This is a genomic window from Bifidobacterium sp. KRGSERBCFTRI (assembly GCF_025908335.1).
The window spans coordinates 2,960,988-3,076,330 of record NZ_CP109653.1; the positions used below are offsets into that span (position 1 = coordinate 2,960,988).

Here is a 115,343-nt window from a genome sequence, read left to right on the forward strand (position 1 = left end):
CCGAGAGGCAAATACCTACCGACGGCGTCCACAGTGTTTGCCGCCGATGCCAAATTTGCCATCCACGCCCCACGGACCACGACCTTCGGCACGAAGCACACCCAAGTGATGTTTCATGGCGACCAACATGATGTGCGTATCTTCCAAACCGAGGTGACGTTCCGACTTGCTCTCGTCAAGCGCACCCTGGCGTTTGGCGTACGCGTCCAACGTGTTGTTGCCGTATGGGTGCTCATCGTCGGGAATCGACCCCTCATCCCAACGGCGGCTCATCGGCAACGTGTCGATGATCGTGATTTTGCCGGCACGATAGCTTTCCGCATATCCGGCCACGTTCAGCATGAAGAAGCTATGTTCGAATCGTGCGTTGTGCGCCACGTAAGGCTGCTGCTCCAATCGCTGCAGCAATCCGATCTGCGCCGCCGGCCACTCATCGAACAAGCGGAACGAGGAAGCGGCTTCGGCAACGGAACGCGTGCGCACGTCGATACCGGTCAAGTCGAGAATCAGCGGATTGCCAAGCGCAGCGTTTTCAGCGGGGACGCCGAAAGCCAACCGCGACTGGCCGTAAGCGTCGCCCGCCTCGTAATAGCCTTGCTCGTATTGGTAGCCAGCCGGAGCGTCCGCAGGCCGTGGGGAAATCATGTTCATGTATTCGAATCCGACGTCGATGATGTACACGCGCGCCGGATCCGTGCCCGTGGTTTCGATGTCGATGCCCATGACGTTGTCCACGTCACGACCGGGCAGGTAAGCGTCACGCCAATCGGACTTGCGGTATTCGGACAGGCGGCTGGTCTGCTTTTGATCGACGGCGTTTTCCTGCGTGCCATTCGCCGAACCGGTCGAACCAGAACCGTAATCGAACAATGTGGAACCGCCAGGACTGGTGACGCCACCCAGATTCGCGCGAGACACGGAATGGTCGCTGGCGTGCTTCTGCCTTTTCTCCGCGGCGCGACGGGCCGCACGAGCGTTGACGATGTCTGCGGTGCAATCCTGGATATCATCCAGCACCACTCCCCCGGCAGCTGCGGATGACCCCGATTGCAGCACCGGGACCGTCACCCGCTCACGTCGTTCTTCGGTAATCGTCCACAGTCCCATGGCAACGCCGATTTGGCGCAACACCGCGATCTCGTCGCACAACCGACGGTTCGCATAGGCGAGCGCGCGTGGCAGACGGTACGAGGTGATGAGTCGGTCGAAATCCGTCATGAAAGTGCTGTTGCACTGCGCGATGACAGGTTCGAGCCGGTCGCGAATCGCAAGATCATCTTTCAGCAGGTCATGCAGCTGCTGCGCGAACGGTCGGGCAGACGGCTGCGATGTCGAGGACGATTCTGACGTAACATTGCCGGCCGACGCGGTACGAAGCGCCGACAGCAAATCGATATGCTGCTGCGCGGCGACGCCGATGCCGTGCCGTAAGTCGAGGGACGCTATCCACTGCCAGTCGATCGGCTGTTCGTCGGCGTCTTTCGGCATCGATGCCGACCATTGCCCGATGTCCTGTTTCGCATCGTCAAGCCAGGGTTGATTCGTCGTCGATTCGCTCATACCTGCACATCGTAGCCGATGTCCACCTTCAATTCGCGGAATTCGCTGGCGAATCCAATCTGTCGATGATTCGTAGCGGCCCGCAAAATACGGGAAGCGTCTCTCAGGCGTTTGCTTGAGAGACGCTTCCACTTGTTCTGACACACGGCTATCCGGCTATTCAGTCATTCGGCTTTTCGCTTTTCGTCCGCGCGAAACCATGACCGTAATCCGCGCGATTTGAGGCTACTATTCGGTTACAGTTCGAAGCCGAGTTCGGCCGCCGCTTCGGTCGGTACCGGATCCTCGCACCAGAAATCCTCAAGGTTCTCATTGGTGGTCAGGCTTCGGATTTCGGCCTGGTCGATGTACAGTTCACCGCTCAAATGGTCGGTTTCATGCTGGAAGATGCGGGCCGGCCAGCCGTGCAGATGTTCCTCATGCTTGTTGCCGTCCTCATCCTGCCAACGGGCGGTGATGTCAAGCCAACGCTTGCGTACGGCCTGGTAACCGTCGAAGCTCAGGCAGCCTTCGTAGAAGCTGCGGGTTTCGGTGCCGATCGGTTCGTAGCTGGGGTTGATGATGGCGTGGAAGGGGAATTCCGCGGCTTCGCGCGGATCGCCATCGTCGCCTTCGCATACGTGGTCTTCGACGACGGCCAAAGCCAGACCGAGACCGATCTGGGTGGCTGCGAGGCCCACGCCCGGCGCTTCCAGCATGGTGGTGCGCATGGTGTCGATGAGCTTGTCAAGCGTTTTGCGGCTCAACTGGCCGTCATAGGCGATGGTCTGCTGGCGTAATACCGGTTCGCCGGCCTGCACGATCGGCATGATTTTCTCTTTGCCGCCGGTTTTGATGAGCTTTTCGACCTCGCGGTTGAGTTCGAGGTCCACTTTCGAGTTGTGTCCGAACATGGGGCATATCTCCTTGCGGGCTCTTACAGGGTGAGTTCGTCGGCGACGACCTTGGCGAGGCGATCGCACACTTCGTCTGCCTGCTGCTGGGTTTCGGCTTCGGCCATGACGCGCACGAGCGGCTCGGTGCCGGACGGACGCAGCAGCACGCGGCCGGTGTCGCCCAGCAGCTTCTCTTCGCGTTCCACCGCGGCCTGCACCTTGGCGTTGGTCTTGGCGGCCATCTTGTCCACGTTCGGCACGTTGATGAGCGTCTGCGGCAGCTGCGGGAAGTCGGCGGCCAGTTCCTTCAGGCTCTTACCGGATTTGACGACCTCGTTGCACAGGGTGAGCGCGGTCAGGGTGCCGTCGCCGGTGGTGGCGAATTCGCGGTTGATCACGTGGCCGGACTGCTCGCCGCCGAGCGAATAATCGCCTCGCAGCATCTCTTCAAGCACGTAACGGTCGCCCACGTTGGTCTGCACGGTCTTGATGCCCATGGAACGCAGGGCCAACTTCAGACCGAGGTTGCTCATCACCGTCACGACGAGGGTGTCATGGTTGAGCTTGCCCGCGTTCTTCTTGGCGCGCGCCAGAATGCCCATGATCTGATCGCCGTTGACCATGTTGCCGTCCTCATCCACGGCAAGGCAACGGTCGGCATCGCCATCGAAGGCAACGCCCATGACGGCGCCGGAGGCCTTGACCATGGCCTGCAGCTGCTCAGGATGGGTGGAGCCGGCGTTCTTGTTGATGTTGTAGCCGTCCGGCGACGCGTTGATGACGGTCACGTCGGCGCCGGCGCGGCGCAAGGCTTCCGGAGCGACCACGGACGTGGCGCCGTTCGCGCAATCGGCCACGATCTTCAGGCCCTTCAGCGGCGTCGGCTGCGACTTGTCCGGACCGACCGGCGCGATGGCGGAAACCAGATGGTCGATGTACAGGTTGGTTGCGGTGGCGGTGTCATGGCTGACACGACCCACGCCGGCGCCGGTAGGACGATCCCAATCCTGGCCGAGCACCGCTTCGATCTCGTCTTCCTTGGTGTCGGGCAGCTTGAAGCCGCCGCGGGCGAAGAACTTGATGCCGTTGTCGGGCATCGGATTGTGGGATGCGGAGATCACCGCGCCCATTTCCACGTTGAGCACGGACGTCAGGTATGCGACGCCCGGCGTCGGGATGATGCCGGCGTCGATCACGTCGAAGCCGCCGGCGGACATGCCAGCGGACAATGCGGCGGCGAGGAAATCGCCGGAAACTCGTGTATCACGACCGACCAGCGCACGGCGACGGCTTTCGAATTCGCTCCGCTCGTCATCGCCCAGCACGCGCACCGCGGCGTCACCCAAATCAAGCGCCAGCTGTGCCGTCAAATCCCTATTCGCCAATCCTCGAACGCCGTCGGTTCCGAACATACGTGGCATGAGTCTCAAATCCTCGCTATCTGCAAACGATATTTCCGTGACCTATCGTACTCAACCGTGCCGCCGAAACCAGCAGGTGACGACGCAATCGCATAACACTTCACAATTCAAAGCATTTCACGGCGCGCAATGCCCTTTTCGTGTCGCACGACTTTGATTTCAAGGCGGAAAATCAAGTCGTGCGACAACACTTGATAAAGAAATACCCCCTAACTATCATTTTCCGTTGAAAATCAGCGAAAAATAAGAGTTAGAGGTTATGAAAGCCAGCACGCTTGTCGCACAACTTTGAAAAATGCCTCCAAAATCAAATTCGTGCGACAGCCTTCGACGCAAAATGCCCCCTAATCCTTATTTTCAAGCGAAAACCGGGGATTAGGGGGCATAAATGCCGATATACCCGTCGCATGACTTTGAAAATCGCACCCAAAATCAAAGTCGTGCGACGACATGACGGACTCTAAGCATGAACACTCCGGTCGTTCCGGTTTCCAGACGGAATCATTCCGACTCTTAAACGGAATCATGCCGGCTTGGAGTGTGCGGAACGTTCAGATCGTTCGAATCGCCCCACATACTCCAAGCGCCATCAGAAAAGCGCTATCAGAGCGCGGCGTTGAAGTCGCGTACTTTCAGCGTGCGGTGAGAAGCCTCGACGTTGCCACGCACAATGCGCTGCAAGGCGTTGTCCGCGTCCTTATGGGAGGCGAGCCAGGCGTCACCCAGCTCCACGAGCTTCGCCGGATCGGCATAGCCCGGATACAGGCCTTCGAGCAGCGCTTCAGCCATGTGGAAGGTCTTGTGCTCCCAAATCCAGTCGGCGACCTCGAAATACTTCTCGGCGTACGGTTCGGCCAAATCGGCGCGCGGGGTGGCCGCAAAGCCACCGGCCACAGCCTCGAGCTGCATGTTGGTCAGCTCGTCGTTGTGCAGGGCCTCGTTCCAAGCCCATGCCTTCGCTTCGGCGGTACCGGCCACGGCGCGTGCGCCATAGGCGAACTCACGGTTCTCAGTGGTTTCGCGCTTGGCCAGTTCGGCGTCGATTCCCGCCTGGTCGATCGCGTTGACGGTGCTCAGCGCGTTGATGATGGTCCAGCGGAAGTTGTTGTCGATTTCCAGACCGTCGAATGCCACGGAACCGTCGAGCAGGCCCTTCGCGTTGGCGACGAACGCCTCGTCGCCCGGCTCGCCGTAGCCCAGGTAGGCGGTGACGAGCTGGAACTGTTCGTCGGAGCCGGCCTTGGCCCAACCCGCCAGCTTGAACAGTTCGGCGGCCACGTGCTTCACGATCTCGGCACGCTCTGCCGGAGCGGTGTAATGCCATGCGGTGGTGCTGACCTGTGCCAGCGCGTAACGGAAGGTGGTGGACTCGTGTTCGGTGGCGAGCGCGGCCAGCGAGGTGTCGATGAACTGTCGTGCCGGCAGTTCGCCGTCGCGGGTCATGTCCCACAGGGCGAGCCAGAGCACGGAACGGGCGAGCGCATCGTCGAAGCGGTACAGGTTGCTTGTCGCGAATGCGAGGCTCTTGTCGTCGAAACGCAGCTTCGTGTAGGTCAAGTCGTCGTCGTTCACCAGGATCAGCGACGGACGTGCCTTGCCGGCGGCAGCATCGACGACCGTCAGTTCGCCGTCGACGTCCAGTTCGAAACGGTCGGTGCGCACGATCTTACCGGTTTCCGGATCCTCGTTGTAGAAGCCGACGGCGAGACGGTGGGCGCGCAGCACGGGATGCTCGGCCGGAGCGGTCTGGCGCAGGGCGAGACGCTTGATGGTGCCGTCCTCGTTCTCTTCGACTTCGGTGGCGATGGTGTTGATGCCGGATTCCTCAAGCCACTGGGCGCTCCACGCCTTCAGGTCGCGGCCGGAAGTGAGTTCCAGTTCGGCGAGCAGGTCGGCGAGGGTGGCGTTGGAGTAGGCGTGCTTGTTGAGGTAGTTGTTGATGCCCTTGAAGAACTTCTCACGGCCCACGTAGTACACGAGCTGCTTCAGCACGGAGGCGCCCTTGGCGTAGGTGATGCCGTCGAAGTTGACGTAGGTGTCGTTGAGGTCGTTGATCGGGGCGACGATCGGGTGGGTGGTGCTCAGCTGGTCCTGACGCAGCGCCCAGCTCTTTTCGCCGGAGCTGAAGGTTGCCCAGGCGTCCTTCCATTCGGTGGCTTCGGCGGTGGCGAGGGTGGACGTGAACTCGGCGAAGGATTCGTTGAGCCACAGGTCGTTCCACCACTTCATGGTCACGTAGTCGCCGAACCACATGTGGGCGAGCTCGTGCAGCACGGTGACCACACGGCGTTCCGCGTAGGCGTCGGTGACCTTGGATTCGAACACGTACTGGTCGCGGATGGTGACCATGCCGATGTTCTCCATGGCGCCGGCGTTGTACTCCGGCACGTAGATCTGGTCGAACTTGGCGTACGGGTACGGCACGCCCCAGGTCTTGGCGTAGAAGGCGAAGCCCTTCTTGGTGATGTCGAACAGGTAGTCGACGTCCTTGCTGAAGGCCTTGGCGAGCGCCTGGCGGCAGTACATGGCCATCGGCACGGTGCGGCCGTCCTCATTGGCGTATTCGGTGTGCCATTCGGCGTACGGTCCAGCGCAGATGGCGGTGAGGTAGGAGCTCATGGTCGGGGTTGGTTCGAACACCCACAGCTTGGTGGTTTCGGCGGCGTGATCGCCGAGCGTGCCTTCCTCGGTGACGGTTTCGTTGTCGGTCACGGAGGAGGTGGGCATGTTGGACGTGACGATCCAGGATTTGGCTGCGAGCACGGAGAAGTCGAACACGGCCTTCAGGTCGGGCTGGTCGAACACGGCGTAGACGCGACGGGCGTCCGGCACTTCGAACTGGGTGTACAGGTAGACGTTGCCGTCGGACGGGTCGACGCTGCGGTGCAGGCCTTCGCCGGTGTTGGAGTACTGGCACATCGCCTTGACGGTGACCTCGTTGTGCTCCTTGAGGCCCTTCAGCTCGATGCGGCTGTCCGCGTATGCTTCGGTCGGGTCGAGGGTTTCGCCGTTGAGGGTGATCTCGCTGACTTCGTTGGCGATGAGGTCAAGGAAGCTTGACTCCCCCGGCTTCGCGTCGAAGGTGATGGTGGTTTCGGAGCCGAAATCCTTGGCTCCGCGGGTCAGGTCAAGCTTGACCGTGTAATGGATTGGCGCGGCGATGATGCTTTTGCGTTCTTCCGCTTCGATTCGGGTGAGGTTTGCTCCTGGCATGTCACTCCTTCTTTCTGGTAACAGAAGGCGGCGCGATCAGTTGTGCCGATCACGTCGCCTTGATTCAATTTATGGTAAATTTACGGCTTATTTCGCGGCGTTCAGTCCCATCGCGTCATCCACGTCCTGCGCGATGTCGGCGACGACGGGGACGATCATCGGCTTGCGGTGCAGCTGTCGTGCCACCCAGCCGCCGAGCGTGCGTCGCATGATCTGCTGCAGCTTGTAGGTGTCGCGCGTGCCCTGCATCATCGCGTCCTGCAGCTGCTCGACGATCTGGTGACGGACCTTGTCGAACTCGCTTTCGTCTTCCGCGACCGCGTTGAGGTAGATCTTCGGACCGGTGATGACATCCGCGGTCTCGGTGTCGACGACCACGAAGCTGGACACGAAGCCTTCGGTGCCGAGGATGCGGCGCTTCTCGAGTTCTTCGTCGGTCAGTTCGCCGACGGAATCGCCATCGACGTAGACGTAGCCGCACGGCACGGAGCCGACGACCGCGGCCTGGCCGTGGTACAGGTCGACGACGTCGCCGTCTTCGGCCAGCACGACGTTCTGCGGATCGACGCCGGTCTTGACGGCGATCATGCCGTTGGCCACCAAGTGGCGGTTTTCGCCGTGGATAGGCATGGCGCACTTCGGCTTGACGATGTTGTACATGTACAGCAGTTCGCCTTCGTTGCAGTGGCCGGAGACGTGCACGGCGGCGTTGTCTCGGTTGACCACGCGGGCTCCGAGCTGCACGAGCTTGTTGATGACCTTGTAGACGCCATGCTCGTTGCCTGGGATCAGGGAGCTGGCGAGGATCACCGTGTCGAACTCGTTGATGGTGATGTCACGATGGTTGCCGTCGGCGATGCGGCCGAGCGCGGCCATCGGCTCGCCTTGGGAGCCGGTGCACATGTAGACGAGCTTGTCGTCCTGCACGTCATGGGCCTGCTTCAGGTCGATGACAGTGTCCTCGGGCAGACGCAGGTAGCCCAAATCTGCTGCGATGGACATGTTGCGGACCATGGAACGTCCGACGAACACGACCTTGCGGCCGTACTTGTGGGCCGCGTCGACGACCTGCTGCACGCGGTGCACGTGGCTGGAGAAGCTGGCCACGATGATCTTGCGAGTGGCCTGTGCGAACGCCTGGTCGAGCGCCGGACCGATGGAGGTCTCCGGCTTGACGAAGCCCGGGACCTCGGCGTTGGTGGAGTCCATCATCAGGAGGTCCACGCCCTTTTCGCCGAGCTTGCCGAATTCCACCAGATCGGTGATGCGGTGGTCGAGCGGCAGCTGGTCGAGCTTGATGTCGCCGGTGTCGATGAGAGAGCCGGCGGGGGTCTGCACGAACACGGCGAGCGCGTCCGGAATGGAGTGCGTGACGTTCACGAATTCCAGGTTGAACGGGCCGACCTTGAGCTTGTCGCGTCCCTTGACCTCGACGAGCGTCGGGTTGATGCGGTGTTCCTTGCACTTGGCCTCAACGAAGGCGAGGGTGAGCTTGGAGCCGATCAGCGGAATGTCCGGGCGGAGCTTGAGCAGGTACGGCACGCCACCGATGTGGTCTTCGTGGCCGTGGGTGAGCACGAGCGCCTCGACCTTGTCGAGACGGTCCTTGATGTAGTGGAAGTCAGGCAGGATGAGGTCCACGCCCGGCTGCTCCTCTTCCGGGAAGAGCACGCCGCAGTCGATGAGCAGGATATGTCCATTGTATTCGACCACGTTCATGTTGCGGCCGATCTCACCCAGACCGCCGAGCGGCACGATGCGCATGGAGCCCTTGCGGTACTTCGGCGGGGCGATCAGCACCTCGTCCTGCTGCGGCGCGGTGGATTGCGGCGCGGAATGCGACGGGCGACGGTTCGAACCGTTGCCGCCACGGAATCCACGGGAGCCGCCGTTGCGCGAGCCACCGTTGCCACGGCTGCGGGTGGAGGACTTGGCCTTCTTGGTGGCGGTCTTCTCGGACTTCGCGGCCTTGGTGGTCTTGGATGCCTTGACTGCGGTTTCAGTGCGCTTGGCAGCCTTGCTGCCGCGCTTGTGTGTTGTTGTCTTTGTGGTTTCTTCTGTAGCCATTTCCTAGTTGGATTTCTATTACTAATTGTCTCCGCCTATGCGGAAACGAGGAATTTGGGTGCCTGTCGGCGTTCATGCGCGACAGGCCAGTCGCATCATGCGATTCGGTTCACAGCAGTCCCGCGGCGCGCATGCCCTTTTCCGCGCGCACGAGTTCCGCTTCGCCCGGACCGACGTTCGGCAGGCGCATTTCGGTGGAGTCGAGGATTCCACGCACCTTCAGCGAGGCCTTGGCCATCACGGCCTGGAAGCCATTGCCGTTCATCGCTTCGACGAGCGGCGCCAGCTGCACGGAGATGCGCTGCGCTTCGTGGATATCGCCACGGTCGAACGCGTTGGCGAGGTCACGCATCGGACCGGCGGCCGCGTGTGCGATCACAGAGATGATGCCGACGGCGCCGACGGACAGGAACGGCAGGAACAGGCCGTCATCGCCCGAATACCAGGTCAGACCGGTCTCCATACGCTTGCGCACCGCGCCTGCGATGTCGCCGGTGGCGTCCTTGACGGCCTGGACGTGGTCGAGCTCGGCCATACGACGGTAGGTTTCCAGCTGGATGTGCAGTCCGGTACGGCTCGGCACATCGTAGACGATGATCGGCTTGTCCGCGGAATCGTTGACCGCCTTGTAGTGGCGGAACACGCCCTCCTGCGACGGACGGGAGTAATACGGGGCGACCACGAGCACCGCGTCGGCGCCCGCCTCCTGGGTCTGCTCCACCATGCGCACGGTGTGCGCGGTGTCATTGGAACCGGCGCCGGAAATGACCGGCACGTCCACGACCTCCTTGACGGCCTGAACCAGCTCGACCTTCTCCTCCATATGGGTGGTCGGCGATTCGCCGGTGGTGCCGTTGACCACAAGACCGTCGGCACCATCCGCCACGAGCTGCCTCGCCAGCTGTTGCGCGGCTTCGAAATCTACGGCTCCGTCGGCCTTCATGGGGGTGACCATGGCCGGAAGGATACGTCCGAAGGGAGCAGGATCGAGCAGATGCATTGTACCGTCGTCAGTCTTAGGGCTTGTCATACGGCTAACGGTACTTCCCTCTGCGGACGCTTTCGATTTCATGAGACGCGAAAAGTCACATTTTGGAAGGCCTGCCGACGACGACCGCGACGACGCACTGCAGGAAAGCGACGAACGTGAACACCATCAGCGGCACATGATGGCCGCCGGTGGTCTGGACCAGCACGCCGAACATAAGCGGGCCGAGCGAGGCGATCAGATAGCCGAACGACTGCGCGACGCCCGACAGCACCACGGTTTCGGCGCTGTCATGCCCGCGCAGCGCGATCAGTGCGAGCGCCACCACCAGGGACGCGCCCTGCGCGCAACCACCGACGAACGCCCATACCGGCATGAGATGCGGCAACAGCAGCATGCCAAGGCCGGCGATCAGCATGGGAGCGCTGGCGGTGAGCGCCGCGCAGACCTGGTTGCCGCGCACGTTCATGAGCTTAGGAATGACCAAGCCGGAAAGGATGCCGATGCCTTGGAAGATGAACAGATGCACGCCGGCGGTGGAGGCATCGTAGCCGATGGATGCGGAGATGGACGGCATCCAATTGGACATGGTGTAGAAAGCGGACGATTGCAGCCCCATGAAGGCCGTCACGTACCACGTCATCGGACGGCGCAGCACGCGGGCGAACACGCCATGCGACGATTGCGCGGAACATGCCGGTCGCTGTGCGGAATGCGGGTTTTGTGCGTTGGCCGTCGTGCTGCGATCGCCAATATCATCGATATCGCCAGTATCGCTGGTTTCGATGGTGCCGCCGGCGGAAGCGATAACGACTTTGCGATTGTGCAGGATACGCAACGCCCACAGCGCGGCGACAACCAGCGGAGGCACACTCCAGAAGGCGAGTGACGCACGCCAACCGCCCCACATCTGCGCAAGCGGCGCGGACAGCAAACCTGCGGTGGCGCTGCCGGCGGTGATGCAGCCGGAATAGACGCCGGTCGCCATCGCGACATGGCCGGCGTAGTCACGTTTCGCGATTACCGGAACCAGAACGTTGCCGACGGCGATGGCGGAAGCGAACACCACCGTGCCCAGCCAGATGCCAACGCCGCCGCCGAACGAGCGGATGGCGTCGCCCGCCGCGATGCACAGCAGGGCCAGCAGAATCGACATGTCGATGCCGATGCGGCGTGCAAGGAACGTGACCAGCGGGCTGACCACGGCGAAGGCGATCAGCGGAATCGCCGTCAATACGCCCTGCACGCCCTCACCCCACGCAAGGTCGGTTCCCATTTGGGCGAGGACCGGCCCGACGGCGGCGATGGCGGGCCGCAGATTCAGCGATACGAGGAAAATCAAAGCCACCCACAATCCGGTGGAGGACCGGTCGTACGCCAGCATGTTTCGTTTTGAATTCATTCCGTTCCCATTCCCGCTTCCACTTCCGTTTACCGCCGTTCCAACGGGACGTGCCACGCCTAGATTTTCCCTATCAATCTTCAAGCTCATTGAGCGCATCGAAGCAATCGTTGATGCCTTCGATACGCGCGTGCACCTCGTCTTCGGTATCGACGAGGCATTTTCCGACTTCGTCCACCATCAGGGCGATCAGGGCGAACGCCGCGGTGAAGCTCGTCAGCACGTGGGAGCTCAGCACCACTTTGAAGAAGGCGACGTTACGGCCGATGACGGCGTTGCGCGCCGAAATGTCGCCAATCACCACCACGGTCAGGCCGCGCTCAAGCATCACGTCGATGAGCCGTGAGAAGAAGGGAAGACGCCGGCCCACGCCGATGATGACGATTACGTCGCCTGCCGCATAATCAACCAGATCTTCGGCTATGGACTGGCCTGGATTCGGCAGAATATCAACGTTTCCGCGTAGCCGCATCAGCTGTTCGCGCATGTGCAGCGCCACGGGATAGCTGCTGTGGTACCCGACCACCGCCACATGCGGGGCCGTGGCCATGGCTTGGCATGCGGATGACAGTTGCGCGCGGTCGATGCCTTCAAACGTGCGTTTCAGGCTTTCCTCGTCACGGCGCAGATGGTCGGCGACCAAATCGTCGCACTGGGTGTGCCGTGAAAGCTCCGGAGAGCCAGGACGATGGACGCGACGCACGTCACGTCTGAATTCGCCCGCGTTCGCATAGCCGAGCTTGCGGTACAGGCGGCTGAGCGTCGGCTGCGAGATGCCGCTCAACTGCGACAATTCCACGGAATTGCAGACCAGCACGTCGGTCAGATGACCCAGAATGAACTGCGCGGCCTCACGTTCCGTCGCAGTCAGCGAATCGAAGGATTCCCGGATGCGCGCCACCAAGCCGAGGTCCGCGGCAGCATTGCCTTCCTCGTCCATGGCGTCCTTCGAAGCCCCCATATTGTCTGAAAGCATAATTCCAGAAGTCACGCTCATCGCCCTTCCCTGCAGTACATTCTCACGCGGCGCATCCGTTCTCCTGACGATGCTACCCCTTGCTTTCCGGGTTTCACCAGGTTTGGCCGCCGACAACTGTCACGACGAATGAAGAATTTCAGATGCCGTAAGCACTGAAATGCATCCATCACAGGCAGTGGCGGCGCCTCTTGGCAACGCGACCCACCATCAGGAGATGACCGACCATGGCAAAAACAGATTACCCCACACAATCAACATCGCATATCGGGCGGATTCGGCATAGAAGAAACGGTGCCAAACCAGCGAAATGGGCGACTAACGCGGCAACAAAATCCCCGACTGTTGCGAACACTGTTGAACCGGCATCGCGCCCGGCCGAATGCGAGGCGAACGCGGTGCGCAAGATCGTACGGCTGGTGGCACGCACCGGCTGCCGCACGCATATTCTGCACGTGTCCAGCGGTCTGAGCGTGGACGTGCTGCGGCGGGCGAAGGCCGAAGGACTGCCGGTCAGCGCGGAGACCTGTCCGCATTACCTCACGTTGGATTGCGACCATATTCCCGACAACGCCACCGCGTTCAAATGCTGTCCGCCGATTCGTGATCTGCATGAGCAGGACGCGCTATGGGCGGGGCTTGCCGACGGCACGTTGGATGGTGTCGTCACCGATCATTCCCCGGCCAGCGCGGATATGAAAGCCGGCACGCTCGCCACCGCGTGGGGTGGCGTTTCCAGTCTGCAGGTCGGATTCCGCGCGGTGTTGACGGGTGCGATGCGGCGCGGCTTGAGTTTGACCGACGTCGTGCGGTGGATGTCGTGCAACACCGCACGGCTTGTGGGACTTGACGATCGTGGCGATATAACGCCGGTATTGCGGGCCGATTTGGCGATTATTCGCCCGTACGAACGGTTTGTTGTGGATGCTACCGCTTTGGAAAGCCGCAATCCGATCTGCGCCTGCGATGGCATGACGCTTAACGGCGTCGTCACGCGCACGTTTGTAGCGGGGCGGGACGCGCTCTCCGGAGTGCGGGAGGGGAATCTTATCGTTCGTCCGTGAATCGGAATCCATAAATCAACCATTCAACAAAAATCCCCAACCCGCCGATGGCCGGATGTCATTCGATGTCGGCAGATTGGGGACGGACGAGAATCAGGTCTCAGCCCAGGTAGGCGGCCGGGTTCTGGGCGAACTTGTCGGCGCAACCGGGGTTGCAGAAGTAGTAGGTGACGCCGCCGTATTCGCGGGTTGCGGCCGCGGTGGCCGGATCGACGCTCATGCCGCAAACCGGGTCCTTCGCAACGTTCGCCGCGGAATCGCCCATATTCGAAGCCATGCCGTGGCCGTCATGACCGCCGCAGCAGTGTCCGGCGCCCATCGTGCCCATGTTCTCGGCTTCCTTCTTGGCCTTGTGATCGCTGAACAGTCCCATGATCGTTCCTTTCCGACTGTGCTGGTTGCCATTATTTTTGCTCGGATCGGGCTTGCGTACCCGATACGTCTTGTTTTTCGCCGCCTCCGCGTCCGGATCGAACAGGCGCAGCCGGCTTGCGTTCGTCACCACGCACAACGACGAGAACGCCATCGCGGCGCCGGCGATCATCGGATTCAGCAGCGTTCCGGTGAACGGATACAGCACGCCGGCCGCGATCGCGATGCCGATGCTGTTGTAGCCGAGTGCGAAGCCGAGGTTCTGCGCGATGTTGCGCATGGCGGCATGCGTCAGGTCGAGCGCGTGCACGAGCCCCATGAGCGATCCGCCCATCAGTGTCACATCCGCGGATTGGACGGCCACGTCGGTGCCGGTGCCGATGGCGAATCCGACGTTGGCTCGGGCGAGGGCGGGCGCGTCGTTGATGCCGTCGCCGACCATCGCCACCGTATAGCCTTGCGATTGGAGTTTTGCGATTTCGTCGGCCTTGCGTTCCGGCCGCACGCCGGCGATCACATGACGTTCGTCGATACCGACCTGGCTTGCGATGGCGCGTGCGGTGGTCGGATTGTCTCCCGTGAGCATGACGGCTTCGACGCCACGTTTGCGGAGCAGTTCGATGGCTTGGCGCGAGTCGGCTTTCGGCACGTCGGCGACGGCGACGATGCCGGCGAGATGGCCGTCGATGGCCGCTAGGATCGGCGTTTTGCCTTGCTGCGACAGGAGTTCCATGTCGGCGATGATGGCGTCGAGGTTCGTATCGTGGATGGTCTCGGAGGCAATTTCGGAGGTATCGGACGTAACGTCGGGCATGTCGACGTCAAGGTCGTCGATCAGGTCGGTGTTGCCGACGGCGACGGTGTGCGGCAGACCGCGGAAGGTGACACGCGCGGTGACGCCACGGCCGGCAATCGCCTGAAAATCGGTGGTTTGCGCGGCATCCGCGGCATCGACATGTTCCGCGGCGGTCGCGACGATCGCGACAGCGAGCGGATGCTCGGAATCACGTTCGGCGGCGGCGACGATCGTCAGGAAATCATCGGCCTGCCGACGCCACTTGCCGAACGGCAGCACGTCGGTGAGGGTGGGTTTGCCGGCGGTGATCGTGCCGGTCTTATCCAATACAACGGCATTGACTTTGCCGCATGTTTCCAACGCTTCGGCGGAACGGACCAGCACCCCCATGCGAGCCGCGCGACCGGTCGAGACCGTCACCGACAGGGGCGTCGCCAGTCCGAGCGCGCACGGGCAGGCGATCAGCAGCACCGATACCGCGGCGACCAGCGCGTGCGTGACACGCGGTTCGGGGCCGAACGCAAACCACAGCGCGCACGACCATACGGCGACGAGCACCACGGCCGGCACGAAAACGCCGGAGATACGGTCCGCCAATCGTTGCACGGGGGCTTTCGAGCTTTGTGCGGCGGTCACCATGTCGATGATCTGCGCGAGCACGGTGTCTTTGCCGACTTTCGTGGCGCGGTAGCGCAGCGAGCCGCCGCCGTTGATGGTGGCGCCCGTCACTTCGCTGCCTTCGGTTTTGGCGACCGGCATGGCTTCGCCGGTGATCATCGATTCGCCCACGGTGGAGGTGCCGGATATGACGATGCCGTCGACCGGCAGCTGCTCGCCGGGACGGATGGCGATGACATCGCCGACGCGCACGTCATCGATGGCGATGCTGGTTTCCTTGCCGTCTCGCACCACGCGGGCGGTTTTCGGTTGCAGACCCGCCAATGCGCGCATGGCTTCACCGGTGCCTTTGCGGGCGCGCGCTTCGAGCAGCTGGCCGACAAGCATAAGCGTGACGACCACACCGACCGCTTCGAAATACGGTTCGCGCGCGTTCTCGGGCAGGACGTTCGGTGCGAAGGTGACCACGCAGGAGTAGGCGAATGCGGCCAGCGCACCAAGGCTGACGAGCGCGTTCATCTCCGGCGAGCGGTGGGCTATCGCGGCGAAACCGCTGCGGAAAATCGGCAATGCCGCATAGCCGACAATCGGCAGCATCAGCAGGAATTGCAGCCAGTTCGGCATCGGATACAGCATGAGCATGGTGGAGCCGAACACGGGAATCGTGCAGACGGCGGCCACGACGAGACGGGCGACGAGGGCGCGGATGTCCGTTTCGCCGGAATCGGGCGTTTGGGCGTTTTTTTGCGCGGTCTGTGCGTCTGTTTCATCAGAATCGGACGTGTGGCCACCGCCCGTAGTCGAGTGCATGTCTGAATTGCCAGAATCGGGCATGCTGGTATTGGCAGCGGTAGTTGCGATACCGGCGGTAGCGTCAGCACCGGCGCCTGCGTGCCTGCCCGGCAGCACACGCAACATGCCATGCAGCATGTTCATGCCGCATGCGAAGGGATACTCACCCGGCTCATCGGGGTGCAACGTCAGCGTGGTCGTGCGGAAGGCGGGCAGCGCAAGATCGACCCCGAAATCGGAAAAAACGACGTGCGACGAACATTCGCCGTCTTCCTTGCGATCGAAGATCAGCCGCAACGGCATGCCCGCTTCGGCTTCGATGACGGCTGGGTTATACCCGCCTTTGACTTCGACGACCGCTTCCTGCACGCCGTCGCGCAACGGCGCACGATACGCTTTGCGCGGTGCGAAGAAGAACCACAGCACGCCCGCCGTGACGAGCAGCGCCATAATAAGCGCGATTGCGATGTGCATATTCCAGCCGCCTTCCGTCCGTAATTGGCTTTCGATTTCGGCAAACACCATCACAATATACCCCTATAGGGTATATTGGCAAGAAGGACGAGCAAACTTCAGCCGTAGATAAAATTTTCAGCGCAGCGAGGAGGACGATATGAACGCCACACAACATGGGTACGCAAGCGACCAGAAGAGGATCATCGCACGATTGAATCGCATCGAAGGGCAGGTGCGCGGCATTCGGCAGATGACGGAAAACGGCGAATACTGCATCGACATTCTGACGCAGATTTCCGCAGCGGACAGCGCGCTGAAGTCGGTGGCGCTACTGCTGCTCGACGACCATCTGCACCATTGCGTCGCCAAAGCCGCGGCGGAGGGCGGTACCGTCGCCGACGAAAAGCTGGCGGAAGTCAGCGCCGCCATCGCACGCCTTGCCAAATAATCGGAACAGATACGCCATAAAAAAACTGCCGACGGAAGACACATGCACCCATCGGCAGTTTGAAAAAAGAATTACGATTACAGGTCGAGGAAGTGGTCGAGGCCGACGGTCAGACCCGGGTAGGTTCCGGTGGAGACCTTGCGCACGGCCAGCAGCACGCCCGGCATGAAGGAGATGCGGTCGAAGCTGTCGGCGCGGATGGTCAGCTGTTCGCCGGAGTTGCCGAACAGCACCTCCTCGTGGGCGTTGAGGCCGCGAAGACGCACAGCGTGCACGTGGATGCCGTCCACCACCTGGCCTCGGGAACCGCCGTCGGTTTCGGTGGCGTCCGGAACCGGGCCGAGACCGGCCGCCTTGCGCGCTTCGGCGATGCCCTGCGCGGTATGGAAAGCGGTGCCGGACGGAGCGTCCACCTTGGTCGGGTGGTGCAGTTCGATGACTTCCGCGGATTCGAAATACGGCGCCGCGACCTTTGCGAAATGGTCGGCGAGCACCGCGGAAATGGCGAAGTTCGGCGCGATGAACACGCTCTGGCCCTCACGCGGAGCCGCGGCGAGCGTGGCACGCACCTGGTCGAGCTTCTCTTCGGTCCAGCCGGTGGTGCCGACCACCACGTCGACGCCCTGCTTGACGAGGGCGAGCACATTGCCCAGCGACACGCTCGGCACGGTGAATTCCACCACGACGTCGGTGTTTTCGGGGGTAATTGCGGCCAGGTCGTCGCCTGCGTCGAGCGCGAGCGCGAGTTCGGTGTCGGCGGCGGCATTGACGGCGTCGACCACGTGCGAGCCCATGCGGCCTTTGGCACCGACTACGGAAACCTTGATCATTGCAGCTCCTTGATGTTTTCGCGGACGCGCATGTTGCGCATGTCGTACGTTTGCCGTGCGCATGTGTTCGAAATCGCGTGTCCGCGTCCATAACGTGTTCCACTTATGAATCTAAAGAGACGCTTCGACGCGAAGGCAGGCGGCTATGACGCTTGACGATCGAACGTCGGTCAGCCGCGGCGACGCGCCAGCAGCCAGCCAATCAGCGCGAACGGAATCGAACAGCCCACGAACACGGCGGGCAGGCTCAATCCCACGCTTGGATTGAAATGGTCGAGCACGATGCCGGTGATCATGGAGCCGAACGACGCACCCATCGTGCCGGCGGTGCTCACCCAGGACAGGCCTTCGGTGAGCGATTCCTCGGGCACGGTCTCCTTGACGAGGAGGTTGCCGGAGGCGAACACCGGCGAAATGGTCAGGCCGGTGAGGATCTCCACCAGTCCCATCACGATCAGGTTGCCCTGGCACAGGTGGATCACCACGAAGCCGACGGTCATCAACGCGAGGAACATGATCATGTGACGCCAACGGGAGCCTTTGAGCTCGCGCGAGCCGAAGACCAGCGCGCCCATGCAGGAGCCGACGGCCAGCATGGCCAGCTGCACGCCGAGCACGGAGTCGAGGTGCAGCGATTTCATGACGGCGGTCATGGACGTGTCGAACGCGGTGAACGCCATGTTGAACACGATGAACACGGCGAGGAGCGGCAGCACGCCCGCATAGGTGAGCACATTGCGCTTGTTGCGGTCGCGGCCGTCCGTCTTGAGCCGGTCGAGGTCGAAACGATTCGCGGAAGCAGCGGTACCAGCAGTACCGTTCGCAGCGGCACCAGCGGCCGCCAATCGCACGTCCGCATCGTCGGCATCGGCCGCGACGACCGTGATTTCGCGCAATACCGGCGGTTGCGTGTCGCGCAGCGCGAAGAACACGGCACCGCCGACCGCGCAGGCGATGGTCGGCACGAACAGCTGCGATACGGGGTGCACGGACGCGGCCAGGAACGCCGCCAGAATCGGTCCGAAGATGAATACGATTTCGTCGATGGCGGATTCGAGCGCGTACGCGGTGTTGAGCAGCTCCCCCTTGCCGGCGCGGTCGAGCACATACGCCCAACGGGTACGTACGAGCGCGCCGAACGCGAACTGCGTCATACCCATGACCACGGCCAGTACGAACAGCAGCGGAATCGGCACGCGCATCAGTGCGGCGAACGCGAAGCCCAGCATGACGATGACCTGCACCGTCAATACCACCGGACCGACCTTGCGTTGGCCGAACCGGTCGAACAGGCGCGCGTACAACGGTGTGACGGCTGCGGTGGCGAGCACGTATGCGGCGCTCATCACGCCGGCGATCGTCCAATTGTCGTACATGTGGTTGAGTGCGAGCACGATGCCGAGTCCCATCATGGACATCGGCAGTCGTGCGACGGCACCGGACGCGCAGAACGCTTTCGTTCCAGGTATGGAGAACAGCCGCGCATACGGCGATGCGGTGTCCGGTGATGTATTCGGGCTGACGGTTGCGTCATTCGCAGCCATGATCGAAACTCCTTAACTGTTGTTGCGTCCGGCATGTGCGCCCGCCCACACATGCTGCACGAGGGTAGCGGCGTTCCTCCACAACGCTGCCTGCATAGCGGTTTCTCCCGCAGGCAGGCCGGAAAGCGCCGCTCCCCCGCTTTCTTCGGTCAAGGAGCCATTGCGCACCGGCACTAGTCGTTGTCGGATTGCTGCGGAATTCCGTAGCTCAACTCGGCAAGGATCTCTTCTTCTGTTTTGTCGGGGGCATCCAGCTCCCGGTCGGCCTCGTGAGGCTCACTCACATAGTAGAGACAGGCGTCGATTGCATCCAACGGCACCCCTTCCATCGCCGCGAGCAGCAGGCGGTACAGGTCGAGCTGTGCGAGTTTCTCTTTGATTTCGTCCGGTTTGCGTGGTTTTACGCCGGTTTTCCAATCGACCACGGTGTAGCGTTTCGTCTCGTCCGTTTCGTCGAGACCGCCGAAGAACACCGCGTCGAGTTTGCCGTTGACGATGGTGCCGAGCTGGGGCATGTCGACGACGAGCTGGCGTTCCGCCCATGCTGGACGTCGTTTTGCCCACGGCGAAGCGACGAGACGACGCTGCCAAGCGGCCAGTTTCCGTTCGTCTCGCAATTGGGCGTCCTGCGATTGCACGCCGCCGTTGTCCGCGTCGACTTGCGTATCACCTATCAATGCGATCAGTTCCGCACGCGACTGCGCGGCCATACCGGCAGCACCTTCCGTACCGCCGATGCCGTCGACGTCCGCATCCGCCATGATGAAACGCTCAGCCCATGCGTGGAACCGCGTGCCGAGCTGTGCCGCCGGCGAGGCGACGTGCGGAATCGGACGGACCAGACCACGCCAGTAGGCGCGGGAGTCACGCTCGCCCATGGAACCGGCGCGCGCTTGCAGCGAGGTGACGTTTTGGCGGCCGGCAGCAAGGATACGTTCGCCTTTGGCACGCACGGCCTCGTCGAAGGCGTCCTGCGATTCGCCTGCGTCAGCCGCGTCCGGTTCCGGCATGAGATGTTCGTCGGCGACGAGCAGTTTGGCGAGACGCAGCAGTGAGTTTCCGGTTTCCGGCGATGGCGTGGCGGATTCATCGGCAACGTCGCCCTGCGTTCCCGTGGATTCAGCGATATTCGGTTCGTTGGATTCGACGGCACGTACCTGTTCGGCCGCGGCACGCAGCTTGTCGGCGACATCGGCGCTCAGATCGCACGGCCAAGGCAAAGTATGGTCGTCCGAGACCGGTTCGAGCGGCGTGTTCCACGCATCGCCCACCACGGCATTCTCGAAATCGCGGGCGTGTTCGCCTACGAAATAGCCGTCGGGCAGGTCAAGTCCCAGCGTGTGCGGGGAGCCATCCACATCGTCGGACAGGTTGTCCGGTTCGCGTACCGCGGTGACGATTCCGTTCATCGAATCGCGCGTCTCCAGCCAGAAATTCGACGGCGCGGCGCTTTTCTTTCCCTCCGCCAGGCGGGAGTCGCGGCTCGTCTCGTTGCATCCGCTGTATACGAGCAGCGCCTCGTAGCGGGCGCGCGTCAACGCCACGTAGGCGAGACGGCGTTCGTCGGCGTGCAGTCGGCGGCCGTATTCCTCCTGTTGCGTCAGGTACAGGCTTGCCGGATCCATTCCTTCCATATCGTCGACGGCCATGGTTCGCAAGGTGCCGAACACCTCGTCGTCGATCACTTCCGCATCGTCCAATCCGTCGAGCGATTCCACGGGATTGCCCCCGATGGGCGCGTCGTGCGGGAATCGTGGCAGGATATCCGCGTCGGCGCGCACCGGAACCGGCACCGCGGACGGGTCTTCCAGCCAAGTGTGGGCTTTTTCGAAGTATTCCGGCGGCTCCCATACGCCGTCGCGCCGACCGCCCGGATGGTCTTCGTCCGTTTTGACGCTCAGGTGGTCGCCTTGACTGGACGGGAAGGTGCCGTCGCGCATGCCGACCACGGCCACGGCGTCCCATTCCAGGCCTTTCGACTGGTGCACGGTCATGAGCACCACATCGACGGGGGTATCTGGTGCGGTGGCGTTGTCGTCGGACGCGTCACGCAGCGAATCCACCCACGAGATGAACGCGCGCAGGCTTGGCGTGCCCTGCGCGGCGATTTCCTGCAAGTAGGTGTCCACCAGAGACAGCATCGCGTCGAGTGACGAAGCGGCATGCGATGTGGCACGATTGCCGGCATCCGGATGCCGCATCCGTTCGGCGAGCAGCAGGTCGATGTCCAGTCCGAGCGCGGTGATGGCCGTGCGTACCACTTCCGGCAACGGATGGCCGGCCGTGCGCTGCACCTGTTGGATGACGCGACCGGCGTGGATGACGCTCGCGGCTCCCGTACGGCTCAATACGCCGTCGACGAGGTGCCGCAGATCGCCGCGCAGCAGCACGTCGATCAGGAAGACGGCGTTGGGCACTTGGTCGCGGTAGGCGCGCACGGTGGCGCGGATGTCGGCGTCGGACGGATTCGCATCCGCCTCCACGATGCCGGCCGACACGAGCGCGCGGTAGCGTTGCGCGGTGTTGAGCCGTTCGGCGATGCCGGCGAGCGCCTGCAGATCGTCGGCGGACAGGCCGAATCGTGGCGTGGCGAGCAGCCGCATGAGCGCGGCGCTGTCGGTGTGGTCGCATACGACGTGCAGCAGGGCGAGGATGTCTTTGATTTCGGGACGTTCCAGGAGTGCGGCCTGGCCGACGACGAGTGTGGTGAGGCCGGCTTGTTCCAGTGCGTCCTCGTAGGCTGGCATCTGCGTTTTGGAGCGGAACAGGAGCGCCACGTGCGGACGGTTGTCTTTGGCTCCGTCGGCGAGCTCGTTTTCGGTTGGCATGTGCAGTGCGATCGCTTGTTTGGCGAAGCGTACGATGGCGTCGATTTCCTGGCCGAATGTGGCGTAGCCGAGCACGCCGAGCGTACCTTCGGGAGCATTGTCGATGTTGGCGAGCGGGGGCACGTCCACTTCGCGCATAAGCGAGCTGCCGCGACGTCTGGCGGGCAGGCGCAATGGTTTCGTCAGATTGTTGGCCGCTTCGAGCACCATGCGCGAGTTACGTCGGGTGACGGTCAGCGTGTAGGGCTTGTCGGTGGCGTCGTGGCCGAAGTCGTGTTGCAGCATGCGGAATGCGCCTGGGCTGGCTCCTCGCCATGCGTAGATCGATTGGAAGGGGTCGCCGACGGCGTTCACCGCGCTGCGATGGGTGGAATCGGCGTGGAACAGTGCGGTCAGGAGGGCCGCCTGCGTGGTGGAGGTGTCTTGGTATTCGTCGAGCAGCACGTGCGTGTAGCGTTTGCGGTAGGTGGCTCCGATGGAGGGGAATCGGGTGACGAGTTGGAATGCGGCGATGGTGAAGTCGCTGAATTCGGCCATGTTGAGGGCGCGTTTTTCGGCGTGGTAGTCGGCCACGAGGTCGAGTAGCAGGTCGCGTTTGCGGGCCGTGCCGGCCAATTGCGCGGTCTTGTAGACGCAGAGTTGGTGGCATTGGGCGCGGTATTCGCGCATGCGGGTTTCGAAGGCGGTGTCGGATTCCTTTTTCTTCTGTTTCGGAGCCTTGCCCACTTTCGGCTCGTCATCGGGAACGTCCTCGTCTTCAAGCGCTTTGGCCACTTGCGCCACGAACGCCTTATCCCATGCGCGCACGCGTTCCACGGCTTCGTCGAAGCTGGTGCAGTCGCTGCCGATCATGGCTCCTGCGATGGCGTTGGATAGGGTGAACACGTTGCCGGCGATGGTGGAGAATTTGCCGAGTTCGTCGCCGCCTTGGTCGAAGGCCATGAGCTGGTCCATGTGCTTGTCGAGCACGGTGTGGATGAGCTGCAGCGCTCCGGCTTCGCTCAATGGCTGCGTGTTTTGGTCGAAGCCGACGAGCAGGCCGTATTGGCGCACGATGGTTTGGAAGAACGCGTCATAGGTGGAGACTTCCGGTTTGAGGAAGGCGACGCGTGTACCGCGTCCGGCTTGGTTGCGTGTCACGGCAGCGGAGACGCGCGAAAGCAGTTCGGAGGCGGCTTTGCGCGTGAAGGTCAGGCCCAGAATCTTCTCGGGACTGATGCCCTGGTCGATGAGGGTGATGATGCGGCGGGTCATGGTGTAGGTTTTGCCGGAGCCGGCGCCCGCCACCACGACCACGTCCTCGTATGAGGGGGCTTGGATGACGGCGGCCTGTTCCGGACTGTCGGTGAATTTCGGCGTGGCGGCCGGCACAGTGCCCATCGCATCGCCCTTTGCGGCGGCCCCGTTCGTTGACATGCTTCCGTTCATACCGTTACTCCCGTTCATGCCACGGTCCTTTCGAATACGGTGTTCTGCTCGCCTTGGCAGGCCGGGCAGACCCCACTGCCGTACGTTCTGCAGTATCCGACGTGTTCCACGGTCGGACGCGCGGTGATGCGGGTGGCCCGGCTCGCCGCGGCCGCATAGAAGACGCGGGAGATCATGGTCAGCGACCATACCGTCATCTTCGACCGCGATTCCAGAAGTTGCTTCCAATGTTCTTCGCTGACCTGCGCCGGCCGTTCGACGTCGTCGAGGCCGCTGGTGAAGACGCTGGCCATTTTGGGCACGTATTTGCGGGGTATGAAATCGCCCGCGTTGATGCTTCCGCCGGCGAACAGCGCCTGCTGGTGGTACGCTTCGTCGCCTTGCCCTTTGCGTGGCGCGGGGGCCGCGTATTCCATGACGTGGAACAGGGCGCTTTGGGTGATGTCCGGCATGGTTGCGATCGCCTGCGCGCCGCGTTTTCCGCCGTGTTCCGGGAATGCGAGGCCCAGCTGGTAGCAGACGAGCTGCAGGTCGCTGAACAGGGAGCGTCCGTTCGGCACTTTGCCGGTTTTGTAGTCGATCAGCCGTACCTGTTCGCGGCCGTCGGCGGTACGGCGGTGTTCAAGACGGTCGATTCTGCCCGACAGGCGTACGGTGAGCCGGTCGCTCATGCCGGTTTCCGGCCAGCCGCCGACGAGCGCGCCCATGATGGCGATGAGTTCGTCGCGGGAGATCGGAGCGTTGCCGTCGATGGCGTTGTAGGCGTCGAGGATGTCATCGAAGTCGAATCGCGCGGCGAACTGCCGTTCCGCTTCGGCATGGTCCAACGTTCCCACGGTGATGTTTTCGGTGTTGTTCGACGGGTATCCCGTACGGTTCGACTTGACGAAATATGTGGCGATGTTGCGCAATGCGACCGACGCCTTCGCGTCCTTGCCGAGCGCCTTGTACCGTTCCTCGGGGTCGTCGATGGCGTTGAGGTCGCCACGTAGGGTCTTGTATCGGCCGATCATCCATTGGGTGATTTCGTCGATGTTGTCCTCGTCGCTTACTGCGGTGTGGTTTTGGGGCAGGTCGAGGCCGGCTTCGGTGGCCTGTTGCGCGACGGTGTGGATGAGCGAGCCGAAGCTGGTGGCCGCGCTGCCCATGCGTGGGCCGGCGAAACGGTTCTCCAGCATCCAGCACACCGGGCACGCCCACAAACTGTCCACGGCGGATGGAGAAAGGGTGACCACGTCGGATTGGCCGTCTGTTTTTTCGATGGATTCCGGTTGTTCGATAAGCTTCGCCTTGTCGGCATGCTCCGTTTTTCCGTCAGATTCCATCTTGCCGTCGATTTCCGTCATATCGTCGGCTCCCGCATGTCCCGTAAGGAACGCCCAATTGTCGGGATTCGCGGCGGCGATGCCATGCGATGCCAACAACGCCAAGGCTTGCGCGGCATCGCGCGCTTGGGGGGAATCGGCCGGCGCATGGGCCAGCACGCTTCGCGCGGCGGCGACCAGGCCACGCGGGTCGGCCTCCAGTCCCGCGTATTCGCCGGCCTCGCCGACCGCCGTGTACACGCGTGTTTCCGCATCGGCATCCCGGTCGCGGTCGAACCATTCCGGCAGGTAGCCGTAGAGGAAGTCGGACGGCACATGGTCTTCGTTGAGGACCGCGCTTACCGTCACGCGCTCATCGGCGCGGGTGAGCGCCACAAGGAGGCTTTTCTGTTCGGAGGCGAGCACCGCGGCGAGCTGCGCGTTTTCGCGGCCTGCGGAGGTGACGATGTCGTCGGACAGTCGTCCATGCAGCATGATGTCGGCGAGTTCCTCCCCGCCGAACAGGGTGTTGCGCGGTGAGAGGTTCGGCCATTGGCCTTGTTGGAACGCAGGCATGAATACTAGTTTCCAATGTTTTCCGGCAGCTCCGGCGGGCGTGGTGAGCGTCACGGCCTGATCGATCGGCGCGGTGTGCGCCAGGGAGTCGGCTTCGATGGCGAGCGCGCGGACCTGTTCGATGAACGCGTCGATGGTGTGCGCTGCCGTCACGCCGTTCGATTCGCCGCCGGACGCGTAGCTGAACAGGCGCATCGCGGTGTCGAGCCGGTCGTTGGCCGCGCGGCCTTCGGCGTTGTTGCGCAACGCCGTTTTCTGCCAGATTTCGGCTTTGCCGAACGCCTGCCATGCACAGTCGAGCATGTATTGCGGTTCGTGGGATGTCAGGCGTGCCTCCGACCGCAGGGTATCGTCGAGCGCTTTCCACAGGCGTGCGAAGGCTTGCGCTTGGGGGTCTTTGCGGCCCAGTACGGAGGCGATCGCGTCGAGCACGCGGTCGGTGTCGCCTTCCAATAGCAGGATGTACAGCGCGTTCATGCCGAAGGATGGTTCGTCCGCGTCCTCAGCGGCACGCTCTCCCGTCATCAGCCGGTCGTCGGTGTCGATTGCCGGCAGGCCCATGTCGGCAGCGTTTTCCGCGTCCGACGCCGATGCCGCCGCGCGTGCGGTGTGGAAGGCTTCGACGTAATCGTTCCAATCGTCGATCAGCTGTGGCAGCAGCGCGCGTCCGGACGTGTCGGACGTGGTCGGATCGGCTGTATCGTCATGCAAAACCGTGGCCAGCGAGCCGAGCGCGTTCATCGCCGATTCGACCACGCACAGCCGAGCCGGACGTTCGCCGGGGGTGGTGATCAGCGGCGAGTTCATGATTGATGCGACGCGTGAGCGCACGTATGCGCCGGCCGTGTCGAGGTTCATGGACGAGGTGGCGATGCCTTGCCGTTTCAGTTCGGCCAGTTCGATCATGGAGAACAGGCCCTGCACGAACGGTTCGTCCTTGAGGGGGCGGGTCACGCTCGAATAGCGTACGGGCACGCCGTCGGCGCGTAGCCGTTCGCCGAACGTGCGCACGGTGGCGTTGTCGTGGGCGATCACGGCCATGTCGTTCCAGTCGCGGCCGTGTTCGAGATGTTCGGTTTTGATTTTCCACACCACGTCGTCGAGTTCTTCGACGGTGGAACGGTACATCGCGGCTTCAAGACTGCCGTCGTGCGTCTCCGGTATGGCGATGGCCGGCATTTTGCCGGGGCGGTTCGCCAGCGCGTCGTCGGTCGATTCCGTGCTGGCGATGGTCAGGCTCACGCGGCTCGTCACCGCGGCCAGGTCCGTGCCTTCGGCCATATGGGACGGTTCCAGCCGTACCAGTCGCGCGCCCAATCGCGATTGCGCCATGTTGAACAGATATTCAGGGTACGATCCGCGGAACGTCTGCACCGCCTCGTCGGGGTTGCCGACGAGCAGCAGACGCACGCCACGGTTGCGCAATGCGGTGAGAAAGTCGAAGCCGGCGAGTGTGGCGTCCTGGAAATCGTCGACGATGACGAGTTTCGGCAGGTCGGACGTTTCGGCTTCGTTCACGGCGGCCGCGGCGTCGATCATGAGCTGCGAGGCGTCGAGACGGTATTGGTCCGGATATGCCTCGTTGATGGCCTGGTTGTATTCGGCGCGCAGCGCGAAGGCGAGCCGCCATTGCACGCGCAGTCGTTCGCGTCGTTCGTCGAGCGTGCCGTGCTCGTCGGCAGCGCGGGAAATCAGCGCGTCTTCGAGTTCCGGTTTCGCGCCGATCTCGTTCATGCGGGCAAGCATGTCGCGCAGCTGGTTGGCGAAGGCGTCGGTGGCGTCGTCCACCACCATGCCCGACCAGTCGGCGACCACGAAGTAGGTGCGCAATAGCGCGCAGGTGGAGCATTCGTCGCCGTGCTCGGCATGTTCGGCATGCCTGGCGAGCACACGGCGGATGACCACGTCCTGTTCGGCCCCGTTGAGCAGTTTCGGCAGGGGTTGTCCGGCATGCGATCGCACGGCGGTCATGATGCGGAACGCGACGGCTGGCAGGGTGGTGACGGGGCGCGCCTGCGAGATCGCGGACAGTTCGCGGATCACGGTGTCGCCGAGCCGGTCGGCCACCTGTCTGCCGGAGACCGTCATCACGGCGTACGCGTCGCCATGCCGCTTCATCGCGGCGACCAGCATGTCCAGCGCGAACCGGGTCTTGCCGCTGCGGGGTGCCCCCGCAACCAATGTCACGTCATCGAGATCGTCCACATCCATCATGTCTCCCCAGCTTAGCCGAACGGTCCGTCCTGCACTCATATATCACCGGACAAAACGGCCGGACAACGCAGCCGGACAAACACAACAGACGCCCCAAAAAAGCGGTCAGCCAGAAGGGACAAAAACCTGCGAACAATCCGCGATGCGGAATGCGGCTACTGCAGGGAGGCCCACACCGTGGAGGAGATGTCGCGGATCTGAGCCTGCGCGGCCGAGGAATCGGGCACGTCGGAACTCATGACGGCAATCACGTACGGATGTTCGCCGTAGACGATCGCGGAATCGTTCTCCACGCCCGGAGCCTCACCGGTTTTGTTCGCGCACGCCACGCCTTGCGGCAGTCCGGCCGGGATTTTGGCGCGGCGGGTCTGCCTGGACATGATGTCGGTCATGCGTTTGCTGTAGCCGGCGGACACCAGCTGCCCACGGTAGGCGGCGGCGAGGAATCGCCCCTGATCCGCCACGGACGTCTGCTTGGTGGAATAATTGGACAGATCGCCCATCCGGCTGTTCAAATGCGATTCGTTGAACCCGTATTGCGCGGCCACCGAGTTGACCACGCCGAATCCGGCGTTGATGTTTCCGGAGCCGAGCCGCTCCACCAGCGCGTTGGTGGCCTCGTTCGAACTGACTGTGATCATCTGTTCCAGCAACCCGTCCAGCGAGGCGTCTTCGGCGAGCGTGCCCTCCGACACCTTCTGGAAGACGGCGAGCATGACCATGAGTTTGACGACACTTGCCGAATACGATTGGTGGCTGTTGACCACGGCTGTGGCCCCGCTGTCGAGGTCTTCGACGTACACCTGCCAGGAACCTTGGTATTGCGCGGTTTTTCCGGATAATTGCGATTGCAGCGCGGCCAGCAGCGTCTGCCGTTCGGCCGTCTGCGTCTTGCGTTCGTCTGCTTTCGGGGTCTGCTTGCGATCGAGCGCGGTATGCTCCGCCGCCGTTTCGCCACGCGTGGCCGGCTTGGTCGGTTCGTTCGGTTCGGCCGATTTGGCGGAGCCGTCCGCCCCTTTGACGGCGGGGGTCTCAGTCTTCGCCACGGCCGCAGCGGAAGAGGCCGCGCCATGGCGTCGCGCTCCCGCAATTGCAATGGCGCAGCCGGCGAGCGCCACGGCGACCACGCAAACGGCTGCGATCACCGCGACGGTGATTCGGCGGCGCCCGTCAAACGCGGCCCTGGATTGTTCCGAAGCCCATCGGGGGTAATTGGAGTGACGTCCCATATCGGCGGCTTAATTCCTGAGCATAGTGTTCCACACCTTGTCCAGCATGCGCGATGCGAGCTGGGCGGCCACGGCTCTGCCCTGGTTCTGCGTCATAACCGCCACGGAGACCTTCTTCTTGCCGTTGGAGATCACCATGAAGTAGTTGTAGGAGTCTTTGATGCCTTGGCCGCGGTGCGCGTGAACGGTCGCGCCGGACGGAATGACCACGCCTTCGGAGGCGATGTCGTAGTTCATGAGGCCGTCGTCTCCGTTCTCCGCCATCTCATTCAGCATGCGGGCCGCGTCATCGGGCGACGCGTAGTTCTCGTAGCCGTTCTGCGACGCTTTGACGTCTCCGTAGTCGCGTTCGAACCGCGTGCGGTAGTACTTGTTGTCGCTGAGCCATTCGTTGAGGTCGCTTTCGCCACCGACCGCATCGATCAGCCCGTTGGCCGATCCGTTGTTCATGCCGGTCAGCGAATCGGCGTACGCGTCGGGCCTATCACCGTAGGTGTCACGATAGTCGAGCCATGCCGGCAGGTACAGACCGGCGGCGACGAACGACAGGCTCGCGTTGCGCGACGAATAGCTGCGCAGTCCGTCTTCGTTCATGACCGAAACGCCCACATCGATGGTGGAGTAGCCGTCGACGATGGAATCGGTCGAGCTTTTGTCCAGTATGCGATTGGACCGCCGGTCCCGTTCCTTCGAAGCGTCGGTTTTGCCGGATTTGCCTGGCTTGTCCGATTCATCCGACTCGCCAGCCTTGCTTGATTTGCCGGATCCGCCGGTTTTATCCGACTTGTCCGACTCGCCCGATTTGTCCGACGATTTGCCGTCCGCCTTCTTGGCTTTCTTCTTCGGCTTCGTCGTTTCCTGCGATTGCGTGGCCGGCTGGACCCCGTTCGAATTCGACGTGTTCAGATACCAGACGGTTCCGCCAATGAGAATGGCGATGACCACGATGGCCGCCACGATGATCATCCCAACGCCGCCCGATTTGCCTTGCTTCGCAGGTGGCGGCAATGGGCCGTTCGGCACGGTCGGCGGCACAGCGGGCGACACGGTCGGCGATACGACCGGAGGAACGACCGGTCCGGGTTGCGGCGTCAACACGCTGGAGGGTGCGCCGTCGACCATGGTGCCGTCAGCGTTGCCATCCACCATGGTTCCGTCCGCGGGACGGCCGCCGGCCTGCGTCTGCAATGTCAGACCGCAGTTAGTGCAGAATCGTGCGTTCTGATCGTTGTGAACGCCGCAGGATGGACAAAACATATGCCTTCCCCCTCTTTCCCCAATGCTTCTCTTCCGGTATTTCAACAGCCGACGGGGACAGGCACCGCACGCCCGGCGTCTACCCTTTGGAACCTCCGCGGCACACGGGCAAACCCCCATATAATATAGCAAGGCAGAGCGCGGTGCATTATGCCTGTCCCAATGCGAGCCGGCAGACGCCCATCGCACACAGAGGAAAGAGGAAGCATGGAAGCCTCAAGGAGCATTCCCCCTCAGATTCCCGGCTACACACTGATCAAACGGCTGGGCTCCGGTTCCGAAGCCGACGTGTACCTGTACCAGCAGCTTTCCCCGGCCCGTCAGGTGGCCATCAAAATCAGCAAGAACACGCTCGACCCACGTGCCGCGGTCCGCTTCCGTTCCGAAGCGAATTTCATGGGGCAGATCTCCACACACCCCTACATTCTTTCCGTCTATGAGAACGGCGTGACCGTCAACGGGCGCGGCTACACCGTGTTCGAATACGCTCCGGGCGGCAATTACAAGACGTTCCTCGAGCATGGCCGTCTCACCGCCGACCAGATGCTCACCGTCGGTATCGATCTGGCGAGCGCGCTGTTCACCGCGCATCGCAAAGGCATCATCCATCGAGACATCAAGCCCAGCAATATTCTCATCAACGCGCACAATATGCCCATGCTCGCCGATTTCGGCATCGCCGGGACCGTCTATGGGCGTCCGGGTGTCGGCTTCACCATCGCGTGGGCCGCGCCGGAGGTGCTTGCCCAAGGCGGTGGCGGCAATGAATCGTCCGATATCTATTCGCTTGGCGCCACGCTGTTCGCCATGCTGATCGGCCAATCGCCGTACGAGTATTTCTATGCCGATGTGCTGGGCGATTCCCAACGGCAGGTGCGGGCCGAACGGCTCAAGTCCGTCATTCTCAACAATCCGCTGCCCAAACTCAACCGTTCCGACGTGCCGGCCGAAGTGGAATGGGTGTTGCGTAAGGCTTTGAGCCGTGCGCCCGAGGATCGTTACTATTCCGCGTTGGAGTTCGCGCGCGACATGCAGCGCGTGCAACAGGCCTTGTATGGCCGTGCCGTGCAGACCACCGTCGAGGGTGTGCCGGATTATCCGCAGAACATGTACGCGCAGACTTCCACATTCGACCAGTCCGCCCCGGTTGCGAAGCAGCATGCCCGGTGGGTGAAGCCGTTGGCCGTCACGGTTGCTGCGGCGGCCGCCGTGGTCGTGATGGCGTTGGCGTTCGTCACCGTCGTCATGCCGAATATGGATGCGGCTTCCGACAACAGCAAGGTGCAGGTGCAGAACCATGGCGCCCAGAACCATGCCGAGGACGATCCCGATTCGGCGATCACGTCGGGCAGTGTGCCGAGCGTGCAGGATCTTACGGGCGAATACACCGCCGACAGCAAAGTGCGGTTCACGTGGGTCAATCCTTCGCCGAAGGATGGCGATTCGTACGCGTGGTCGCTGGTCGGCGATTCGGGAACCGACCCGAACGCGCAGGGCACCACCACGGAGTCGACGAGTATCGAAATCGATCCGGCCGACGGCGCGCAGACGTGCGTGCAGGTGAGTCTGGTTCGCGCGGACCGGCAGATGTCCGAGAATCCCATGATCGCGTGCGCGGCCAAGCCGTGAGTTTGCGGCCGGATGCGGGTGACATGAACCGATACGAACCAATACAGCCCGGCATGCATGCGGGCAAACAGGTAGGCGCATGCGGTTGGATGCGCGGTCAAGCAAAGTTTGGGCACAATCAGGGAAGAGCCAGTCGATGAGCAAGCATAGGAACGCCGAGAACCAGTCGGCGCAATCGTACGAACGGCAGTTGCGATTCGGGTCGATGCTGCGCAAGCTGCTGCCTTCCGGCAGTCGCCGGTGGATCACGCCGATCGTCATGCTGCTGCTGTTGCTGGGCATCGTCGCCGGGGCCGTCATCGTCAGTTCGGTGACGCAACGTCACGTGCAGCTCGACGATGGCACCGTGTGGGTCACTTCGCTCAAAGACCGCAAGGCCGCCCGTTTCAACGTGCGCAACCGGGACGCCGATGCGGGCGTCGCCTCCACTGCGGCCCGGTTCGACGTGGCCCAGCATGATGGCTCCACCGTGATCTCCGAAGGTACGAAGGCCAGCAACATCGAGGCCTCCACCGTCAGCGAAAGCGGCAACACCACCATCAAATCGGATATGCGGACCGTCGTCGGAGGCAACACCGCGGCGTTCATCAACGTCAAGACGGGCAATGTGTGGGTCGGGTCAGCAGATGATGTGAAATCCATGAATCCGACCACCGATTCGCCGAAGATGAAGCTGGGGTCGGGTGGCCGTATCGCGGTGACGCATGACGGTGTCGTCTACGGCTATCGCGCGTCCGACGGCGCGGTGCTCAGTGTCGACGGACCTCAGGGAACGCCCGGCAAGGATGCGACGATCAAGGGCGCCACGAATGTCGAATCGTTCACCGTGGTCGGCAAGACGCCGGTCGTAGCCGGTGCCGGCAAGGTGTTCTGGCCGAAGGGCAGCGCGGATATCGGCCTGCAGGGTCAGGCGACGTTGCAGGCGCCGTCCACGGATGGCAGGCAGACTGGCTGGGTGGCGGTTTCCACGCCGCGGGGCATCGCCATGGTCGATTTGGGTAGTAAAAAGGTCACGCAGCTGCCGAATGCCGGCAAGGGCGATGCCGCGCAGCCGGTGTCCACCAATGGCTGCGTGTTCGCCGCGTGGGCGCAGAAGGCCAACAATTACATCAGGGTGTGCGCGGCGAACGACAAGGACGCACAGTTTTCCTCGTTGGAAGATGTCAATCCCACCTCGCAGCTCGTGTTCCGCACCAACCATCGTCTGGTGGTGCTCAACGACGTGGTCAACGGCAATGTGTGGAATCCGCAGGAGTCCACCAAGGTCATCAAAATCCAGTGGAACAAGGTGGAGACCAAGCAGTCGAAGCAACAGCAGCAGAACAACGACAGCGCCAACAACCAGCATAATTTCAGCAAGAACTGTTCGGCGCAGTCGGGGCAGATCAAGGCCGTGGACGATTCGTTCGGCGCGCGCGTGGGATCGCAGCAGATTCTCGACGTGTTGCGCAACGACGAGCAGACCGACTGTTCCGTGCTGCGCATCACGTCGGTGAGCGCTCCGGATGGCGCGAACATCACCGTCTCCCCCGTCTATGACGGCCGGTATCTGCAGCTCGACGCCTCCGGTGCCGCCGCGGGCAACGTGTCCTTCAGCTATGAGATTTCCGACGGGCGCGGGCAGACGTCCAGCGCCACCGTGTCGCTCACGCTGGCCGGCGGCGACGACCATGCGCCGCTGCAGAGCGACACTCCGCCGGAAATCGACGTGGAGCAGGGTGCTTCGTACACCGCGAACGCGTTGGGCAGCTTCTCCGACCCCGACGGCGATCCGCTGACCTTGGTGTCGGCATCGCCGCAGAACACCGATCAGGTGACGGTGTCCACGCGAGCCGACGGACAATTGGTCTTCAACGCCGGTTCGATGTCGTCCGGCAGGGCGGGCATCGAGGTCACGGTGTCCGACGGCCAGCAGACCGGCATCGGCATGATCTACTTCTCCGTGAAGCCGGCGAACACGCTGGGCGCGGTCATCGACCCCGTGGTCAAACAGACCACGCCCGACACCCGCACCACCATCGCGCTCAAACCGTACGTGCACGGCACGTCCGTCGAACCGGCCGAATTGACCGCGGTGGAGACGCCGTCCGGCGCGGCCACCACCATGAACGCCACCGACATGTCGATCACGTTCACCGCCTCCAATCCCGGCACCTACTATGTGCCGTACACCATCACGCAGGGTTCCATTCCGTCGACCGGTCTGGCTCGTGTGGAGGTGCAGGCGGTGGCCGGAGACGCCGCCAAGCCGATCGCGGCGAACGATGTGGCGCTGCTAGGCGCGGACAATACCGCGATTGTGGAGCCGCTTGCCAACGACGTCGACCCGATGGGCGGCGTGCTGTCGGTGACCAGCGTCACCGCGGACGCGCAAAGCGGCATCAAAACCGGTGTGGTGAGCAACAAGCGCGTCTATATCACCGCGCGTCAGGTGCCGACCGAGCCGGTGCGGATCTCCTACACCGTGGCCAACGCGGCCGGATCGTCGACCGGCGTCATCGTCCTGCAGCCGCCGGCGCTGACCACGTCGAATTCCGTGCCAAAGGCCGAGAACATCACCACACAGGTGCGCACCGAAGGCATCGTGTCCGTGGACGTGCTCGACCATGTCACGTATTCCGACGGCACCACGGTGAGCCTGCAGAACGACTTGCAGTATGACAAGAACACGTTCAAGGGTCTGGTGTTCGTGTCCGGCGACACCGTGCGCTATCAGGCCACCAGACAAACCGGCTCCTTCCCCGTCACCTACACGGTGAAGGACAATCTCGGCAACGCGGCCTCGGCCACCATCACCATCAACGTGCATCAGAAGGACGCGTCCAACAAGGCGGCTCCGACACCGTCCGACGTCGAGGCGCAGGTGGCGGCCGGGCAGAAGGTGCAGATTCCGATCACGCTCACCGGCATCGACGCTGACGGCGATGACGTGCAGCTGCTCGGCTTGGGCAACAAAGCGCCGAAACTGGGCCGTATCAGCGAGATGGGCGCCACGTATCTGGTGTATGAGGCGTATGCCGATTCGTCCGGAACGGACACGTTCTCCTACGCCGTGGAGGATTGGACCGGTCAGAGGGCCACCGCGCAGGTGCGTGTGGGCGTGTTCAAATCCGGAGCCGATTCGGGTGTGTACGCGCGCGACGACGAGATCACGCTGCGTCCGAACACCGCGGCCACCGTGCCGGTGGCGCAGAACGACATTTCCGGGGACAATACTGATCTGACCGTGGCCAAGGACGTGGAATCGCAAGGCATCGGCGGCATTCAGGTCGTTGACAACATGCTGTCGTTCACCACGCCGAAGCAGGCGGGCACGTATTACGTGGTCTACACCGTCAAGGACAAGGCTGGCCTGTCCGATTCGGCGACGTTGACGGTGAATGTCGACGAGAACGCCGCCATCGACCCGCCGACCGCGTACGATTACCGTGTTCCGGCCGCCGCCACGATCGACAAGAAATCCGTGGACGTGGACGTTTCGCAGTGGATTGCCAATCCGTCCGGCACCGCCGACGAGCTTCAGGTGGGCGTGGATCCTTCCGCGACCGACCATGCGCATGTCAAGGGCGGCAAGGATTCCACCATCATCACCGTTGATCTGACCGATGAGGCGCGCGCGGTGCCGTACACCGTCACGAACACGACGTACGGCATCACGTCCACCGCGTTCATCCAAGTGCCCGCATATGGCGTGTTTCCGCCGGTTCTGCGTCCGAAGGCGCCGGCGTTGAAGGTCAATGCGCGTGAGACCATCACCATCAACATCGCCGACTACGTGCGTGTGGGCGCGGGCAAGACCGCGTATGTGGACGGCGCCGATTCGGTGAGCGCCACGAAGGCCGCGGACGGCGACCTGTACGTCAACGACCAGACGTTGAGGTTCACCGCGCCGAAGGATTACGCGGGTCCCGCGTCCATCACCTTCACCGCGGTGGACGGCAAGCGAGACAAGAACGACAAGGTGAAGATCGTCAATTCGGCGGTGCTCACGCTTCCGATCACGGTGATCGGACGTGAGGTTCCGCCGCCGACGTTCTCGTCCTCCACCGTCGATGTGGTGGCCGGCGAGAAGGCCACTACCATCGATCTGACGGCGCTGACCCATTCGACGTCGGGCCTGTACGAGGATGAGAAGCAGTACTCGTATTCCGGCGGCGTGAATTCCGGCAGTGTGGATGCCAGAGTGTCTCCCTCCGGCACGTTGACCGTGTCCGCGGACAAGACGGCCACGCCGGGCACCACGGTGAGCGTGCCCGTCTCGATCAAATATGCGAAGGGTACGGTGAGCGCCGGTATGACCGTGCGCGTCACCGCGTCCAACAGGCCGCTCGCCCGCGTCACCGAGAAGACCGTGAAAATCAAGGCCGGTTCCAGCGAGCAGGTGAATCTGCTGTCCGACGCGTACAATCCGTTCCCCGACACTCCGCTGACGGTGACCGGATGCACATCCGACGGCGCGTCGAAGCTGACGGTGGATTGCCCGTCCAACGGCGTGGTGTCCATCAGGGCGGCTTCCGACATCGGCGCGAGCACCAACAAGGTGGTCGTCACCGTGCGCGACGCCACCAAAACAAAGGAACGTGAGGTGACCGGCACCATCAGCGTTTCGGTGATGGACAAGCCTGATGCGCCGCTGCTTTCCGCGGTGTCCGGCGACCCGCAGGATGGCGCCGTGAATCTGAGCTGGACGGCCGGTTCGGCCAACGGCAGCCCGATCACCGAATACAAGGTGATGTGGGGCGGAGACGCGTCCGGCGAGCGCTCGTGCGGGCAGAAGACCTCCTGTCTCATCGACGGGTTGAAGAACGGCAAGACCTACTCGTTCAAGGTGCAGGCCAGGAACGAGGTCGGCTGGTCCAAGGATTCCAACGCCGTCGAGGGCACGCCGGACAAGCTGCCTGATGCGCCGACGGATGTGACGGCCAGTGTGAAGGGCAACACGGTGAGCGTCACGTGGAAGGCTCCGGACGGCAATTTCTCGTCGGTGAACAATTACGAGGTGACTTTGTCCGGCAGGAACGCACCGTCCAAGCAGACGACAAATTCCACCGGAATCGATTTTGTTTTCGATAACAACGCGATTTTCGACGGCGACTCGTACACGGCTACGGTACGCGCCCACAACAAGGTGAATTGGAGCCAACCGTCCAAGGCGTCCGACGCTGTCAAGCCGTGGGGCAAGCCCGATGCGCCGAAGATCTCCGTGACGAACGACGACACCACGGGAACCGTCACCGTCGAATCCGTGGGCAACACCCACAACGCGGGATGCAAGGCCGTCGAGATTTCCGGAGATGTCAGCGCAAGCATCGACGGATGTTCCGGATCCTACGATTTCAAGATTCCGGATCATGATCTCAACACCAGGGAATACACCATCAAGGCGGCGGTGGTCGGCAAGGAGAAAACGACCAGTGACGATTCGACCGTACGTTTCACACCGAAATACGCGGTGAAGGCGCCCGAATCGGTCAGCGTCAAGGGGCATGACGACGTGTGCGTAGTCAGTTGGAAGGAGAACGGCCACGCCGACGGGTTCACGGTGAGCGCGGACGGACTCGGCTCCTACCATGCCGGCGCTTCCGAACGATCGCACGATTTCCCGCTCAAGGAATGGCAGTCCTGTTCCTCGGGCTCCGTCACGCAGCATTTCAATGGCGCGGCAAGCACCTCCAAGTCCGGCAGGGCCGATCCGGCATACGTCCGCAAGGTGAAGGCCGCCGTCAAGGCGCCGATGCTGACGTGGGACGCCAATGATCCGAACATCATCAAGGTCAGCGGCGGATCGGTGAACATGTACGGCCAGCCCGGCAAAACCGTGATCACCTTCACCGCGGACGGCAAATCCTATGACGTCGCCTGGGCATTGGGCTCCGACAAACTGAACGTCAAGGATGTGCTGCCGACCGGAGCCGATTACGCGTGGAAGGCGAAGGTGGTGGGCACCGACACCGCGCTCAACAACGAGGACAATGGCGGCACACTGCTGGACCATGACAGGTACAAGACTCCCACGCCGAAACCCGAACCGTCGGAACCTTCAGAACCATCAAAACCGTCGGAACCATCGGATTCTGACGCGTCCACGGAAGGCGAAGCGGCCACGCGGAATGACCGGCCTGTGGCATCCTCCATCGCCCTGTCCACCGTCGACGGCGCATCCAAGCCTTGGATCCGCGGCCTGGCCTACTACGCCAGATGGTGAAACGGACGATCACAGCAATCGCAAACACAACGAACCATCCACACGAGCAACACAACAAGCAAGGAGCAACCCATGAGCAACGATTTCGATGACGCCACCCAGCTGGGTTCCATCGGCCATAATCCAAGCGTTCCCAGCCAACCCGGCCAGCAGCAGCCGGCGTTCCACACGCCGAATCTGCCGGAGCAGCCGCAAGCCGATGAGGATCCGGAGGGCACGCTGCTGAGCGCGCACGGCACCACCCAACCGGCGTTGCCGCAACAGTCCGCCCCGGCAACGCCGAACCAGCCGCGGTTCCGTCAGCCGATGCCGCAGAACCTTCGCCAACCGGCCGCCAATCCGGCAGTCGCAATGCCCGCGCAGCAGCCCGTCCAGCCAACCCAACCCGTCCAGCCCAGCCAGCCTGTACAGCCCGTCAAACAATCCCAGCCGGTCATCGACACGTCCATGATGACCGCACCCAGCAAAGACATCACCGAATTCCATGAGAAGTTCGCCAAGCTCGTAGACAACGTCTCCCAGGTCGTGGTCGGCAAGGAAGCACCCATCCGCCAATGCGCCACAGCCATGGTGGTCGGCGGGCACATCCTGCTCGAAGACAACCCGGGCACCGGCAAAACCCAGCTGGCGCGAGGCCTTGCCAACTCCATCGACATGTCGTTCAAACGTATCCAGTTCACCCCGGACCTGCTGCCGTCCGACGTGGTCGGCGTCACCTACTACGACCAGAAGCGCGGCGAATTCGAATACCGCGAAGGCCCGATCTTCGCGTCCATCGTGCTCGCCGACGAAATCAACCGCGCCTCACCGAAAACACAGTCCGCACTGCTCGAAGTCATGGAAGAGCAGAAGGTCACCGTCGACGGCGTCACCCACCCGGTGCCGCAGCCGTTCATGGTCATCGCCACCCAGAACCCGATCGAACAGCTCGGCACCTACAAGCTGCCGGAAGCGCAGATGGACCGTTTCCTCATCAAAACCACCATCGGCTATCCAAGCCACGACGTGAGCGTCAACATCCTGAAACAGGTCAACGTCACCGACCGCGCCGCCACCGTGCATCCGGTGCTCACCGGCGAAGACGTGCTGCGCATGCGCAACATCAGCGAAACCGTGCATCTCGACGACGCGATCCTCGAATACATCGTGCGACTGGTGGAAGCCACCCGCCACAACGAACGCATCCAAGTCGGCTCCTCCATGCGAGGCGCGCTCGCCTTGACCCGCTGCGCGCGCGTATGGGCCGCCTCCGACAACCGCGGCTACGTAGTGCCCGACGACGTCAAAAACCTCGCCGTACCCGTGCTCGCGCACCGCATCACCCTCACCGCCGAAGCCACCTTCGCCGGAAACACCCCCGAACAGATGATCGGCCAGATCCTCGAAGACGTGCCGGCCCCAACCCTGGGCGCCAACGCCTGAAACACAATCCACCCCGGCATACGCACCACACAATCCGAAAGGTCAAGGAATGCGGCATTCGCACACAGTGCAGCGCAGACGGACCATCCAACGATCCCTACGCCGCCTCAAACATCGCATCAAGCGACTGGCCACCTCATACGTGTCGCCGCTTGGCTGGGCGGTGACGGCGCTCGCCGTCGCCTCGCTGGTGGCGTTCGTCCTGCTGGGATGGCATGAGCTGCTGGCCATGGCGGTGGTGTTCGCGGTCATGCTGGCCGCGGCGGTCATGCTTTCCCTTGGCAACACCTCGTTCCAAGCCACCATCGACGTGTCCAGCAGACGCGTCACGGTGTCAGACACGGTGAAAGTCGACGTCTGCGTGGACAATCCGGGCCGCACCCCCACCACGTCGGCGCGCGGCGACCTGCCCATCGGAGACAACCACGAACGGTTCGCCATTCCCATGCTCGCCGCAGGCCAGTCACGCCAGACGACTGTGGAATTCACCGCCGTCAGCCGTGCGGTGCTGCCCATCGGCCCGCTATCCATCCGCAAAGGCGACCCGTTCGGTCTGATCCGCCACGAAAAGAAACTCGTGGACCAGATCAACGTGTTCATTCATCCGCAGACCGTGCTGCTCAGCACCCTGAACGCCGGCATTCCACGCGATTTGGAAGGTCAGCCAAGCGGCGAAATCGTCGACGACGACCTCGACTTCTACGGCCTGCGCGAATACGAGCCCGGCGATGACGTGCGCAACGTGCATTGGCTCAGCTCCGCGAAAACCGGATCGCTTATGATCCGCCAATACGAAGCCACCCGCCGTACCGACACCGCTCTGACCATCAGCGTGAACCCGGATGATTACATCGATTCCCAGGAATTCGAACTGGCCGTATCCGTCCACGCCTCCATCGGCGTGCAATGCCTGCAGCAGAACCGGCCAGTCACCGCGCATGCCGGTTCCACGCACGCCATTCCGCGCAACGCCACGGAATTTCTCGATGGCTGCAGCGGCATCGACCCTGACATCGACGACAATCCCAACCTCGCGCAAACCACTCTCGAACATGCCCCCGACGCATCCTTCTACTTCTTCACCGTCGGCAGGCTCAAAACCATCGACGACATCAAACACATGGTCCTCGCACTCCCCCGCTCCGCAACCTGCGTGGTGCTTCAAGCCGCAACCGGCCAACCGCGCGCCATCAAACGCTACTCCGACTTCACCTTGGCAACCGTGGGAGACCTCAACGACCTCCCCATGATCATGGGGGTGCTGGCATGAGCACCACATTCACCAACACCGACAATTTCACCGGCAACCTCACCGGCACAGGCACCAACTCCGCCAACACCAACACTGGCATGGCGACCGGCACAGGCACCGGCTCATGGGCGGACTCCACCCACTCCGTCATCTGGATGTCCCGCAGCGGCAAGTCCCCAGCCATGCCCAACACCAACCAGCCACACGCCGCGCAATACGCAAGCCTCACGGTCGCCGCCCTGCTGACCATCGCCGCAGCCAGCAACCTCATCGACGTATACGGCTCCGCCCTGTCTTGGACGAGCGCCGCAATCCCCGCCACCATCATCGGCTCGCTCGTGGCGCTTGCCGGTCTCGTTCCCGCGTTGCGCCTGTGGTGGCAGATGCTGTTCATGGCGTGTGCGCAGCTGGTGGTCGGCCCGGTCATCTTCCTGAATGGCACCACCATCGCCCATGTCATTCCCACACTGCGCACGTTGACGCAAGGGTGGATGCGGATGCTCGGCTCGTTCAAATACCTGCTGGCCATCGACCCGCCGACCGGCACCGGCGACGGCTCGCTGCTCGCCGTGTGGACGATCTGCCTGTGGGCCGCGCTGCTGGCCGGTATTTTCGCGGTTGCGGAGGATGGCCGGCTTACGATGGTCGCGGTCGTTCCCGTCGTGGCGAATCTTGCGATCTGCGCGCTGCTTGGCACGTCGAGCGGTTTCTACCGTATGGCGATCGGCACGATTATGGCGGTCGTGCTGGTGGTTTGGGTCAGCGCGCGTTGGAAACTGTTGGAATTGGGCCGTTGGCTCAGTTCCGTAGTCATCGTGCTGCTGGCTTCGGCTGTGGCGATCGGCGGATGCTTGGTGGTCGGGCAAAACCGCACCATTCTGCGCGACCATTATGATCCGCCGCTGAGCCCGTACGATTACACCAGCCCGTTGAGCGGCATGCGTTCGTATATCAAGAACCATAAGGACGATGTGCTGCTGACCGTCGACGATCTGCCGGCCGGTTCCACGGTGCGTTTGGCGGTTATGGACCGTTTCGACGGCAATGTGTGGAACCTGTCCGATTCCACCATGGCTTCGGATTCCTCCAACTACCATCGTGTGGGCGATTCCATTGCAAACAACGCCACCGGCAAGCGGTTCACCGCGAAATTCACGGTCGATGACGGTTTGAGCGACTATTGGCTGCCGATGGCCGGCGCGGCTTCCAGCGTGAAGTTCGCCACATCGTCGGACGCCGATTCGTTCTACTACAACACCGACACTATGTCGGCGATCTACCCTTCGCGCACCTCTCCGGGATTGTCCTATACGGAAACCGGCGTCATTCCACGGACGCCGACGAATAAGGAGATCGCCAAGGCGAATGCTTCCTCCATCAGCCAGCCCAAGGCGGAGGATGTGCCCGATTGCGTGGATAAGCTGGCCACCGCGATTGCGGGCGGCCAGTCCAAGGGCGGCGAGGCCGCGCAGTCTCTTGCCGACAAGCTCAGGGAATCCGGCTGGTTCTCCCATGGTTTGAATGGCGATTACCCGTCCAGGGCCGGTCACGGCAACTATCGCATCGACCAGCTGCTCGCCGGCAGTGCGATGGTCGGAGACAGCGAGCAATACGCTTCCGCGATGGCGCTTATGGCCCGCAGTCTCGGCTTGCCGAGCCGCGTGGTGCTGGGCTTCCTGCCGAAGAACGACGAGGGCGAGATCAGCGACAGCCGCACCGAGAAGCATGGCAAAACCACCACCACGAAATTCACCGGCAACGATGTGACCGCTTGGGTGGAGATCAAGCTGGACGGTTACGGATGGGTGGCGTTCTACCCGACACCGAAGGAAACGAAGGTTCCCGACGAGAACCAGAATCTCACTCCGCCCAATCCGCAGACCTTGGTGCGTCAGCCTCCGGTGCCGCTTACCGATCCGCTGCGTGACGACAACCAAGCCAAGGGCAAAACGTCGCTTGGCGGCAGCATGGCCGACGAGACGCCGACGAGCCTGTTCTGGCAGCGTTTCGGCAGAATCGTCAGAAAAGTCGCCATCTACGGCAGCCCTCTGTGGACGGTGCTCATCGTCTGCGGCCTGCTGCTCGCCATCAAGGCGATCGCCCTGGCTCGGGCGCGCAGGCATGGCAGCGCATCGCAACGCGTCGCTGCCGGATGGCAGGCGGTCGCGGCGCTTGCCCGGCAAAGCGGCCTTGACGTCCAAGGCACCAGAAACGAGCAGGCGCAGGCCATCGCCGAACAGATGGGCTTCGAAGCCGATACACTGCTCGCGCTGGGCAGGGAGGCTGATTACGCGGCCTTCTCCGGAGGCGATGTCACGCAGGAGCATGCGGAACGCTACTGGCATGACATCGCCGAAGAACGAAAGTTCATGCTCGGCTCGCTGCCGACGTTCCGCAGGTGGCGGGCGAAACTATCGCTTGCGGACGTGTTCCACTTCCGGAAAATCCGCTTGCGGAAAATCGGTGTGAAAGGGCGGGACTCATGAACGTCAAACATATTGAGGTCGGCCTGAACAGCAATATCGGCTTGCGTAGGAAAGACAACCAGGACAGCGCCTGCGCAGGCAACGGCGTGTATGTGGTGTGCGACGGCATGGGTGGCGGCAAGGGCGGCAAGCAGGCCAGTTCCGATGTTGCGGAACGGTTCGCGCGTTTGGCCGAACTGCCGACGCGCGATCTTGACGCGATTGAAGAAACGCTGATCCTTGCCCAGCAGGAGGTGCTCCGTCTGGGTGAGCAGCTCGGCGGCGTTGCGGGCACTACCATCAGCGGCGTGCTGCTGCCGACGCGTGTCGGCGATGACGCGATATGTTCCGACGAACGGTGTTACATCGTCAATGTGGGCGATTCCCGCACGTACCATATGCGCGCCGACGGCAATGGCGCGTGGCTGGCGGATTCGCTGACGTGCATCACCCGCGACCATTCGGAACGGCAGAACGCCATCGATTCGGGGCAGATGCTGCCCGATGAGGCGAGCCGTTGCATTCCGCGCAACATCATCACGCAATGTGTCGGCGCGCCTGCCGGCATCCAGCCTGACTGGTACGCCGCGCATGCGGACGGACGGTTCATCATCTGTTCCGATGGGCTGCATGCGCAGATCGGCCGTGAGCAGCTTGCCGAGATCGCGGCGGCGTACGCCGACCCGCAGATGGCCGCGGACATGTTGGTACGCGCCGCGCTGAACGCCGGTGGCCGCGACAACATCACCGTCATCGTGGTGGATATGCGTTCCGATATGCCGTGCGACAAGGATTGGAACGTCAGCAAGATCGGCGATGACGAGGATATCGACGATGTGCTGGACGGTACGTTGCAAACGTTACGAGTCATTCAATAAGATGGTTACAGACCACGAGACAAGGAGATCATGATGGTCGATTTCGATGCCGCGGTGGCGGCCGTGCAGGATCCGAACGCCGATCCCATGTTCCTGGCGAAAATCGCGTACGAGAATCCGGAATTCGGTGCGAATGTCGTTGCCAATCCGCGAGCGTACCCGGGTCTGAAGCGTTGGGTCGCCGAATTCGGCGATGAGCGCGCCCGCCAGCAGCTGGTGGCGATGGGCTGGCCGGTTCCGCAAAATGGCGTGCAGCCGCATCTGATTGCCGAACCGACGGCCCAGCCAATGGCCGAACCGGTTGCCGAACAGGTCCAACCGGAACAGCAGTATCAGCCGGCAGTGGCGGAACAGTTCCAGCAGGAGCAGCAGTATCAGCCGGAACAGCCGGTGAACCAGCAATACGGTCAGGACGCTGCCTATGCGGCGTCCAACGAGGCTTCGACCGAGTATGTCGACCCATACATGAATCCCGCCGATTTGTCCGAAGTGGCCGATTATTCATCGAGCCAGCCGCAGAACAAGCCGGAACAGCAGTATGCCGAACAGCAGTATGCCGCGGCCCAGGAATCGCCGGCAGACGCGGGGTTCACCGCGGAACTGGCCATGACCACCACCGATCAGATGCTGATGGCCCGTATCGCCAGCGAAGCGTCGGAGCTTCGTCCGTGTCTTGCGCGCAATCCGTACATCTATCCGGAATTGCTTGCCTGGCTTGGCCAGTTGAACGATTCGGCCATCAACGCGGCCATTCGTCTGCGCCAGCAGTGAGCTAACGCCGATTATCAGACCATTTGAAACATAAGGGGTTGTCGCGGGAATCTCCGTGACAACCCCTTATCGTCTTACCGCTAACCGTCCGCGCCGACGCTGCCAACACAAATCGTCAACGCAGTCCGTCAGCGTAATCGTGTCTTCACTGACAAACGCCCTCACTGTTTGCGGAATTGGAAGAACTGGTCGCCGATACGCACCGTGCATGGCGCCTCCAGCTGCATCGGCTTGTGTTCCACTTTGGTTTCGACATCGTCTTGGATGATGTACGTGCCGTTGAGCGAACCGTAATCCTCTATCCACAGCGTGCCATCCTGGTCGAAGCTGATCGCCGCATGGTTGCGTGAGATTGTGCGCGTCGGATCCTCCAGCTTGACCGATTTGGCGCCGGCGGGCACTTCGGCCGAAGGCTTGCGACCAAGGAGCACGCCCATATCCACGATCACCTGCTGTCCGGTCTGCTCGTTGTCCAGCACGTACGTGTGCTTCGGCTGCTTCATGGTGAAGGCTTCGGAAAGCACGGTGCCGTCCCAGTCGATATCGTCCTCGTCCGAAACGGCAGCGTCGCCCTTCGCAACGGAAACATCCTGCATATCGTGGTCGTCCGATTCGTTCTGTGCGGCGAGCCGTTCGCGTGTTTCCAAGGAATCGGCGGCATTGTCGACGGGTTCGGCTGTGGGTTGCGCCATCACCGTGACGTCATCGTCATACCACCCTGGTTCGGGCGGCGGCGGGTAAGGTAGAAAACTCATATTCCCATTGTAGAAAGGTGACGTCCATGCCGTCTGACGATACTCATTCTGCAATACGATGCTCGCATATTCCATCTCAAAATAGTCCTATGCCGAGTATGGCGCGGATATGCAGGAAAGCGTCAGCAAGAAGAAGGACATTGTGGATCAGATGGCCGATCTGAATCTCAACGATATCGAGTATGGGTCCGCCGATTACGAAAAGCTTCAGGATCTTCATTCGAAGATGTCCGACATCGATTCGCCGACCCTGGATCAGTCCGATTTGCAAAAGGCCGCGAAGGAGGCCGATCTCAGCGGTTCGTTGAAGGATCTGGAAACCACGCTTTCGGAGAAGATCAAGTAACGTCAAAAGACGACTGCGAAACCCTCCCCCGCGATTAATCCACAACCTCGCAATCCCACGACATATAGATATAGCGAAAGGCGGAACCGACCGGTATTGGTCGGTTCCGCCTTTCGCTATGTCAGATGATTCGTCTGTCGACTATCGTGAGGGGAATCTCACAGGGTGTCGCCCAGATCGGTCTGGCCGCCGTTGTCGTCCAGGAAGTCATCCGGGTTGAAGTCATCGCCCAGCTTCAGGTCGCCGAAGTCGATGTTGGAGAAGTCCACATCGGACAGGTCGGTGTCGCCGAAGGAGCTGTCGGTGCCTTCGCCGCCCAAACCGAAGTTCGGGTAGATGGTGTCGCGGATGGCCTTGTCGGGCTCCACCGTGGCATTGCGGTAACGGGCGAGGCCGGTACCTGCCGGGATAAGCTTACCGATGATGACGTTCTCCTTGAGGCCCTTCAGGTCATCGACCTTCTGGTTCAGGGCGGCTTCGGTGAGCACGCGGGTGGTCTCCTGGAAGGAGGCCGCGGACAGCCAGGAATCGGTGGCCAGCGAAGCCTTGGTGATGCCCATCAGCTCCGGACGGCCGGCGGCCGGCTTGCCACCGTTCTTCACGGCTTCCATGTTGGCGGCCTTGAAGCGTGCCTTGTCCACGAGTTCGCCCGGCAGCAGGTCGGTGTCGCCGGAGTCGATCACAGTGATGCGACGCAGCATCTGGTGCACGATGACCTCGATGTGCTTGTCGTGGATATCCACGCCCTGGGAGCGGTACACGGTGTGCACTTCCTCCACGATGTTCACCTGTGCGGCGCGCGGGCCGAGGATGCGCAGGATCTTCTTCGGGTCGACGGAGCCTTCGATGAGCTGGGTGCCGGCTTCGACATGGTCGCCGTCCTTGACCAGCATCGGCGCACGACGGGTCACCGGGTAGACGATCGGCTCGACGGAGTCGTCGTCCGGCTTCAGGGTGACCTGACGGCCGCGCTCGGTGTCTTCCACCTTGACCACGCCGGCGAACTCCGCGATCGGAGCCTCGCCCTTCGGGGTACGGGCTTCGAAAAGCTCGGTGACACGCGGAAGACCCTGGGTGATATCGGAAGCGGAAGCGACGCCGCCGGAGTGGAAGGAACGCAGCGTCAGCTGGGTACCAGGCTCACCGATGGACTGTGCTGCCACGATGCCGACGGCCTCGCCGACGTCCACCAGCTTGTTGGTGGCCAGGGACCAGCCGTAGCACTTGGCGCACACGCCACGCTTGGATTCGCAGGTCAGCACGGAACGGGCCTTGACCTCTTCCACACCGTGGGCAACGAGATCGTTGAGCACGTCCATGGACAGGGCGTCGCCGGCCTTATACAGCACGGTCTCGCCGTCGGCCGGGTCGATGACGTCGGCCGCGAGCAGACGGGAGTACGGGCCACCGTCGGCGGCCTTGACCAGGTGCAGGTTGCCTTCGGCATCGCGTTCGCCGACCTTCATGGTCAGGCCGCGCTTGGTGCCGCAGTCCTCCTCGCGCACGATCACGTCCTGGGAGACGTCCACCAGACGACGGGTCAGGTAGCCAGACTCTGCGGTACGCAGTGCGGTATCGGCCAGACCCTTACGCGCGCCGTGCTGGGAGATGAAGTATTCCAGCACGGACAGGCCCTTACGGTAGTTGGACTTGACCGGTCGAGGAATGATCTCGCCCTTCGGGTTTGCCACCAAGCCTCGCATACCTGCGATCTGGTTGATCTGCATCATGTTTCCTCGTGCACCGGACTGCACGATGATGGCCAGGTTGTTCTTGGAATCGAAGTGTTCCTCAACCGCCTCGGAGACCTCGCTGGTGCACTTGGTCCACAGGTCGACCAGTTCCTGACGACGCTCCTCTTCGGTGAGCATACCGATTTCGTAGTTCTCGTTAACCTTGTCGGCTTCGCCTTCGTACTTTTCGATGTACTCGTCCAGTTCCGGCGGCTGGATAACGTCGGAGAACGCGAAGGACACGCCGGACCACGGTGCGCGGGTGAAGCCCAGATCCTTCAGGGCGTCCAGTGTCGCGGCCACCTGAGCGGTGGAGTAACGGGTCGCGATGTCGTCGACGATCTTGCTCAGACGCTTCTTCGGCGCCTGCTCGTTGACGAACGGGTAGTCGACCGGCAAGGTGCCGTTGAACAGGATACGGCCGTAGGAGGTGGCGAACAGGACGGAGCCGTCATGGAAACGCTCCTCCTTGACCACGTCCGGGCTGCCCGGTTCCGGATCGACGACCTTGACCTCGCCCGGCTCCCAGTCCTTCGGCAGCACGAAGTCCTGCGGAAGGCGGATGAGCACCTTGGCCTGCATGTCGATCTCGTGCTTGTCGAGCGCCATTTCGGCCTCTTCCAGCGAGGAGAACACGCGGCCCTGGCCCTTGGCGCCGTCGATGACGGTGGTCAGGTAGTACAGACCGAGGATCATGTCCTGGCTCGGCATGGTCACGGTGTGGCCGTCTGCCGGCTTCAGGATGTTGTCGGAAGCCATCATCAGGGAACGGGCCTCAGCCTGGGCTTCGGCGGACAGCGGCAGGTGGACTGCCATCTGATCGCCATCGAAGTCGGCGTTGAATGCGGCGCAGGCAAGCGGCGGCAGGTGGATGGCCTTGCCTTCCACCAGGATCGGCTCGAATGCCTGGATGCCCAGACGGTGCAGCGTAGGTGCACGGTTCAGGAGCACCGGATGCTCGGAGATGACCTCTTCGAGCACGCCCCATACTTCGGAGTCGGCGCGGTCCACGAGGCGCTTGGCGCTCTTCATGTTCTGCGCGAAGCCCTGGTCCACGAGGCGCTTGATGACGAACGGCTTGAACAGCTCGAGGGCCATCGGCTTCGGCAGACCGCACTGGTGCATGCGCAGGGACGGGCCGACCACGATCACGGAACGGCCAGAGTAATCCACACGCTTACCGAGCAGGTTCTGACGGAAACGGCCCTGCTTGCCCTTGAGCATGTCGCTCAGGGACTTGAGCGGACGGTTCGAAGCGCCGGTGACCGGACGGCCACGACGGCCGTTGTCGAACAGGGAGTCGACGGCTTCCTGGAGCATGCGCTTCTCGTTGTTGAGCATGATCTCCGGGGCGCCGAGCTCGATGAGACGCTTCAGACGGTTGTTACGGTTGATCACACGACGGTAGAGGTCGTTGAGGTCGGAGGTGGCGAAGCGGCCACCGTCGAGCTGCACCATCGGGCGCAGGTCCGGCGGGATGACCGGGATCACGTCGAGCACCATGGCCTCCGGCTTGTTGCCGGTGGTCAGGAACGCGTTGACGACCTTCAGACGCTTCAGAGCGCGGGCCTTGCGCTGGCCGGTGCCCGTGTCGATCTCTTCGCGCAGCTGCTTGGAGGCTGCCTCGAGGTCGAAGTCCTGCAGACGCTTCTTGATGGCTTCGGCGCCCATGCAGCCTTCGAAGTAATCGCCGTAGCGGTCTTCCATCTCACGCCACAGGTCGACGTCGCCTTCCATGTCTCCCGGCTTCAGGGTCTTGAAGCGGTCGAACACGGCGCTCAGACGCTGGATCTGCTCGTCGTAGCGGGTACGGATGGCGGCCATTTCACGCTCGGCGCTGTTGCGTAGCTTGGCGCGTGCGGAGCCCTTGGCTTCGCCTTCGGCTTCGAGCTCGGCCAAATCGGCTTCGACCTTCTTGGCGCGCTCCTCGATTTCGGCGTTGCGGCGCTTCTCGAGGTTGGCGATCTCGTTGTCGAACTCCTGCTGCAGGTCCGGCAGGTCCTGATGACGCTGCTCTTCGTCCACCTTGGTGACCATGTAGGCCGCGAAATAGATGACCTTCTCGAGATCCTTCGGAGCGATGTCCAGCAGGTAGCCCAAACGGGACGGCACACCCTTGAAGAACCAGATGTGGGTCACCGGAGCGGCAAGCTCGATATGGCCCATGCGCTCACGACGCACACGGCTCTTGGTGACTTCCACGCCACAACGCTCGCAGACGATGCCCTTAAAACGCACGCGCTTGTACTTACCGCAGGCGCATTCCCAGTCGCGGGTAGGTCCGAAGATCTGCTCGCCGAACAGGCCGTCTTTCTCCGGCTTCAGGGTACGGTAGTTGATGGTCTCCGGCTTCTTGACCTCGCCGTAGCTCCAGTTGCGGATGTCGTCGGCGGTGGCCAGTCCGATCCTCAGTTTGTCAAATTCGTTGACGTCCAGCACTCTATTGTCCTGTCTATCGATTCTTAATGCTTATCACGTTGTTCGGGGACCGACCGCGGCGCACGCTGTGTCATGCAGCGCGGCCGGTCCTTTCGATCACTGGAATTCGGGTTCCTCGGCAACCTGATCTTCCTTGGCGGCAGCGTCAGGACGCGCACCAATGTTGAAGCCCAGATCATCGGAGGATGTGGACGGATCGTCGTCCTCTTCCTTCATGTCGATAGCCACGCCGTCGGCGTTGAGCACTTCGACATTCAGGGACAGGGACTGCATTTCCTTAAGCAGCACCTTGAAGGACTCCGGGATGCCTGCCGGCGGCAGGTTCTCGCCCTTCACGATGGCGCCGTAGACGCGCACGCGGCCGTCGACGTCATCGGACTTGGTGGTCATCATTTCGTGCAGCGTGTAGGCGGCACCGTAGGCCTCGAGGGCCCACACTTCCATCTCGCCGAAGCGCTGGCCACCGAACTGAGCCTTGCCGCCCAGCGGCTGCTGGGTGATCATGGAGTACGGGCCGGTGGAGCGGGCGTGGATCTTGTCGTCGACCAGGTGGTGCAGCTTCAGCATGTACATGTAGCCCACGGAGATCGGCTTCGGGAACGGTTCGCCGGTACGGCCGTCGAACAGGGTCGCCTTGCCGTCGGGGCCGACGAGCTTGTTGCCGTCGCGGTCCGGAAGGGTGCAGCTGAGCAGGCCCTTGATGGTTTCCGGACGGACGCCGTCGAACACCGGGGTGGCCACCGGAGTGCCCGGAGCGCCCTTTTCGGCGCCCTGCGGCACGTACTTCTTCCAAGCGGCCTCGGCATCCGGATCCAGGGAGATGTCCCAGCCAGCGTGCGCGATCCAGCCGAGGTGCAGTTCCAGCACCTGGCCAAGGTTCATTCGAGAAGGCACGCCCAGCGGGTTCAGCATGATGTCCACCGGAGTACCGTCGGCGAGGAACGGCATGTCCTCTTCCGGCAGGATGCGGGAGATGACGCCCTTGTTGCCGTGACGGCCGGAGAGCTTGTCGCCCTGGGTGATCTTACGGTGCTGTGCGATGTAGACGCGAATCATCTGGTTCACGCCGTTCGGCAGTTCGTCGCCGTCTTCCTCGGCGTCCTCGCGGGTGATTTCCTTGACCGCGATGACGGTGCCGGTCTCGCCGTGAGGCACGCGCAGCGAGGTGTCACGCACTTCGCGGCTCTTCTCACCGAAGATGGCGCGCAGCAGGCGCTCTTCCGGAGTCAGCTCGGTCTCGCCCTTCGGGGTGACCTTGCCGACCAGGATGTCGCCGGCTTCGACTTCGGCGCCGATGCGGATGATGCCACGCTCGTCGAGGTTGGCCACCGCGTCCTCGCCGACGTTCGGCAGGTCGCGGGTGATCTCTTCGGCGCCCAGCTTGGTTTCACGGGCATCGATCTCGTACTCCTCGATGTGGATGGAGCTCAGGGTGTCGTCCTGCACAAGGCGCTGGGAGATGATCACAGCATCCTCGTAGTTGTAGCCGTTCCACGGCATGAAGGCGATGAGCAGGTTCTTGCCCAGTGCCATCTCGCCCTTCTGGGTTGCCGGACCATCGGCCAGCACGGTGCCGGCTTCCACGCGTTCACCGTCGTGGATGAGCGGGACCTGGTTGTAGCAGGTGGTCTGGTTGGAACGCTGGAATTTGGCCAGCTTGTAGGAGCTGGTGGTGCCATCGTCGTTCATGGTACGGATGATGTCGGCGGACACGTAGGTCACCACGCCCGGCTTCTCGGCCAGGATGACGTCGCCGGAATCGACGGCGGCGCGCCATTCGGCGCCGGTGCCCACGAGCGGACGCTCGGATTCGATCAGCGGCACGGCCTGACGCTGCATGTTGGTGCCCATCAGCGCTCGGTGGCCCTCATCGTGCTCCAGGAACGGAATCAGGGAGGCGCCGACGGAAACCATCTGACGCGGGGAGACGTCCATGTAATCGACGGAGCTGACCGGCACATCGACCGCTTCCTCTTCGCCGACTCGGGCAAGAGCCTGCTTCTTGACGAAGTTGCCGTTCTCGTCGAGCTCCTGGTTGGCCTGGGCGATGACGTGCTCGGCATCGCGGTCAGCGGTCATGTACTCGACTTCATCGGTGACGTGGCCGTTGACGACCTTGCGGTACGGGGTCTCGATGAAACCGAACGGGTTGATGCGACCGAAGGTTGCCAGGGAGCCGATCAGACCGATGTTCGGGCCTTCAGGAGACTCGATCGGGCACATACGGCCGAAATGGGACGGGTGCACGTCTCGCACTTCCATGGAGGCGCGGTCGCGGGACAGGCCACCGGGGCCCAGAGCGGACAGACGACGCTTGTTGGTCACGCCAGCCAGCGGGTTGTTCTGATCCATGAACTGGGACAGCTGGGAGGTTCCGAAGAACTCCTTGATGGTGGCGTTCACCGGACGGATGTTGATCAGGGACTGCGGGGTGATGGCCTCGGGATCCTGGGTGGTCATACGTTCGCGGACCACACGCTCCATACGGCTCAGACCGGTGCGCAGCTGGTTCTGGATCAGCTCGCCGACCTGGCGGATACGACGGTTGCCGAAGTGGTCGATATCGTCGACGTCCACGCGCAGGTCAACGTCCTGGCCGTCGCGCTTGCCCGGGAACTTGGTCTCGCCCGCATGCAGGGTGACCAAGTACTTGATGGTGGCGATGATGTCCTCGCGGGACAGGCTGCGGTCGTTGACGTCCTTTTCCAGACCAAGCTTGCGGTTGATCTTGTAACGGCCGACGCGGGCCAGATCGTAACGCTTGGTGTTGAAGTAGAAGGAGTCCAGCAGGTTCTTGCCGGCTTCCGGAGTCGGGGTGTCGGCCGGACGGATCTTGCGGTACAGGTCGGTCAGGGCCTCGTCCTGGGTCTGCACGGTCTCCTTGGCGAGAGCGTCCATGACCAGCGGGTAGTCCTTGAAGGCGTCGGCAATTTCATCCTTGGTCATGCCGATGGCCATGAGGAACACGATGGCGGACTGCTTGCGCTTACGGTCCACGCGCACGCCGAGGACGTCGCGCTTGTCGATCTCGAACTCGAGCCATGCGCCACGGCTCGGGATGATCTTCGCGCCGAAGACTTCCTTATCGGAGGTACGGTCCTGGGAACGGTCGAAGTACACGCCCGGGGAACGCACGAGCTGGGACACGATCACTCGCTCGGTACCACCGATGATGAAGGTGCCGTGCGGGGTCTGCAGCGGGAAATCGCCCATGAACACGGTCTGGGACTTGATTTCGCCGGTGTCGCCGTTCTCGAATTCGGCGTTCACGTACAGCGGCGCGGAGTAGGTGTAATCCTTCTCCTTGCATTCCTGCACGGTGTGGCGCGGTTCTTCGAAGTACGGATCGGAGAAGGTCAGGCTCATGGTCTGAGCGAAGTTCTCGATCGGGGAGATCTCCTGGAAGACCTCGTCAAGACCGGAGGTGTGGGGCACGGTGTTGGTGCCGTTCTCCAGATCCTCCTGGACTCGCTTCTGCCAGCGCTCGTTGCCGATGAGCCAGTCAAAGCTGTCAGTCTGTACACCCAACAGGTAGGGTACATCAATGGGCTCGCGGATGGAGCCGAAATTCACACGGTCCGACGCCTTGTGCAGATCAATATCATGCTGGTCGGCGCGTGCGATGATGGTGGTGGTGTTCGTCGTAGCCTCAGCCAATGGACGTTCCTTATCGCTCGCTAATCGTATCGATATGTTTCCCCGGAAGCGCTCTCATTGGCCACCATATGCCTAGTACGCGGGCGCTTCTTCCTTGTCAGCGTGCCCGCTATATGACACGCATCTACGCAAAGTCATAAGAATAGCATAACCTGTAGATTTTATTCCACTGTGATGCCGACCGGCTCCGACTTGGTTTTCGCATGTCCTTTGACCGACAGTTGGGCCGAATACACGCCACGGTCCACGTTCGGCAGGTCCGCCGCGTCGGCGCATTCGCTGCCGGAACGCACGCCCGGCCAAGTGATCGTCTGCTTGACCTCGTCGCCCTTGGCTATCAGCCGGTAATCCGTGTCCACGGGGCATACGTTCGATTTCCAGACCACGTCCTTGCCCGACTTGATCGTCAGCACCATGCCCGCCTGGGACACGTCGATCAGACAGCCAGCCTTGCCGGAACCGTTGTATTTCACGGAAGCGGTGAAGTCCATCGTGCCGCCCACACCGAAGCTCGATGCGGCCGGAGTAAGCGACAGCGCGACGTTGGATGCGTCGCAATCGGGGACGCTGCTTTTCTGCTGTTGGGTCGGCGACGGCACCTCCTTGCGGGAGATCGCGTAAACATCGGCATGGTGGATTTCGCGGTTGACAGCGACGACGCCCTGCGTCAGCGAATACAGGCAGAATACGATGAAGCTCAGCACCAGCACCGTCGCGATACCGAAAACGATGCGGCGGCGGCGATACATCGCCTGCTGTTGTTTCGTACGTTTCTTACCGGTCCGCGGGGAGGTCTTGTAAGCCATGGCTCCCAGTCTAGCGTGTCATCCTCCGTGCGGCACCGCGGCCGCACGCACCACGCATGCCGTGTACGTTACACCGGCAGCCGCACCCCTCCCCCGGGCAGGATTTCGATCAGACCGTCCTCGTCAAGCGACGCGATGCATTTGTCCAGCTGCACGTGGTCTTTCCACAGCCGTTCGACGCTCTTGCGATCAAGCACCGTCTCGCCATCCGGCAGGCCGCGCAGCGCGTTCAGCACCAGCCCGCGCACCTGCCGGTCCGTACCTTGGAATCGTTGGCGTGGTCGCGTACGCCGCTGCCCCAATCCCGGTCTTCCGTTGCGTAGGAACGCGCATTTTCCGGCGATCGGACAGGCTTCGCATAATGGCGATTTCGCAGTGCACACCGTCGCGCCGAGTTCCATGACGGCCTGGTTCCACACGACGGACGGGCGATCGAAACGACGGCATTTCGCGGAATCATCGTCCGGCAGCAGCCGTTTCGCCAGCGCGCGTTCCGCGGGACTTGCGCTGCCGCCGAGCGATTCGACGCCGACGAACGCACGTGACAGCACACGGCGGATGTTCGTGTCGACCACCGCGATACGTTCGCCGAAAGCGAACGACAGCACCGCGCTTGCCGTGTAATCACCGATGCCGGGCAGAGCAAGCAATTCGTCGTACGTATGCGGCAGCTCGTCGGCGTAATCGTATGCGATGACGTGCGCGCATTCCTGCAATCGCAGGGCGCGCCGCGGATAGCCAAGCCGCCCCCATGCGGTGATCACGTCGGATTTCGGGGCGTCGGCGAGCGCGGCTGCGTCCGGCCATCGGTCCATCCATGCGGTCCAATACGGCACGACGCGGCCCATCTGCGTCTGCTGGCTCATCACTTCGGAAACGAGCACGCCCCACGGTGTGGTGCGGCCGAATCGCCATGGCAGGTCGCGCGCGTTGGTCTGCCACCATTGCGCGAGCGTCGTTGCGATTTCGTCAGCATCGGAAGCATCGGAGGTGACGGCGGTGGCGGAATCGGCAAAGTCGTCAAAGTCGGCGTCACGTACGGCGGTGTCGTATGTGGTGTTCGTGTCGTTCATCGTTCCTATTCTTAGCATTTATGACGAACGAAGAACATACCGATAACGCGCAGGGCGCAACGCGCGACGCCGAGACGCAGGCGGCCGAAGCCAAGGTCGAGAAGATGTTCGAATACGGGTACCGCAAGTCCAATTACGGCCCGGACGAACTGGTGACCGACGCGCACGGCAATCCGATTTCCGTGGTGGACGCGATGCTGAGCGCGAAGGACGCGGCGAAGGCGGAGACCTCCACCCCGCACCTGTGCTACTACTCCCCGCGTATTCCAGGCAACACGGGTTCCGCGATCCGCCTGTGCGCCGTGACGGGAACGATTCTGCACCTGGTGGAACCTTTGGGTTTCAATCTGCGGGATACCAAGCTGCGCCGTGCGGGGCTCGACTACCATGACATGGCGCATGTGGTGCTGCACCCGAATTTCGAGGATCTGGTGGAATCGATGCCGGATTCGCGCATCATCGCCTTCACCGCGCACGCCACCAAGCTGTACACCGACATCGAATACAGGCCGACCGACATCCTGCTGTTCGGTCCGGAACCGGGCAATATCCCCGATCCGATGGACATCATGGCCGGCCCGCATGTGGCCGAGCAGGTGCGTCTGCCGATGCGTCCTTCGCTGCGTAGCCTGAATCTCACCAACTGCGCCTCCATCGCCATCTACGAAGCCTGGCGACAGTTGAACTTTGCCGGCGGTAAGTAAAAACAGTTTTACAAACGCAAAAGAGCCCGGCCCTCCGTGCAGGAAGGTCGGGTTCTTTCGTAAGAACGTCAGTTCTTGAAGGAGTGGATCGGCGCCGGAATGCGGCCGCCACGGGTCACGAAGGCCTCGCAGCTGGTCTGGTTCACCGGAATGATCGGCGCGTAGCCCATGAGGCCGCCGAAGTTGGCCATCTCCCCTACGCCCTTGCCTTCCACCGGGATCACACGCACGGCGGTGGTCTTCTGGTTGACCATGCCGATGGCCGCCTCGTCGGCGATGATGCCGGAAATGGTGGCCGCGGTGGTGTCGCCGGGGATGGCGATCATGTCAAGGCCGACGGAGCATACGCAGGTCATAGCCTCGAGCTTTTCGATCTTCAGGCAGCCGTTGTTGGCCGCGTCGATCATGTTCTTGTCTTCGGAGACCGGAATGAACGCGCCGGACAGGCCGCCCACATAGGAGGACGCCATGATGCCGCCCTTCTTCACCTGGTCGTTGAGCATGGCGAGCGCGGCGGTGGTGCCCGGTGCGCCAACCTGTTCGAGGCCGATCTTTTCAAGCACTTCGCCGACGGAATCGCCTACGGCCGGGGTTGGCGCAAGGGAAAGGTCGATGATGCCGAATGGAATGCCGAGTCGGCGGGAGGCCTCCTGGGCCACCAGCTGGCCGACGCGCGTGATCTTGAACGCGGTGCGCTTGATGGTTTCGCACAGGAACTCGAAGTCCTTGCCCTTGGCCTCGTCGAGCGCGCGGGAGACCACGCCCGGTCCGGAGACGCCGACGTTGATGACCGCGTCGCCTTCGGTCACGCCGTGGAAGCCGCCTGCCATGAACGGGTTGTCGTCCGGGGCGTTGCAGAACGCCACGAACTTCACGCAACCGTAGGAATCATTGTCTGCGGTGGCGTGCGCGATGTCCTTGACGATGTGGCCGAGCAGTTCGACGGAGTTCATGTCGATGCCGGTTTTGGTGGAGCCCACGTTCACGGAGGAGCACACGATGTCCGTTTCGGAAAGCGCCTGCGGCAGGGAGCGGATAAGCATCTCCTCGGCCGGGGTCATGGACTTGGACACGAGCGCGGAGTAGCCGCCAATCAGGTCGACGCCGACCTTCTTGGCCGCGCGGTCGAGCGCGTGCGCGATCTTGACGAAGTCCTCGGAGCTCTTGCAGGAGCTTGCGCCGACCAGGGAAATCGGGGTGACGGTGATGCGCTTGTTGACGATCGGGATGCCGAAATCGCGTTCGATGGCCCGGCCGGTGGACACGAGGTCCTTGGCGTACGTGGTGATCTTGTTGTAGATGTTCTCGCAGACCTCGTCGACGCTGTCGGCTGCGCAATCCAGCAGGCTGATGCCCATGGTGATGGTGCGCACGTCGAGCTTCTCCTGCTCGATCATCTTGTTGGTCTCGTGGACCTCCATGATATTCAGCATGGTTTTTCCTTACGATTGGTACGATTCGTAGCTTCGGTTGCTTGCATGGCTTACGTGTGCCGCGGATCAGACGCGGTGCATCTTGGTGAAGATCTCCTCGCGCTGGCAGCGGATGCGCACGCCGATCTCCTCGCCGAGCTTGTCGAGGTCGTCGACGACTGTGCCGAATTCCTCGTCCGCGTTGGAATAATCCACAATCATCATCATGTTGAAGAAACCGTCGATGATGGTCTGGGAGATGTCGAGCACGTTGACCTGGTGCGCGGAAAGATAGGTGCAGACGCGGGCGATGATGCCGACAGTATCCTGACCGACGACGGTGATGATTGCCTTGTTCATGGAACTCCCTAAACGTGAGGTGTGAATATCCAGTTGCCGTCTCGGCAAATTGCCGGACGTGCCCTCAAGTATAGGAAAGGCACGTGCCAAAACACCCCTCTCTCCCGCTTTTCGCATTACATGGTGAGACGCCACACGCGCATGTCAGTAGTCAAACGTTTACCTAGGTCGTCACCGCCCACGGATTCACCCGCGCCGTGTCGCAACACAGCATGACATGCAACATCCGCCGGCAAATTACAACGCAGCGCACATATCGTGCCCATATCTCGCGCATATCGCGTACATACCCCTACACATACGGCAGCGGCCCCGCACCCGCCGTGTCACAAGGAACACGCAGGAACGGGGCCGCCGGATACGGCTCTACGTCTTAGCGCCAAATACCGTTCAATGCACGCGCATCAACCGCATCGATCTTGCCGGACGACGCGATGCGAAGCTCACCGTCGCCATCAGCGCCTTGGAACAGCATGCTTCCTGCCGTCTGACCGCCATTGAGGAACACTTCGACAACATTGCGGTCGAAGAACACCTCCACCTGGCGAACATCGGTGATGCCGCTGTCGAAGTCGACATCCTCCACCGCAGTGCCCTTGGCCACCAGGCGGGTCACGCCATCAGTGCGCTGCAGCAGCAGTTCGGTCGGCCTGCCGTCCTGCGGGTTGACGCCCTTCGCCAGCACCATGATGGCATCGGCATCATCCGCCAGATGCACGTTCGCATAGTATGCGTTGCCGGGAGCCGTAACGACCATATCCCCGCCATCGCCGTGCACGGCAAGACGCTCGCCGAGCAGCTCGCGGTACACTTCGCTCACCGGCTTGCTGTACAGCCTGCCGTCACGCACATGCAATTCGCGCGGCAGCGACATCATGCCGTTGGCCAGGCACGGCTGTTCGACACGCATCTCCGGAAAATCGGTGAACCAGCCGAATACGATGCGACGGCCGTTATCGTCGGCGAAGCTTTGCGTGGCGTAATATCCGGTGCCGAAATCGCACCAGTCGCTGGCCTTGACATCCAGTTTCGGACCATTATCGGTGTTCACCAAGTCGCCGGCATACCAACGCACCTGCTGGAAACGCCCCTGCTTGTCGCGGTAGTGCATCAGCGCGCCGACGGCAACGGTCACGCCGTCGACCTGGAACAGGTCAGGGCATTCGTAGGTGCGTGCGATCTGATGGCCGAAATCGGCGAGCACCGGCCCTTCGTAGCGCCATGTCACGTTACGCTTGAGCGGCTTCTTCGCGGAGAACAACGTCATGGCGGGAACGGTGGCGTTGTTCGGCTGGTCGACCCCCGGCTTGCCCTGAGGAGAATAAGTGAACCAGCCACCGGTATTCTGGGTGCTGATGCCGGGAACCGCACTATCGGCGGCGTCTGCGCCAAATTCCGATACCGGCAGATTGGTGGCGGTTACCATATAGGCACGATCCGGGTCGAGCGCCTCGCCGCCCATGCCGCATTCAACCTTCGGATCACGGAAGTCATAGCCAAAATCGTCATTCGCACGCAGCGCCACCGGCGATTCCACGCGAACATGCACGCCGTCCTCGCACAGGCAGGTGGTCTGGTATTCGGTGACGGAGGATTCGTCGCCGCGGGTTTCCAGATGACGGGTCAGGTACAGGCGGATGGCGTTTGCCTCGTTGCCGGCGACCGGATTGTCATGCTCGTCCACGGTCACGGCCGAACCGGAGAACGCGCCGCCGACGATACGCTCGTCGGTGTGCAGTTCGGGCTGCGGTTCCAGGAAGACTGGCAGATGAGTCCAATGCACCAGATCACGGCTTACCGCGTGCCCCCAATGCATATTGTCCCAGCCGAAACCATACGGGTTGAGCTGGAAGAACAGGTGGTAGCGCCCTTGGAACTGGCACAGGCCGTTCGGATCGTTCATCCAACGTGCGAACGGTTCGAAATGCGCGCCCGAACGCCCGAAACGGTTGTAGATCTGTTCCAGCGTGGGCTGTGCAGGCCAATCGGTGTCGCTTGGATTCATGTTCACGTAGCGAACGCCGTTGTCAAGCAGGTCATCGCATTCGGAAAGGTAGCCGAAGCGTACAACCAGGCCGCTTGCCGCCACGGTGACGGTGGATTTCTGCGGCACCGCAATGGAGAAATGATGCCTGCGTTCGGCGATGGGCATGGTGTGCGCCGCGATTGCGACGCCGTTGCCGTCCGCAACGGTGACGACGGCGTTCCCCTCGCCACAGCGTTCGGCGAACAGATCGAGCTGCCGGTAGCCGCCGGTTTCGACGGAGATGGAATAGGTATTCGACATAGTAGACCCCTCTACACGTGTGAAATGAATATGGAAAATGGATGGAAATACTCAAAGACGCAGTGCCGTCAGGAAACGATCGAATCGCGTTCGATGATGCGGCATCGCAACGGTGTCATCGGGCCGTTCTCCAAACGCCTGATCGAATCCTCACTGCGTGCAAGGCTTTCCGTGGCGGCTTCATCGTCGATCATGGCGACCAGCTGATGCACCGCTTCGAAGCCCATTTCGTAGTGAGGAAGCTCCAAGGTGGTCAACGCGGGCTTGAGCACGTCCGTAATGAGCGGCTGGTTGTCGATGCTGATCACGGAAACGTCTGTGCCGATGCCGACCGACCGCTCTCTGGCCGCCTCGTAGATGAAGGTCGCGCGCACATCGTTGAAGCAGAAGATGCCGTCCGGCTTGATCTCGTCGAACACGCGACCGGCTTCCGAAGCGGCGTTTGTGGCCTCTTCCACGTTGACGACCAACTGCTCGTCGAAGGGGATGCCCGCGTCCGCGAGCGCTCGGCGATACCCGGCGAACCGCTCCCCCTGGGCGATAATGGTGATTGAGGAACCGTAGTAAACGATGCGTTTGCAGCCGGCCTGAATCAGCCGATTGGTGGCATCGTACCCTGCCATTTCGTCGTCGGGGTAGATCGAGGGAATCTTGCGATTCTCGTCTTCGCTGTCGACGACGACCGTGGGGCTGCCTTCGAGTTCGGCGGGGATCTCCACAACACGGTGGTACATCATGGCATACAGGAAACCGTCCACGCGGTACTGCCGCAGGGCCGCGATCTCCTGGTTCTCCAGTTCCCGATCGTTTCCCGTGTTGACGGTGAGCAGAATATAGCCGAGTTTGCGCGCTGCCTCCTGCGCTCCCACCAGTACGCGCCCGGCATGTGGCGAGGTGGCGATCTCATCGGTGATAAAGCCGAGGACATACGACCTGCTGGTGCGCAATGTACGCGCCACGGAGTTCGGCTTGTATCCCATTGATTGGGCCGTTCCGCGCACTCGTTGCGCCACCGCCTTGCTGACGCGATTGCGGTCCTTGTTGTTCATGACCAATGACACGGTGCAACTGGAGACGCCGGCCTCTTTTGCGATGTCTTTGATCGATACCAATGGTTTTGCCTTGTCTGCTTGGCGGCTTTGTGAAGCGGATTCCATTGTATGCCCGCCTTTCTTTGGCGACACTCTGCCGTTCAGCTTTTCGCGTATCGGATGCCCGGCTGCTCCCGGTCATGGATGTCCATTCCCGGAATCCGGCCGAACGAGTACACGATCCACGCAGTGCAGAACATCGGCAGCGACATGCCGAACACCATGAGCAGACCCGGCCATTGCGCCCAGGCAAGGATCGCCAGCAGTGCGAGTCCGATCTGCAGCAGGGTGCACAGCGGACGGGCCACGATCATGGTCAGTGTTGTGCGGACGATCCACAGCGGACGTTCGTCATAGTTCGCGCGCACCACCCAGACCAGCATGGTGAAGGCCAGCAATACCAGTGCCAGCACGAACAGTACGCCGGAAACCGCCACGTCGAACGTTCCGCGTGCATGCCAGTTCATCATGTAGTAGTCGATGGCGAGCACCACCCAGCATACGGCCAACGGCCAGCCGAAGAGATTCGCCTGCTTGAGCTCGTTTTTCCATGCGCCGTGGAAGATGCCCCATACTTCCTTGGCACGCATCGACCGATCCTCAGCACGCAGCCACGTGCGGAACGTGGTTTGCGCGGCGGCGCAGGATGGGAAGAATCCCAGCACCACGGCACCCAGCAGTGTGTGCACGAGCATGGCGATGTTCACCACGAAGATCGTGAGCAGCAGACGGCAGAACCGTTCATAGGCCACGGAAAAACGAGCGAGCATGGCGAATCCCTTTCAATCAGCCCTTGACGGCGCCGAGCATGACGCCCTTGTTGAAGTACTTCTGCAGGAACGGGTACAGCACCAGCAGAGGCAGGGTGGAGACGATGATGATGCCGAACTTGATCTGGTCGGCCGCCTGCTGTTGGGCCGCGGCGTTGACGTTCGTACCGGTGCCTTGTGCCACCAGCAGCAACTGCTGCAAGACCACCTGCAACGGCTGCTTTGTGTCGTCGGTGATGTAGATCAAGCCTGTCATGAAGTCGTTCCAGTGGCCGACGAAGTAGTACAGGCCGATGACGGCGAGGATGGCGGAGCTTAACGGCAGCACGATCTTGAAGAAGTAGCCGAAGTAGCTCAGGCCGTCGATCTGCGCAGCATCATGCAGTTCCTCCGGAATGGAGGTTTCGAAGAAGGAGCGCGCCACGATCACGTTGTATACGGAGACAGCGCCGGGCAGGATGAACACCCACATGGTGTTGTTGATGCCGAGGGCTTTGTACAGCAAATAGTTCGGAATCAGGCCGCCGCTGATGAACATGGTGACGGTGAACAGGAACATGATGACGCGGCGCGGCTTGAATTCGCGGCGGGACAGCGCGAAGGCGCAGGGGATGGTCACGGCCATGTTGACCGCGGTGCCGACCACCGAGTAGATGATCGTGTTGAGATAGCCCTGCCAGATGCGATGGTTGGTGAACACCTTCGCATAGCCGGCGAAGGTCACGCCCTTAGGCAGCAGTGACACTTCGCCGCCGGCCACAGCGTTCGGATTGGAGAACGATGCGATGACCACGAACCACAGGGGGTAGAGCACTGCGACCACGGTGAACACCAGAAGCAGCACGATGACAAAGTCGACGGCCAGATCACCTGGCGTTTTCTTCTGACGTACATGCTTGTTCCAGGGAATATCGTTCTTGCTTTGGGCAACGGCCCCGGTTGTTGTTGCAGACATGATGACTGCCTCCTAGAAAATGCTCGTATCGGAAACGCGCTTGGCGATCGCGTTCGCGGTGATCAGGAAGACGAAGTTGACCAAGGTATTGAACAGGCCGATGGCGGTCGAATACGAATACTGGCCGTTAATAATACCGATCTTGTAGGTGTAGGTCGCGATGACCTCGGTGGCCGGCATATTCAGCGAATTCTGCATCAGGTAGATCTTGTCGAAACCCACGTTGAGCACGGAACCCATGTTCATGATGAGCAAGATTGCGCAGGTCGGCATGATCGCCGGCAGGTCGACGTAACGGATCAGTTGCAGACGGCCGGCGCCATCGATCTTCGCGGCCTCGTACAGCGAGGTGTCCACGCCGGCGAGCGCGGCCAGGTAGATGATGGAGTTCCAGCCGACGTGCTGCCAGACTTCGGAGATCCAGTAGACGGCGGTGATGGCGCTGGTGGAGCCCATCAGCGATTCGTCGCCGAAGAAGCGGCCCAGGATGCCGGAGCCCGGGGACAGGAAGATGTTGAGCATCGAGACGATGACCACCACGGAGATGAAGTGGGGCATGTAGGTGACGGTCTGTACGAAGCCCTTGATTTTCTTGGAGCCGATCTGGTTGATCAGCAGGGCCAGGATGATTGGGAAGATGAAGCCCATGACCAGCGTCCACAGGGAGATGCGGACGGTGTTGGTCATGATCTCGCCGAAGAGCGGGTTATGGAAGAACTCGTTGAAATATTTGAATCCTACGAACTTGCCGCCGGTCAGACCCTTGGTCGGGTCGAATTCACGGAAGGCAAGCTGGATGCCCCACATCGGCACGTAGGCGAACAGGCCGACGAAGAACAGGGCGGGAGCGGTGAGGATCCACAGCTGCCAGTAGCGGCGGAAGTGGTCGGCGATGCGATCGAGCAGACCTGGTTTCTTGCGGTCGGGAGCCGCTTCCATCGCCACGGTCCGTGCAGCAACGCCTTGCGATGTTTGTGCACTCATGTTGGTCTCCAATTTAGGATGATTGCTAGGGAACAAAAATGCGGGGTCCGGCGGCAGTCACGGGAGAGAAACGAACCCGTGCGATGGACCCCGCGGTATTACTTGGCTACTTGGTGTACTTGTCGTACCACTTCTGCCAAATCTTGATGTTGGCGTCGAGGCCGAGGGTCGGTTCGGACACCTTCTTCACGTAGGCATCCCATTCCTTGTCGATGCCGCCCTTCTGGACCCACTTCGCGATCTGGTTGTTCGCGTAGTTGGAGATGGCGGTGTTGTTGTTTTGCAGGGTGTTGGAGTCCTCGGTATTCGGGCGCACGTAAATCGGTACGACATCCTTGACGCCGTCGACGCGGTTGCGCGCCTCACGAATGGCCAAATCGGACGCAGTGACCTGGTCGGCGTTGGTGTCGTTGACCATCTTCACGTCGTCGCGAATCCAGCCACCGAAGCGGTCCTGCAGGGCGACGGCGCGGGTATCAGGATATTCGGCGTAGGCTTTAGCCTTGTCGATGGTGTACTGGTGGTCGCCGTCATCGGAGACGATATCCGGAATAGAGCCGAAGAATCCAGCCACGGAAAGCTTCTCGCCGTACATGGCGTCGATCACCTTGTAGATGGCGTCCTGGTTGGCTGCGTTCGGGTTGACGGTCAGGCCGGAACCGGAGTAGGCCCAGCGGCAGGCGTCCTGGGAATAATCCCACTTGACCTGGGAGTCGGGCGTGGAGGCGTCTTTCTTCAGCGGCGGCAGGGTGACGTACTGGTCGCCAAGCGCGTTGCCGTATTCGGAGTAGTTGGACCAACCGAAGGAGACGCCGGTCAGCGCGGTCTTGCCGTCACTGACGGTCTGCGAAGTGTATTGCGAGGCGTCGCGGGTGAGCACATCCTTCGGGATAAGGCCCTTGGCCATGAGTCCGTGCAGGTAGGAGACGACGTCCTTGAGCGCGTCGGAGGTGTAATAGCTCTTAACCTTGCCGTTGTCCACATAATAGCCCTGTTCGGAAGCGCCGCCGCCCATGAAGGAGGTGACCACGCCTTCGGAGTTCATCAGCGCCAGAGGGCTCCACAGGCCGAAGCCGAGGCTGCGGATATTCATCGGCACCTCATCGGCCTTGCCGTTGCCGTTCGGATCCTGGGTCTTGAATGCATCGAGCACGTTCTCGAGCTCGTCCCAAGTGGTCGGCATCTGGAGTCCCAGCTTGTCCAGCCAGGTCTTGTTGATAAACATGTGAGTGCCGGAAACCTCGTAACCCTTGCCGCGGTCGGAGGGCAGCATGGCGATCTTGGTGCCATCGGTAACGTACTTCGCAGCGCCCGGCTGGGCCTTGAGGAACTTCTTGACGTTCGGCATCTTATCCAGATGCGGCTTGAGATCCTCGAAGTAGGTGCTGTACTTGGCCGCATCCACCATGCTGAACAAGCTCAAGCCAATGTCCGGGAATTCACCGGCGGCCATCTTGGCGCTCTTCTGCTGACCCCAAGCGTTGTCGGCGACTTCCTGCCACTTGATGGTGCAGTCGCAGGCGGCTTCCAGATCCTTGGTGTACTGGGTGTCCTGCATCGGATGGTCGGTCACGTTGCGACGAACCAGAATATTGACGATTGGCTTGCCGTTCTCGTCTGTGGTGGCCTGCTTGTTGCCGCAGGCGGCAAACGTCGTGACCATAGTCGCGACTGCAGCTATTGATGCCAACAGGCGAACACTTCTTCGTGCCATGATTAGGCTCCTTCTTCCTTGATGTTTCCTCCTCGTACCGATGTAAGACGCACCGGTACGACCTCATCAGCCGCTTGCTTTGCGGTGATTAACACTATAAATCGTTAATCGTTTAATGTCAAACGTTAATCGTTTATCTCAATAGTTAGCGCTCTCATCAACCAGTCCCCCCAGCGTCGCAAACGTAAACTTCGGCTCCATACTGCCGTTCTTGCAGAACACCGGAATCACCCACATCGCGACACGCCGTTAATCGTATAACGTATCGTTTTTCATCAAATACACGTACAACCCGTCCGTTGTACGCACAAAAGCGTAGCCGAACATGACGGCCACCAAGTCGACACGTCGCTACTTACGAAAGGTGCTCCCCTCCTTCAGAAAAGAAGGAGGGGAGCACGAATACGATCACAGACAGCATCAGGCCAAACACGTAGCCGCACCGGGAGCCGGGATGAAGCATTCGGCATCGTACCTGCTGGTCATCGCTGTGGGATACGCTGGTGCGCCATCTGGTCCACAAGTAAATCGTGCAAAACGCGCGTTGGCGCACGTCCTTTTTCATGGGCGTGCGCCAACGCGCATTTTTGCATCGGCTTCTGCGATCAGGCCTCGCGGCTCGCGGAAGCCGCAGCGAACGCCGGCAAGGCGCGAGGCGCGTTGAAGCCTTCCTTTTCGAAGCGGTCAGCAATCTTCTGTGCGATCTCGTGACCCTGACCCTTGTCCACCAACGCGATGATGGAGCCGCCAAAGCCGCCGCCGGTCATACGTGCGCCGTACGCGCCGTTGACACGAGCCACATCCACGGCAATATCCAGCTCGGGCACAGTCACTTCATAATCCGCAGCGAGCGAATCATGAGACGCGTTGAACAGTCGGCCTGCCTCGTCGATCTTGCCGTTGGCGAAGGCACGCACGAAGGAGTTGACACGGGCGATTTCGGTGATGACGTGGCGCACGCGCTTCTTCATCGTGTCGTCTTCCAGCTTGTCGAGCGTTTCCTTGAGCGCCTGGAACGGATCGTCGGACTTGGCGATGCTGTCGGCGACCACACGCAGGTTGGCCACGCCGAGGATTTCGGCAGCCTTCTCGCAAGTGGCACGACGCTGGGCATACTGGCCGTCGTTGAGCTGATGCGGAGCCTGAGTGTCAAGCACCAGCAGTTCCAGACCGTACTTGTCGAGATCGAATTCCTGCTGGGAGACGTTCTCCAGCGGGCTCAGCTCTGGACGGCAGTCAAGACGCAACGCATGGCCGAAAGTGCAACGCATGGATGCGTTCTGGTCGAGACCACCGGTGGACGCGCCCGCCATGTCGTTTTCCGACTTGATGGCGGCGTTGATCAGCGTCACACGACCGGCATCGGATGCGCCATAACCCAAACCGTACACATCATCCAGCGCCAAGGCGGTGGAGCAGGTCATGGCTGCGGAGGAGCTCAGACCGGATCCGAGCGGCACGCAGGAGGAGAATGCCGCGTCGAAGCCCTGCACCGCATCGAAGCCGGCTTCGCGCAATGCCCAGGCAACGCCTACCGGGTAGGCGGCCCAGCCTTCCACACCACCGGCCTGCAGACCATCGAGGTCGGCTTCGGTAACGTTTCCGGAATCAACGTCGGAAACCACGCGCACCTTGGTGTCTTCACGCGGCTTGAGCGCGATGAACGTGCGGTGCGGCAGTGCGATCGGCAGGCACAGGCCCGCGTTGTAGTCGGTGTGTTCGCCAATCAGGTTCACACGGCCCGGTGCGGCCCATACGCCAGCCGGTTCCTCACCGTAGGTGGCTCGGAACAGGTCGGTCGCGTTCTTCACACCCTCGTCATGCGAGAGCGGCTCAATGAATTCAACAGCAGTCATTGGTGTTTTGTCCTTTGGGTTTTATTGGCTTTCAGCCTTCGATATCGATTGGTCCGAGCTCGTGGAAGCGCTTGGCGATGAGTTCCGGCGTGGTGTCGGACACCCATGCGGCCATGCCTGATTCGGAGCCGGCCAGATACTTGATTTTGTTGGCGGCGCGGCGGAACGAGAAGAACTGCAGGTTGAGGCGGTAGTTTTCGCGGCGCTTGTCGTGGATCGGGGCCTGATGCCATGCTGCGATGTACGGCAGGTCCATGCCCTTGCCGTCACCCTTGTCGAAGAACGCGTTGCCGCGCTTGAGCAGGGTGGAGTACATGACGGCCAGATCCCAACGCTCCTGATCGTTGAGCTCGTCGAGGGTGAGCACGTCACGCACCGGGGCCACATGCACCTCGAGCGGCCAGCGTGCCGCGGCCGGCACATAGGCGACCCAACTGTGGTTGCGCATGACGATGCGCTCCCCGGCCTCGATTTCGGAGTTCATGAGATCCTTGAGCAGGTTGCCGCCGGTCTTCTCATGGTAGGCTTCGGTCTGCTTGAGTTCGGCTTCCATCTTCGGTGCGATGAACGGATAGCAGTAGACCTGGCCGTGAGGGTGCGCCAGGGAGACGCCGATTTCCTGACCGTGGTTCTCGAACGGGAAGATCTGCTCGATGCCCTCCATCTTGGAGATTTCGGCGGTACGGAACGCCCATGCCTCCACGACGGTGCGCAGGCGGGAGACCGGCAGGTCCGCCGGCAGGCCGTTTTCGTCCGGGTCGAAGCAGATCACTTCGCAGCGGCCTGCGGCGAGCTTCTTCTCCCACAGCGGGTTGCCGTTGACGTATTCCACGGCTTCGGAACGGCCCGGCACGCGAACCATCGACGGGAAGCGGTTTTCGAACACGACCACGTTGTAGTCGGTATCCGGCACTTCGCCATCCTGGTACGGATCGCCCGGCTTGCGCGCGGCCAGCGGATTGCCTTTGGCCGTCGCGCCCGGACCGGCGGTGATCGGACGGTTCATACGTGCGGTCGCCATCGGAATCCAATCGCCGGTCAGTGGGTCGCGACGCATTTCGGGAGCCGCATACGGCACTTCCTCGCCAGCGGCGTTGAGCTGGTTGGAGAAACGGTACGGAAGTTGGCGCGGATCCTTCAGTTCGCGAGTCTTGACGCCGGAGACGTATTCCGGATCGTCATCGAGATAGAAGAAGTCGCGGCCATCGGCAAGCGTGGTCGGCGTGATACGGATATGCTCCTTCGCATATTCTCCCGGAGTGTAGTTGACGAAATCACTCATGTGATTATTCACCTTCCTGAACCGGCTCGGCCTGGCGTGCCAGAACGAGCTCTTTGACCAAATCCCTTGTTTTCGACACCGAATCGGGGTCCAATCCGTCATCGGTGATGACCGTATCCACCTGGTCAAAACGTGCGAACAGCGACAGTGACGTGCAGCTCCACTTGGTGTGGTCGGTCAAAATTATCGTGCGATCGGCAATGTCCATCATCGCCATATCGGTTGCGGCTTCCAGCGAGTTCGGCATGAGGAAACCGCGCGGAATGGACACGGAATGCGTGCCCAGGAATACGGTGTTGACGCGCAGCGAGGCGACCACTTTGTCTGCGATCGGCCCGACGAGCGAGTTGGAACGGGTGGTCACGCCGCCCGTCACGATGACTTCCACGTCTTTCGATTCGAGCGCCTGCACCAGCTCCGCCACCGGAATGGAGTTGGTGAGGATGGTGATGCCGGACGATTGCTGCGATTCGAGCAGATGCTGCGCGAACACGTACGCCGTGGTGCCGCCGCCGATGGCGATCACGTCGCCGGGGGCCACGTATTTGACGGCTTCCTGTGCGATGGCGTCCTTCAGACCGATGTCCATCTGCGACTTTACGGAAAACAGCGGTTCGCTCAGCAGCGTGCTGGTGCTGACGGCACCGCCGTGCACGCGCTTCAGCAGACCCTTGTCCGCCAGATCGGCGATGTCACGGCGGATGGTCATCGCGGAGACGCCCAATTCCTTGGACAGTGCAGTGATGCGCACCGCACCACGGGTACGCAGACGGCTCAAAATCAAATGCTGGCGTTGCGACGAAATCATATGAACATTATCGCACATGTTCACTCAAAAATACAACTGAGTTGAGCGTTTCGCGCGTGTTTCGTGCAAAGCCGCACCACAATCGACTCAAATTCAGCCTAAAACGAACAAAAACGAACGTCCTATATGCCGCACCGACACACATCGGCTTTTGCCCAAAATGCCATGCGAAACCAATGAAAACGTGCGAGAATAAGGAACCATGACATACGTTTCCGAAAACTTTTGGCACGACGCAGTGAACAAAGCCACCACCGACCTTTTCACGTTCGGCTACAAGCACATCATCAAACCGCATTTCATCTTCAACCAGACGCCCGACGTGGCCCACAGCCAGATGATCGATTTCTGCAAGGTCACCCGCAATATTCCACCGCTGATGTGGCTATGCCGCGAAATGCTCGACTACACCGACCCGATACTGGAAACCAACGTGATGGGCGTCGATTTCGCCAATCCGTTCGGCTTGTCCGCCGGCCTCGACAAGGATTGCGAGATGCCGGTGCTGCTCGACAACGTCGGCTTCGGTTTCGAAACGGTCGGCTCCACCACGTCGCGCCCCTGCCCCGGCAACCCGCGCCCATGGTTCCACCGCCTGCCTGAATACGATTCGATGATGGTGCACGTGGGCCTTGCCAACGAGGGTTCCGCGGTGGTGATTCCGCGCGCCGAGAACGCATGGACGAAGGCGAAGAGCATGCAGGTGTCGGTTTCGATCGCCCGCACGAACGACAGCAAGACCGGCGATCTGGACGAAGGCATCGAGGATTACTGCATTTCGATGCGCCGCGCGGCCGGACGCACCGCCATGGTCGAAGTGAACATCTCCTGCCCGAACACCATGGCCGGCGAACCGTTCAACCAAAGCCCGGAAGCGCTCGACAAGCTGTTCACCGAACTGGACAAAATCGACCGTCCGCAGCCGACGCTCGTCAAAATGCCGCTCAATAAGACGTGGCCGGAATTCAAGGATCTGCTGGACGTGCTCGCCGAGCACAACGTGCAGGGACTGTCGATCGCCAATCTGCAGAAGGACCGCACCGGCATGTCCATTCCGCGCGATTGGGAGGGCGGACTGTCCGGCTCGCCGTGCTACGCGACCAGCAACGAACGCATCAAGCAGGTCTACCGCGAGTATGGGGACCGGTTCGCAATCGCCGGCATCGGTGGCGTCTTCACCCCGCAGCAGGCGTATGAGAAGATTCGTTGCGGCTCGTCGCTGGTGATGTTCATCAGCGCGCTTATGTACCGTGGTCCGCAGCAGATCACCGTGTTGAAGCGTGGACTGGCCGAACTGCTCAGGCGCGACGGGTTCGAACATGTCAGCGAGGCGGTCGGCATCGACGCGTGAAAACTTTTTAATTGCGATTTAAGTTGCGATTTAAAAAGCGGTTTTTAGGCACTATAAAGGCGATTAATAATCGCAGATAAATAGATAAATACAGAGGCGCGTCTCCGTGGGAGGGCGGGCGTCCTGTTCACGACACACTCAAGGCCGTTCGGCCAAGCTTACGGTCGTGAACAGGACGCCCGCCCTCCCACTCGTTTTTTTGTTATGTTGCGTTGGGTTGTGGCTACTTTTCGCAATAAAAAAGAGGAAGAAGGGAGGGGAAGGGTCAGCGGAAGGCGCCGCGGAGGTATGGCGGCTGGTAGGGGGCTTCCTCGACCGGCACGTCCAGTTTGTGGGCGGCACGGAGCGGCCAATACGGGTCGCGCAGTGCAGCGCGGCCGATTTCCACGGCGTCGGCGGCGCCCGACTTCAGAATCTTCTTCGCCTGCTTCGGCTTGGTGATGAGCCCGACTGCGGTGGTGGGAATGCCCGCGCGACTGCGCACCTGTTCGGCGAACGGCACTTGGTAGTCGGGCTTCACCGGAATGGTCACGTCGGGAATCAATCCGCCTGTGGACACGTCAATCAGGTCCACGCCGTGGGCCTTCAGAATCTTAGCCAGTTCGACGGTCTGGTCAAGGTCCCAACCGCCTGCGGCCCAGTCGGTGGCGGAAACGCGCACCAGCACCGGCATGGTATCGGGCACGACGGAACGAATAGCATCCACGACTTCGACCAGCATGCGGACGCGATTGTCGAACGATCCGCCGTACTCGTCGTCACGCTCGTTGATGAGCGGGTCGAGGAACTGCGACAGCAGGTAGCCGTGCGCGGCATGGACTTCCACCGCGTCGAAGCCGATGTTCATGGCACGCCAGGCGGCGTCGCGGAACTGGTCCACGATGGTGTGGATCTCATCGACGCTCAGCGCGCGCGGACGAGCCAGGGAACCGTATGCGTTGGCGCTTGGGCAAACCGTCCGCCATCCGCCTTGCTCTTCCGGCACGCTCTGTCCATCGAAACCGATCGCGTGGCAGCCGGTGGAACCCTTGCGTCCGGCGTGGTTGAGCTGCACCGCCATCGTGGCACCCGCTGCCTTCGCGTCGGCCACGATCCAACGCCATGCGTCCATCTGTCCGTCATCCCACAATCCCAGATCGCACGGCGAAATGCGGCCTTCCGGCGCGACGGCGGTCGCTTCCATGATGATCATGCCGAAGCCGCCCATCGCACGCGAAACGTAATGCTGGTAGTGGAACGGCGTCGGCTTGCCGTCCTGCGCCAATGCGGAATACGTGTCCATTGGCGGCAGCCAGATGCGGTTGCGCACGGTGACGCCACGCAACGTCATCGGATCGAACGGTTTGACCGTCTTGTTCTGCTTGCCGTTCTTCTTGTCTTCGCTCATTGTCATCTCTCTTATGAATCGTTGGTATCGCCTGAATCGTCGATATCCGCACCGCGTTCCCACGCGACGGGCATGGTACCGATTGCATTGTAAGCAGAACGCCCGCCGGTTGGGGCGGGCGTTTATGGACTGTTCACTTTGCCATGCGATTTACGCTCCGGTGACGTGGGCAGTCAGTGCGGTCAGTCAATGCGGGCAGTCGGCATGAATAGCCGACAATCGCAACTATTGATGCTGCTGGTCACTTTGCTGCTCAGCAGGCTGTTGCTGCGATTGCTGCTGCTGGCCTTGGTTGGTCTGCTGCTGGCTTTGCTGCTGACTGTTCTGCTGGCGCTGGTATTGGTACTGGTTGTATGTTCTGGTGGCGCCCTTCGAAACCGTGTACTTGTCGGCACCCTTTCCGTAATCGTTGTCGATCGGCGCGTTGATGGCGGCAAGATACGTGTTCATGAACTGCTTCCACGCCGGCGTTGCGATGTACATGCCGTACCAGGACGGGCGGTACACGCCGTTGATGGTCTTGTTGTCGAAGGTGTTGTTGATCGGGTCCTGCGCGTCGGCGACCGCGACGAACGCCGCGACCTGGTTCGGCACGAAGCCTGCGGTGGCCATCACCGTGTTCTCGTTGGTGCCGGTCTTGGCGAAGGTCTTGCGATTGTTGTCAAGCTGCGTGGTCGACGCTTCGCCGCCAGGCTGCACGATACCTTGGTTCAGCGCGTAAGACACGGTCTGCGCGATGTCCGGGTCGATGGCCTGATGGCAGTTCGCGGACGGCACTTTCACCTTGCTGCCGCTGCGGTCGGTCACCTTGGTGATGGCGATCGGAGTGCATTCCACGCCGTTGGCGCCCATGGTGGCGTACACGTTGGCCATGGTCAACGGCGACGCCTGCACCGTACCGATGGTCATTGGCGGCTGGAACGAGTTAGCGGAGTAGATGTCGGACGCGTTGGAGATGGCGTTGTGGTAGCCCATCTCCTTGGCCGCGTCGGCGATCGCGCACAGGCCGATGTTCGACGCCATCGAGGCCTGCGTGGTGTTGTGCGACTTGATCAGACCCTGCAGCGGGCTTTCCGGAGAGGTGGTGCCGCCGCCGGAATTCTGCACCCTCCACGGGCCGACGAAACCGTAGCCGTTGCAGTTGAACTTCGACGTGTCGTAGACGGTGGATGTGACGAGCGACTCGTTGATGGAGTGGCCTTTCTGCATCCACGCCACCATGTTGATGGGCTTCCAGGTGGAGCCGACGTTGAAGCCCATACCGCCGCCGTCCTCCTGATCGACCATGTAGTTCATGGAGGTCTTGGTCTCATCCGTTCGGGCGTCATCCGTGGCATCGTAGGTTCGGTTGATACCGAACGACAGGATTTCACCGGTGCCCGGCTTCACGGCCGCTATCATCACTTCGAATCCGGACGGGTCTGTGGCCGGCACGGTGCTGTTCGCCGCCTGCATGGCCGCGTTGTTGGCGTTGCGGTCGAGCGTGGTGACGATCTTCAGACCGCCTTCCTTCAGCAGCTTCTCGCGAGCCTCGTCGTCCTTGCCGAACGCCTTGTTCTTCAGGATCTGGTTGACCACGTACGAGCAGAAGAAGCCGGTGTTTTCAATGGCCGACTGGCATCCGGAGCTCACGTCCTGCAGGTTCAGCGTGTCCTTCAACGGCGTGTTGATGGCGTCTTTGAATTCCTTTTCGGAGGTGATGTAGCCCTGGTCGTGCATCAGCTGCAGCACGATGTTGCGCTGGTGTTCGGCTTCCTTCTGGTTGGCTTCCACGGAAGGATCGAAGTTCTGCGGATTCTTGGTGATTGCCGCGATGGTCGCCGCCTGGGTGACGTTCAGTTCCGAAGCGGAGACGTTGAAGTAGCGTTTGGCGGCCATTTCCACGCCGCACAGGTTGTTGCGGCCGAACTGCGCGATGTTGAGGTAGCCCTGCAGAATCTCGGCTTTGGAGTATTTCTTTTCGATCTGCACCGAGATCAGCATCTCGCGCAGCTTGCGTGCCACGGTGTCTTCCGTCGCATGGTATTCGGCGATCGGATCGTCGTCTTCACGGGCTTGGGTGGACAGCACGTTCTTGACGTACTGCTGCGTCAGCGTGGAACCGCCCTGCTGGTCGCCGCCTCTGACATAGGTTTGGAAGAACGCTCGGAACACGCCCTGCACGTCCACGCCGGTATGTTCGAAGAAGCGCTTGTCTTCACGGGCCACGACGGCCTGCTGCATGGCTTTGGAGATTTTCTTCAGCGGCACGACCTCGCGGTTCTGCGTATAGAATTCCGCGAAAGCGGTCTTGCCGTCGTTGAAATACATCGTCGAGCGTTGCGGAAGCGAGGTCACATCGAAATCGATGCCTTCGACCGCAAGGGACGGAATGACGGCTTTGGCCGCGTTATTGGCGGCGAACACAGCGGGCATAAAGAAAATACTCGTCACAACGCCGCCGCCCACGCATAACGTGATGTATGCGATTACCAATGCGAGCACACGTTGAACGGTAAGGGTCTTCTTCTTGGGCATGACGCCCATTCTAAAGTGGCGGGTCTACTAAACACATGCCCGCCAACGCATGTGCCGGAAGCCGTCACGGGTTTCTCACAAAACAGACAATTTCTTAGGAAAAGTTGGAAATCAGCCGAAAACCAGCCGAATGTCATCGTCTTGATCGGCGAATCAGCATGCCCGGCTGGTAGATGATGATGGACCGGCCTTCCCTGGCGATCCATCCGCGGTTAGCGAAATCCATCAACGCCTTGTTCACCGTTTCGCGTGAGGATCCGACGAGCTGCGCCATCTCCTCCTGTGTCAGATCGTGCGGCACCTTCAGGCCGGCTTCGACCGGTTCGCCGAATCGTGATGCCAGATTGAGCAGTGTTTTGGCGAGTCGTCCGGGAACGTCCATGAACACCAGATCGCAGATGCGTTCGTTGTTGCTGCGCATGCGGTGCGCCAATACCTGCAGCATGTCCACGGCCACGCGCGGATGTTCGTCGAGCCAGTCGAACAGCGCGTCATGTTCCAGCCAGACCACACGCGTGCCGTTGGTCATCGCCACCGCCGAAGCGGTACGCGGTCCGCCATGCGGATCGAACACCGGAATCTCACCCAACACTTCGCCGTACGCGTGGATGCTCAGCAGCTGCACACGCTTGTCGGAGGATTGTCTGGTCAGTTTGACGCGGCCTTCCTCCAGCAGATACATGCGATGGTCGGTGTCTCCCTCGCGGAAGATGAAATCGCCCTTGTCGTATTCGGCATGCAGCAGATACGGCAGCAGTTCCCGGGCTTCTTCGGACGAAACCTGCTTGAACAGCGCGGTGTGCAGCAACGTCTCACGCTCATCGTCGAAACCACCAAAACCATTGATTCCGTTGGTTCCATTCGGGGTGACCATCGACGTGCCTCCGTTCCGCCGTGCTTCTGCGTTTTCCGTTGTCGACATCCATGCCAACGCTCGTTAAGTCGGGCACCATCGACCATTCGGGCTACATTGTAACTCGAACGGCGGCGTCGACCAGTCGCGCTACTACCTCGTCTCGGCCCATGCCGGTTTGAGAGCGCATGGGATCGACATGTTTTGCCGCTGATTTCACCGCTTTGTCGGACATTTTCTCTCGTGAGATGTTCAACACGCGGGTCATCTTTTCCGCGTCGATGTCGTAGGCGAGCGTGACGTGGTGCAGAATCGCGCCGGGTCCGCCGTGGGTGGGCGCGAACCGGCGTTGCGCGGCGCCGCCGAGTTTGCCATATTGTGTGGCGATGTCGTTGAGTCCGGCGAATCGTACGTTGAGGCCGAGGGCGCGTAACGCTTCGACGAGCCAGTAGTCGCAGAGTTCGTAGGATTCCTCGACGCTCATGCCGTGGGCGAAGTCGAGTGGCGCGTACAGCGAGTAGGTGATGGTGTTGCCTGGTTCGATGAACATCGCTCCCCCGCCGGTGCAGCGGCGGACTATGTGGAATCCTTCGTCTTGCGCGGTGTGCACGTTGACTTCGTCTTCGAGCGACTGGAATCTGCCGATGACCACGGCCGGCTCGGCCCATTCCCAGAAACGCAGGGTGGGTTCGCGGGTTCCGGCAGCCACTTCGCGTGCCCATTCGACGTCGAGGTCCATTTGTTCCTGCGGTTTGCGGGGGTCGTCGTGCACGATGTTCGGTTTGAGTGCGTGCCAGCGTCGCGCGTATTCCGCCCAATTGCCGGTTTCGGCGATTTCGCCGGTTCCAACGGTTCCAGCGTTTTCGTCGCTTTCCGCGGTTCCAGTGTTTTCAATGTTTTTTGCGATTTCCGCGGTTTCTGCGGTTTCCATTGGGCTGGTATGCCGCCGAATGCGCAGGTCGTCGCGTGGTTCCACTTTCGTAACATCATTACCGCCGATACCGGCAATGCGATCGGCGCCATCGATGCCGTCAATCGCACGTTGAAAGGCGATGGCGATGCCACGCGCGCCCATGCCGACGATGCGCACGTCCGGATGGTGCAGCATCGTCCGTTCGACGGCGGCGGTCACGTCACGTTCGGAAACCATCGAACCGCTGAGGCAACGGGCCGCGCACTGTTCCAGCGCACATTCCATGGAATGCAAGAGATTCCGCGTTCCGGCATCGTCCCCGTCGAGGAAGAAATCGCCGTCGATATGGCATTCGATAACAGTCGATGATGCAGCCGGCCCAGCGTATGGAACCGTTTTCACGGCATTCGTATGAGCCGAATCAATATAGTCCGAATCGGCATAATCCGAATCGGCGTAATCCGAATCGGCATGAGAAAGCCGGACAGTCACTCCAACGAGTTTGCCGCCCGGCTGTTTGTAAAGTCCTCGAGTCATCAATCCTGCAGTTCGACGCCTTGAGCGTCACGGTGCCATTGCGAGCCGTAGTGGGAGCACAGAATCAGGATGCCTTCCACCAGTCCCCAGATGCCTGCGACGGCTGGGCCGATGATGAGAATCCAGCCGATGACGGTCAGCAGCAGCTGTGCCACGGCCTTGCCGGTGTTGCCCAAGTAGAAGTTGTGCACGCCGAAGCAGCCCAGGAAGATGCCAAGCAGACCGGCGGCCAGTTTCGACTTCTGGGCGTATCCGGCCGGTGCGACGGGCTGGCCGTATGCCGGCTGCTGCGCGTAGGCGGGCTGGGTGTAGGCGGATTGGTTGTAAGACGGGGCCGCGTAGCCCTGCTGTCCGTAGTTCGCTTGATTGTAATCCGGCTGGGCGTAAGCGTTGTTGGGGTCATACGCCGGGGCTGCCGGCTGACCGTACGACGGCTGCGCAGATTGGGCGGGCTGGGACGGCTGGCCATACTGACCGTACTGGTTGTACGATGCGGCGTTCGGATCATACGCCGGAGCAGCGGGCGTGGCCGGCTGAGCGGGCTGGGTATAGACGGGAGCCGTACCGTACGCCGGGGCCGGAGTCGCCGGCTGACCGTATGACGGCTGAGCGGACTGGGCCGACTGTGCGGTCTGGCCATACTGGCTGTATGCGGAAGCGTTCGGATCGTACGCCGGAACGGCGGGCTCGGCCGGCTGAGCGGGCTGAGTGTATGCGGCGGAGTTCTGATCGTATGCGGGGGTTTCCGGCTGCGACTCCGGATGGTTCATCTGCGCATCGTTCTGTTGTGGAATGTACGGTTGGTTGTAGTCGGCCTGGGCTGCGTTATCCGACGTTGGATTGTTGACTTGACCGGCACCATTGAAATCGGCGTTGTTATCACTCATGCCTCAACAATATCCCAAGGTTTGCCCGTCATCGGGCGTTTACCACTGGCACGAACCCCGAAAAACCCCTGAAAAATCCCCTGATTATGCGAAGACGCCCACCGTTCCAAGGAAAACCTTGTTTCGGCGGGCGTCTCACCAAATGGAACATCCAAATGGAATGTCAGCGAATGCCAATCACATGCGTGCCAGGATGTCGCGTCCCACCTCGTCGGTGGTGCGCGTGGTGGAGCCAAGCTCCTCGATGTCAGCCTCAACGGCGGTATGGATCTTCTTGGCAGCGTCGTCGAAACCGAGATGCTCGAGCAGCATGGCGGCGGACAGGATGGCTGCGGTCGGGTTGGCCTTGTTCTGGCCGGCGATGTCCGGAGCGGAACCGTGGATCGGCTCGAACATGGACGGATACTCGTTGGACGCGTTGATGCAGCCCGAAGCGGAGTAGCCGACGCCACCGACCACGGCACCGGCCTCGTCGGTGATGATGTCGCCGAAGAGGTTGTCGGTCAGGATCACGTCGAAGCGGGACGGGTTGGACACCAGGAAGATGGTGGTCGCGTCGATGTGCAGGTAGTCGTGGGAGACCTCCGGGTATTCCTCGGCCACCTTGTTGACGATGCGCTGCCACATGTCGCCGGCGTTGACCAGCACGTTCTTCTTGTGCACGAGGGTCACGTGCTTCCTGCGCTTCATGGCCAGTTGGAAGGCGTAACGCACCACGCGCTCCACGCCGTAGGCGGTGTTGATGGAGACTTCGGTGGCCACCTCGTTCGGGGTGCCACGACGGACCGCGCCGCCGGCACCGCAGTACAGGCCTTCGGTACCTTCACGCACGACCACGAAGTCGATGTCACCCGGGTTGGCGAGCGGCGACGTGACACCCTTGTACAGCTTGGACGGACGCAGGTTCACGTACTGGTCCAGGTCGAAGCGGAGCTTGAGCAGCAGGCCGCGTTCCAGAATGCCCGCCTTGATGCGCGGATCGCCGACGGCGCCCAGCAGAATCGCATCGGTCTTCTTGATACGGTCCTCTTCCTCCTCGGGGAGGATCGCGCCGTCACGCAGATAACGCTCGGCACCGAGATCGAAATGCTCGTACTCGAATTCGGCGACGCCTTCGGCCGCCTTCTCCAGAGCCTTCTGAGCCCACGGAGTCACTTCCTTGCCAATGCCATCGCCCGGAATGACGGCGATGGTGTACTTCTTTGCAGAATCACTCATAGCTCGCGACTCTAGTCAGTGATTCATCAGGCGGACCAAACCCGCTCAGCAAATGGACACCCGTCCCATGCCCCACGTACGGCGGGCGGATATCCGTTTGTTTCGATAGGCACAAAGAACGCAATGGGCGCAATGCCCAACAAAGCGATGGACAGACATGAATGTGCACATATATGGACGTACGCACCGCCCACATACGCACGTTGGCGCCGTGGACAGATGGTCCGCGACGCCAACGTGTATGTGGCGAATCGGCTGATTCAGTTAACCCAAGGAGTGGATTCCTCGGTGATTGACCCGAAATCGGTGTTCGGGAACTTGCCTGGCTGACGGACCACCGCTTCGAACATGGCCAGTCCGTTGAGTCCGGTTTCGGTATTGGAATACGCGCCGATCTGCGATTGGGTTGTGGAGTCGGAAGTGGAGGTCGGCGGCTTGACCACTGTGCCCATCTTCGCCCACAACGCATATACCGTGCCATCGCGGTCGATCGGCATCAGCGACTTGCCGTTCTCGTCGAACGAGAGGACGCTCTTGGCGAGCGCGTCGTTGCGGACGGTGCTCCAGCCTTGGAATTCGTAGCCGTCGAGCACCGGCACGTTCGTCTGGTCCACGGTTGGGGAGATCAGCGGGTCGCCGTCGTAGACCTTCTGGTCCGCGTACAGTTTCGTGACTTCCTTTCCTTCCGGAGCGACACCGCCGTTGAGGTCGAACTTGATGGTCCACTGGTGTGAGGTGCGTGTCCATTCGGCGTACAGCGTCACGTCGCCGTAACCCGGATATGAGAACGTCTTGTCTCCGCCGTTGTTGCCACCGGTCTTGTCGGAGTTGATGGTGCCTTTGACCGTCACATACGCGGTGACGTTCGATCCCGCGTCCTCGCCGCGGGTGTACGCGGCCACCATGCGATTGCCGTTGATCACATAATGGCCGACCACATCGCCCGATCCGTTGATGATGTCGTACTGTTGCCCGGATTGGAAGGTCAGATTCTCGGGCAGATCGTAGACGAAGGTGTCGCCCGATTTGACAGTGACGCTGTTCGGCACGTTCCAATGCAGTTGCATGTCGATCTCATCGCCGTAGTCGACGGTGGTGCCGGAGATGAACGGCTTTTCCTGGCCGCCGGACACGATGGTCAGCTTGGAGGAGTCCTTGTCCACCCAGCCGAGCTCGCCGATGTTGTATTCCACGGCCTGCGCATGAACGGGCCCAATCAATACGCATGCCAGCATGGTCGCCAATGTCACCAGCATGGCGGCAAACGTTTTCACACAGCGCTTTGACGCCAACTCCTTGTGCCTATGCATAATCCCTCGCTTCACGATTAAGCACAACCTAAGGTGGCGGCATCCACTACCTTGCCCCAGCTGCAGCCACTGTCATGCAAGCACGGTGTCACGACGTCAACATTGACGTATGAAACAGTGTCTTTCCTTATAAAAGTTAAAAAGCGCGGCATAAAACGTTTGACGTTAGAGTGCCCCCCCAAAAAAAGGGATTCGCGAAACGCCGAAGGGTGTTTGCAATGTTTCATGAAAATTTTCTGAAACAAAAACCCATTGCCGCAAACGATTGCAACAATGGGTTTTCGTCAGTCATGATTCTTCTACCCCCGGAAAATCCCCCGGAGTACCCTCGGGGCCACTCAGCCGCCGATGCCCATCATCGACAGACACCAAGCGTTCTCATAGGAGACTTCCTCCCATTGCTTGTACCGCCCGGACGTACCCCCATGGCCGGCTTCCACCTCGATTTTCGCCACGGCGTCCACACCGGCATGCTGCAGCCGGGCCAGCCATTTCATCGGCTCCACATACAGCACGCGGGTGTCGTTCATGGATGTGGTAATGAAAATTTTCGGAAAAACGGCAGTTCTTTCGTCATTTTCACTATCTGGCGCATTCTCGTATGGCGTGTACGACTTCATATACGCGTACACATCCGCGTCGTGCAGCGGATCGCCCCACTCGTCCCATTCGGTGACGGTCAACGGCAGCGACGGGTCGAGAATCGAGGTCAGCGCGTCCACGAACGGCACGTCCGCCTCCACGCCCGCATAGCATTCCGGAGCCATGTTGGCGACCGCCCCCATCAATAGGCCGCCCGCCGAGCCGCCGTTCGCCACCGTACGCAGCGGCGAGGCCAGTCCGGCACGTTGCAGCGCGCGCGTGGCGTCGATGAAATCCTCAAACGAATGCTTCTTGTTGAGCAGGTGCCCCTGCTCGTACCAGGCGCGTCCCATTTCGCCGCCGCCGCGGATGTGCGGCACGGCGTACAGCACGCCGCGGTCGAGCATGCTGATGCGTGACACCGCGAATCCCGGATCGGAACTGATCTCGTACGCGCCGTAGCCGGTGATGAACATGGCGGAATCGCAGGTCGGCACGTCACGTCGCCATACCAGCGAGACGGGGATGCGTTCGCCGTCGCGCGCGGTGACCCACACCCGGCGTTCCATGTAGTCGCGCGGATCGAAACCACCCAGCACGGTGGCGCGCTTGAGCAGACGGTCCTCGCCGGTGTCCGGATCGTAGTCATGCAGCTCGCCGGGGCGCGTGTAGCTGGCGAACGAGTAGCGCATGCGCGGCGCGTCATACGAGGGGTTGCCACCAACGCCGATCGAATACAGGCGGCGCGTCTCCCCCGGCATGCGGTCGGCGGTGGCGCCGTCCGACGACGTCATCGCCCGACGCGAGACGCCATGCACGGCCGATCCCTTGCCTTGCGCGGCGGCGGCCGCGTCCAGTTTGCCCCAGATCTCGGCGCGTTCCTCGTTGATCTCGTCCACGGATTCGTCGACGTCCCAATCGTCCTCCAGCGCGTGCGGCACCAGTTCGGTGAACCGCCATGGCCGGCCGGCCAGGAAATCCTCGGCGGCGGCCCGTTTCGTCATCACCGCGATATGCGGCAGGCTTTCCGCGCGGTACTGCAGTGCGACGAAATGCCGATGGATCGAGATACCCTCGATGCCCAAACCATGCGCGCCCTGCAGAATGGCGGGATTGCAGGGATTCGAATACGGGGTGCCGATCGGCATGGAGGAAGCGCCAGGCTCCACGTCGTCGCCGTGCTCGCAGCCGTAAGGCGATCCGACCGCCACGCGCACGCCTTCGCCCAGCCGGTATGGCGGCTCGTGTGTCCGCATGTCGATCACATCGATCTCGAAATTCGGATTCAACGCGTTGTGGTACACCACGGCGAGCGGAATATCCTCGCCATGCTCCCCCGCGACTTCGAAGCAGGCGAAGCTCACGTCGTATTCCACGTCGGTTTCGCGCGGAATGAACGCCTGGAAGGTGCCCTCTGGGGTGTCCACCGGCAGCATCAGCACCTCGGTGGTGGTTTTCGATCCGGTGCCAATCACGATGTTCCGTTCGTCGAAGGACAGCCCGATACCCACCCAGAAGCGTTCATCCGCCTCGCGGTACACCTCCACGTCATCCGCGACGGGGGTGCCGACGTGGTGGCGCATCACCGCGTACGGACGCCATGCGTCGTCGAGCAGCACGTAGAACACCCATTGCGCGTCCGGCGTGAAGCAGGCGCCGCCGATGCCCTCGAACCGCTCCTCCAACTCGTCGCCGGTCTCAAGATCGCGGATGCGGAAATCGTAGCGTTCGTCGCCGCTCGTGTCGGTGCCGTACAGCATCCAGCGGCCGTCCTTGGAGATGTCCATGCCGCCGATGCGGAAGAAATCGTGGCCTTGCGCCTCGGCGTTGGTGTCGAACACCACCTGTTCGCCGTCGAGCGGCACGCCGGCCTCTACCGTCGGCGGATCCCAATCGTCCGCGCCGCGAATCGGCACACGGCACTGCACGGCATACTGTTCGCCCTGCTTGGTGCGGGTGAAGTACCAGTAGCCGTCCATGCGCGTCGGCACGGACATGTCGGTTTCCTGCACATGCGACTTGAATTCGTCGAACAACGTTTTGCGCAACGATGCGAGCGGTGCCATGCGCTGTTCGCAGTAGCGGTTCTCCGCCGCCACATAGTCGCGCACATCCTGCGATTCCTTGTCGCGCAGCCATTCGTAGTTATCGATGAACGTATCGCCGTGGAAGGTGCGCTCCTTTGGCACCCGCTTCGCTTCCGGCACCGCCAGTCCATTCTGGTGTTCGTCGTGCGCGTTCGTCGCTTCCTTCACGTTCATGGTGTTTTCCATACCCCGAAATTCACTCATGCACGCGATTATACTGACGACCCACACAAACTTGTGTCGGCCGTCAGTCGCCGTTTTGCGCGGCGCGCAGGTACGGCAGCATGGTTTTCATGATGTTCGATCCGGTCGTTCCCGTGAATACCGGCACGTCGGTGACCGGCATCGGCTGCGTGGCCACGCGCCCGGCGACGGAACCGAAATTGCCGGTCACTTCGCGCGGGGACAGCTGCCGGATGCCGATCGCCAGCACACGCCCCGGGTAGCGGCGTGCGATTGTGGCGTATGTGGTCGGATCCTTCTGCCCGTCGTCGCCGATCAGAATGAACTTCATATCGGGAAAATCGGCCATGAGCTGTTCGGCGTATTCAAGCTTGTGCTGCACGCCCGACGGAATGAAGGTTTTCGGCCTCGGGTCAAGGTCGCGCAGCAGCAGCGGACCTTCCGGAAAACCGTGGTTCGTAATGAAATGGCGGATCGAGCTTTCCACATTCCATGGCGAAGTGGACAGGTAGAAGAACGGCGCGTCCGGGAACATGTCCGCGATGCGGTTGAACAGCAGGTTCATGCTGGCCACCGGCACTTTTTTGCGCGGATTAAGCAGCAGCAGATTGTAGGCGGCCTTCATCAGACGCGGCGCCTGCGTGACCATGATGGTGTCGTCCACGTCGGAGATCACGCCCACTTTGGTGCCGCTGGGAATGGTGAAAAGATTGGCGTTGACCGGCTTGCGGCTACGCACTTTGTACGAGACGTTGTGGATGCCCGGTTCGAGTGAATGCTCGGCGACGAGGTCGAGGTAGCCGGCATCGTCGGATGCCGCGAATTCGCTGGAAATATCAGGATTGCTGTCGATCGCGTCGTATACTTCCGACGCACCCACCTGCACTGTTTCGATGGGCACGTCATCGATGGCGATCCGCACTTTGGTATGTGGGGACGGCACCATCAGCATGCCACGGATGCCGCGAATCAGGCGGCCGGCCTGCCGTTTGAACGGGCCGTATACGGTACGGCAGATCAGTCGGGAGTAGTGTTCGGTGCCGTAGCCGACGTAGGGTTCGACACGTGGATACCAGTCGAGTGACCGTACCAATGCGGTCGAGAATTTCAGCCAGACACTGAATGCTTTGGTGATCGTGCGGCGGAACAGCCTGGTCAGCGGCGGTTTGACTTCAAGACGCTCATGTCTGGAGGCCGCGTCGAAGGTGGTGACCACCTTGCGTGCCGGAATCGGCACGGTGGGCATGTCATCGCAAGAATCGTCCATCCGCTCCCCCATACGCTGCTGTTCGCGCTGCTGTTCGTGCTGCGGCGGGAACTGCGGCAACGGCTGAATTTCACTCATATGCCCACTATAGGGGTCGCGTTCGAACAAACAGTAACGCCACCGAGAAAATCAGGGAACTTTCAGGGCCCCGCAAGGCACTTCCCATAAAAAGGCTGCGGCCGGCGGGTGCGATGCGCGACCGTAAGCCCGGCCGAACGGCCTTGAGTGTGTCGCGCATCGCACCCGCCGGCCGCAGCCGTAATTAAAACTAGACGTCCGTGCTATTCAGTCAGCCACAATCTTGGCATACTCGTCAGCGCTAAGCAGGTCAGGCTCGTCATCCTCAAGCTCGATCTTGAAAATCCAGCCCTCGCCGTACGGATCGTCCGTCACAATGCTCGGATCGTCCGCAGCCTCGTTGTTGACGTAGCGGATGGTGCCAGCCACCGGCGAGACCAGCGCGGTGACCGCCTTGGAGGATTCGAATTCCGCCACTTCGTCGCCAGCTTCGACCTGCGTACCGACTTCAGGCAAATCGATGTACACGAGTTCGCCGAACTGTTCGGTGGCGTATTCGGTAACGCCCACCATGGCGGGTTCAACGGAGGAATCCACCCACACGTGCTCGTCGGAGTATTCGAGGTGCTCGGGCACGTCGAGGTTCACTTTGCTATCGTTTGCTTCGCTCATGCCGCCCATTGTACGGCGTATGCGAACGCCGCGCACCCGCGCCACGCGTAACGGGTCAGCGTACCGGTCCGGATGGCATGGCGCCGACTACCTGCACGATGGTGCCTTCCGGACAGTTGTCGTAGATCCACTTGGAATCGGCTTCGTACATGTTCACGCAGCCGTGGGAGCCGTAGTGCGCCGGGTCGCCGTGGGCGATGCCGTAATTGTTCCAGCTTGCCGTGTGGAAGCCTTCGCCGCCGTAGAAGTAGCTTACCCACTTCACACCCTTGGACAGGTAGCGCGAGCCGTCGTCGTTCAGGCCGGTCATGTCCTGGATCTGATACTTGAGGTAGATGTAGAAGGTGCCCAGGTCGGTTTCGTGCTTGCCGGTGGTGCCCGTGCACACCGGGAAGGTCTTGACGGCCTCGTCGTTGTGATACACGGTGGCGGTTTGCGCGGTGCGGTCCACCACGATGCGGTATTCGCTCTTCTTCTGCACGGTTTTGAAGTTCTGCACATCACCGTCCACCGGAATGGTGGCGCCTTGGCCGTTTTTGAGCGCTTCGCCGATCTTCGGTGCGAGCGCCTCCATGTTCTTGACCTTCACGCCGTTCACGCCTTTGACGATGGTGGCCAGCACTTTGCCGCTGTTGTCGACGGCGTCTTCCTGGTCGACCGCGTCCTGGTTGAGCTGGGCTGGGACCTGCTGCTGCACGTAGTTGGTGATGGCGTTGTCATCGTAGGACAGCGAAAGCGTGCCGTGTTCGAGATCGGCGTCGGTTTTCAGCCATGAGGCCACGACTTCGGCTGGAATCTGGAAGGTCTTGCCTTGTCCGTTGTCCAGCACAATTGGCGCATTCAGTCGCGCGTTTGCCTGGTCGGCCACGTTTTGGGCTTCAGGCAGTGCGACCGGCACGTCGATGGTTTCGTACGTGATCGTCACGCTGCCGCTGTGCCCCGGGTTCGCGATGGCTTTGGCGACCGTGTCGATCACGTTGTCCACCTTCGGGGACCTGCCGCCGCGGCCTTCCACTGCGACGAAGGCGCGCGCGTTGGCATCGTACGATGCGGTGGACGGTACCGCGCGGTCGGTGTCCTGCACGAATTTGTCGGTGACGAACGTCCTGAGGGCCAGCTTGTTGGACTTGGCGTTCAGCGGCACGTTCTTCTTGACGAACGGGTTGACTTCGTTGATGTATTCGAGTGCGCCGTTGGTCTGGTGCTTGGCGGCGAGCAGTTCCGTGACCGTCTTGTCGACGTTGTAGCTCACGCCGAGGTCGCTCAGGCTGCCGGAAGCGTTGTTGCCGTTGCCGTCCTTGATGTTCACGGTGGTGTTCTTCACGGCGGCCGTCACCGTGTTTTTCAGCTGGTCGGCGGTCTGTCCGGCCACACTGGTTCCGCCGAAGGTCACGCCCGGCGCGGCCTTGTCTTGGAAGTACCAGTGTGCGGTGAAGAAGCCGGCGATCGCGGCGACCACCAGCACGGCGAGCACGATTCCGGTGATGATCAGCGGCAGTTTGCGTTTCTTGGCCACGACGGCTTCTCCTTCGACCGGCATGGTGAGCACGGGAATGGCGGGAGCGGGCGTGGATGAGGGCATGTCACCGGTAGGAATGGCACCAGTGGGAACAGCTCCGTTGGGGACAGTTCCGGCAGGCGTGGTTTCGGCGGCACCGGCCGTCGGGAATGACTGGAACGGCTGGGTCTGGTCCGATGCGAAATTCAACGGCGGCATGGTCTCGGTGGCGGCGTTGGACACGTCGTCCTGTTCGGACACATCGGCCACGTCGGCGAGATTGATCGTATCGCCGTTCTCACCAGACTGCGGCGGCACGGCATTCACCCCTTCAAACGAGATGCCGGCGAAACTGTTGTCCGTATCGTTCTGCCCACTTCTATCAGACATGTATGTGGTTTCCTCATTCACTCTCTTCACGGTACATACCATGCAGCATGATACGCAGACGAGTGCCCAAACGAATACCTAAACAAGCTCCCCCGGCAACCGCCCCGAAGACAGGCTCAGCCGATACCACCTTTTAATGGCAGGTCTTGTCACGGCAGGTCGTGGCCGAGCCATTCCTCAATCATGTAGCGTGCGATCGTGGCTTTGCCCGGAGCCTCCATACGTCCCGAAACCAGTTCGCTCATGTATTCGTCGCGTGTGACCCAACGCGCCTGCAACGTTTCCTCGCCGTCCACGTGCACGTCGGTGGTGACCGCCACGCCTTTGAACGCCATCATGAGAGACGAGGGGAACGGCCACGGCTGGGAGCCGAGGTATTTGAGTTCGCCTATTTCGATGCCGACTTCCTCTTTGGCTTCGCGCCGGCATGCGTGCTCCAGGTTTTCGCCAGCCTCCACGAATCCGGCCGAAACCGAGTACAGGCCGTTGTTGCGCCACGCGCTGTTGTGCTGCAGCAGCAGACGGTCATCATGGTCGACGATCGCGGTGATCACCGCTGGCTCGATTCGGGGGAACAGCAAACGATTGCCATCCTCGTCGTTCGTGCAGTGCTGAGCCCAGCCGCCGAGCGCCGGTTCGACGGGCGCGCCGCACGTCGGGCAGTGACGCTGCCGGGCGTGCCACATGCTGAGCGAGATGGCGGAGGTTGCCTGTCCGGCTTCGCGTGCGCTGGCGTGGGGCGCGAATCCGCGCAGGTCCACCCAGTCGAATCGGGTTGCCGCGCTTTCCAGCAGCGATTTCGCGTTTTCCTGCGATTCATGCGCCGGCACTTCGGCGAACGCGTCGTCCGCTCCCCCGCTGCGAGCCGTCGCAGCCGTAATCGTCGTATCGTTCGGCTGGACGTGCGTCACGTCCACGGCGACGACGTGCTCGCCCAATCGTCCGCCGTACGAGCCGAGGAATATGGCGAGCGCCGATGGGTGCGATTCGAGTTCCGCGGCAACGTACGCGCCCGGCAGTTGGGCGAGGCGCATTTTCACGTTGGCGTAGTCGGCGATGGCGCCTTGGCCGTGCGGCACGGCCACTTTGCCGTCTTTGACGAGGATGACTTTCGTTGCCGGTTCCGCCAGGACTTTGGCGAACAGGTCGGGTTCGCCGCGTCGTGCCACTTCGTAGTCGATGTCTCCTTGGGCGAGTGGCAGGAACGGCAGGGTCTGCGTCAATGCCAGTGGTGAGAACACGCTCATGGTTGTGTTGCCTCTTTCATGCGTGTTATATACGGAATATATTCGTTATACATACGTAGTACATATTTCGTATATATGTTTTATATATTTTCTCTATATCTTGTCGATACGCCGGATGGTCTGCCACAGATAATCGTCGCAGCCGGCTCAGCCGACTCGCTTCACCAGTTCCAGCAACGCGGCGGCCACCTGGTCGGGGTGTTCGTACGCGCTGAAGTGGCCGCAGTCGTCGATCACCGTCATCGTCACGTCGGTTTTCGTCATCGCGTCGGCGACCGGCTTCATCACTGCCGGCGGGCTGGACGGGTCCTTGTCGCCGCAGATTACTGCGACTGGCACGTTGATGTTCGGCAGCACGTCGTTCAGGTCGGAACGGCCAGCGGCCATGCGTTCGCGCCAGGCGATGCCGTCGGCGGGCTGTTCGTTGATCCACGTTTCGAACTGCCTGCAGTAGGCGTCCGACTGCTTCACGGTGGAATCGGCTTCCGACGGCACGGCGAATCCCATGACCGGCTCGTGTGTGCCGGTCGTTTCGCAGTCGGTGGCGATTGCGACGCGCTTCAATCGCATGTCGGCGGAGTCGGCGTCGGCTTTCGTGTCGCACAGGGCGAGCGCCGCCACCGCTTCCGGATGCAGGCGTTGGATGTCGAGAATCAAGTAACCGCCCATCGACAGGCCCACCCAGATGGCTTTGCCGTAGCCGGCGGCGTGCAGCAGGTCCACGTACGCGTCCGCCATACGGTCCAGTCCGTACGGGAACGCGCCGTCGGCGTCCTTGCCGCCGCTGTCTTCGTCGGACGGAATCGGTCCTTCGCCGGCGCCGGGCATGTCCGGAGCCCAGATCGCAAATGGTTTCACGCCTTGTTTCACAGCTTGGTCGCGTAAAGCCGCCGCACACTCGTCCCACATGCGGTGGTCCACCGGGAAGCCGTGCACGAGCACCACCGGCGTGGTTTCGGTATCGTTGCCGCCGTCCGTATATACGTTGTTGTTCAGTTCAATCGTCATATTTTTCTAATCCTCCCCTATCTGTCTATTCGCCTAGTTTGCCTAGCTCTTGCCCCGCTTGCGCGGCTTGTCCTACTTGCCGGTCCATGCGAGCGCCTGCCGCACGATGGTGCCGTAGCCGTTGGCCATTTGCCCGACGAAGGTGTCGAGCATGTCGCCGGACGGGTCGACCCATTCCACGTCGAGCGTCTCGTCCTGCGGCTTGCAATCGCCGGCGATCGGCACCACGTAGCACAGCGCGATCGCATGTTGGCGTGGATCGTAATAGTCGGATAGGCCGGGTGTCGGGAAGAATTCGGCCACGGTGAACGGCTGCAGGCTGATTGGCAGCTGCGGCAGGGCGATATCGCCCAAATCTTTTGCGACGTTGCGCGCCACCGCTTCACGCAACGATTCGTGATAGAGCACACGTCCGGCGATCAATGTGCGTTCGATACCGCCGTCGTCAGTGACGCGCAGCAGCGAGCCGATTTGCGCCACCCTGCCGAGATCGTCGGTGCGCACCGGCACGACCACGACGTACGGAATCGGTATTTCGTGGCGCATGCGGTTGATTTCGTCCGATGGGAGCCATCCCGGAGGGTTGCCCATTCCGCGGATGAAATCCTCCGGCGTAATGTCGTCGAATTCCCCGCGATGGCGGTTGGCGTCGAAATCGCCCTCGTCGGGCACTTCATCATTCATCACTGGCATGGTTCCATTATCACGCACGGCATGTGAATGTCACGTGCTTCCGATTCTTCCCATAGCGCAATCGGGTGCGGCAGTGTGTTTGCGTGGCGTGCGGCTATATACTTTTCGCAAACGGGCTTTCGCAATATTGCGCAGCATTGCACGATATTGTTTTTTGAAATCGGCTTATAGCGTAAGCCGGGAAATGGGGAACGCATATGGCAACGCATGCAGTCACTTCGCAGGATTTCAACCAGGTCGTCGAATCCAATGATCTGGTGTTCGTGGATTTCTGGGCCACGTGGTGCGGTCCGTGCCGTGCATTCGGCCCAACGTTCGAGAAGGCAAGCGAGGCGAATCCGGACGTCTATTTCGCGAAGGTGGATATCGATCAGAATCCCGATCTGGCCGCCGCGGCCAAGGTTCAGGCAGTGCCGACGCTGATGGTCGTCAAGAAGCAGCAGATCATCTTCCAGCAGGCCGGCGCGTTGCGCGCTTCCGATTTGGATGATCTGATCAGCCAGGCCAAGGCGTTGGATATGGATGCGGCCGCTTCCGATGGGGACACCGCTTCCAGCGGAGACGCCAAAGTGAAAACGCCAAGTAGTCAGTCGGAACGATGATTCGGCCCGTCGCCTGCGCGTTGCATACGTTATCTTCAAGTTCCTTGGGGTGCGGTAGACTATATGCAGTTGCGCGCATTCCGGCGGAACCCTAGCGGTTGTGCGCCGTGCCCTAGGCACGGAATCCGCCGAGGAATTGTACCCGATGTAGGAGCAGAATGGCTAGCCATAAGAAACATGCCCAACCAACTACGTTTGCCTTGCCGGGCAAATCTCAGATGGTGAAGATTGTCGCAACGGTTGCGGCAGTGGGGCTGTTGGCCACTGGCGGCATCGTGTCGCATAATCTGTACGCCACCGCGGAGAAGTCTCCTGCCAAGCAGGTCACCGCGTATTCCGTCACCGACAGCATCGAAGCCTCCCGTGGCAACGCCCGTGAGGCGCTTTCCGGAGATACTTCGTACGTCACCGTGAAGATCAACGGCAAGACCCGCGTGGTTCCCGGCATGCACTTCACCGACGTGAAGTCCGTGCTTGACGCGGGCGACATCACCCTTGATACGGAAGACACCGTTTCCCCGTCTTTGGATACGAAGGTGAACGAGAACACCGTCATCAAGATCGAACGTGCCGGCGCTTCCGTTGAGGTGTCTGATACGGATATCGCATTCAACACGGTCAAGAAGGAGACCTCCAGCCTGCCGAAGGGCCAGGAGAAGGTCGAGACCGAAGGCGCGAACGGTGTTATGGAGACCACGAACCTCGTCACCAAGTCCGGCGGCAAGGTCATGTCTTCCAATATGATCAGCTCTTTCGTGAAGAAGGCTCCGACCGACAAGGTGATCCTCGTCGGCACCGGCTCCTCGTCCACGCCGTCCGCGGCCGCAGCGTCGATCGGCACCACCGTGCCGGCTGGCGAAATGCAGCAGTGGGCTCACGATTATCTGCTGTCCAGCGGCTATTCCGAGGCCGATTTCACCGCCACCGTGTACATCATTTCTCATGAGTCCGGTTGGAATGTCGCAGCCACGAACCCAAGCTCCGGCGCGTACGGCCTGCCGCAGGCGCTGCCCGGTTCGAAGATGGTGAGCGCCGGTGCCGATTGGGCCACCAACTACCAGACCCAGCTTAAGTGGTTCTGGGGCTACTGCGCACAGCGCTACGGCTCCATCCAGGGCGCCTACACCTACTGGCTCGCCAACCACTGCTACTGAGTTTTTCAGTACGAGCGAATTCCTCAATATGAATGAGCGGTGCATCGCATATTTGCGTGCACCGCTCATTCATATTGCACGCAGTACCCCAGCTGTCGTCAGAAATACTGTGCCTGTACGAATCGGCTCGTGAAAGTTTGTACTGGGCCGCACTTTGCACTAACTGGTGCAAACCCAGCACAGGCTAATGTAGACAATCTGCGAAGCCCCACGGGATTTTCTTTTTGCAGATTTCCCATTCTGCTCGTCTTTCCATCCGTACCTAATCGTACTTTCTCAAACCTATCCATCCTCTAAATCAATACTTCATTCATACCCCGTTTGAAGTCACAGAACTCTCCAAGCTCTCGTGCAAATTATTCAAGGTGCATAACTCCCTGGACGTCCGTGCGGACCAGAAGAACGTTCGTGCGGACCATCCGAACGTTCGTGCGGACCATCCGAACGTTCGTGCGGACCATCCGAACGTTCGTGCGGATTTTCAGCAACCTTTGCGGATGAAGTTCTCAAATTTTAGCAAGGTGCCGATTGAATCAAAGTCAAAAAGCCCAGAATTCCAACGTTTCTTGCCATTATAATTTCTTCAGGCTTCTTGTTTTAACTATTATTAGGCAATTCTTATCCGCACACGTCCCGAACAATCCGCACACGCGACACCGCGATCATGTTCACTTAGCAGTGCACGATTCCTTCCAATCTCACACCCACACGCCCGCGCAATCCGCACACACTTTTGGGATCACCCGGCCTACTTATACACATCTTCAAAACCAGAACATAGTTATCAACCGACCGTAATCGCAGTGAGAGAATATCCACTTATCCACAGATTTTCGTAAGCAGGTGGCGCCGACCGCGCATTTTCGCTTACGCTGCCCACATGTACGCACAGACACCGCAAGATATGACCCGCGCTCTCTTCGAAGCGCAACTCGTAGAACTACAGCGCGCCCGCGCAATCCGCAAGAAATACCATACTGATGTGGTGCTCGGTCTCACTTCCGCTATCAGAGTTTTGCTAATCGATATGCCGTCGCTCTATGACAAGATCAAACTGCTCGATTATCTGCATATCGTGGTGGAGGAACCGAGATTCCGCTCGTCGCATGAAGGTGTGAAATTTCACGCTTATACAGCGACACTTCCACCCGACCGAACACCCGACCGAACACTACAGCGCGATCGCACTTCTAGGCAAACGGCAGCCACTCCAGAAACGCCACATACACAAACGGCACGTTCGCATAAAAAAGTAACCCGCGATACCACCCCTTTTGCCGCTTACGAAAACAGCAAATACGCTCCGATTTTCGTTGAGCCGCATATTTTCACAGTGCATCCGTTGCTGCTGTGGGTACAGATGGCCGCATATCTCAGGCTCGAGGAATTGGTGGTGCTGGGCGATGCGATGATGCGTCGCAGCTTCTATCGTGTGCACGTCTCCCCGGCAGATTTTGCGACATTATTGAACGAGTTGCCAACCACGTTCCCGCATCGCAAGAAATGTGATAAAGCGGTGAAATTACTTGCCGAAAATACCGATTCCTGTATGGAAACACGATTGCGATTCCGTATGTTGCGCGCCGGCTACGGTCCATTCGTAATCAATTATCGGCTTCCGTTAAATACTGCCGATAAAAAGCAGGCTTTTCTCGATATTGCAATTCCGAATTTGAAAATTGCGATTGAATATTCCGGTAAATTTCACGCACAAAATTGGGAAAGCGACGAAGCTCGCCGCACAGCGCTGTCTTCAGCCGGCTGGCAAATACTTTCCGTCAACGCCGAGACCTTAAGCAATTCAGGTAAGTTCAAGGATTTTCTTATACAACTTTCAATGACGATTGCAAGACAACAGACTATATTGCAACGTAATCAGCAAATGTAAGATACTGCAATCTACGACTTAATATGTATGCGTGCGCGCATAAAACACATGACAACTGCAATGCATCCATACACGCGCACGATGGAAAATGTCTTGTGGTCGGCAACAACCGACTACTTGGCTTGCGAAGTCTTACGGTGAGAACCAGCCTTCGGACCACGCTTGCCGACAGTGCCATTCTTGGCACCTTCCACGTTGAACACGATCACCTGCTCGTCGGAATAATACTCGCCGTCAAGTGCGTAGAACGCAATTTTGGTAGGATCGTCCAGCTCGGGGAAGCTGAAGAACTTTTGCGTCGCAACAAGCAAATCAACATTGCGCAACGTCACTGCAGAAGCCTCTCCCGGCTTCTTGGTGGCGAAGCGAATCGCATATTCATCCTTGTCATTGCACTTTTGAATCGCAAATTTCTTCTCGTCATTGTTCACAAGAACCTTGACGTATTTAGGGAAGCCCAGCACAGCGCTGACGTTCTTGGAAAAACGAACGGATTCAAGCATGACCGTCATGGTCAATTTACCGTTATTGCTTTCGCCAACCTCTTTAAAACCATCCAGAATAGACATATAAAAGCCTTTCTTAAATCAAAACAACTACCGGAAAAACTTTACATCATTTTACGATTGAATACGAATCGTCATGAATATTCCACAAATAGCGTATAACGATAACAGAAAAGAGGGGTAAATAAAAGGGTGTAAATATCACAATCTACAACTTACGTAAATTGCAATATTTACACCCTTAAATAGTACAAATATCAGCTTCTGTTATGCGATTTAGTTGGCACCGGCGCCACTGCCAGAAGATGCAGCACCCCCATTGCCGTTGACTCCGACACCGGCGCCATTGTCTTCTTTACCAGCATCACCAGCATTAGCAGCATTAGCAGCATTATCATCGCTGCCAATATTGTCGTCACCATTATCACCATTATTCCGCGATGGATTCCAATACTGTTGCGCCTGTTGAGCCTGTTGAGCCTGTTGAGCCCGCGCCCGTTGCGCCTGCGCCTGAGCCTGAGCCGCCGCAGCCTCCTGAGCAGCCCTCATGGAAGCATTCACCGCATCTGACGCAGCGGAAATCGCCTTCGACGCCTCCTGCATAGCCTTAGTATCAACGCTATTGCCGTCAATCAGCTTCTGTGCGGCATCGATCGCCTGGGAAAGCGCGTCGCGTGTCGAATTATCCGCGACTTGCCAAGCGGAGCTGTCAAGCAACGTACGCGCACCGGAAACGCTCTGCCCCAAAGCGTCGCGAATCTGATTGGCTTCCAGTGTCTTCTTGCTGTCTTCCACCGATTTCACGTCCGCAATGATGGTCGCGGCTTGTTCCTTCATGTCATTGCTATGCTTGTTCATGCTGCGGGCACGCGATTGCAGCACGGATTGCGCAAGCGACGTGGAACATTCACTGGCCGCACCGAATTGCTCGCCCTGTTTGACGCTTTGCCTCAACTTTGTCAGCGTGCTCGCGTCGGCGACTTGGCTATCCGTCAGTTTCTGCGAAGTTTCAGCTTTCCTTATCGCCTTGCTCAAGATTTCGTTCGCTTCGGAATATTTGCTGCGCGCTTTTTCGCACATTGCGATTGCAGCGCTCTCCTGCTGCGCTTCTTTTTTCGCACGCACAACGAATACACCGCCCACAATTATGACGATTACCGCCACCGCAGCAACCGAACCCACTACTATTTTCTTGATAGGCGACGGCTTTTCCGGCGATGCTGGGATGGTTTTCAGCGGATCATGCTCCGGATCGTCCTCTTTTTCTGCCTTCTTGCGAACGATATCAGCAAGGGTCACACCCCTACAGTCACCCAAACAACCAATAATTACTGCAATCTCACGCATGCAAACGTTTCAGAAAACATGCTCAATCCACCCGTCGAACCCAGATAAAGAGGCACGATACAATAGACCAAGCGCGTTAAAGGAGCTTGAAAAATGAATTTCAATCGGTACATCGCATTACGTGCGATCGTCGAATTCGTGGGTGCTGTAGCATGCGCAACGCAACTGTTTCAGCACCGTACCTGGCCAGGCATCATCATGATGTCGTCAATCGCCCTGCTCTGGATTATCGGCGAACTGTGGCTCACCATGGTGTACAACCGCGCGTATCCGCGCCGCGACGAGCTGTCCGACGAGCATCAGGCCACCGCCATCCGCTTCACCTTCTTCATACTGGTGGCGGCACTGGTGGTGCTGGGCTTCATCGGCATGATCGTCTCGCTGTTCAAGCATGTGCCATTCAACATTCCCGCCATGGCGCTGCCGACCCTCGGCATGCTGGCGCTGGCCATCGCCGACGCGCGATACCTGTGGCTGGAACGTGCGGGCGGGGAAAACGGAGAAGACGATGAAGACTAGTCTGAAATTCAAACGTATGGAACGCGGGCTCAAACAGTCCGACCTCGCCGACCTCGTCAACGTGCGCCGCGAAACAATCGGACGACTCGAGCAGGGTCAGTACTGCCCATCGCTCAGGCTTGCCATGGATCTGGCAAAAGCGCTCGACACCACCGTCGAAGACCTGTTCAGTTTCGACGACGAGGAATAGCTTCGGCGTGTCGTTTTCCAATTTTCCTCAAGAATGGCGAGTTTCCAACGAAAATTCTATATTTGACGATTCGGGGGCATGTGCGAAGCTCGTCACACGATGAGACATCGACGTCACATATGTGCGAATGGCGTCACACCACGGGAAGGGCGCCATTCCAAGCGAAGCGTATAGTCAAGGCAGTAGCAGGGAACCGCAAGGCGAACTGCTGAAGACACTTCCACTTATTAGAGAGGAATTACGATCATGAAGAAGAAGATCGTTGCAATCCTGGCTACCATCGCCGCCGTGTTCGGCTTCGGTTTCGCTGCCAACTCCGCAATGGCTGTCGACCAGTACGGCGCAACCGGCACCGTCTCCGGCAATGTTGCGACGTTCACGTTCACCGGTCTGACCCCGGGTCAGTACTACGTCGTGTCCTACGACGACACCACCGTTGAGAACGTCACCCTGGCTGCCACCAAGTATTCCAAGGCCGCCAAGGCTCACGACGATGGCACCCTGACTGCCACCTACACCTTCAAGAAGGGTTTCGCTGGCACCATCAGCTCCCAGATTTTCGCTTCTGACGCTGAGGGTCACCACACCGGCGCTGCCCTTGCCTCCGCGTCCGTGACTGTGGCCGCCACCGGTACTGGCGCTGCCGATGCTGCTGCTAACGGCTCCGCTCAGACCGCTTCCACCGGTGCTGCCATCGCCCCGTACGCTGTGGCCGTCGTGCTGCTCGCCGCTGCCGGCATCTCCCTGGTTGCCGTCCGCAAGAGCTCCGCTCGCTGAACTCGGCTCAACCGGAAATAATTGAACACTTACGTTCATGAAGGGCTTGGGGCATTCCCAGGCCCTTTTTTACGCTTATTTCGCGCGCACCCCACAGGGCATCCACGCACGCAGAAAGGACACCAATGAAGGTTGTATTCGTCTGCACCGGCAACGTCTGCCGTTCCCCCATGGGAGAGCTGTTGCTCCCTCACTATATGCCCGATCTCGAGGCCGACAGCGCCGGCACGAGAGGACTCGACGCGCATGAAATCGCGCCAAACAGCGCAAAACTGCTGGCCGCGCATGGCATCGATGCCAAACAGTTCCGTTCCAAGCGCATCACCCCGCAACTGGCGAACAGCAGCGGCCTGATTCTGTGCTTTGAGCACGAACAGCGCAAGGAGATCGCGGTGATCGCTCCAACGGCGGCGTGCAGGACTTTCCTCATCAACGACTTCGCCAACATGTGCGCGTATTGCAAAGAACAGGGGTATATGGATGGCGATACGCGCGAGGAACGACTCGAATCCGTTATCGATAATGCCAGCATGATCCGCCCTATGATTCCCGATACCGCCAATATCGAAGATCCTATGGGTAAAGATTACGCGGTCTACGAGCGTTCATATCAGGAGATTTGCAAGGCTTTGCAGACCATTGCTGATACCACCACTCGATAACCCCTTACTGTAAGGGAGTCAAGCTGAAACCATGGTCACGCTCAGCGCCCTCCCCCACAAGGAGCTTTCCCCCATCTGGGAGGGCTCCTTGCTATTATGAGTTTGTTTTGGATTTTGAAAATCTCTGAGAGGGAAACATGGCCGCAGCAGAAAGTACAGCGTCACAAAACGGTCAGGTAGTGGTTGAGCCTACCGAAACGGAAGACAACGGCATCACCCTGATGGACCTGTTCCGTATTGTCCGCAAGCATATTGTGGTCGGCATCATCACTTTTGTGGTGGTCTTTGCCGCCGTGTGCGCCTACACGTTCCTGGTTCCGCCGAAATATTCGGCCACTTCCCAGGTGTTCGCCACGTACAGCGATTCCTCGGTGCAGGATAATAACATTTCCAACATCAACAGCGCCAGTACGTACATCACTAACCAGATTCAGTCGTACCCGACTCTGGTCACCACTGAATCCGTGCTGAAGCCAGTCATCGATGACTTGGGTCTCGACACTACTGTGGCGGGTCTTGCTGGTCAGCTGACGGTCACGAACCCGACGAACACCGCCTTCGTGAATATCACCGCGCAGAGCGGCGATGCGAAGCAGTCGTCCGACATCGCCAATGCGGTAGCCGAATCGTTGAGCAACGTAGTGGAAAAGTCGCTGTATGCGTCTGGCAAGGAATCACCGGTGAAGCTGTCCATCGTGCAGCGTGCCAGCGTGCCGCTCTCCCCCAGCTCCCCCAAGGTGGCGCTGTATCTCGCCGTCGGACTGGTCGGCGGCCTGATCCTTGGCGTCTTCGCCACGCTCATTCGCGATCTTATGGCCACCCGCGTGGAGGAAGCCAACGATCTGCAAGACATCATCAACGCCCCTATCATGGGCCGTATTCCAACAGACGACAGTCTGAAGGGCATCAAGCCGATCATCATCTCCTCCCCTGCCGGTCGTATTTCCGAGGAATTCCGCCGTATCCGCACCAACCTATCGTTCACGTCGAAGGTTGAAGGCTCCAACGCCCGCATGATTGTCATCACATCCGTCGGCCCGTCCGAAGGCAAGACCACCGTTTCCGTGAATGTGGCCGCAGCCTTGGCCGAGAACGGTGCCAAGGTGCTGCTCATCGACGCCGACCTGCGTCACCCGTCCGTGGCCGACCGACTTGGTTTGGAAGGCGGCGCTGGCTTGGCGCACGTCCTGTCCGGACAGGCCACCGTCAAGGATGTGGTGCAGCGCTATTGGAAGCCGAATCTGCATATCATGCCTGCCGGTCCGAAGCCGCCGAACGCTTCCATGCTGCTGAATTCGAAGACCATGACCGAAATGCTGGACATGGCCCTGCAGACCTACGATTACGTGATTGTGGATACCTCCCCGATGGTCGTGGCCAATGATGCCGCCGTATTCGGTGCGAAGAGCGATGGCGTGGTACTGGTTTCCGGCCGCGACGTCACCATGAAGCGCGATCTGAAGGATATTGCCGTTCAGCTTGAGAACCTCAACGTTCCGGTTGTTGGATTCGTGTTCAACTTCGAGAAGGAGCGCAAGACCTCCAACAACGACAATTACTACTATTACGACGAGGGCGGCAAGACGAGCCACAAGGCTCCTAAGTCCCGCTCCGAAGCCAAGCGCAAGAAGTAGCTCGGGGTTAAAGTCCGCTGATTCAAGAGAAGGCTGGAAACCGCTGTGGTTTCCAGCCTTTCTTTATGTCTTCAAGGCTGACAGGTGAGGTGGATTCGATCTTTTCGTTTCGAGCCGGTTTCCGTCTCGTCTTATGCGCCTTTCCTTGTACGCCCTCTCTGCGCCCACAGCTGATATGGCACTTGCCGGATGCCGCTATCATGTGGGTATGAGACTTCTTGGCAATATTCTGTGGCTGATTCTGGGTGGACTGTTCCTGGCCGCCGGCTGGGCCGTCATCGGACTGGTGCTGTGCGTCACCATCGTCGGCATCCCGCTGGGCGTGCAGGCGTTCAAGATGGCGGGGCTGACGTTGACTCCGTTCGGCAAGACCGTGGTCTATGGAGGCGGCGTGGGCTCGGTGCTGGTCAACATTGTGTGGTTCGTGCTGGCCGGTGTGTGGATGGCGATCGGCTACGTGTGCGCCGGACTGCTGAACTGCATTACCATCATCGGCATTCCGTTCGGTATCCAGTCGTTCAAAATGGCCAAACTGGCGCTGTGGCCGTTTGGTTCGCAGATTTACAGCCTGTGATTAGCGCATCCAGCGCAGTCGGCCATCGGATGCCGTCCGACACGTGAGTATCGAAGAGCTGCGATCCGATTGCGCCGTAGCTCCTGCGGAAGAGCAGAACGCGCCACCATGCGCTCTACCGAGTGACGTTGCCGCCGGAGCCTGCGCCGGCGATTGCGCAGCTTGGGACTGCTGCTGCGCCACTTGGGCCAACTGTTGTTCTTGAGCCTGCTTCTTGGCTTCCTCACGTTGCGCGATGTTCTTTTCACGCTCGTCGAGCTGTGTTTGCCGCTGGTCTTGCTCCTGTTGCTTCTGGTCTTGCTCCTGCTGTTTCTGCTCCTGCTCGGATTGTTGCTGGTCAAGCTGCTTCTGTTGCGAATCCTGTTCGGCTTTCTGCTGCTCCAACTGATCCTTGAGATCCTGAATATCGTCCAGTTTCCGGTTGAGCTCATCGACTTGCCGCTGCAGTTTGTTGTTGTGCTGTTTCTGCGAAGTCAACTGCTGCTCCAGTTGCTTATACTGGCTGCTTTGCGTCGGATCAGCACTCATGTTGCCTATGGCGAGCGCTACGACGGCAACGAGAATAATGACGATCCACCGTTTCCAAGAGCCTGGCTGCTTGGATTTCTTCGTATGCTTTCCACCGGTTGGAGGGTCGGTTGGCCCGTTGGAGTTTGAAAGCTCGTTGGTTGAGACAGACGGAGTGTTGGTCAAAGTCAGCTTGTCCGCATCGGAAGGATATGGCATGACGGTGGTTTCCACTGGCGAAGTGGTCAGCGGCAGTTGTGCAGCATCCGCTTTGGATCGTTTTGTGTTCTTCTTGGCTTTCTTCGCCTTGGCGGGCTTCTCATCTGAGATCTTTTGGCTGTAGCTGATGCCGGTTCCCGGAACACTGGCTCCAACATAGGTGCCGCGCTTTCCCACTGTGACGTGTGGCGCTCCGCGTTTGCCGAATGTGACGCTGCTGATGCCGTTTTTGCCGAGATTGACGCGCATGCCTTTACCCAAGCTGATGCTTTTTCGAATCCTGAATCCCATGCTCTCCCCTTTGATAGCGTCTCTCTTGCTAGTCATTATATGACTTTTCGGGGTTGGGTCCGTTATTTCAATGCGCCTCAGCCAGTTTTTCTTCTCTTATATAAAAGCCCGTCACATTGTTTTCTTTTAGGCGTCTCCAAAAAAAACATTTACGGAGTGTAGAACGTGCCGAAGCGGCCTGAAGCATGCGTCCATGGCAAGAAAAAGCATCCAAGACTCCGCCTTTCATATATTCGACGTTCCGACCCTCCCCTATCAGGAACAAGAACCAAGAATCCCGAAAACGTCACCATCCCGATCGAAACAATTCCCAACCCAATATAAGAAGGGGGACACCGCAAAAGCCTCCACACACAAACAGAAAACGTCCAAGGCAACGTCCCAGATTGCACGATGTTGTTTCGTATGACAAAACATCAAGACATCCGTTCCTTCTCCCGAGAAGGAATCAGCAGAAACTCAAGCACAATGAAAAGGAGGAGCCGACGCATCGACTCCTCCCAGGTTTCGCCCGAAGACTTCCACCGCAATTAAACGGGAATGCACTAATCTTAATAGGCGAAAGCAGCCAGAGCAGGGCACGAACGGGGGTACACGCCTAACGTAGCACGCCGGCGCACTCCAAAGAATTTCAAATGGAGGCAACCTCTAGCATCGAACCGCTCCGCATGGTTCTTCCTCGACAAGGAACAGACCATCAAATCCAACCTCAAGCGCGTGTAGTAGACCATAGAACACACCCCTTTTAAGAACCTTATTCGTACAATGCCCTACCTCGCGTTCGGCTGTACAAGACCTGCTTTGAAGCATTGGATTAGATACACCGCAGAATGAACGGCCGCCTGAACCTTTCCCTTTAGAGACCACTCCAGAATCCGGACCGCCGTGACAGTCGGGCTGACTGTTCATTAGACCACTCATAAGTAATTGGATGACACCGCCGAGAACATTGCCCATACACCCGAAACCGAATCATTGGGATTGCGCAGGCAACGCAGCAATCGACAACGGCACTATTGACATCGCAGGTATATCATGCGACTGCAATTGTTCAACGAGCTTTTCCCTCATGTAAGGCCATGCAACGGAAAGAGCCTCCGGGGTATTTTCATCATCAATGGGCGAATCGAATTGAATCGCATAGCGCAGATCGGATACGAAAAAAGGAGACACATTCTTTTCGGAATCGCCTTTTTTGAGAGTGATCTCCGAATGCAACGTTAATTCGTACGGCCAAGGCTTGTCATCACTTGGATTCAAACCAAAATTAAAATTGATGTTGCTTTCCGCGCCTTCCTGCGAGTCTTGGGCAAGGTCGCGCTCGCTTGACTGGCCGAGCAGCATAATTCTGTTGACGTTCATCCAACCAGCTCCTTTTTCGATTCCACGTCTTTATTTGCACGCCAAGGAGCAGCCTTGCCCGAAGCACCCATTACAGTAACCTTGCGTAAACCATCATGATTTGGTTTTTGCCGGGATACTGTTACCTCTACGTTGATGCCGCCCATCGTTATATCGCCATTGGACCATTCACTTGTTACCTGCAATTGTCGAACGGCCTTCCACGTATCGTATTTCCGGCACCCCTCCGGTTTTAGCTCCGCAGGCTCGACGCTATATGTAATGCGCGCCCCGACTTCCAACGCATAGTCGGTAAGCAATGTCACAAGCTTTTTTCTTCCGTTCTCAATCTGAGATATGTAAGACTGGGACACACCCATCTCATCAGCCAATTGCTCCTGAGTCATACCCCGTTGCACACGCATAGAGACAAGACCCTCAAGAAGCTGGTCCTCAGCGTGATACAAATCGTAGGCAAGTTCCCGATAATCGTAAGGAAGCTGACCATCCATGGTTCCCTCCTGTGGTGGATATTACTTATAGTAATATCCACCACAGGCTCGACATTATTACCGTCAACCCTAATTATTATGAAATGGTCAATTTATGAAATCAGCGACAATTGTTAAAAGACATCATCTGTATCAGTTAACATATATATAGCTGACAGAGAGTTACAAGAGTCAAAAGAGGGAAAATGAGCAATATCATTGCCTTAGTTTGGGATTTTGATAAGACCCTCGTAGATGGATATATGCAAGATCCTATTTTTGAAAAATATGACGTAGTCTCCAAAGACTACTGGAGAATGATTAACAATCTTCCTCAAAAATACAAGGAAGAGCAAGACGTTGAAGTTAACAAAGATACCATTTATCTCAACCAATTCATTAAAGATGCGCGCCCTGATGGTTGCTTCCCTGGGCTGAATAACGAACAACTAAAAGATTTTGGCAAAGAATTAAAATTCTACAAAGGTGTCCCAGATATTTTCGAGGCAGTTAAACGAGTAGTCGATCAAGACGCATATAGAGAACGCGACATTCATGTGGAAAACTATGTTGTCAGCACTGGAATGTCCAAAGTAATTCAAGGTTCAAAAATTGAACCATATATGAAACATATATGGGGATGTGAATTCATTGAAGATGAAAATGAAAATGGGCAAAAAGTTATTAGTGAACTTGGTTACACTATCGATAACACGTCTAAGACCAGGGCTTTATTTGAAATAAACAAAGGTATTCCAGAAACTCCAAACATTGACGTAAACGCGAAAGTCCCCGAAGAACTACGTCGAGTCCAATTCAAAAATATGATCTATATTGCAGATGGCCCCAGTGACATCCCCGCATTTTCCGTCGTGAAACGGTACGGTGGCGCTACTTTTGCGGTTTATCCCAAGCACGACGAAAAAGCCTTTGATCAAGTCGAACAAATGCGAAGAGACGAACGCATCGACATGTATGCAGAAGCCGATTATTCCGAAGGAACAACAGCATATATGTGGCTAACACACAAAGTGAAACTTCTTGCTGAAGGTATAGTGCAGAGGGAAAAGAAGCGACTGGAGGAATCCATTTCAAGTGCGCCACATCATATTTCATAAACATTAGCCACTACCGCCCCTTCTTTTACATCCTTTATTATACGAAAGTCTAAGAGAAGGAACATCAGAATCAAACAATCAAAATTTTTAATTATCAGAAATCGGCGTTCTATCTTTTCTTCCTGTCTGACCTATCAGACAGGAAGAACGTGGGTAACAGCACTATAATTTGTCGTGAGCAGATTCAAATCCAATAGGATTACGAGAAGAAGCTTTCCTCTGCAAATCGATTAGATGGAAAACCTCAGATTCATCTAGATCAAGCCATCGACCATCGAAAGGCGACTGATAAAACTCATTCGGAGGCAGCGGAACAATCTTACTCCCCTTTTCCGATGCATGAGAACGCATTGCCGTCTCCTTTCTATGTGGTTCACGTCAGTATAACGCGTGAATCTGGACAACACACTATGACCAAGCTCATTTTTTCATCACAACGCTTTTCGTAACTCACTACTCCATTCGTTTACCATACCTTGCATTTTCTTTGCGAGATTTTTATTATCAACACTGTTTATTTTCTTACCTATCCCGATAGAAAGAACAGCCATTGGCAGGATACTGAACCCTTTGGATTCCTGCACCTGAATAGGGAACGCCATTACCTGTTTCCATATTCCATTTTCAAAACTCTGACTACTGCTTTGATTAGTCCCAAGAACACGTCCTGCAATATATGGGCTATCAAACCCGACCGCCTCATTCCGCAGCTGTTCTTTGTACAGATAAATACGATCATGAGTAGCATATCGCGTGAGTTGACTGCCATGCGCAATCCAGAGAGTCACATTGATTCTGCAATGTCCAATCAACGCCTCACACTGACTAGCTTGCTCATGAAGCTTCTCTGCGAACCTCTCTTGATAAGAACGAAATTCCGTTCCCGTTAACTTCTTCCATAGCCGTTTAGTTCTTGTTGCTGGAGGGCAGTAGCTAGAATTCCCCATATAACCAATCTCGTTAATCAGCGTTGCCGCATCAGTATAATCATTCACAAAAATCGGATGAAATCCAATTGATTCCCATTGAGCAGCAAGCACTTTCTTCATTCCCATAAACTGATTTAGCGTCACCTCGGGCATACTTTCACGCGCAATCAAAACCGTAGCCCGAGAATCACCTGAGTTCTGTAAAACATCAGACAACCAGAATCTCATATCAGGATCGCTAAAAGACGTTCCGGCAATAAGTAAATGATGCCCCTCTGTCACTGTCTGCTCAAGATAATGCTTAGCATGGTTCTTACCATCTCTCATGGCTTTGTTGTAGTCATCATGCGTAAGAACAACATCTTCTACAGTTGCCGAACTTCCATCACTTGCCGGGAAAACCTTACCGTGTAAATGCTCAACAGGAGGAAAAGTCTGTTTCCCTGAATCAACCGCAATGCGAGCAATGGCATATTCAAGAAGTAAATCAAAATTTAGCGTCGCCAAATGAACAGATTCCTGATGCTGGAAAGCGAGTCTTGCTGTTTGCTGATGGAAATATGACGGAGGATACGGGTTATATGAAGCACCCTCCGGGTATAGTGCGGCGAGGATACATCTCTTCCACTCATTCTCATTGCCGCAATGTTGTTTTACAGCTTCAGCTAAAAATAGCAAATCACCAGCATCACATAATAACGACGCCATATTTGCAGACACTGTCATTCCTTGTTGTCGGAGCATATTGCCAATTAAATCTTTCCATGAAGGCAACCCCGAAGGAACGGACGCTCCAGCACCAAGCAATATCGTCAGTTCTTCGTTTCGGTCTATGCGCGGAAGCTGCTTAATGATTGACCACTCCAACTGAGATGCGACCATAAGAATTACCACCCCATCTATTCCGTCTCCATCAACGGCATAAGACATGTCAATAATTTTTTGATATTATCACATCGATAGCGCAGATAACGTCCGATAGTTTGCGCAGATTCGGCTTTGGGGCCTGATGGAAAAGGACATGGCCCGGTCTTGGTACGATTTTCAGTCGCCAAACATAGAAAACCGCGATTGAAAAGCAGGTCAGCGCCATGTCCAAGGAAATCATACAGTTCGACGACGCCATGTTCGAGTCCAAGCTCGACCGGATGGTGCGGGAGAAGGTCGAGCAGACCATCAACCTGATGCTCAACGAGGAGGCCGACCGGATCCCAACGCCGCCAGATACGAGAGAAGCGGCGACAGGAAGGCCTTCCGGGCCGGCCACTACGACCGCCACCTGACCGCCAAGGCCGGCAAACTGAACCTTCGGGTCCCGAAGCTGAAGGGCGAGACGTTCCGCAGCCAGGTCATCGAACGCTACCGCCGTCGCGAGGAAAGTGTCAAGGGGGCGCTGATGGGGATGTACATGGCCGGCGTGAGCACCAGGCGGGTCGATGACATCAGCCAATTGCTGTGGGGAGAGCGCATGCCCTCGCAGACGCTCTCCGACAAGCTCAAGAGGGTCTACGGGGAGATCGACAAGTGGCGCACGAGGCCGCTGGAGGGCGCGTGGCCGTACGTGTTCGTGGACGGCGTGTGTCACAAGCGTTCCTGGGGCGGGCACGTGGAGAACGTAAGCGTCCTGGTCGCCATCGGCGTCGACGCGGACGGCCACCGGGAGGTCATCGCGGTCGACGAGGGCATGAGGGAGGACGCGGCCAGCTGGGAGCAGTTCTTCAGGGGCATGATAGAACGCGGCCTCAAGGGCGTCCGGCTCGTGGTCGGAGACCGGTGCGCCGGGCTCGTGTCCACCGTCAACTCGATGCTGCCGAAGGCGAGGTACCAGCGGTGCATGGTGCACTTCATGCGCAACGTGCTCTCCAAGACGCCGCCCAGCCACAGGGATTGGGCTTCCGCGGCCCTGAAGGCCGTCTTCGCGCAGGAATCGCGCGAAACAGCCCTGGCCAGGCCGAGACCGTCGCCGCGGAGATGGAATCCAGGAAACTCAGGTCGGCGGCCAACTGCCTGCGCGAGGGGATCGGCGAGACGACGACCTATCTGCTGGGCGAGTTCCCCGTGAACCACAGGACCAAGCTGCGCACGAACAACATGATCGAACGGCTGAACCGTGAGATCCGCCGGCGCACGCGCGTCGTGGGCGGCTTCCCGGACAGCAACAGCGCGCTCATGCTCGTGTGCGCCCGCATCAGGTACGTCACCGCCAACAGCTGGTCCGACCGGCGCTACATGGATATGTCCCGGCTCGATGACAGTCTCGTGGAAGCGAACTGATCATCGCGCCATGGACGGCCATGATCCAAAGTGCGCAACCTTTCGGGCACTACCGCGCAACGCGGTCTGGATTAATACAGGCGAGTACAACATGAGGCAACGCCACGGGCAGGCCATGCTCGACAACTAGTCCCGAAGGCCGGCGGCTTCTAATCAATCCGCCACCGGCCTTCTCCCACCATAATGCTGGTCCCCAAGCACAATAACCAGTGGCCTCAAAAGCTACAAATATTCAGCATGCTGCGGAAAAGGTGCCATATATAAGCCACCTAGTAAAAACCAACTCTTCGAATCTGCCGCAAATAAGCCGGATAGACATCCTTGCGGAGACTTTTCTCCCGGTCTACGACGCTCCCCTATTCACCACCGCGATTTCAAAAGCTCGATTCCCGAGGCACGCCAGAATGGAATACGCCAGTACCCGGAACACACATGGTATGCACCTTTTTAGCGTAACCGCTGCACTTTTCTTCGCGCCCATGCACTTTTGCTACGACTCCTGAATCCTGTTGGTTCGCCTGCACTTAGGTCTGTTGTTCAGCCTGCGCTTGGTTCTGCTGAGCTTGTGCGCCTGTGAAACTCTCCTTTGACTACCATCTCTCACTGTCGATTATATGGAGGAGACGAGAAGCAAACCAAGAGTAGAAGAACAAGTCAATCATTTGCCGATTCGGCCCGATCGAATCGAAATCATGATTACACTTCGACAGAGTGAAATGAGATGAATCCTGTATACACTCACCATATTTAGCGTTTTCTCCTTAGGTCAACCACTAGAAGTATGGAATGTCTTTTATTGGACAAAAAGTTTTACCTTTGGTAGACTATCCATTTGTTAAAAGCCACCAATGCCTCTCACTGAAGCACACTAGGGTGGCATTTTTCTTGCTCGAGGGGATTCCATGGCAAATTCGCATGACGGCAACGCACAAGTTCTTTCCTATCCGAAGCACCCACCAAAAGATTTTTCAGATCTGGCAGCCACTCTAATTAGGAACGGCTTGGGCAGAGTAGATGCCGAGACCCTTGAACGCCACCTCGAACAGGTTGGCTATTTTCGTCTAAAAGGATACTGGTATCAATTCCTTAGCCCATCTTCCTCATGCGACTACAAGCATGTCCTCCCGTTCAGAAAGGGGACACAGTTCCAGCAAATCTGGTGCAGATACATATTCGATCAGGAACTGAGAACTCTCGTGTTCGACGGCATAATCACCTTTGAAATATATCTCAAAAGCTTTCTCGCACACGAGCTTTCCTTGTTTGGCGGCGAATTTGGATATACCAAGCCTGAAGGATTGCCTGAGCTTAGCTTTGATGACTATCTGGCATGCATTAACTCGTTAAGAGCATCGTTCACGAAATCTAATCTGCCATACCTTAAACATTTCAAAAGAACATATAAAGACCCCTTGCCGCCGTATTGGATGATAGTAGGCTGCCTAAGCTACGGAACGTTGAAAGGGTATTTTTATCAGGGATCCCCTGATTCTGTTAAAAGAAAGCTAGCAGCGAAGCTTCATATTTTTAATCCAAATACCAATCCCGAAGTACATGGAGATATCAAGATTCTCTCAAATTGGTTGGAAACGATTAGGCAGGTCCGCAACATGGTTGCACATCATGATCGTTTCTGGAACGAGACCAGTACCCGTATTGTTCCGAAGCTGCCTAAGCATCGGAGCGGTTTGCACGCCAATGAATGGTGGGGCAACGATTGGGACGCTTTCAGAACGGACTCTACCGGCCCCGCCGCCTTCCTCACCATGGAAAACTACCTGCTGCAACAAATCGATGGCTCCGCATGGAAGAACAAATTCATCAGTCTCATGGACCGCTATCCGGAAATTCTTGCAACGGAAATGGGATTCCCCGAGGATTGGCGATCACTCGCATTGTGGTCATGACGACAGGCGCACGCCGTCCGTGGTTCCATGCTCCCCCTTGATCATGATTTGCAAGCGTCCTCCGGAGGTCGGCGACCGCGCGGTTGCCGAGAAGCTCAACGACAGGCCCAGGAAGACGCTCAGCTACCGGAAACCGAGCGAGGCGATGTTGGAGGACGGGTTCTAGTGAACGTCGCAACACCATGATCCCGAAAAGGAACGAATCATGGCATACGAGTTCGATGGTGCCCCCTACGAGAAAAGGGCCAACATGCTGGCCACCCGCCACGCCAGATACCCCGGACTGGATTGGCAACGGTGTGTTGGACAGTTCCTTAGAGGACGAGTCCCTGTTCGGTGAATTCCTTCGGGCTCCGGTATCCGAGGGCGGAGCGGAGCCGCTGGTTGTCGGACCACCACACGTAGTCGTCGGGGTCACGCCTCAGTCGCTCGATCGTGGTGCAGTGGTTCCGGTACACGAGCTCCTTCTTCAACAGCCTGTTCGTCGACTCGCCACGGCGTTGTCGCAGGGGTCGCCCTTGCGCGACAGCGACCGCTTGACGCCGAACACGCGAAGCAGCTCGTCGATTCTCGTGTTGTCGAACTCGCCGCCCCGGTCGGTGTGGAACACCTGAATATCCGTCAGCGGGAAGTCGAGGGCGGCGAACGCGGCCAGCACCAGGCCCGCGTCCCTGGTCCGTCCGACGGAATGGCCGGCGATGCCCCTGTCCGCCAGGTCGACCAGCAGGCACACGTACGCCCATCCGTCCCCGACTCTCACGTACGTCAGGTCGCTCGCCGGACGCGTGCGTGGGGCGTAGCCGTCGAACCCGCGGTCCAGCAGGTTCGCGAGCTTCGCCTCGTTGACCCGCGTCTTGTGCGGTTTGAACCGTCTGCGCGTGTACGCGCTCGTCATGTCCCGCCGTTTCATGATGTCGACGATGCGCCTTCTGGAGGCGGTGACGCCCCTCCGCTCCAGCGCGGCCTTGATCTTCCTGGCGCCGTAACGCTCATGGCTGTCGCGCCGGACCGCGTGCACGTCGCCGGCGATCGGGTCCACCCGCTCGGCTTCGGGATGCCCGGTCATCCAGTAGTAGGTAGAGCGGAGAACGCCCGGTATTCTGCATTGCGCTGATATCGGATAACGGGCGGCGGCGGCCCGTATCACGTCTACCTTCGCGCGAATACCGGCGCCGCCTGTTCTGAAACGTCCACCTCCATCTCCAACCGCCTGTTGCGTCTCCTCAGCTCGATCAGCTCGTTCCGCTCGGGCGTGCGGTTGTCCGCGGCCCGGGTGGAGCCGCTGTTGCGGATGCCCTGGACCCAACGGTGCAGTGTGGAATGCGCGATGTCGTGCTCGGCCCTGATCTCCCGGGATGGCCTGCCGCTCTCGCACGACTGCACGATCTGCCGTTTGAACGCCTCGTCGTAGTGGCGGGGATACTTCGGGCCGGCCATCGTCGGCCTCCAATCCCATGTCATTCGTCCCTCATCGGACTGTCTAATACATTGTAGCCAATCCACCCTCCCGGTTCCGCAATTCGTCGATCCGGACATGTTCCTCTGCCGACAGGTGGGAATACGCTTTCATATCGAGCGCGACACTTTCTCCGGTCATGAACCTGAACACTTCCAACCATAGACAGGTGTTGCGCATCTATTTAGAACTCGGGGGTTCAGCATTAATAATGACGAGTATCATAATATCCGAGTGGTTACGCCTTCTCGTTGAAGAGATGGTGCAGGGTGTGAAATTCAAGGAGACGGAAGTCATGAAACGTACGGTTGCCTTTTATTGGTTATCCCAAAGGAGCTGTGACGGATCTTCATACAGGCCCGTGGAAAACTTAAATTGGTGGGAACATCTGTCTGAGCTAAAGGACACGGCATGGGACAATAAAGCCATCAAAGACATTAGGTATGACGTTTTGCTTGACGAAGAGTATCCGATTCTAAGTGTCTATGAAGAATTTGATTCAGCGTTTATGAGGCATATAGACGATAAAAACAAACGCGTTACCGACTACATGGATGACTATGTGGGAGACGATAGTGGCAGGCTAGCTAAATCTTCGGCCTACGCGTTTTTCCCCAATGAAGGAATTGTGGGACGAATTGGCGGCTCATCCACAAGCCGTAGCGTGTCTCCTCTTGAAAGAGCTCTTGCAAGATATTGGCCTCTTGAAACGGGAATGAAGTGGAACGTTGCTCCCGTTGTTACGATTGACAGTTTAGAAAGATTCAGAGAAGAGGTTAAGGGATTATCTTCTCTGCACGCAAAATTCACGACAAAGCAGACATTGTCTTCAATTCCAAACGAGGGCGGCACTGCCGGAGAGTATTGCCAGAAGTTGGCTAATGAAATTGGAGCGGATATTGATGTTGATGTCAAAATATCTATTTCGAATGATTCTGTTTTTTCAATGCCGAGGAAAAGATTTAAATTATCGGTCTCTGACTTCGTTCCATTCGTGGCTGGTCAGGGAAAGAAAATGAGTGTTAGCGGCGTTGACTTTGCCGATAAATTACTTGAGCTCAATCTTGTCGAGCATCCGGTTACGGAACAGGAGGAAATCGTCATTTCAAAAGGTGAAACGCATCAGTTTACGAATCTTATAAAACATCTCGTGACCGTTTGCGAGCAGCAAGAGGAAAACTTGTATCGGATAACACGGGAAAGACAGTCATAGAAACATGAAGAAAACAAAGAATGCTCCAGATACACCTGCGTCTTCCATTGCGAATAGCATTGCGGCACACCCATTCGTCGACGCCGTTGCATCATTGGTAGTTAGCGTGTCTTGGTATATGTCGGGGTGTCGTACCTTTGATTTCGAAGAGCCCTGCGCAGAATTGTTTACTTCCTTGTCTTCTGTTTTCCGGACTTCTTATGGCTGCGGCCACCTTTATTTGTTCCATGGTGTATCAGTCTGGTTCGGGACGAATGAAATATGTGATAACCAAGTATTCTGGTGAATTATCTAGAAACTGGTCAAGCATCATTGTCTGGACAATGGTTACAGCAGTTCTTCCGCTTATCTCGCTGTACATCTATAAGGAGTATGCAAGAGTAGCTATAGCGGTTTCCTTGTACTCAGTATTGATGATGTTTTTCAAGACAATCAGAAGTATGCACTGGCTCAAATACACTTTGTTTATGCAAAAGGCGTCACAGAAACTCCGGGGTGAATTCACTGACGATGATATGAAGAAGGCTGCTGCCCGCAGTGATCGTTTCTGAAGAAGCTTTCATACGACGAGTTGAGCATGTCATTCACTATGCTCAACTCGAGGTTGAAGAACGGAAGACATCTCAGTTCTCCAACCTCCGAAAAGAAGTCTGCTGACAGTTGTATTGAACCGGAAGAGCTTTGCGAACATGATGCATAATTATGAGCAGGAGCAGAGTGATTAATAAAATGGTCATGACCAAAAGGCGCGCGGCCTTCTGACACTACTATCTTGCAACCTATATCTGCATTATATATGGCAGATTTGGCTTCTTAACATGAGACTTCTCACTTATGCATGGCACAGCTTCTTGATATGGCCTGATTTTTGTTCCGCCCTTATAGTGGGGCGGCTTGCGCCGCTTGGTTTGCATAATACTCGGTTTCGGTCCGTTCCGGTGTCCTGTAGCCCAAGGACTGGTGCAGACGCTCCGAGTTCCACCACGAGACCCACCGGAACGTCGCCAATTCCAGGTCCCTCAAATCCCGGAAGGGCTTGCGTCGCCAGACGAGCTCGGTCTTGTACGCGCCGTCGGCGCTCTCGGCCATGGCGTTGTCGTACGAGTCGCCGACCGTGCCGGTCGAGGGAAGCATGACGAATTCCCCGACCCTGGTGGTGCACACGAGGCTGATGTACTGCGCGCCATGGTCGGAATGGTGCACGAGACCGTCCGTGCCGCCATGCGAGGCGGCCCATGATATCGCCTGTCCCAGCGCCTGCAGCGGCAGCTCCCTGGCGTCCATGGTGGTGGCGCACGCCCATCCGACGATTCTGCGGGCGAACACGTCGGCGGCGAACGCCGTGTAGCCGAACGAGCCGTTGGCCATGCGCACGTAGGTGATGTCGGCCACGTGCAGCCGGTTCGGCGCCTCCGCCTCGAACCCGCGTTCCACGAGGTCGGGCCTGCCGCCCGTGCCCCTCGCCGGTTTGGTGGTGACGGGCGTCCTGCCGCGGCGCACGCCGCGGATTCCCGATTCCCGCATGACGTTCATCACCTGGTCGCGGCCGATCTCGGCCGGATCCCAGCCCCGCGCCAACAACCGGGCGTGCGTCTTGCGGTGCCCGTACACGGCCATGAAGGAATCGGCATGGATCTCGAGGATGCCGCGGGCCGGCGCCTCGTGCCTGGCGGCCATACGGCTGACGGGCTTGGATCTGAACATGCGGTAGCCGCGCGGCGTGATGAACCCGCAGTCCAGCGAAGCGGCCAGCACCCTGCAGATCGGCCCGACCCTGAAACGGTCCTTGAATTCGTCGATGTAAGCGACCATCAACGCCGTGTCGGGTCGAGCCGTGCCGCGAAAAAAGCCGACGCCGTCGTCAATATCTCGTTCGCCCGCCTCAATCGCGCGACCTCGGCCCGCAAACTCTTCAACTCCGCCATCGCGTCTTCGGCCGACTGCTTGGTCTCCGCCGCGACCGTGGCGTCCGTCTTGTTGCGCCAACGGCGCAGCGTCTCCGGCGCGACCCCCAGATTGTTTTGCTTCAATTTTTCTTAAGCAATTTCTGCACTATTTTTCCGCAGCAGGGGCCGGTGCCGTTTTGTTGGACTCGTCATTGATTCCATCACCACCAATCATGCCACAAGACCGAGCCCGCGTCGACGGTCCATGATGCCCGTGTCCGAACTCCGTCTTGATCCTCTTGTCCCGGTACCAGACCATGTACTCGTCGAGCATGTCGATGAACCCGTCCATCGAAACGCCCGCGAAGCTGCGCTTGTGGAAGAACTCCTGCTTGAGACGGCCGAAGAACCCTTCCGCGGCGGCGTTGTCCGGACTGCATCCCTTCGCGCCCGTCGAACGCGTCAGGTTGTTGTCCTTGCGGATGCGGATCCATTCGGGCCACCGGTAGTGGCAGCCACGGTCGGAATGGATGATTGGTTTCTCCCCGTCCCTGAGCGTGGAGCACGCGTCGGCGAGCATGCCGTTGGCCAATGCCGCGTTCGGGCTGGTGCCGATCGTCCACGCGACCGGAAGCCCGTCGTAGCAGTCGATCACGGGCGACAGATAGGCCTTGCCCGCGGGAATCGAGAACTCGGTCAGGTCCGTGACCCACAGCATGTTCGGACGCTCGGCATGGAAGTCGCGGTTCACCAGGTTCTTCGGGGCCTTGGCCGGCTCGCCCTTGTACGAGCCGTACCGCTTCGCGCTCTTGAACGACGGCTTGATCCCGTTCTTCGTCATGAGCCTCATGATCCGTTTGGCCGATACCCTGATACCCATGCTTTCCGGCTCCAGGTGGACCCGCTTGTACCCGTAGCGGCGTTCGCTGTTCTCGAACGCCTCTCGCACGAGCTCCAGCAACGGCGCGTCCTTGTCGGGGCGTTTCATGGCGTTGAGCTGGTAGTGGTACGTGCCGCGCGCGATGCCGACCACGGGCAAGAGGCTTCCGGCGGTCACGCCCAGCGTCTCGCTAACGGTCTTGACGAGGATCGTCTTCTCTCGGTTGGTCAGGTTTTCCGGGTCTGCGCCCGGCTCTTTTCCCAACAGCTCCAACGTGCCCTTCCGGATCGCGATCTGGATGTCGAGCTCGCGCTCGGTCCGTCGTCTGGCCTCGATGCCGGCGTCCAGCCCGTCCAGACGGGCCTGCATCTCCGCAAGTCTCCGCTCCATCGACGCCACCGCGTCCGCCAGGCCGGCCACGTCCCGCGGTCCGGCGGCGGCCGGCGGC

General features: G+C 59.8%; 80 protein-coding genes and 2 pseudogenes (1 of these 82 only partly in view). 26 read left to right on the forward strand and 56 right to left on the reverse strand.

The window, feature by feature from the left end; all coding sequences use genetic code 11:
- Positions 1 to 15: 15 nt before the first annotated feature.
- The 8 genes from OGI63_RS12615 to OGI63_RS12650 form a co-directional block, all read right to left on the reverse strand.
- Complete coding sequence (locus tag OGI63_RS12615; protein ID WP_011743612.1) at positions 16 to 1,560, reverse strand: DNA polymerase III subunit epsilon; 1,545 nt, start codon at positions 1,558 to 1,560, stop codon at positions 16 to 18.
- Between the two features lie 236 nt (positions 1,561 to 1,796).
- Positions 1,797 to 2,453, reverse strand: coding sequence for a peptide deformylase (locus OGI63_RS12620; protein WP_003806691.1), 657 nt, complete (start codon positions 2,451 to 2,453; stop codon positions 1,797 to 1,799).
- 23 nt (positions 2,454 to 2,476) lie between these two features.
- A complete protein-coding gene (gene glmM, locus OGI63_RS12625) occupies positions 2,477 to 3,856 on the reverse strand; it encodes a phosphoglucosamine mutase (RefSeq protein WP_011743613.1) in 1,380 nt (459 codons plus the stop codon).
- A gap of 603 nt (positions 3,857 to 4,459) precedes the next feature.
- Positions 4,460 to 7,069, reverse strand: coding sequence for an aminopeptidase N (gene pepN / locus OGI63_RS12630; RefSeq protein ID WP_011743614.1), 2,610 nt, complete (start codon positions 7,067 to 7,069; stop codon positions 4,460 to 4,462).
- 87 nt (positions 7,070 to 7,156) lie between these two features.
- Entirely contained in the window at positions 7,157 to 9,136 is a 1,980-nt protein-coding gene (locus OGI63_RS12635; protein WP_011743615.1) for a ribonuclease J, read from the reverse strand.
- A gap of 109 nt (positions 9,137 to 9,245) precedes the next feature.
- On the reverse strand, positions 9,246 to 10,136 hold the full coding sequence (gene dapA / locus OGI63_RS12640; RefSeq protein ID WP_041777397.1) for a 4-hydroxy-tetrahydrodipicolinate synthase: 891 nt from the start codon (positions 10,134 to 10,136) through the stop codon (positions 9,246 to 9,248).
- Between the two features lie 85 nt (positions 10,137 to 10,221).
- Positions 10,222 to 11,526: an MFS transporter gene (locus OGI63_RS12645; RefSeq protein ID WP_041777398.1), complete on the reverse strand. Its 1,305-nt coding sequence runs from the start codon at positions 11,524 to 11,526 to the stop codon at positions 10,222 to 10,224.
- A 73-nt stretch (positions 11,527 to 11,599) separates the two neighbouring features.
- Complete coding sequence (locus OGI63_RS12650; RefSeq protein WP_231837015.1) at positions 11,600 to 12,517, reverse strand: MurR/RpiR family transcriptional regulator; 918 nt, start codon at positions 12,515 to 12,517, stop codon at positions 11,600 to 11,602.
- A 383-nt stretch (positions 12,518 to 12,900) separates the two neighbouring features.
- Here OGI63_RS12650 and OGI63_RS12655 point away from each other — a divergent pair, with 383 nt between their 5' ends.
- Positions 12,901 to 13,566 (forward strand): dihydroorotase, encoded by a 666-nt coding sequence (locus OGI63_RS12655; RefSeq protein WP_231837029.1) that lies wholly within the window; start codon positions 12,901 to 12,903, stop codon positions 13,564 to 13,566.
- A gap of 100 nt (positions 13,567 to 13,666) precedes the next feature.
- Here the strand turns inward: OGI63_RS12655 and OGI63_RS12660 are convergent, their stop codons facing one another.
- Entirely contained in the window at positions 13,667 to 16,618 is a 2,952-nt protein-coding gene (locus OGI63_RS12660; protein ID WP_041777539.1) for a heavy metal translocating P-type ATPase, read from the reverse strand.
- A 139-nt stretch (positions 16,619 to 16,757) separates the two neighbouring features.
- Between OGI63_RS12660 and OGI63_RS12665 the strand changes: the two genes are divergently transcribed.
- Positions 16,758 to 17,048 carry a metal-sensitive transcriptional regulator gene (locus OGI63_RS12665; RefSeq protein ID WP_003806707.1) on the forward strand — a complete coding sequence of 97 codons (291 nt, stop codon included), beginning with the start codon at positions 16,758 to 16,760 and terminating at the stop codon, positions 17,046 to 17,048.
- 77 nt (positions 17,049 to 17,125) lie between these two features.
- Here the strand turns inward: OGI63_RS12665 and dapB are convergent, their stop codons facing one another.
- The 6 genes from dapB to OGI63_RS12695 all read right to left on the reverse strand — a co-directional run bounded on the left by dapB (position 17,126) and on the right by OGI63_RS12695 (position 30,258).
- Positions 17,126 to 17,878: a 4-hydroxy-tetrahydrodipicolinate reductase gene (gene dapB, locus OGI63_RS12670; RefSeq protein ID WP_041777399.1), complete on the reverse strand. Its 753-nt coding sequence runs from the start codon at positions 17,876 to 17,878 to the stop codon at positions 17,126 to 17,128.
- 170 nt (positions 17,879 to 18,048) lie between these two features.
- Positions 18,049 to 19,422, reverse strand: a complete 1,374-nt coding sequence (locus tag OGI63_RS12675; protein WP_011743622.1) for an MFS transporter — start codon at positions 19,420 to 19,422, stop codon at positions 18,049 to 18,051.
- A gap of 173 nt (positions 19,423 to 19,595) precedes the next feature.
- Positions 19,596 to 23,666, reverse strand: a complete 4,071-nt coding sequence (locus OGI63_RS12680; protein ID WP_011743623.1) for an ATP-dependent DNA helicase — start codon at positions 23,664 to 23,666, stop codon at positions 19,596 to 19,598.
- Positions 23,667 to 23,692: 26 nt separating this feature from the next.
- A complete protein-coding gene (locus OGI63_RS12685) occupies positions 23,693 to 27,772 on the reverse strand; it encodes a PD-(D/E)XK nuclease family protein (RefSeq protein ID WP_041777400.1) in 4,080 nt (1,359 codons plus the stop codon).
- A 155-nt stretch (positions 27,773 to 27,927) separates the two neighbouring features.
- On the reverse strand, positions 27,928 to 29,001 hold the full coding sequence (locus tag OGI63_RS12690; RefSeq protein WP_011743626.1) for a serine hydrolase: 1,074 nt from the start codon (positions 28,999 to 29,001) through the stop codon (positions 27,928 to 27,930).
- Positions 29,002 to 29,010: 9 nt separating this feature from the next.
- The gene (locus OGI63_RS12695; protein WP_011743627.1) at positions 29,011 to 30,258 is read right to left on the reverse strand and encodes a zinc-ribbon domain-containing protein; all 1,248 of its coding nucleotides are present in this window, start codon (positions 30,256 to 30,258) and stop codon (positions 29,011 to 29,013) included.
- A 207-nt stretch (positions 30,259 to 30,465) separates the two neighbouring features.
- Here OGI63_RS12695 and OGI63_RS12700 point away from each other — a divergent pair, with 207 nt between their 5' ends.
- The 7 genes from OGI63_RS12700 to OGI63_RS12730 all read left to right on the forward strand — a co-directional run bounded on the left by OGI63_RS12700 (position 30,466) and on the right by OGI63_RS12730 (position 44,880).
- Positions 30,466 to 31,887, forward strand: coding sequence for a serine/threonine-protein kinase (locus OGI63_RS12700; RefSeq protein WP_011743628.1), 1,422 nt, complete (start codon positions 30,466 to 30,468; stop codon positions 31,885 to 31,887).
- Positions 31,888 to 32,023: 136 nt separating this feature from the next.
- Complete coding sequence (locus tag OGI63_RS12705; RefSeq protein WP_041777402.1) at positions 32,024 to 38,092, forward strand: Ig-like domain-containing protein; 6,069 nt, start codon at positions 32,024 to 32,026, stop codon at positions 38,090 to 38,092.
- Between the two features lie 72 nt (positions 38,093 to 38,164).
- Positions 38,165 to 39,514: an AAA family ATPase gene (locus tag OGI63_RS12710; RefSeq protein ID WP_011743630.1), complete on the forward strand. Its 1,350-nt coding sequence runs from the start codon at positions 38,165 to 38,167 to the stop codon at positions 39,512 to 39,514.
- Between the two features lie 49 nt (positions 39,515 to 39,563).
- Complete coding sequence (locus OGI63_RS12715) at positions 39,564 to 40,784, forward strand: DUF58 domain-containing protein (RefSeq protein WP_011743631.1); 1,221 nt, start codon at positions 39,564 to 39,566, stop codon at positions 40,782 to 40,784.
- Positions 40,781 to 43,252: a DUF3488 and transglutaminase-like domain-containing protein gene (locus tag OGI63_RS12720; RefSeq protein ID WP_011743632.1), complete on the forward strand. Its 2,472-nt coding sequence runs from the start codon at positions 40,781 to 40,783 to the stop codon at positions 43,250 to 43,252. The genes OGI63_RS12715 and OGI63_RS12720 overlap by 4 nt, the downstream gene beginning before the upstream one ends.
- Positions 43,249 to 44,109, forward strand: a complete 861-nt coding sequence (locus OGI63_RS12725) for a PP2C family protein-serine/threonine phosphatase (protein WP_011743633.1) — start codon at positions 43,249 to 43,251, stop codon at positions 44,107 to 44,109. The genes OGI63_RS12720 and OGI63_RS12725 overlap by 4 nt, the downstream gene beginning before the upstream one ends.
- A 30-nt stretch (positions 44,110 to 44,139) precedes the next feature.
- Positions 44,140 to 44,880, forward strand: coding sequence for a hypothetical protein (locus OGI63_RS12730; protein WP_011743634.1), 741 nt, complete (start codon positions 44,140 to 44,142; stop codon positions 44,878 to 44,880).
- A gap of 161 nt (positions 44,881 to 45,041) precedes the next feature.
- On the opposite strand, the gene OGI63_RS12735 is transcribed toward OGI63_RS12730, so the two are convergent.
- On the reverse strand, positions 45,042 to 45,635 hold the full coding sequence (locus OGI63_RS12735; RefSeq protein WP_033500017.1) for an FHA domain-containing protein: 594 nt from the start codon (positions 45,633 to 45,635) through the stop codon (positions 45,042 to 45,044).
- A gap of 109 nt (positions 45,636 to 45,744) precedes the next feature.
- Here OGI63_RS12735 and OGI63_RS12740 point away from each other — a divergent pair, with 109 nt between their 5' ends.
- The gene (locus OGI63_RS12740) at positions 45,745 to 45,981 is read left to right on the forward strand and encodes a hypothetical protein (protein WP_041777403.1); all 237 of its coding nucleotides are present in this window, start codon (positions 45,745 to 45,747) and stop codon (positions 45,979 to 45,981) included.
- A gap of 158 nt (positions 45,982 to 46,139) precedes the next feature.
- Here the strand turns inward: OGI63_RS12740 and OGI63_RS12745 are convergent, their stop codons facing one another.
- From OGI63_RS12745 to OGI63_RS12760, 4 genes are all read right to left on the reverse strand, one after another.
- The gene (locus OGI63_RS12745) at positions 46,140 to 50,153 is read right to left on the reverse strand and encodes a DNA-directed RNA polymerase subunit beta' (RefSeq protein ID WP_011743636.1); all 4,014 of its coding nucleotides are present in this window, start codon (positions 50,151 to 50,153) and stop codon (positions 46,140 to 46,142) included.
- 96 nt (positions 50,154 to 50,249) lie between these two features.
- A complete protein-coding gene (gene rpoB, locus OGI63_RS12750; RefSeq protein ID WP_041777404.1) occupies positions 50,250 to 53,810 on the reverse strand; it encodes a DNA-directed RNA polymerase subunit beta in 3,561 nt (1,186 codons plus the stop codon).
- 161 nt (positions 53,811 to 53,971) lie between these two features.
- Positions 53,972 to 54,616, reverse strand: coding sequence for a hypothetical protein (locus OGI63_RS12755; protein WP_011743638.1), 645 nt, complete (start codon positions 54,614 to 54,616; stop codon positions 53,972 to 53,974).
- Positions 54,617 to 54,684: 68 nt separating this feature from the next.
- Positions 54,685 to 55,689, reverse strand: coding sequence for an A/G-specific adenine glycosylase (locus OGI63_RS12760; RefSeq protein WP_223895647.1), 1,005 nt, complete (start codon positions 55,687 to 55,689; stop codon positions 54,685 to 54,687).
- Between the two features lie 20 nt (positions 55,690 to 55,709).
- Here OGI63_RS12760 and OGI63_RS12765 point away from each other — a divergent pair, with 20 nt between their 5' ends.
- Entirely contained in the window at positions 55,710 to 56,393 is a 684-nt protein-coding gene (locus OGI63_RS12765; RefSeq protein WP_080505103.1) for a tRNA (cytidine(34)-2'-O)-methyltransferase, read from the forward strand.
- A 68-nt stretch (positions 56,394 to 56,461) separates the two neighbouring features.
- Here OGI63_RS12765 and OGI63_RS12770 read toward each other — a convergent pair whose 3' ends face one another.
- The 11 genes from OGI63_RS12770 to OGI63_RS12820 all read right to left on the reverse strand — a co-directional run bounded on the left by OGI63_RS12770 (position 56,462) and on the right by OGI63_RS12820 (position 69,912).
- Positions 56,462 to 57,826: a PFL family protein gene (locus OGI63_RS12770; protein WP_011743641.1), complete on the reverse strand. Its 1,365-nt coding sequence runs from the start codon at positions 57,824 to 57,826 to the stop codon at positions 56,462 to 56,464.
- A gap of 66 nt (positions 57,827 to 57,892) precedes the next feature.
- Complete coding sequence (locus tag OGI63_RS12775; protein WP_003806738.1) at positions 57,893 to 58,165, reverse strand: ACT domain-containing protein; 273 nt, start codon at positions 58,163 to 58,165, stop codon at positions 57,893 to 57,895.
- Positions 58,166 to 58,538: 373 nt separating this feature from the next.
- On the reverse strand, positions 58,539 to 60,452 hold the full coding sequence (locus OGI63_RS12780; protein ID WP_011743642.1) for a glycoside hydrolase family 32 protein: 1,914 nt from the start codon (positions 60,450 to 60,452) through the stop codon (positions 58,539 to 58,541).
- Positions 60,453 to 60,520: 68 nt separating this feature from the next.
- Positions 60,521 to 61,609, reverse strand: a complete 1,089-nt coding sequence (locus OGI63_RS12785) for a LacI family DNA-binding transcriptional regulator (RefSeq protein WP_011743643.1) — start codon at positions 61,607 to 61,609, stop codon at positions 60,521 to 60,523.
- A gap of 35 nt (positions 61,610 to 61,644) precedes the next feature.
- Positions 61,645 to 62,313 carry a YesL family protein gene (locus OGI63_RS12790; protein ID WP_011743644.1) on the reverse strand — a complete coding sequence of 223 codons (669 nt, stop codon included), beginning with the start codon at positions 62,311 to 62,313 and terminating at the stop codon, positions 61,645 to 61,647.
- A 16-nt stretch (positions 62,314 to 62,329) separates the two neighbouring features.
- Positions 62,330 to 63,268: a carbohydrate ABC transporter permease gene (locus OGI63_RS12795; protein ID WP_011743645.1), complete on the reverse strand. Its 939-nt coding sequence runs from the start codon at positions 63,266 to 63,268 to the stop codon at positions 62,330 to 62,332.
- A gap of 12 nt (positions 63,269 to 63,280) precedes the next feature.
- Positions 63,281 to 64,252 carry an ABC transporter permease gene (locus OGI63_RS12800; RefSeq protein ID WP_038444910.1) on the reverse strand — a complete coding sequence of 324 codons (972 nt, stop codon included), beginning with the start codon at positions 64,250 to 64,252 and terminating at the stop codon, positions 63,281 to 63,283.
- 106 nt (positions 64,253 to 64,358) lie between these two features.
- The gene (locus OGI63_RS12805) at positions 64,359 to 65,966 is read right to left on the reverse strand and encodes an extracellular solute-binding protein (protein WP_011743647.1); all 1,608 of its coding nucleotides are present in this window, start codon (positions 65,964 to 65,966) and stop codon (positions 64,359 to 64,361) included.
- A gap of 605 nt (positions 65,967 to 66,571) precedes the next feature.
- Positions 66,572 to 67,822: a galactokinase gene (gene galK / locus OGI63_RS12810; RefSeq protein ID WP_011743648.1), complete on the reverse strand. Its 1,251-nt coding sequence runs from the start codon at positions 67,820 to 67,822 to the stop codon at positions 66,572 to 66,574.
- 31 nt (positions 67,823 to 67,853) lie between these two features.
- Positions 67,854 to 69,104 (reverse strand): galactose-1-phosphate uridylyltransferase, encoded by a 1,251-nt coding sequence (gene galT / locus OGI63_RS12815; protein WP_011743649.1) that lies wholly within the window; start codon positions 69,102 to 69,104, stop codon positions 67,854 to 67,856.
- 4 nt (positions 69,105 to 69,108) lie between these two features.
- Complete coding sequence (locus OGI63_RS12820) at positions 69,109 to 69,912, reverse strand: DeoR/GlpR family DNA-binding transcription regulator (protein ID WP_003806741.1); 804 nt, start codon at positions 69,910 to 69,912, stop codon at positions 69,109 to 69,111.
- Positions 69,913 to 70,114: 202 nt separating this feature from the next.
- Between OGI63_RS12820 and OGI63_RS12825 the strand changes: the two genes are divergently transcribed.
- Positions 70,115 to 71,263, forward strand: a complete 1,149-nt coding sequence (locus OGI63_RS12825) for a quinone-dependent dihydroorotate dehydrogenase (RefSeq protein ID WP_003806744.1) — start codon at positions 70,115 to 70,117, stop codon at positions 71,261 to 71,263.
- Between the two features lie 265 nt (positions 71,264 to 71,528).
- Here OGI63_RS12825 and OGI63_RS12830 read toward each other — a convergent pair whose 3' ends face one another.
- The 14 genes from OGI63_RS12830 to OGI63_RS12895 form a co-directional block, all read right to left on the reverse strand.
- Complete coding sequence (locus OGI63_RS12830) at positions 71,529 to 72,656, reverse strand: NADH:flavin oxidoreductase/NADH oxidase (protein ID WP_003806745.1); 1,128 nt, start codon at positions 72,654 to 72,656, stop codon at positions 71,529 to 71,531.
- A gap of 219 nt (positions 72,657 to 72,875) precedes the next feature.
- A complete protein-coding gene (locus OGI63_RS12835; RefSeq protein WP_011743653.1) occupies positions 72,876 to 75,176 on the reverse strand; it encodes a transglycosylase domain-containing protein in 2,301 nt (766 codons plus the stop codon).
- A gap of 124 nt (positions 75,177 to 75,300) precedes the next feature.
- Positions 75,301 to 76,041 carry a Crp/Fnr family transcriptional regulator gene (locus OGI63_RS12840; protein WP_046999675.1) on the reverse strand — a complete coding sequence of 247 codons (741 nt, stop codon included), beginning with the start codon at positions 76,039 to 76,041 and terminating at the stop codon, positions 75,301 to 75,303.
- A gap of 91 nt (positions 76,042 to 76,132) precedes the next feature.
- Complete coding sequence (locus OGI63_RS12845; protein ID WP_011743818.1) at positions 76,133 to 77,470, reverse strand: biotin/lipoate A/B protein ligase family protein; 1,338 nt, start codon at positions 77,468 to 77,470, stop codon at positions 76,133 to 76,135.
- Positions 77,470 to 78,357, reverse strand: coding sequence for a TM2 domain-containing protein (locus OGI63_RS12850; protein ID WP_011743819.1), 888 nt, complete (start codon positions 78,355 to 78,357; stop codon positions 77,470 to 77,472). Before OGI63_RS12850 ends, OGI63_RS12845 begins: the two co-directional genes overlap by 1 nt.
- Before the next feature lie 177 nt (positions 78,358 to 78,534).
- The gene (locus OGI63_RS12855) at positions 78,535 to 79,575 is read right to left on the reverse strand and encodes a 3-isopropylmalate dehydrogenase (RefSeq protein ID WP_011743820.1); all 1,041 of its coding nucleotides are present in this window, start codon (positions 79,573 to 79,575) and stop codon (positions 78,535 to 78,537) included.
- 260 nt (positions 79,576 to 79,835) lie between these two features.
- A complete protein-coding gene (locus tag OGI63_RS12860; RefSeq protein WP_172761225.1) occupies positions 79,836 to 80,831 on the reverse strand; it encodes an Ig-like domain-containing protein in 996 nt (331 codons plus the stop codon).
- 392 nt (positions 80,832 to 81,223) lie between these two features.
- A complete protein-coding gene (locus OGI63_RS12865) occupies positions 81,224 to 83,728 on the reverse strand; it encodes a S9 family peptidase (RefSeq protein ID WP_050731466.1) in 2,505 nt (834 codons plus the stop codon).
- Positions 83,729 to 83,801: 73 nt separating this feature from the next.
- On the reverse strand, positions 83,802 to 85,016 hold the full coding sequence (locus tag OGI63_RS12870) for an App1 family protein (protein WP_011743823.1): 1,215 nt from the start codon (positions 85,014 to 85,016) through the stop codon (positions 83,802 to 83,804).
- A gap of 273 nt (positions 85,017 to 85,289) precedes the next feature.
- Entirely contained in the window at positions 85,290 to 85,694 is a 405-nt protein-coding gene (gene gcvH / locus OGI63_RS12875; RefSeq protein WP_033500058.1) for a glycine cleavage system protein GcvH, read from the reverse strand.
- A 55-nt stretch (positions 85,695 to 85,749) separates the two neighbouring features.
- Positions 85,750 to 87,582, reverse strand: a complete 1,833-nt coding sequence (locus OGI63_RS12880) for a L,D-transpeptidase (protein ID WP_231837033.1) — start codon at positions 87,580 to 87,582, stop codon at positions 85,750 to 85,752.
- 149 nt (positions 87,583 to 87,731) lie between these two features.
- Entirely contained in the window at positions 87,732 to 88,829 is a 1,098-nt protein-coding gene (nudC, locus tag OGI63_RS12885; RefSeq protein ID WP_011743826.1) for an NAD(+) diphosphatase, read from the reverse strand.
- A gap of 147 nt (positions 88,830 to 88,976) precedes the next feature.
- Positions 88,977 to 89,837, reverse strand: a complete 861-nt coding sequence (locus tag OGI63_RS12890) for an alpha/beta fold hydrolase (protein ID WP_011743827.1) — start codon at positions 89,835 to 89,837, stop codon at positions 88,977 to 88,979.
- Positions 89,838 to 89,909: 72 nt separating this feature from the next.
- Entirely contained in the window at positions 89,910 to 90,530 is a 621-nt protein-coding gene (locus OGI63_RS12895) for a DUF4916 domain-containing protein (RefSeq protein ID WP_003806767.1), read from the reverse strand.
- Between the two features lie 197 nt (positions 90,531 to 90,727).
- On the opposite strand from OGI63_RS12895, the gene trxA reads away from it, so the two are divergent.
- The 3 genes from trxA to OGI63_RS12910 all read left to right on the forward strand — a co-directional run bounded on the left by trxA (position 90,728) and on the right by OGI63_RS12910 (position 94,174).
- On the forward strand, positions 90,728 to 91,132 hold the full coding sequence (trxA, locus tag OGI63_RS12900) for a thioredoxin (protein ID WP_003806768.1): 405 nt from the start codon (positions 90,728 to 90,730) through the stop codon (positions 91,130 to 91,132).
- A 158-nt stretch (positions 91,133 to 91,290) separates the two neighbouring features.
- Positions 91,291 to 92,286: a G5 domain-containing protein gene (locus OGI63_RS12905; protein WP_011743828.1), complete on the forward strand. Its 996-nt coding sequence runs from the start codon at positions 91,291 to 91,293 to the stop codon at positions 92,284 to 92,286.
- An 880-nt stretch (positions 92,287 to 93,166) separates the two neighbouring features.
- On the forward strand, positions 93,167 to 94,174 hold the full coding sequence (locus OGI63_RS12910) for a hypothetical protein (protein WP_011743830.1): 1,008 nt from the start codon (positions 93,167 to 93,169) through the stop codon (positions 94,172 to 94,174).
- A gap of 113 nt (positions 94,175 to 94,287) precedes the next feature.
- On the opposite strand, the gene OGI63_RS12915 is transcribed toward OGI63_RS12910, so the two are convergent.
- Together OGI63_RS12915 and OGI63_RS12920 are read right to left on the reverse strand one after the other, a co-directional pair.
- On the reverse strand, positions 94,288 to 94,743 hold the full coding sequence (locus OGI63_RS12915; RefSeq protein WP_011743831.1) for a hypothetical protein: 456 nt from the start codon (positions 94,741 to 94,743) through the stop codon (positions 94,288 to 94,290).
- A 213-nt stretch (positions 94,744 to 94,956) separates the two neighbouring features.
- Positions 94,957 to 95,979, reverse strand: coding sequence for a hypothetical protein (locus OGI63_RS12920; protein ID WP_260798153.1), 1,023 nt, complete (start codon positions 95,977 to 95,979; stop codon positions 94,957 to 94,959).
- A gap of 141 nt (positions 95,980 to 96,120) precedes the next feature.
- Here OGI63_RS12920 and OGI63_RS12925 point away from each other — a divergent pair, with 141 nt between their 5' ends.
- The 6 genes from OGI63_RS12925 (at position 96,121) to OGI63_RS12950 (ending at position 100,383) form a co-directional block, all read left to right on the forward strand.
- On the forward strand, positions 96,121 to 96,546 hold the full coding sequence (locus OGI63_RS12925; protein WP_041777406.1) for a hypothetical protein: 426 nt from the start codon (positions 96,121 to 96,123) through the stop codon (positions 96,544 to 96,546).
- Complete coding sequence (locus OGI63_RS12930) at positions 96,536 to 96,736, forward strand: helix-turn-helix transcriptional regulator (protein ID WP_041777407.1); 201 nt, start codon at positions 96,536 to 96,538, stop codon at positions 96,734 to 96,736. The genes OGI63_RS12925 and OGI63_RS12930 overlap by 11 nt, the downstream gene beginning before the upstream one ends.
- Positions 96,737 to 96,982: 246 nt before the next feature.
- Positions 96,983 to 97,513, forward strand: coding sequence for a hypothetical protein (locus OGI63_RS12935; RefSeq protein WP_011743654.1), 531 nt, complete (start codon positions 96,983 to 96,985; stop codon positions 97,511 to 97,513).
- Positions 97,514 to 97,638: 125 nt separating this feature from the next.
- Positions 97,639 to 98,175 (forward strand): protein-tyrosine-phosphatase, encoded by a 537-nt coding sequence (locus OGI63_RS12940; protein ID WP_011743655.1) that lies wholly within the window; start codon positions 97,639 to 97,641, stop codon positions 98,173 to 98,175.
- A 137-nt stretch (positions 98,176 to 98,312) separates the two neighbouring features.
- A complete protein-coding gene (locus OGI63_RS12945; protein ID WP_011743656.1) occupies positions 98,313 to 99,809 on the forward strand; it encodes a polysaccharide biosynthesis tyrosine autokinase in 1,497 nt (498 codons plus the stop codon).
- 208 nt (positions 99,810 to 100,017) lie between these two features.
- Positions 100,018 to 100,383 carry a YccF domain-containing protein gene (locus tag OGI63_RS12950; RefSeq protein ID WP_041777408.1) on the forward strand — a complete coding sequence of 122 codons (366 nt, stop codon included), beginning with the start codon at positions 100,018 to 100,020 and terminating at the stop codon, positions 100,381 to 100,383.
- On the opposite strand, the gene OGI63_RS12955 is transcribed toward OGI63_RS12950, so the two are convergent.
- The 3 genes from OGI63_RS12955 to OGI63_RS12965 all read right to left on the reverse strand — a co-directional run bounded on the left by OGI63_RS12955 (position 100,384) and on the right by OGI63_RS12965 (position 103,253).
- On the reverse strand, positions 100,384 to 101,436 hold the full coding sequence (locus OGI63_RS12955; protein ID WP_080505105.1) for a DUF4236 domain-containing protein: 1,053 nt from the start codon (positions 101,434 to 101,436) through the stop codon (positions 100,384 to 100,386). It lies immediately after the preceding gene.
- 936 nt (positions 101,437 to 102,372) lie between these two features.
- The gene (locus OGI63_RS12960) at positions 102,373 to 102,762 is read right to left on the reverse strand and encodes a hypothetical protein (RefSeq protein ID WP_041777410.1); all 390 of its coding nucleotides are present in this window, start codon (positions 102,760 to 102,762) and stop codon (positions 102,373 to 102,375) included.
- Entirely contained in the window at positions 102,759 to 103,253 is a 495-nt protein-coding gene (locus OGI63_RS12965) for a helix-turn-helix domain-containing protein (RefSeq protein ID WP_011743662.1), read from the reverse strand. Before OGI63_RS12965 ends, OGI63_RS12960 begins: the two co-directional genes overlap by 4 nt.
- A 185-nt stretch (positions 103,254 to 103,438) precedes the next feature.
- Between OGI63_RS12965 and OGI63_RS12970 the strand changes: the two genes are divergently transcribed.
- Positions 103,439 to 104,350, forward strand: coding sequence for a haloacid dehalogenase-like hydrolase (locus OGI63_RS12970; protein ID WP_011743663.1), 912 nt, complete (start codon positions 103,439 to 103,441; stop codon positions 104,348 to 104,350).
- 431 nt (positions 104,351 to 104,781) lie between these two features.
- Here the strand turns inward: OGI63_RS12970 and OGI63_RS12975 are convergent, their stop codons facing one another.
- On the reverse strand, positions 104,782 to 106,209 hold the full coding sequence (locus OGI63_RS12975) for an SIR2 family protein (RefSeq protein ID WP_011743664.1): 1,428 nt from the start codon (positions 106,207 to 106,209) through the stop codon (positions 104,782 to 104,784).
- Between the two features lie 161 nt (positions 106,210 to 106,370).
- Here OGI63_RS12975 and OGI63_RS12980 point away from each other — a divergent pair.
- The 3 genes and pseudogenes from OGI63_RS12980 to OGI63_RS12990 all read left to right on the forward strand — a co-directional run bounded on the left by OGI63_RS12980 (position 106,371) and on the right by OGI63_RS12990 (position 109,626).
- A pseudogene (locus tag OGI63_RS12980) lies at positions 106,371 to 107,553 on the forward strand (IS256 family transposase).
- Between the two features lie 902 nt (positions 107,554 to 108,455).
- Entirely contained in the window at positions 108,456 to 109,460 is a 1,005-nt protein-coding gene (locus tag OGI63_RS12985; protein ID WP_011743666.1) for an Abi family protein, read from the forward strand.
- Positions 109,461 to 109,503: 43 nt separating this feature from the next.
- Entirely contained in the window at positions 109,504 to 109,626 is a 123-nt protein-coding gene (locus OGI63_RS12990; RefSeq protein WP_264309052.1) for a hypothetical protein, read from the forward strand.
- A gap of 148 nt (positions 109,627 to 109,774) precedes the next feature.
- Here the strand turns inward: OGI63_RS12990 and OGI63_RS12995 are convergent, their stop codons facing one another.
- Genes OGI63_RS12995 through OGI63_RS13005 form a run of 3 tightly spaced genes read right to left on the reverse strand, consistent with a single transcriptional unit; the run spans position 109,775 to position 110,921 of the window.
- Positions 109,775 to 109,918 (reverse strand): IS3 family transposase, encoded by a 144-nt coding sequence (locus tag OGI63_RS12995; RefSeq protein ID WP_413464203.1) that lies wholly within the window; start codon positions 109,916 to 109,918, stop codon positions 109,775 to 109,777.
- An 11-nt stretch (positions 109,919 to 109,929) separates the two neighbouring features.
- Positions 109,930 to 110,607, reverse strand: coding sequence for a DDE-type integrase/transposase/recombinase (locus OGI63_RS13000; protein WP_231837039.1), 678 nt, complete (start codon positions 110,605 to 110,607; stop codon positions 109,930 to 109,932).
- Positions 110,608 to 110,609: 2 nt separating this feature from the next.
- Positions 110,610 to 110,921: a transposase gene (locus tag OGI63_RS13005; RefSeq protein ID WP_231837041.1), complete on the reverse strand. Its 312-nt coding sequence runs from the start codon at positions 110,919 to 110,921 to the stop codon at positions 110,610 to 110,612.
- 134 nt (positions 110,922 to 111,055) lie between these two features.
- On the opposite strand from OGI63_RS13005, the gene OGI63_RS13010 reads away from it, so the two are divergent.
- Positions 111,056 to 112,129: a hypothetical protein gene (locus tag OGI63_RS13010; RefSeq protein WP_011743668.1), complete on the forward strand. Its 1,074-nt coding sequence runs from the start codon at positions 111,056 to 111,058 to the stop codon at positions 112,127 to 112,129.
- Positions 112,130 to 112,961: 832 nt separating this feature from the next.
- Here the strand turns inward: OGI63_RS13010 and OGI63_RS13015 are convergent.
- Positions 112,962 to 114,141 (reverse strand): annotated as a pseudogene (locus OGI63_RS13015) (IS3 family transposase); the annotation flags it as partial.
- 40 nt (positions 114,142 to 114,181) lie between these two features.
- Positions 114,182 to 115,343 carry the 3' portion of an IS3 family transposase gene (locus tag OGI63_RS13020; protein WP_231837043.1) on the reverse strand. The gene runs 80 nt beyond the window's last position, so 1,162 of the gene's 1,242 nt are visible here — the last part of the coding sequence; the start codon falls outside the window, past its right edge; the stop codon is at positions 114,182 to 114,184.

Coding starts and splice junctions, on each gene's coding strand:
- OGI63_RS12615 (WP_011743612.1), bottom strand. CDS start 1,560: ATGAGCGAATCGACGACGAATCAACCCTGGCTTGACGATGCGAAACAG.
- OGI63_RS12620 (WP_003806691.1), bottom strand. CDS start 2,453: ATGTTCGGACACAACTCGAAAGTGGACCTCGAACTCAACCGCGAGGTC.
- glmM (WP_011743613.1), bottom strand. CDS start 3,856: ATGCCACGTATGTTCGGAACCGACGGCGTTCGAGGATTGGCGAATAGG.
- pepN (WP_011743614.1), bottom strand. CDS start 7,069: ATGCCAGGAGCAAACCTCACCCGAATCGAAGCGGAAGAACGCAAAAGC.
- OGI63_RS12635 (WP_011743615.1), bottom strand. CDS start 9,136: ATGGCTACAGAAGAAACCACAAAGACAACAACACACAAGCGCGGCAGC.
- dapA (WP_041777397.1), bottom strand. CDS start 10,136: ATGCATCTGCTCGATCCTGCTCCCTTCGGACGTATCCTTCCGGCCATG.
- OGI63_RS12645 (WP_041777398.1), bottom strand. CDS start 11,526: ATGAATTCAAAACGAAACATGCTGGCGTACGACCGGTCCTCCACCGGA.
- OGI63_RS12660 (WP_041777539.1), bottom strand. CDS start 16,618: ATGCACATCGCAATCGCGCTTATTATGGCGCTGCTCGTCACGGCGGGC.
- OGI63_RS12665 (WP_003806707.1), top strand. CDS start 16,758: ATGAACGCCACACAACATGGGTACGCAAGCGACCAGAAGAGGATCATC.
- dapB (WP_041777399.1), bottom strand. CDS start 17,878: ATGATCAAGGTTTCCGTAGTCGGTGCCAAAGGCCGCATGGGCTCGCAC.
- OGI63_RS12675 (WP_011743622.1), bottom strand. CDS start 19,422: ATGGCTGCGAATGACGCAACCGTCAGCCCGAATACATCACCGGACACC.
- OGI63_RS12680 (WP_011743623.1), bottom strand. CDS start 23,666: ATGTCAACGAACGGGGCCGCCGCAAAGGGCGATGCGATGGGCACTGTG.
- OGI63_RS12685 (WP_041777400.1), bottom strand. CDS start 27,772: ATGATGGATGTGGACGATCTCGATGACGTGACATTGGTTGCGGGGGCA.
- OGI63_RS12690 (WP_011743626.1), bottom strand. CDS start 29,001: ATGGGACGTCACTCCAATTACCCCCGATGGGCTTCGGAACAATCCAGG.
- OGI63_RS12695 (WP_011743627.1), bottom strand. CDS start 30,258: ATGTTTTGTCCATCCTGCGGCGTTCACAACGATCAGAACGCACGATTC.
- OGI63_RS12700 (WP_011743628.1), top strand. CDS start 30,466: ATGGAAGCCTCAAGGAGCATTCCCCCTCAGATTCCCGGCTACACACTG.
- OGI63_RS12705 (WP_041777402.1), top strand. CDS start 32,024: ATGAGCAAGCATAGGAACGCCGAGAACCAGTCGGCGCAATCGTACGAA.
- OGI63_RS12710 (WP_011743630.1), top strand. CDS start 38,165: ATGAGCAACGATTTCGATGACGCCACCCAGCTGGGTTCCATCGGCCAT.
- OGI63_RS12715 (WP_011743631.1), top strand. CDS start 39,564: ATGCGGCATTCGCACACAGTGCAGCGCAGACGGACCATCCAACGATCC.
- OGI63_RS12720 (WP_011743632.1), top strand. CDS start 40,781: ATGAGCACCACATTCACCAACACCGACAATTTCACCGGCAACCTCACC.
- OGI63_RS12725 (WP_011743633.1), top strand. CDS start 43,249: ATGAACGTCAAACATATTGAGGTCGGCCTGAACAGCAATATCGGCTTG.
- OGI63_RS12730 (WP_011743634.1), top strand. CDS start 44,140: ATGATGGTCGATTTCGATGCCGCGGTGGCGGCCGTGCAGGATCCGAAC.
- OGI63_RS12735 (WP_033500017.1), bottom strand. CDS start 45,635: ATGAGTTTTCTACCTTACCCGCCGCCGCCCGAACCAGGGTGGTATGAC.
- OGI63_RS12740 (WP_041777403.1), top strand. CDS start 45,745: ATGCAGGAAAGCGTCAGCAAGAAGAAGGACATTGTGGATCAGATGGCC.
- OGI63_RS12755 (WP_011743638.1), bottom strand. CDS start 54,616: ATGGCTTACAAGACCTCCCCGCGGACCGGTAAGAAACGTACGAAACAA.
- OGI63_RS12760 (WP_223895647.1), bottom strand. CDS start 55,689: ATGAACGACACGAACACCACATACGACACCGCCGTACGTGACGCCGAC.
- OGI63_RS12765 (WP_080505103.1), top strand. CDS start 55,710: ATGACGAACGAAGAACATACCGATAACGCGCAGGGCGCAACGCGCGAC.
- OGI63_RS12770 (WP_011743641.1), bottom strand. CDS start 57,826: ATGCTGAATATCATGGAGGTCCACGAGACCAACAAGATGATCGAGCAG.
- OGI63_RS12775 (WP_003806738.1), bottom strand. CDS start 58,165: ATGAACAAGGCAATCATCACCGTCGTCGGTCAGGATACTGTCGGCATC.
- OGI63_RS12780 (WP_011743642.1), bottom strand. CDS start 60,452: ATGTCGAATACCTATTCCATCTCCGTCGAAACCGGCGGCTACCGGCAG.
- OGI63_RS12785 (WP_011743643.1), bottom strand. CDS start 61,609: ATGGAATCCGCTTCACAAAGCCGCCAAGCAGACAAGGCAAAACCATTG.
- OGI63_RS12790 (WP_011743644.1), bottom strand. CDS start 62,313: ATGCTCGCTCGTTTTTCCGTGGCCTATGAACGGTTCTGCCGTCTGCTG.
- OGI63_RS12795 (WP_011743645.1), bottom strand. CDS start 63,268: ATGTCTGCAACAACAACCGGGGCCGTTGCCCAAAGCAAGAACGATATT.
- OGI63_RS12800 (WP_038444910.1), bottom strand. CDS start 64,252: ATGAGTGCACAAACATCGCAAGGCGTTGCTGCACGGACCGTGGCGATG.
- OGI63_RS12805 (WP_011743647.1), bottom strand. CDS start 65,966: ATGGCACGAAGAAGTGTTCGCCTGTTGGCATCAATAGCTGCAGTCGCG.
- galK (WP_011743648.1), bottom strand. CDS start 67,822: ATGACTGCTGTTGAATTCATTGAGCCGCTCTCGCATGACGAGGGTGTG.
- galT (WP_011743649.1), bottom strand. CDS start 69,104: ATGAGTGATTTCGTCAACTACACTCCGGGAGAATATGCGAAGGAGCAT.
- OGI63_RS12820 (WP_003806741.1), bottom strand. CDS start 69,912: ATGATTTCGTCGCAACGCCAGCATTTGATTTTGAGCCGTCTGCGTACC.
- OGI63_RS12825 (WP_003806744.1), top strand. CDS start 70,115: ATGACATACGTTTCCGAAAACTTTTGGCACGACGCAGTGAACAAAGCC.
- OGI63_RS12830 (WP_003806745.1), bottom strand. CDS start 72,656: ATGACAATGAGCGAAGACAAGAAGAACGGCAAGCAGAACAAGACGGTC.
- OGI63_RS12835 (WP_011743653.1), bottom strand. CDS start 75,176: ATGGGCGTCATGCCCAAGAAGAAGACCCTTACCGTTCAACGTGTGCTC.
- OGI63_RS12840 (WP_046999675.1), bottom strand. CDS start 76,041: ATGGTCACCCCGAATGGAACCAACGGAATCAATGGTTTTGGTGGTTTC.
- OGI63_RS12845 (WP_011743818.1), bottom strand. CDS start 77,470: ATGACTCGAGGACTTTACAAACAGCCGGGCGGCAAACTCGTTGGAGTG.
- OGI63_RS12850 (WP_011743819.1), bottom strand. CDS start 78,357: ATGAGTGATAACAACGCCGATTTCAATGGTGCCGGTCAAGTCAACAAT.
- OGI63_RS12855 (WP_011743820.1), bottom strand. CDS start 79,575: ATGAGTGATTCTGCAAAGAAGTACACCATCGCCGTCATTCCGGGCGAT.
- OGI63_RS12860 (WP_172761225.1), bottom strand. CDS start 80,831: ATGCTGGTGACATTGGCGACCATGCTGGCATGCGTATTGATTGGGCCC.
- OGI63_RS12865 (WP_050731466.1), bottom strand. CDS start 83,728: ATGAACGTGAAGGAAGCGACGAACGCGCACGACGAACACCAGAATGGA.
- OGI63_RS12870 (WP_011743823.1), bottom strand. CDS start 85,016: ATGGGGGAGCGGATGGACGATTCTTGCGATGACATGCCCACCGTGCCG.
- gcvH (WP_033500058.1), bottom strand. CDS start 85,694: ATGAGCGAAGCAAACGATAGCAAAGTGAACCTCGACGTGCCCGAGCAC.
- OGI63_RS12880 (WP_231837033.1), bottom strand. CDS start 87,582: ATGTCTGATAGAAGTGGGCAGAACGATACGGACAACAGTTTCGCCGGC.
- nudC (WP_011743826.1), bottom strand. CDS start 88,829: ATGAGCGTGTTCTCACCACTGGCATTGACGCAGACCCTGCCGTTCCTG.
- OGI63_RS12890 (WP_011743827.1), bottom strand. CDS start 89,837: ATGACGATTGAACTGAACAACAACGTATATACGGACGGCGGCAACGAT.
- OGI63_RS12895 (WP_003806767.1), bottom strand. CDS start 90,530: ATGCCAGTGATGAATGATGAAGTGCCCGACGAGGGCGATTTCGACGCC.
- trxA (WP_003806768.1), top strand. CDS start 90,728: ATGGCAACGCATGCAGTCACTTCGCAGGATTTCAACCAGGTCGTCGAA.
- OGI63_RS12905 (WP_011743828.1), top strand. CDS start 91,291: ATGGCTAGCCATAAGAAACATGCCCAACCAACTACGTTTGCCTTGCCG.
- OGI63_RS12910 (WP_011743830.1), top strand. CDS start 93,167: ATGTACGCACAGACACCGCAAGATATGACCCGCGCTCTCTTCGAAGCG.
- OGI63_RS12915 (WP_011743831.1), bottom strand. CDS start 94,743: ATGTCTATTCTGGATGGTTTTAAAGAGGTTGGCGAAAGCAATAACGGT.
- OGI63_RS12925 (WP_041777406.1), top strand. CDS start 96,121: ATGAATTTCAATCGGTACATCGCATTACGTGCGATCGTCGAATTCGTG.
- OGI63_RS12930 (WP_041777407.1), top strand. CDS start 96,536: ATGAAGACTAGTCTGAAATTCAAACGTATGGAACGCGGGCTCAAACAG.
- OGI63_RS12935 (WP_011743654.1), top strand. CDS start 96,983: ATGAAGAAGAAGATCGTTGCAATCCTGGCTACCATCGCCGCCGTGTTC.
- OGI63_RS12940 (WP_011743655.1), top strand. CDS start 97,639: ATGAAGGTTGTATTCGTCTGCACCGGCAACGTCTGCCGTTCCCCCATG.
- OGI63_RS12945 (WP_011743656.1), top strand. CDS start 98,313: ATGGCCGCAGCAGAAAGTACAGCGTCACAAAACGGTCAGGTAGTGGTT.
- OGI63_RS12950 (WP_041777408.1), top strand. CDS start 100,018: ATGAGACTTCTTGGCAATATTCTGTGGCTGATTCTGGGTGGACTGTTC.
- OGI63_RS12955 (WP_080505105.1), bottom strand. CDS start 101,436: ATGACTAGCAAGAGAGACGCTATCAAAGGGGAGAGCATGGGATTCAGG.
- OGI63_RS12960 (WP_041777410.1), bottom strand. CDS start 102,762: ATGAACGTCAACAGAATTATGCTGCTCGGCCAGTCAAGCGAGCGCGAC.
- OGI63_RS12965 (WP_011743662.1), bottom strand. CDS start 103,253: ATGGATGGTCAGCTTCCTTACGATTATCGGGAACTTGCCTACGATTTG.
- OGI63_RS12970 (WP_011743663.1), top strand. CDS start 103,439: ATGAGCAATATCATTGCCTTAGTTTGGGATTTTGATAAGACCCTCGTA.
- OGI63_RS12975 (WP_011743664.1), bottom strand. CDS start 106,209: ATGTCTTATGCCGTTGATGGAGACGGAATAGATGGGGTGGTAATTCTT.
- OGI63_RS12985 (WP_011743666.1), top strand. CDS start 108,456: ATGGCAAATTCGCATGACGGCAACGCACAAGTTCTTTCCTATCCGAAG.
- OGI63_RS12990 (WP_264309052.1), top strand. CDS start 109,504: ATGATTTGCAAGCGTCCTCCGGAGGTCGGCGACCGCGCGGTTGCCGAG.
- OGI63_RS13005 (WP_231837041.1), bottom strand. CDS start 110,921: ATGACATGGGATTGGAGGCCGACGATGGCCGGCCCGAAGTATCCCCGC.
- OGI63_RS13010 (WP_011743668.1), top strand. CDS start 111,056: ATGAACCTGAACACTTCCAACCATAGACAGGTGTTGCGCATCTATTTA.